At 66.8% G+C, this 114,472-nt stretch carries 97 protein-coding genes and 2 tRNA genes; 39 read left to right on the top strand and 60 right to left on the bottom strand.

Annotated features, from left to right (window positions below; genetic code table 11):
• Positions 1–32: 32 nt before the first annotated feature.
• The 3 genes from tig to CLD20_RS03115 form a co-directional block, all read right to left on the bottom strand.
• Positions 33–1,412 carry a trigger factor gene (gene tig / locus CLD20_RS03125; RefSeq protein ID WP_224405142.1) on the bottom strand — a complete coding sequence of 460 codons (1,380 nt, stop codon included), beginning with the start codon at positions 1,410–1,412 and terminating at the stop codon, positions 33–35.
• Between the two features lie 102 nt (positions 1,413–1,514).
• Positions 1,515–1,599 (bottom strand) — tRNA-Leu (locus tag CLD20_RS03120).
• Positions 1,600–1,868: 269 nt separating this feature from the next.
• Positions 1,869–3,371 carry an NAD(P)H-hydrate dehydratase gene (locus CLD20_RS03115; RefSeq protein WP_224405141.1) on the bottom strand — a complete coding sequence of 501 codons (1,503 nt, stop codon included), beginning with the start codon at positions 3,369–3,371 and terminating at the stop codon, positions 1,869–1,871.
• Positions 3,372–3,548: 177 nt separating this feature from the next.
• Here CLD20_RS03115 and CLD20_RS03110 point away from each other — a divergent pair, with 177 nt between their 5' ends.
• From CLD20_RS03110 to parE, 3 genes are all read left to right on the top strand, one after another.
• Positions 3,549–3,887: a P-II family nitrogen regulator gene (locus tag CLD20_RS03110; RefSeq protein WP_224405140.1), complete on the top strand. Its 339-nt coding sequence runs from the start codon at positions 3,549–3,551 to the stop codon at positions 3,885–3,887.
• A gap of 69 nt (positions 3,888–3,956) precedes the next feature.
• Positions 3,957–5,366 carry a type I glutamate--ammonia ligase gene (glnA, locus tag CLD20_RS03105; RefSeq protein WP_224405139.1) on the top strand — a complete coding sequence of 470 codons (1,410 nt, stop codon included), beginning with the start codon at positions 3,957–3,959 and terminating at the stop codon, positions 5,364–5,366.
• Between the two features lie 631 nt (positions 5,367–5,997).
• The gene (gene parE, locus CLD20_RS03100; protein WP_224405138.1) at positions 5,998–8,043 is read left to right on the top strand and encodes a DNA topoisomerase IV subunit B; all 2,046 of its coding nucleotides are present in this window, start codon (positions 5,998–6,000) and stop codon (positions 8,041–8,043) included.
• 124 nt (positions 8,044–8,167) lie between these two features.
• Here the strand turns inward: parE and CLD20_RS03095 are convergent, their stop codons facing one another.
• The 3 genes from CLD20_RS03095 to CLD20_RS03085 all read right to left on the bottom strand — a co-directional run bounded on the left by CLD20_RS03095 (position 8,168) and on the right by CLD20_RS03085 (position 10,947).
• A complete protein-coding gene (locus CLD20_RS03095; RefSeq protein WP_224405137.1) occupies positions 8,168–8,896 on the bottom strand; it encodes an outer membrane protein in 729 nt (242 codons plus the stop codon).
• A 290-nt stretch (positions 8,897–9,186) separates the two neighbouring features.
• A complete protein-coding gene (locus tag CLD20_RS03090) occupies positions 9,187–9,906 on the bottom strand; it encodes an outer membrane protein (protein ID WP_224405136.1) in 720 nt (239 codons plus the stop codon).
• Between the two features lie 303 nt (positions 9,907–10,209).
• Complete coding sequence (locus CLD20_RS03085) at positions 10,210–10,947, bottom strand: outer membrane protein (RefSeq protein WP_224405135.1); 738 nt, start codon at positions 10,945–10,947, stop codon at positions 10,210–10,212.
• Positions 10,948–11,371: 424 nt separating this feature from the next.
• Between CLD20_RS03085 and CLD20_RS03080 the strand changes: the two genes are divergently transcribed.
• Positions 11,372–12,925, top strand: coding sequence for a DEAD/DEAH box helicase (locus CLD20_RS03080; RefSeq protein WP_224405134.1), 1,554 nt, complete (start codon positions 11,372–11,374; stop codon positions 12,923–12,925).
• Between the two features lie 68 nt (positions 12,926–12,993).
• Here CLD20_RS03080 and sufA read toward each other — a convergent pair whose 3' ends face one another.
• The 7 genes from sufA to CLD20_RS03045 all read right to left on the bottom strand — a co-directional run bounded on the left by sufA (position 12,994) and on the right by CLD20_RS03045 (position 20,101).
• Positions 12,994–13,383: a Fe-S cluster assembly scaffold SufA gene (gene sufA / locus CLD20_RS03075; RefSeq protein WP_224405133.1), complete on the bottom strand. Its 390-nt coding sequence runs from the start codon at positions 13,381–13,383 to the stop codon at positions 12,994–12,996.
• Positions 13,384–13,472: 89 nt separating this feature from the next.
• A complete protein-coding gene (locus CLD20_RS03070; protein ID WP_224405132.1) occupies positions 13,473–13,922 on the bottom strand; it encodes an SUF system Fe-S cluster assembly protein in 450 nt (149 codons plus the stop codon).
• A 27-nt stretch (positions 13,923–13,949) separates the two neighbouring features.
• Positions 13,950–15,203 carry a cysteine desulfurase gene (locus CLD20_RS03065; RefSeq protein ID WP_224405131.1) on the bottom strand — a complete coding sequence of 418 codons (1,254 nt, stop codon included), beginning with the start codon at positions 15,201–15,203 and terminating at the stop codon, positions 13,950–13,952.
• Positions 15,204–15,238: 35 nt separating this feature from the next.
• Positions 15,239–16,567 carry a Fe-S cluster assembly protein SufD gene (gene sufD / locus CLD20_RS03060; protein WP_224405130.1) on the bottom strand — a complete coding sequence of 443 codons (1,329 nt, stop codon included), beginning with the start codon at positions 16,565–16,567 and terminating at the stop codon, positions 15,239–15,241.
• On the bottom strand, positions 16,567–17,319 hold the full coding sequence (gene sufC, locus CLD20_RS03055; RefSeq protein WP_224405129.1) for a Fe-S cluster assembly ATPase SufC: 753 nt from the start codon (positions 17,317–17,319) through the stop codon (positions 16,567–16,569). Before sufC ends, sufD begins: the two co-directional genes overlap by 1 nt.
• A gap of 86 nt (positions 17,320–17,405) precedes the next feature.
• Positions 17,406–18,944 (bottom strand): Fe-S cluster assembly protein SufB, encoded by a 1,539-nt coding sequence (gene sufB / locus CLD20_RS03050; RefSeq protein ID WP_224405128.1) that lies wholly within the window; start codon positions 18,942–18,944, stop codon positions 17,406–17,408.
• Positions 18,945–18,964: 20 nt separating this feature from the next.
• Entirely contained in the window at positions 18,965–20,101 is a 1,137-nt protein-coding gene (locus CLD20_RS03045; RefSeq protein ID WP_224405127.1) for a cysteine desulfurase family protein, read from the bottom strand.
• 173 nt (positions 20,102–20,274) lie between these two features.
• Between CLD20_RS03045 and CLD20_RS03040 the strand changes: the two genes are divergently transcribed.
• Positions 20,275–20,925 carry an alpha/beta hydrolase gene (locus CLD20_RS03040; protein ID WP_224405126.1) on the top strand — a complete coding sequence of 217 codons (651 nt, stop codon included), beginning with the start codon at positions 20,275–20,277 and terminating at the stop codon, positions 20,923–20,925.
• A 46-nt stretch (positions 20,926–20,971) separates the two neighbouring features.
• On the opposite strand, the gene CLD20_RS03035 is transcribed toward CLD20_RS03040, so the two are convergent.
• The gene (locus CLD20_RS03035; RefSeq protein ID WP_224405125.1) at positions 20,972–23,419 is read right to left on the bottom strand and encodes a bifunctional diguanylate cyclase/phosphodiesterase; all 2,448 of its coding nucleotides are present in this window, start codon (positions 23,417–23,419) and stop codon (positions 20,972–20,974) included.
• Between the two features lie 61 nt (positions 23,420–23,480).
• Complete coding sequence (locus CLD20_RS03030; RefSeq protein ID WP_370636786.1) at positions 23,481–24,599, bottom strand: anhydro-N-acetylmuramic acid kinase; 1,119 nt, start codon at positions 24,597–24,599, stop codon at positions 23,481–23,483.
• A 69-nt stretch (positions 24,600–24,668) separates the two neighbouring features.
• On the opposite strand from CLD20_RS03030, the gene tyrS reads away from it, so the two are divergent.
• Positions 24,669–25,922, top strand: a complete 1,254-nt coding sequence (gene tyrS, locus CLD20_RS03025; protein WP_224405124.1) for a tyrosine--tRNA ligase — start codon at positions 24,669–24,671, stop codon at positions 25,920–25,922.
• Between the two features lie 68 nt (positions 25,923–25,990).
• Here the strand turns inward: tyrS and CLD20_RS03020 are convergent, their stop codons facing one another.
• The gene (locus CLD20_RS03020; protein WP_224405123.1) at positions 25,991–29,323 is read right to left on the bottom strand and encodes an AsmA-like C-terminal domain-containing protein; all 3,333 of its coding nucleotides are present in this window, start codon (positions 29,321–29,323) and stop codon (positions 25,991–25,993) included.
• 76 nt (positions 29,324–29,399) lie between these two features.
• On the opposite strand from CLD20_RS03020, the gene CLD20_RS03015 reads away from it, so the two are divergent.
• Together CLD20_RS03015 and CLD20_RS20345 are read left to right on the top strand one after the other, a co-directional pair.
• Entirely contained in the window at positions 29,400–29,882 is a 483-nt protein-coding gene (locus CLD20_RS03015) for a peroxiredoxin (protein ID WP_224405122.1), read from the top strand.
• Between the two features lie 175 nt (positions 29,883–30,057).
• The gene (locus CLD20_RS20345; protein ID WP_224405121.1) at positions 30,058–31,353 is read left to right on the top strand and encodes a M23 family metallopeptidase; all 1,296 of its coding nucleotides are present in this window, start codon (positions 30,058–30,060) and stop codon (positions 31,351–31,353) included.
• 46 nt (positions 31,354–31,399) lie between these two features.
• Here CLD20_RS20345 and prfB read toward each other — a convergent pair.
• The 3 genes from prfB to CLD20_RS02995 all read right to left on the bottom strand — a co-directional run bounded on the left by prfB (position 31,400) and on the right by CLD20_RS02995 (position 36,419).
• A protein-coding gene (gene prfB, locus CLD20_RS03005) for a peptide chain release factor 2 (RefSeq protein WP_224405120.1) occupies positions 31,400–32,525 on the bottom strand; the annotation gives its coding sequence in 2 pieces (ribosomal slippage) (positions 31,400–32,455 and positions 32,457–32,525; 1,125 coding nt in all).
• A 95-nt stretch (positions 32,526–32,620) separates the two neighbouring features.
• Positions 32,621–35,047, bottom strand: a complete 2,427-nt coding sequence (locus tag CLD20_RS03000; RefSeq protein WP_224405119.1) for a penicillin-binding protein 1A — start codon at positions 35,045–35,047, stop codon at positions 32,621–32,623.
• Positions 35,048–35,204: 157 nt separating this feature from the next.
• Entirely contained in the window at positions 35,205–36,419 is a 1,215-nt protein-coding gene (locus tag CLD20_RS02995; protein ID WP_224405118.1) for an N-acetylmuramoyl-L-alanine amidase, read from the bottom strand.
• Positions 36,420–36,425: 6 nt separating this feature from the next.
• Here CLD20_RS02995 and CLD20_RS02990 point away from each other — a divergent pair, with 6 nt between their 5' ends.
• Both CLD20_RS02990 and CLD20_RS02985 read left to right on the top strand, forming a co-directional pair.
• On the top strand, positions 36,426–36,740 hold the full coding sequence (locus tag CLD20_RS02990) for a hypothetical protein (protein ID WP_224405117.1): 315 nt from the start codon (positions 36,426–36,428) through the stop codon (positions 36,738–36,740).
• Between the two features lie 153 nt (positions 36,741–36,893).
• Positions 36,894–39,500, top strand: coding sequence for a ribonuclease E/G (locus CLD20_RS02985; RefSeq protein ID WP_224405116.1), 2,607 nt, complete (start codon positions 36,894–36,896; stop codon positions 39,498–39,500).
• Between the two features lie 88 nt (positions 39,501–39,588).
• On the opposite strand, the gene argC is transcribed toward CLD20_RS02985, so the two are convergent.
• The 5 genes from argC to chlG are packed head-to-tail and all read right to left on the bottom strand — an operon-like array spanning position 39,589 to position 44,481.
• Positions 39,589–40,641, bottom strand: a complete 1,053-nt coding sequence (argC, locus tag CLD20_RS02980) for an N-acetyl-gamma-glutamyl-phosphate reductase (protein WP_224405115.1) — start codon at positions 40,639–40,641, stop codon at positions 39,589–39,591.
• Between the two features lie 60 nt (positions 40,642–40,701).
• Entirely contained in the window at positions 40,702–40,968 is a 267-nt protein-coding gene (locus CLD20_RS02975) for a hypothetical protein (protein ID WP_224405114.1), read from the bottom strand.
• A gap of 20 nt (positions 40,969–40,988) precedes the next feature.
• The gene (locus CLD20_RS02970) at positions 40,989–42,200 is read right to left on the bottom strand and encodes a geranylgeranyl diphosphate reductase (protein WP_224405113.1); all 1,212 of its coding nucleotides are present in this window, start codon (positions 42,198–42,200) and stop codon (positions 40,989–40,991) included.
• Positions 42,201–42,203: 3 nt separating this feature from the next.
• The gene (locus CLD20_RS02965; protein WP_224405112.1) at positions 42,204–43,571 is read right to left on the bottom strand and encodes a BCD family MFS transporter; all 1,368 of its coding nucleotides are present in this window, start codon (positions 43,569–43,571) and stop codon (positions 42,204–42,206) included.
• A gap of 1 nt (position 43,572) precedes the next feature.
• Positions 43,573–44,481: a chlorophyll synthase ChlG gene (chlG, locus tag CLD20_RS02960; RefSeq protein ID WP_224405525.1), complete on the bottom strand. Its 909-nt coding sequence runs from the start codon at positions 44,479–44,481 to the stop codon at positions 43,573–43,575.
• 177 nt (positions 44,482–44,658) lie between these two features.
• On the opposite strand from chlG, the gene CLD20_RS02955 reads away from it, so the two are divergent.
• Entirely contained in the window at positions 44,659–45,687 is a 1,029-nt protein-coding gene (locus tag CLD20_RS02955) for an alpha/beta fold hydrolase (protein ID WP_224405111.1), read from the top strand.
• Positions 45,688–45,693: 6 nt separating this feature from the next.
• Here CLD20_RS02955 and ppsR read toward each other — a convergent pair whose 3' ends face one another.
• Positions 45,694–47,070, bottom strand: coding sequence for a transcriptional regulator PpsR (gene ppsR / locus CLD20_RS02950; RefSeq protein ID WP_370636784.1), 1,377 nt, complete (start codon positions 47,068–47,070; stop codon positions 45,694–45,696).
• 106 nt (positions 47,071–47,176) lie between these two features.
• Positions 47,177–48,076 carry a B12-binding domain-containing protein gene (locus CLD20_RS02945; protein ID WP_224405109.1) on the bottom strand — a complete coding sequence of 300 codons (900 nt, stop codon included), beginning with the start codon at positions 48,074–48,076 and terminating at the stop codon, positions 47,177–47,179.
• 264 nt (positions 48,077–48,340) lie between these two features.
• On the opposite strand from CLD20_RS02945, the gene bchF reads away from it, so the two are divergent.
• Genes bchF through hemA form a run of 14 tightly spaced genes read left to right on the top strand, consistent with a single transcriptional unit; the run spans position 48,341 to position 63,935 of the window.
• A complete protein-coding gene (bchF, locus tag CLD20_RS02940) occupies positions 48,341–48,862 on the top strand; it encodes a 2-vinyl bacteriochlorophyllide hydratase (protein ID WP_370636783.1) in 522 nt (173 codons plus the stop codon).
• Entirely contained in the window at positions 48,859–50,145 is a 1,287-nt protein-coding gene (locus CLD20_RS02935) for a ferredoxin:protochlorophyllide reductase (ATP-dependent) subunit N (protein ID WP_370636782.1), read from the top strand. Before bchF ends, CLD20_RS02935 begins: the two co-directional genes overlap by 4 nt.
• Before the next feature lie 2 nt (positions 50,146–50,147).
• Positions 50,148–51,767, top strand: a complete 1,620-nt coding sequence (bchB, locus tag CLD20_RS02930) for a ferredoxin:protochlorophyllide reductase (ATP-dependent) subunit B (protein ID WP_224405106.1) — start codon at positions 50,148–50,150, stop codon at positions 51,765–51,767.
• On the top strand, positions 51,742–55,461 hold the full coding sequence (locus tag CLD20_RS02925; RefSeq protein ID WP_224405105.1) for a magnesium chelatase subunit H: 3,720 nt from the start codon (positions 51,742–51,744) through the stop codon (positions 55,459–55,461). The genes bchB and CLD20_RS02925 overlap by 26 nt, the downstream gene beginning before the upstream one ends.
• Complete coding sequence (bchL, locus tag CLD20_RS02920) at positions 55,458–56,360, top strand: ferredoxin:protochlorophyllide reductase (ATP-dependent) iron-sulfur ATP-binding protein (protein ID WP_224405104.1); 903 nt, start codon at positions 55,458–55,460, stop codon at positions 56,358–56,360. The genes CLD20_RS02925 and bchL overlap by 4 nt, the downstream gene beginning before the upstream one ends.
• Entirely contained in the window at positions 56,360–57,061 is a 702-nt protein-coding gene (bchM, locus tag CLD20_RS02915; RefSeq protein WP_224405103.1) for a magnesium protoporphyrin IX methyltransferase, read from the top strand. Before bchL ends, bchM begins: the two co-directional genes overlap by 1 nt.
• Positions 57,058–58,491 (top strand): BCD family MFS transporter, encoded by a 1,434-nt coding sequence (locus tag CLD20_RS02910; protein ID WP_224405102.1) that lies wholly within the window; start codon positions 57,058–57,060, stop codon positions 58,489–58,491. The genes bchM and CLD20_RS02910 overlap by 4 nt, the downstream gene beginning before the upstream one ends.
• Positions 58,492–58,513: 22 nt before the next feature.
• The gene (puhA, locus tag CLD20_RS02905; RefSeq protein WP_224405101.1) at positions 58,514–59,275 is read left to right on the top strand and encodes a photosynthetic reaction center subunit H; all 762 of its coding nucleotides are present in this window, start codon (positions 58,514–58,516) and stop codon (positions 59,273–59,275) included.
• Entirely contained in the window at positions 59,272–59,955 is a 684-nt protein-coding gene (puhB, locus tag CLD20_RS02900) for a photosynthetic complex putative assembly protein PuhB (protein ID WP_224405100.1), read from the top strand. Before puhA ends, puhB begins: the two co-directional genes overlap by 4 nt.
• 19 nt (positions 59,956–59,974) lie before the next feature.
• Complete coding sequence (puhC, locus tag CLD20_RS02895; protein ID WP_224405524.1) at positions 59,975–60,424, top strand: photosynthetic complex assembly protein PuhC; 450 nt, start codon at positions 59,975–59,977, stop codon at positions 60,422–60,424.
• Positions 60,421–60,723: a hypothetical protein gene (locus CLD20_RS02890; protein WP_224405099.1), complete on the top strand. Its 303-nt coding sequence runs from the start codon at positions 60,421–60,423 to the stop codon at positions 60,721–60,723. Before puhC ends, CLD20_RS02890 begins: the two co-directional genes overlap by 4 nt.
• A complete protein-coding gene (gene acsF, locus CLD20_RS02885) occupies positions 60,720–61,787 on the top strand; it encodes a magnesium-protoporphyrin IX monomethyl ester (oxidative) cyclase (RefSeq protein WP_224405098.1) in 1,068 nt (355 codons plus the stop codon). The genes CLD20_RS02890 and acsF overlap by 4 nt, the downstream gene beginning before the upstream one ends.
• A gap of 12 nt (positions 61,788–61,799) precedes the next feature.
• A complete protein-coding gene (puhE, locus tag CLD20_RS02880; protein WP_224405097.1) occupies positions 61,800–62,684 on the top strand; it encodes a putative photosynthetic complex assembly protein PuhE in 885 nt (294 codons plus the stop codon).
• A 39-nt stretch (positions 62,685–62,723) separates the two neighbouring features.
• Positions 62,724–63,935 carry a 5-aminolevulinate synthase gene (gene hemA, locus CLD20_RS02875; protein WP_224405096.1) on the top strand — a complete coding sequence of 404 codons (1,212 nt, stop codon included), beginning with the start codon at positions 62,724–62,726 and terminating at the stop codon, positions 63,933–63,935.
• Positions 63,936–64,685: 750 nt separating this feature from the next.
• Here the strand turns inward: hemA and pufC are convergent.
• From pufC to CLD20_RS02815, 12 genes are all read right to left on the bottom strand, one after another.
• Positions 64,686–65,885 carry a photosynthetic reaction center cytochrome PufC gene (pufC, locus tag CLD20_RS02870; protein ID WP_224405095.1) on the bottom strand — a complete coding sequence of 400 codons (1,200 nt, stop codon included), beginning with the start codon at positions 65,883–65,885 and terminating at the stop codon, positions 64,686–64,688.
• Positions 65,882–66,865 (bottom strand): photosynthetic reaction center subunit M, encoded by a 984-nt coding sequence (pufM, locus tag CLD20_RS02865; RefSeq protein ID WP_224405094.1) that lies wholly within the window; start codon positions 66,863–66,865, stop codon positions 65,882–65,884. The genes pufC and pufM overlap by 4 nt, the downstream gene beginning before the upstream one ends.
• 15 nt (positions 66,866–66,880) lie before the next feature.
• Positions 66,881–67,705, bottom strand: a complete 825-nt coding sequence (pufL, locus tag CLD20_RS02860; RefSeq protein ID WP_224405093.1) for a photosynthetic reaction center subunit L — start codon at positions 67,703–67,705, stop codon at positions 66,881–66,883.
• Positions 67,706–67,831: 126 nt separating this feature from the next.
• Positions 67,832–68,017, bottom strand: coding sequence for a light-harvesting antenna LH1, alpha subunit (gene pufA / locus CLD20_RS02855; RefSeq protein WP_224405092.1), 186 nt, complete (start codon positions 68,015–68,017; stop codon positions 67,832–67,834).
• Positions 68,018–68,028: 11 nt separating this feature from the next.
• Positions 68,029–68,253 carry a light-harvesting antenna LH1, beta subunit gene (gene pufB / locus CLD20_RS02850; RefSeq protein ID WP_224405091.1) on the bottom strand — a complete coding sequence of 75 codons (225 nt, stop codon included), beginning with the start codon at positions 68,251–68,253 and terminating at the stop codon, positions 68,029–68,031.
• A gap of 123 nt (positions 68,254–68,376) precedes the next feature.
• The gene (locus CLD20_RS02845) at positions 68,377–68,607 is read right to left on the bottom strand and encodes a hypothetical protein (RefSeq protein WP_224405090.1); all 231 of its coding nucleotides are present in this window, start codon (positions 68,605–68,607) and stop codon (positions 68,377–68,379) included.
• Positions 68,608–68,691: 84 nt separating this feature from the next.
• Positions 68,692–70,149: a chlorophyllide a reductase subunit Z gene (gene bchZ, locus CLD20_RS02840; protein ID WP_224405089.1), complete on the bottom strand. Its 1,458-nt coding sequence runs from the start codon at positions 70,147–70,149 to the stop codon at positions 68,692–68,694.
• Positions 70,149–71,801, bottom strand: coding sequence for a chlorophyllide a reductase subunit Y (gene bchY, locus CLD20_RS02835; RefSeq protein WP_224405088.1), 1,653 nt, complete (start codon positions 71,799–71,801; stop codon positions 70,149–70,151). Before bchY ends, bchZ begins: the two co-directional genes overlap by 1 nt.
• A gap of 24 nt (positions 71,802–71,825) precedes the next feature.
• On the bottom strand, positions 71,826–72,839 hold the full coding sequence (locus CLD20_RS02830; protein WP_224405087.1) for a chlorophyllide a reductase iron protein subunit X: 1,014 nt from the start codon (positions 72,837–72,839) through the stop codon (positions 71,826–71,828).
• Positions 72,836–73,774: a chlorophyll synthesis pathway protein BchC gene (gene bchC / locus CLD20_RS02825; RefSeq protein WP_224405086.1), complete on the bottom strand. Its 939-nt coding sequence runs from the start codon at positions 73,772–73,774 to the stop codon at positions 72,836–72,838. Before bchC ends, CLD20_RS02830 begins: the two co-directional genes overlap by 4 nt.
• Before the next feature lie 104 nt (positions 73,775–73,878).
• On the bottom strand, positions 73,879–75,024 hold the full coding sequence (locus CLD20_RS02820) for an acetylserotonin O-methyltransferase (protein WP_224405085.1): 1,146 nt from the start codon (positions 75,022–75,024) through the stop codon (positions 73,879–73,881).
• 43 nt (positions 75,025–75,067) lie between these two features.
• Entirely contained in the window at positions 75,068–75,940 is an 873-nt protein-coding gene (locus tag CLD20_RS02815) for a polyprenyl synthetase family protein (RefSeq protein ID WP_224405084.1), read from the bottom strand.
• A gap of 123 nt (positions 75,941–76,063) precedes the next feature.
• On the opposite strand from CLD20_RS02815, the gene crtD reads away from it, so the two are divergent.
• Positions 76,064–77,563 (top strand): 1-hydroxycarotenoid 3,4-desaturase CrtD, encoded by a 1,500-nt coding sequence (crtD, locus tag CLD20_RS02810; RefSeq protein WP_224405083.1) that lies wholly within the window; start codon positions 76,064–76,066, stop codon positions 77,561–77,563.
• 59 nt (positions 77,564–77,622) lie between these two features.
• A complete protein-coding gene (locus CLD20_RS02805) occupies positions 77,623–78,468 on the top strand; it encodes a carotenoid 1,2-hydratase (RefSeq protein WP_224405523.1) in 846 nt (281 codons plus the stop codon).
• 246 nt (positions 78,469–78,714) lie between these two features.
• Here CLD20_RS02805 and CLD20_RS02800 read toward each other — a convergent pair whose 3' ends face one another.
• The 6 genes from CLD20_RS02800 to bchI all read right to left on the bottom strand — a co-directional run bounded on the left by CLD20_RS02800 (position 78,715) and on the right by bchI (position 85,558).
• Positions 78,715–78,870, bottom strand: a complete 156-nt coding sequence (locus CLD20_RS02800; RefSeq protein WP_224405082.1) for a hypothetical protein — start codon at positions 78,868–78,870, stop codon at positions 78,715–78,717.
• 114 nt (positions 78,871–78,984) lie between these two features.
• Positions 78,985–80,046, bottom strand: coding sequence for a phytoene/squalene synthase family protein (locus tag CLD20_RS02795; RefSeq protein ID WP_224405081.1), 1,062 nt, complete (start codon positions 80,044–80,046; stop codon positions 78,985–78,987).
• Complete coding sequence (locus CLD20_RS02790) at positions 80,027–81,559, bottom strand: phytoene desaturase (protein ID WP_224405080.1); 1,533 nt, start codon at positions 81,557–81,559, stop codon at positions 80,027–80,029. The genes CLD20_RS02795 and CLD20_RS02790 overlap by 20 nt, the downstream gene beginning before the upstream one ends.
• 100 nt (positions 81,560–81,659) lie before the next feature.
• Entirely contained in the window at positions 81,660–82,559 is a 900-nt protein-coding gene (gene bchO / locus CLD20_RS02785) for an alpha/beta fold hydrolase BchO (protein ID WP_224405079.1), read from the bottom strand.
• A gap of 112 nt (positions 82,560–82,671) precedes the next feature.
• The gene (locus tag CLD20_RS02780) at positions 82,672–84,498 is read right to left on the bottom strand and encodes a magnesium chelatase subunit D (protein WP_224405522.1); all 1,827 of its coding nucleotides are present in this window, start codon (positions 84,496–84,498) and stop codon (positions 82,672–82,674) included.
• A 31-nt stretch (positions 84,499–84,529) separates the two neighbouring features.
• On the bottom strand, positions 84,530–85,558 hold the full coding sequence (gene bchI / locus CLD20_RS02775; protein WP_224405078.1) for a magnesium chelatase ATPase subunit I: 1,029 nt from the start codon (positions 85,556–85,558) through the stop codon (positions 84,530–84,532).
• A gap of 472 nt (positions 85,559–86,030) precedes the next feature.
• Between bchI and CLD20_RS02770 the strand changes: the two genes are divergently transcribed.
• Positions 86,031–88,322 (top strand): bifunctional diguanylate cyclase/phosphodiesterase, encoded by a 2,292-nt coding sequence (locus CLD20_RS02770; protein ID WP_224405077.1) that lies wholly within the window; start codon positions 86,031–86,033, stop codon positions 88,320–88,322.
• Between the two features lie 151 nt (positions 88,323–88,473).
• Positions 88,474–89,154, top strand: coding sequence for a DUF805 domain-containing protein (locus CLD20_RS02765; RefSeq protein WP_224405076.1), 681 nt, complete (start codon positions 88,474–88,476; stop codon positions 89,152–89,154).
• A gap of 6 nt (positions 89,155–89,160) precedes the next feature.
• On the opposite strand, the gene CLD20_RS02760 is transcribed toward CLD20_RS02765, so the two are convergent.
• The 5 genes from CLD20_RS02760 to CLD20_RS02740 form a co-directional block, all read right to left on the bottom strand.
• The gene (locus CLD20_RS02760) at positions 89,161–90,306 is read right to left on the bottom strand and encodes a CaiB/BaiF CoA-transferase family protein (protein ID WP_224405075.1); all 1,146 of its coding nucleotides are present in this window, start codon (positions 90,304–90,306) and stop codon (positions 89,161–89,163) included.
• A 267-nt stretch (positions 90,307–90,573) separates the two neighbouring features.
• On the bottom strand, positions 90,574–91,890 hold the full coding sequence (locus CLD20_RS02755; RefSeq protein WP_224405074.1) for a TRAP transporter large permease: 1,317 nt from the start codon (positions 91,888–91,890) through the stop codon (positions 90,574–90,576).
• Positions 91,883–92,368, bottom strand: coding sequence for a TRAP transporter small permease (locus tag CLD20_RS02750; RefSeq protein WP_224405073.1), 486 nt, complete (start codon positions 92,366–92,368; stop codon positions 91,883–91,885). Before CLD20_RS02750 ends, CLD20_RS02755 begins: the two co-directional genes overlap by 8 nt.
• Positions 92,369–92,440: 72 nt before the next feature.
• The gene (locus CLD20_RS02745) at positions 92,441–93,439 is read right to left on the bottom strand and encodes a DctP family TRAP transporter solute-binding subunit (protein ID WP_224405072.1); all 999 of its coding nucleotides are present in this window, start codon (positions 93,437–93,439) and stop codon (positions 92,441–92,443) included.
• 229 nt (positions 93,440–93,668) lie between these two features.
• A tRNA-Ile gene (locus tag CLD20_RS02740) sits at positions 93,669–93,745 on the bottom strand.
• Positions 93,746–94,114: 369 nt separating this feature from the next.
• Between CLD20_RS02740 and CLD20_RS02735 the strand changes: the two genes are divergently transcribed.
• Positions 94,115–94,846, top strand: coding sequence for an SIMPL domain-containing protein (locus CLD20_RS02735; RefSeq protein ID WP_224405071.1), 732 nt, complete (start codon positions 94,115–94,117; stop codon positions 94,844–94,846).
• Between the two features lie 78 nt (positions 94,847–94,924).
• On the opposite strand, the gene rpoD is transcribed toward CLD20_RS02735, so the two are convergent.
• From rpoD to CLD20_RS02720, 3 genes are all read right to left on the bottom strand, one after another.
• Entirely contained in the window at positions 94,925–96,928 is a 2,004-nt protein-coding gene (gene rpoD / locus CLD20_RS02730) for an RNA polymerase sigma factor RpoD (protein ID WP_224405070.1), read from the bottom strand.
• Positions 96,929–97,092: 164 nt separating this feature from the next.
• Complete coding sequence (dnaG, locus tag CLD20_RS02725; protein ID WP_224405069.1) at positions 97,093–99,051, bottom strand: DNA primase; 1,959 nt, start codon at positions 99,049–99,051, stop codon at positions 97,093–97,095.
• A gap of 118 nt (positions 99,052–99,169) precedes the next feature.
• Complete coding sequence (locus tag CLD20_RS02720) at positions 99,170–99,526, bottom strand: helix-turn-helix domain-containing protein (protein WP_224405068.1); 357 nt, start codon at positions 99,524–99,526, stop codon at positions 99,170–99,172.
• A 97-nt stretch (positions 99,527–99,623) separates the two neighbouring features.
• Between CLD20_RS02720 and CLD20_RS02715 the strand changes: the two genes are divergently transcribed.
• The 3 genes from CLD20_RS02715 (at position 99,624) to CLD20_RS02705 (ending at position 101,427) form a co-directional block, all read left to right on the top strand.
• Positions 99,624–99,950 (top strand): nuclear transport factor 2 family protein, encoded by a 327-nt coding sequence (locus CLD20_RS02715; RefSeq protein WP_224405067.1) that lies wholly within the window; start codon positions 99,624–99,626, stop codon positions 99,948–99,950.
• The gene (locus tag CLD20_RS02710; protein ID WP_224405066.1) at positions 99,947–100,729 is read left to right on the top strand and encodes an SDR family oxidoreductase; all 783 of its coding nucleotides are present in this window, start codon (positions 99,947–99,949) and stop codon (positions 100,727–100,729) included. Before CLD20_RS02715 ends, CLD20_RS02710 begins: the two co-directional genes overlap by 4 nt.
• A 113-nt stretch (positions 100,730–100,842) precedes the next feature.
• Positions 100,843–101,427 carry an NAD(P)H-dependent oxidoreductase gene (locus CLD20_RS02705; RefSeq protein ID WP_224405065.1) on the top strand — a complete coding sequence of 195 codons (585 nt, stop codon included), beginning with the start codon at positions 100,843–100,845 and terminating at the stop codon, positions 101,425–101,427.
• A gap of 10 nt (positions 101,428–101,437) precedes the next feature.
• Here the strand turns inward: CLD20_RS02705 and CLD20_RS02700 are convergent, their stop codons facing one another.
• Positions 101,438–102,172: a DUF4396 domain-containing protein gene (locus CLD20_RS02700; protein ID WP_224405064.1), complete on the bottom strand. Its 735-nt coding sequence runs from the start codon at positions 102,170–102,172 to the stop codon at positions 101,438–101,440.
• Positions 102,173–102,346: 174 nt separating this feature from the next.
• Entirely contained in the window at positions 102,347–102,811 is a 465-nt protein-coding gene (locus CLD20_RS02695) for a GatB/YqeY domain-containing protein (RefSeq protein WP_224405063.1), read from the bottom strand.
• Between the two features lie 242 nt (positions 102,812–103,053).
• Between CLD20_RS02695 and carA the strand changes: the two genes are divergently transcribed.
• A complete protein-coding gene (gene carA / locus CLD20_RS02690) occupies positions 103,054–104,289 on the top strand; it encodes a glutamine-hydrolyzing carbamoyl-phosphate synthase small subunit (RefSeq protein WP_224405062.1) in 1,236 nt (411 codons plus the stop codon).
• A 16-nt stretch (positions 104,290–104,305) separates the two neighbouring features.
• Here the strand turns inward: carA and CLD20_RS02685 are convergent, their stop codons facing one another.
• The 3 genes from CLD20_RS02685 to CLD20_RS20150 form a co-directional block, all read right to left on the bottom strand.
• Complete coding sequence (locus CLD20_RS02685) at positions 104,306–104,836, bottom strand: DUF2937 family protein (RefSeq protein WP_224405061.1); 531 nt, start codon at positions 104,834–104,836, stop codon at positions 104,306–104,308.
• 9 nt (positions 104,837–104,845) lie between these two features.
• Complete coding sequence (locus CLD20_RS02680) at positions 104,846–105,712, bottom strand: neutral zinc metallopeptidase (protein WP_224405060.1); 867 nt, start codon at positions 105,710–105,712, stop codon at positions 104,846–104,848.
• A gap of 191 nt (positions 105,713–105,903) precedes the next feature.
• Positions 105,904–106,029: a hypothetical protein gene (locus tag CLD20_RS20150; RefSeq protein ID WP_255599464.1), complete on the bottom strand. Its 126-nt coding sequence runs from the start codon at positions 106,027–106,029 to the stop codon at positions 105,904–105,906.
• A 213-nt stretch (positions 106,030–106,242) separates the two neighbouring features.
• On the opposite strand from CLD20_RS20150, the gene CLD20_RS02675 reads away from it, so the two are divergent.
• The 4 genes from CLD20_RS02675 to CLD20_RS02660 all read left to right on the top strand — a co-directional run bounded on the left by CLD20_RS02675 (position 106,243) and on the right by CLD20_RS02660 (position 111,249).
• Entirely contained in the window at positions 106,243–106,527 is a 285-nt protein-coding gene (locus tag CLD20_RS02675; protein ID WP_224405059.1) for a DNA-binding transcriptional regulator, read from the top strand.
• Between the two features lie 153 nt (positions 106,528–106,680).
• Positions 106,681–109,938, top strand: coding sequence for a carbamoyl-phosphate synthase large subunit (gene carB / locus CLD20_RS02670; RefSeq protein ID WP_224405058.1), 3,258 nt, complete (start codon positions 106,681–106,683; stop codon positions 109,936–109,938).
• Positions 109,939–110,052: 114 nt separating this feature from the next.
• A complete protein-coding gene (greA, locus tag CLD20_RS02665; RefSeq protein ID WP_224405521.1) occupies positions 110,053–110,526 on the top strand; it encodes a transcription elongation factor GreA in 474 nt (157 codons plus the stop codon).
• A 93-nt stretch (positions 110,527–110,619) separates the two neighbouring features.
• Complete coding sequence (locus CLD20_RS02660; protein WP_224405057.1) at positions 110,620–111,249, top strand: glutathione S-transferase family protein; 630 nt, start codon at positions 110,620–110,622, stop codon at positions 111,247–111,249.
• Positions 111,250–111,329: 80 nt separating this feature from the next.
• Here CLD20_RS02660 and CLD20_RS02655 read toward each other — a convergent pair whose 3' ends face one another.
• Complete coding sequence (locus tag CLD20_RS02655) at positions 111,330–111,878, bottom strand: hypothetical protein (protein WP_224405056.1); 549 nt, start codon at positions 111,876–111,878, stop codon at positions 111,330–111,332.
• Between the two features lie 93 nt (positions 111,879–111,971).
• Entirely contained in the window at positions 111,972–112,589 is a 618-nt protein-coding gene (locus CLD20_RS02650; protein ID WP_224405055.1) for a glutathione S-transferase family protein, read from the bottom strand.
• A 202-nt stretch (positions 112,590–112,791) separates the two neighbouring features.
• On the opposite strand from CLD20_RS02650, the gene CLD20_RS02645 reads away from it, so the two are divergent.
• The gene (locus CLD20_RS02645; RefSeq protein WP_224405054.1) at positions 112,792–113,994 is read left to right on the top strand and encodes a pyridoxal phosphate-dependent aminotransferase; all 1,203 of its coding nucleotides are present in this window, start codon (positions 112,792–112,794) and stop codon (positions 113,992–113,994) included.
• 117 nt (positions 113,995–114,111) lie between these two features.
• On the opposite strand, the gene CLD20_RS20305 is transcribed toward CLD20_RS02645, so the two are convergent.
• Positions 114,112–114,472 (bottom strand): cold-shock protein (locus CLD20_RS20305; RefSeq protein WP_304504344.1); only part of this gene is annotated, 361 nt, incomplete at its 5' end.

The raw sequence follows: 114,472 nt of genomic DNA, 5'->3' as shown, positions 1-114,472 counted from the left end.
CGGCAATCACATCGCCGAGAACGCCGAGACGATCAGTGATCGTGCTCGTGATGGTGATGATGGTCGTGATCGTCCTCTTCCTCGGCTGCCAGGAGCTCCTCGCGGCTCACCTTCTTGTCGGTGACCTCGGCGAGCTCCAGCAGATAGTCGACGACCTTCTCCTCGAAGATCGGCGCGCGCAGCGCCTGCACGGCGTCCGGGTTGTTGCGGTAGTGCTCCACGACGCGGTCTTCCTGACCGGGGTAGCGGCGAACCTGCTCGTAGAGCGCACGCTGCATCTCCTCCTCGGTCACCTGAACCTCGGCCTGCTCGCCGATGCGTGACAGGAGAAGGCCGAGGCGCACGCGCCGCTCGGCGATCTTCTGGTAGTCGGCCCGAGCGGCTTCCTCCGTCGTGCCTTCATCCTCGAAGGAACGGCCGTGATGCTCCACGTCGTGCAGGACCTGACGCCAGATGTTCTCGAACTCCTGCTCGACCAGCTTCTCCGGCAGCGGAAAGTCGTGCTTTTCATCCAGCGCGTCGAAGAGCTGGCGCTTGACGGACTGGCGCGTCACGGATCCGTGCTCGCTTTCCAGCTGCGACTTCACCGCTTCCTTGACCTTCTCGATGGATTCGACACCGAGACGCTGGGCGAATTCGTCGTCGAGCTTGATCTCCTGCGGCGCCGCCACCTCCTTCACGGAGACGTCGAAGACGGCTTCCTTGCCGGCGAGATGCGCGGCCGGATAGTTCTGCGGGAACGTCACCTCGATCGGCTTCTCGTCGCCGGCCTTGAGGCCCTTCAGCTTCTCTTCGAAGCCCGGGATGAACTGACCGGAACCGATGACGATCTGGGTGTTGTCGTCCGTGCCGCCCTCGAAGGCCTCGCCGTCGATCTTGCCGACATAGCCGATGGTGACGCGGTCGCCGTCCTTCGCCTTGCGCTTGACTTCCTCATAGGAACGGCCGCTCTCGCCGATCTGCTGCAAGCGCTCCTCGACCTCTTCGTCGGAGACATCGGCGATCGGGCGCTCGACCTTGACGCCCTTGATGTCAACGACCTCGAATTCGGGAAGGATCTCGTAATTGACGGTGAAGGTGAGGTCGGCTCTGGCGGCGAGAATCTCGTTCGCCTCGGCCTCGTCCTCGGTCATCTCCACCTGCGGCTGCATCGCAGCCTTCTCGCCACGCTCGGCGAGCGCGTTACGCGTCGTCTCGGCGACGATCTTCTCCACGATCTCTGCCATGGCCGCCTTGCCATAGAGGCGCTTCAGATGGTCCGGCGGCACCTTGCCCGGCCGGAAGCCCTTGAGCCGAACCTGTCCGCGAAGCTCTTCCAGCCGCGCCGCAAGCCGCTCGTCGAGCTCGCTCGCCGGCACAGTCACACGCAGTTCGCGCTTGAGGCCTTCGGAGAGGGTCTCGTTGATATCCATGTCCTTTTCCCGATCGTGGGGCGAAACTCTCGCCGCGTTTGTGGTCCCGAAGGGCCATCGTTTGAATTTGGAGACTGGTCGCGCCGCGGATGGTCGGGGGCGTGGTGCGGGCGGAGGGACTCGAACCCCCAAGCTGTTAGGCACTTGGACCTAAACCAAGCGTGTCTACCAGTTCCACCACGCCCGCTACTAACCGAAAGCCGGCGCGCCCTGCCAGGGCCGGGGCTCTATATCATGTCCACCTTGGCACACAAGGTGGCGGCGGAATGGGGAAAAGAAAAGCCCTCCGAAGAGGGCAGAGGTCACAATTTTAGGTGCAGCGAGTTGAAGCTACCGCCGGATGGATGGCCTCATGCGCATCCGACAGCTCCTGCGGCCTTTCATAGCGTAAACTGCCGCTTAACGACATCCCTGAGTCAGCCCGTGGTTAATTTGAGAGCAGAACCCCGACTCGCCTCAGGGTTGCAGACCGCCAAGAACCGGCGGCAGCAAATCCGCCAGATCCTCCGATATGAGGCCGGGTCCAAAACGGCGCGCGGCCTCTGCGTGCATCCAGACTGCGGCCGAGGCGGCCTCGAAGGCCGGCACGCGCTGGGCGGCGAGCCCGGTCACCATGCCGGCAAGAACATCGCCCGTGCCCGCCGTCGCGAGCCAGGGCGAGCCGTTCTCGTTGATCGAGGCCCACCCGTCTGGCGCGGCGATGACCGTATCGGCGCCCTTGAGCACCACAATGGCGCCTGCCCGCTCGGCGGCGGCGCGTGCCTTGGCCACCTTGTCGGCATCTGGCGAGAGATCCGGGAAAAGCCGGGAGAACTCTCCGGCATGCGGCGTCAGGAAGACCGGCGCCGAGCGCGCCCGCGCGGCGCCGAACAGCAATTCGGCCTTGCCGGCGAAACTGGAGATCGCGTCGGCGTCGAGGATGACGGCCGCCTTGCTCTCAAGGCAGGCCAGAACCTTCCGGCGCGTCTCCTCGCTGATGCCGGCGCCCGGGCCGATCAGCACGGCATTAAGGCGCGCGTCGGAGAGGAGGCTCGCGAGCTCGGCGGCATCGGCCGCTGGCTTGATCATGACGGCGGTGAGGTGTGCGGCAAGCTCCGGCATCGCCTCCGGCGTGGCGGCGACACTGACGAGACCGGCGCCGATCCGGAGTGCCGCGCGGGCTGCAAGCCTTGCCGCGCCCGTCTGGTGGGCGGGACCGGAGACGACGACGGCATGGCCCCGGGAATATTTATGGCCGGACGGTTCGGGCCAGCGCAGCGTCTCGCGCCAGAGCGGCGGCTCGTTGGCATGGAGGCGGATTTCGAGTGAGCCGAGGGCGTCGTCCGGAATTTCGATATCGGCCAGCGCAAGGCGCCCACAATGCTCGCGGCCCGGCAGAAGGAGATGGCCCGGCTTCCTGCGAAAAAAGGTGACGCTCGCGGCGGCGCGGATCGCGGCGCCTTTTGTCTCGCCCGTCCTGCCGTCGATGCCGCTCGGCAGATCGACGGCAAGCACCGGAACGCCGCAGGCGTTGACGGCCTCGACGAGGGCCGCGACATCGCCCTCAAGCGGCCGCGCGAGCCCCGCTCCGAACAGCGCATCGATGATGAGATCGGCCGAAAGGACGATGCCCGAATGAAGAGGCTCGACTTCCCCTTCCCAGCGCGAGGCAGCGATCGCGGCGTCGCCGGCAAGCCTCGCGCGCGATCCGAGGAGAGCGAGACGCACACGATATCCCCGCCTGGCGAGAAGGCGCGCGGCGACGAAGCCGTCGCCGCCATTGTTACCCGGCCCGGCCAGAACGATGACACGTCCGGCAAATGGACACAGCTCGCCCGCGCGGTCGGCCACGGCGAGGCCGGCATTCTCCATCAGTTCGATGCCCGCAATTCCGCCATCGATTGCCGCATGATCGGCCGCCCCCATTTCGTCCGGAGTCAAAAGGGTGAGGATAGCGGCACCATTGGGTTGTTCATTCATTGTGCAAATGCCCTATTGTTAGGCGCACTGCCGGCGCGGAATTGGACGCAGGCCGCGCCTCCGCCGCCCCAGACTTTCTCTCTCGGCCCCTCCATTCGTGCAGCGAGCTGGCATGCTTCCTGCTGAGGGGCGGTGGGAGCGAAGACGACGCTCACGGCCCTGGGAGTTTCCCGCGATATGAAGAAGATCGAAGCGATCATCAAACCGTTCAAACTCGACGAGGTGAAGGAGGCGCTGCAGGAAGTAGGATTACAGGGTATCACAGTGACAGAGGCCAAGGGGTTCGGCCGCCAGAAGGGCCATACGGAGCTCTATCGCGGCGCGGAATATGTCGTCGACTTCCTGCCCAAGGTGAAAGTGGAAGTGGTCCTGCCCGACGATCTCGTCGAGCGCGCGGTGGACGCGATCCGCAATGCTGCGCAGACCGGCCGCATCGGCGACGGGAAGATTTTCATCTCCAATGTCGAGGAAGCCATCCGCATTCGCACCGGTGAGACCGGCGCCGAAGCCATCTAGGATCAACGGCCGTTCCGGCCGGACCCACCTCCCTCTGATTTCTGCCCATTCGAATAGAAGGTGACACTCATGAGCAATGCTTCCGATGTCCTGAAGATGATCAAGGACAACGATGTGAAATATGTCGACCTGCGCTTTACCGATCCGCGCGGGAAGATGCAGCACGTGACGATGGATGTCTCGATCGTCGACGAGGACATGTTTGCCGAAGGCGTCATGTTCGACGGCTCCTCCATCGCCGGCTGGAAGGCCATCAACGAAAGCGACATGACGCTGATGCCGGACCCGGAGACGGCCGTCATCGACCCGTTCTTCGCGCAGCCGACCCTCGCCGTCTTCTGCGACATCCTCGAGCCGTCCACGGGCGAGCCCTACAACCGCGACCCGCGCACGACCGCCAAGAAGGCCCTCGCCTACCTGCAGTCGACCGGTGTGGGCGACACCGCCTTCTTCGGTCCCGAGGCCGAGTTCTTCATCTTCGACGACGTGCGCTTCTCGGCGACCCCCTACAACACCGGCTTCATGCTCGACTCCATCGAGCTGCCGACCAACCAGTGGACCGAGTACGAGGGTGGCAATATGGGCCACCGCGTGCGCACCAAGGGTGGCTACTTCCCGGTGCCGCCGATCGATTCGGCGCAGGACCTGCGCTCCGACATGCTGATGTACATGGCGGAGATGGGCGTCGACGTCGAAAAGCACCATCACGAGGTCGGCTCCGCCCAGCATGAGCTCGGCATGAAGTTCGACACGCTCGTGCGCGTCGCCGACAAGCTGCAGATCTACAAATACTGCATCCATCAGGCGGCCGCCGCCTACGGCAAGACGGCGACCTTCATGCCGAAGCCGGTCTTCGGCGACAACGGCACGGGCATGCATTGCCACCAGTCCATCTGGAAGGACGGCAACCCGGTTTTCGCCGGCAACCAGTACGCCGACCTGTCGGAGGAGTGCCTGTTCTACATCGGCGGCATCCTGAAGCACGCCAAGGCGCTCAACGCCTTCACCAACCCGACCACCAACTCCTACAAGCGTCTGGTCCCGGGCTACGAGGCTCCGGTGCTGCTCGCCTATTCGGCGCGCAATCGCTCCGCCTCCTGCCGTATCCCCTACACCAACTCGCCGAAGGCGAAGCGCATGGAGATCCGTTTCCCGGACCCGGCGGCGAACCCGTATCTCGCCTTCTCCGCCATGCTGATGGCCGGCCTCGACGGTATCAAGAACCGGATCCATCCGGGCGACCCGATGGACAAGGACCTCTACGATCTGCCGCCGGAGGAGCTGAAGGACATCCCGACCGTGTGCGGTTCGCTGCGTGAAGCAATCTCTTCGCTGGAAGCCGATCACGAGTTCCTGACGGCCGGTGGCGTCTTCGACGAAGATCAGATCGAGGCCTATCTCGACCTGCTGCGCGAGCAGAACATCCGCTACGAGCAGACCCCGCATCCGATCGAATTCGAGATGTACTACTCGGTGTAAGCGGCGCGGGCTCCGGCCCGCTCCCGACCGATCACTTCCGAGGGGAGGCCTGCGTGCCTCCCCTTTTCTTTTGCGGCGTGCCCTGCCCCATACCGACGAATGATGCGGGGAACGAGAGCCCCGGGCGAGCGCCGGTAAGCCCCATGGCATGCCGTCGAGGAGAATCGGCCGCACCCTGCCGCGCTGCTGGCGCAAGCCTGACACCAGCCACGCTGTGGACAGGCCGCGTTTTTCGGTCGCTGTGTCGGCATGCCCACAGCCTCGCGACAGCTCATGCAGTAGACTTCAGGCGTTGGGCGGTGGCCGACTAGGATCCATGCGCGCACCCGAAAAGGCCTTCATTGCCCTGTCGGCTACCCCCTATCGCCCTCCCGAATCAGGCGACCTTTTTTGCCGGTTTTGCCGGACTCGGGAGGCTCCGTTTCAATGCCGGCCAGTGCCAGCGGCCGGCATGTATGTCCCTGCCCCGCGCTTGATGGCGCGCTGCGCCTCCGGGAAAGGGAGGAGACGGCGAGTGGCGACGGGCCCTTGCCCGGCCGTCCCCAATCCTCCACCTCAAGGGCGATAAAGTCGCAGGAGAAGCGATAGCGTGGCAACATCGGGGCCTGATTCGAATCGAGGCGGAAGCGCAATGGAACGAGCCGACGACCTATTCTCGGGTCGGCCGCAAGGTGAGGTCCGCGAGGAGACCCCTCGGCCGGCCACGGCAAAGCGCAAGGCGGCAAAGCCCGCCGAGATCGCCGGGGGAAACTATTCGGCCGCCGAGATCGAGGTGCTGGAGGGCCTGGAGCCGGTACGCCGGCGGCCGGGCATGTATATCGGCGGCACCGACGAAAAGGCGATGCACCACCTCTTCGCCGAGGTGATCGACAATTCGATGGACGAGGCCGTCGCCGGCCATGCCAGCTTCATCGAGGTCTCGCTCGACGCCGAGGGCTATCTCACCGTCTCCGACAACGGCCGCGGCATCCCGGTCGACAAGCACCCGAAATTCCCGGACCGCTCCGCGCTCGAAGTCATCATGACGACGCTGCATGCGGGCGGAAAGTTCAACTCCAAGGTCTATGAGACCTCCGGTGGCCTGCATGGCGTCGGCGTTTCCGTCGTCAACGCGCTGGCCGAGCGCCTCGAAGTGGAGGTGGCGCGCAACAGGCGTCTCTACCGGCAGGAATTTGCCCGCGGCACGCCGCTCGGGCCTCTGCAGGAAGTCGGCGAGGCGCCGAACCGGCGCGGCACCCGCATCCGCTTTCGGCCCGATCCGGACATCTTCGGGGCCCGCGCCGTCTTCGAGCCCGATCGCATCCTGCGCATGGCACGCTCAAAGGCCTATCTCTTCGGCGGCGTGGAGATTCGCTGGTCCTGCGATCCGGCGATCATCGCACCCAAGAGCGAAGTGCCGGAAAAGGCCGTTTTTCGATTCCCCGGGGGCCTGCGCGATTATCTCGACACCCAGCTCGTCGGTGAGACCCGTATCGGCGAGATCTTCTCCGGCCGGACGGAGAATCACGGCGGCCACGGCGCCGTCGAATGGGCGATTTCCTGGTTCGCCGGCGACGGCTTCCTGCGCTCCTATTGCAATACCGTGCCGACACCGGAGGGCGGCACGCACGAGGCGGGCTTGCGAACCGCCCTCACCCGCTCCCTCAAGGCGCATGGCGAGCTCACCGGCAACAAGCGCGCCGCGGCGATCAATTCCGACGACGTGATGACCTCGCTCGGCGGCATGCTGTCGGTCTTCATCCGCGAGCCGGAATTCGTCGGCCAGACCAAGGACCGGCTGGCTTCGAACGAAGCCTCGCGCATCGTCGACAACGCCATTCGCGATGCGTTCGATCATTTTCTCGCCGCTTCGCCGAACCAGGCCGCCCAGCTTCTCGACTGGGTGGTCGACCGGGCCGAGGAGCGGCTGCGCCGCCGCCGCGAGAAGGAGATCTCGCGCAAGAGCGCCACCCGCAAGCTCCGCCTGCCCGGCAAGCTCGCCGACTGCACGGCCTCGGACCGGGAAGATACCGAGCTCTTCATCGTGGAGGGCGATTCGGCCGGCGGCTCGGCCAAGCAGGCGCGCAACCGGCGCACCCAGGCGATCCTGCCCCTCAGAGGCAAGATCCTCAACGTGGCGAGCGCCGGGCGCGAGAAGCTCTCGCAGAACCAGCAGCTCTCCGACCTCATCCAGGCGCTCGGCTGCGGCACGGGCGCCAAGTACCGCGACGAGGATCTTCGCTACGGCAAGATCATCATCATGACGGATGCCGATGTGGACGGCGCCCATATCGCCTCGCTGCTGATCACCTTCCTCTTCCGCGAAATGCCCGAGGCGATCCGGCGGGGCCATGTCTATCTCGCCGTGCCGCCCCTCTTCCGGCTCTCGCAGGGGGGCAAGGTGCTGTATGCGCGCGACGACCGGCACCGCGAGGAGCTGCTGCAGAGCGAGTTCTCCGTCCGCGGCAAGGTGGAGGTCAGCCGCTTCAAGGGCCTCGGCGAGATGATGCCGGCGCAGCTGAAAGAGACGACGATGGATCCCGCCCGGCGCACCCTCTTGAAGGTGGTCGTCCTGGAAGAGGACGCGGCGGCTGCCCGCGATGCCGTCGCCTCGCTGATGGGCAACAAGCCGGAAGCGCGCTTCGCCTTCATCCAGGACCGCGCCGCCTTCGCTTCCGACGAACTCATCGACGTCTGAAATCTGCCAGAATGGACGACAGGGCCGGCTGCCCTCACCTCCCGCCCCGGTCGTTCCGCGCACAAAAAAAGCCGGCGGCCGAAGCCGCCGGCTCTCCACCAACCCGAAGGCTGGCTTTATCTGACTAGTAGCCCATGACGCCGCCGGCGGGGCCGCCGAAGCGCCAGTTCACGCCCACCGTGAAGGTGTCCATGTCGCTGTCGAAGGTCGCCGTGGAGCCATCGCCGTAGGTGATGCGCTTGTCGTCCAGCCAATAGTGCCGGTACTCGCCGGAGATCGAGACATTGTCCGTCACGGCCACTTCCAGACCGCCGCCCAGCGTCCAACCGAAATCGCCATCGTCGTCCTTGGCCGCAAGGCCACCGGCCGGATAGCTGTTGGTGTTCTGGTAGTCGACATAGGCAACGCCGCCCAGGAGATAGGGCATGAAGCGGTCCATGCCGGCGCCGACGCGCGCGGTCATGGTCGCCATCCAGTCGGCCTCCTGGCCGTTGGTCACGACGCCGTTGCTGCCATTGCCGTCGACGTCAAGCCAGCTGACATCGCCATGGATGCCGACGACGGCCCAGTTCCACTGATAGTCGTAGCCGGCGCCCAGGCCGAGAATCCAGCCATCGGCGTCGAAGTCGAGACTGCCGGCGGCCGGGGTGGTGACATAGCTGTACGCGCTGTCGACGTTCGACCAGCCATAGCCGCCCTGCAGGCCGACATATCCGCCGGTCCAATTGTATCCGGGCGCGGAGACCGGAGCCGCCGGCGCCGCCGGTGCGGGCTCATAGCTGGGCAGGTCGGCGGCCATGGCCGTGCTGCCGAGAAGGGCGAGCGCGGCGGTCGAGATCAGGGTGCTACGCATGTACGTCTGCATTGAAAGCCTCTTTCTGGTTCTGAGACGGTGATCATCTAGCACGCCTGCAGGGGTGCGGCTGTGACCCGAAAAACACATCACATTTTAGGCTAATTTCCGCCCGTAATTCACTGTTTATTAAGAAGAATTAATGGGGCCAGTTATTCGCAGAACCATGCGGTGTCGCGCTATCCGCGCGCCCTCATCGACGCCATCCGGCGCCGGAAATGTGGACAAAAAAAGACCGGCGGCAGAGCCGCCGGTCGAGCAATTTCCGGGTTTGAAACCGGGATTTGCGGTCAGTAGTTGGACATCGCCGAGCCGCCGAAGCGCCAGTTCACACCGACCGTGAAGGCGTCCATGTCCGTGTCGAACTTGGCGGTCGAACCGTTGGCATAAGCGATGTTCTTGTCGTCGAACCAGTAGTGGCGGTACTCGCCGGTGACGGAGATGTTGTCCGTCACGGCCACTTCCAGGCCGGCGCCGAGCGTCCAGCCAAAGTCGCCATCGTCATCCGACGCCGTGAGCCCTGCCACGCCGTACGTGTTGTTGTGCTCGTAGTCGACATAGGCAACACCGCCGAGGAGGTAGGGATGGAAGCGGTCGATGCCTGCACCGACGCGCGCCGTCAGGCTGGCAAGCCAATTGGCTTCCATGCCGTTGACGACCGTCGTGCCGCCGGTGCCGTTGCCGTCGACGTCCAGCCAGTTGATGTCGCCCTGCAGGCCGAGGACGGCCCAGTTCCACTGATAGTCGTAGCCGGCGCGTGCGCCGAGCGTCCAGCCGTCCGAGTCGAAATCGAAGCTGCCGGCCGGACCGCCAACGGGTGCGAAGTTATAGTCGGTCTCGACGCTCGACCAGGCCCAGCCGGTCTGAAGGCCGACGTAGCCGCCGGTCCAGTTGTACATCGGGGCAGCGACGGCTGCGACCGGGGCCGGCTCGTAGGTCGGCAGATCGGCCGCGAAGGCCGCGCCGCCCGACAGAACCAGCGCCGAAGTCGCCAGAAGGATCTTTCTCATTTCAAACTCCATCGTGGGAAACTGAGAAGTACCTATCAGTCCCGCACGGCCGCGTCTGTCACAAGCATGCAACACAGCGGAAAAAGAGTACGGTAACGTTTTATTAATTAGCCGGCACCGCAATGCCGGCGGCCGGAGCGCGAACGCGCTCCAGCCACGGCACTCCTGGCAATCGGGGATCGGGGATCGGGGATCGGGGAGCGCAAGACAAGAGACGGGCCGCGCGAGAGCAAGTGGAATTCCGCGCACAAAAAAACCGGCGGCCAAGGCCGCCGGCTGCAAGTCGGACCGGTGTCAGAAAGTTCAGTAGTTGGCCATCACCGGGCCGGCCGGGCCGCCGAAGCGCCAGTTCACGCCGACCATGAAGGTGTCGAGATCCGGATCGACATTGATGCGCTGGTTGGCGATACCGCCCGTCGCCGGGAAGGTCAGGTTCTCGTCGTTGAACCAGTAGTGGCGATACTCGCCGGAGACCGAGATGTTGTCGGTCACCGCGATCTCGATGCCCGCGCCCAGGGTCCAGCCGAAGGCGTCGCCCCCCCGCTTCACGCTCGCACCCGCCGTGGCGAGCTTGTAGTCGTAGTCGTAGTAGGCGAAACCACCGAGAACATATGGGTGGAAGCGGTCCATGCCGGCACCCAGGCGAGCCGTGACCGACGCCAGCCAGTTGCCCTCGAAGCTGTCGGTGACGCCGCCGAAGCCACCGTCATTGCCGGTGATGTCGGCCCAGTTGATGTCGCCGCGGATACCGACGACGGCCCAGTTCCACTGATAATCGTAGCCGGCGAGGATGCCGAGGAGCCACCCATCGGCGCTGTAGTCCGGCTGCCCCGTGAAGGCACCGAAGGGGGCCGTATCGAAGGCGTTGCCGATATCGGACCAGCCGTAGCCACCCTGCGCGCCGACATAGCCGCCGGTCCAGTTATAGGTCGGCGCAGCAACAGGTGACATCGGGGCCGGCTCATAGGTCGGCAGGTCCGCGGCCATCGCGGCGGTGCCGAGCATCGCAAAAGCCGCCGTAGAAAGCAGAATCGTCCGCATCAATTCCTCCATCAGGCATACCGTCTAGGTTGAGAAATGGTTACCAGAGCCGTGGGTTTGTGTCTGTCTCCCGTCTGCAACACCGCGCGGGAACCGCATGTCAGACGCGGGAAAAAGATGCTTACCAAGTTGTTTACGTGGTTCTCTGCGGCATCGCCGACCCGCTTCCAGCGCCGGGAACGAGGGCTATACCCTGCGTTGAGCCAGCCAAATGCCCTACATCAACCTGAAATCGGCGGCGGAACCGATCCACCTTTCCCACCTCGGCCGATCAGAAAAGAGGAGTCACCCCCTCCGGAATGGCCGTTTTGCCATTTTCGGTGTGTGCTGAAGCCGTTGCTTGACACATGTCGCATGGAACCTATGTTGCCCGTGGCGTACAAAGCCCGGCGTCGATCCCTTTCCGGCGGGCGTGAAATTTTCCATGAGCTTCGATCAACTCGGTCTCAGTGATAAGGTCTTGCAGGCCGTCAATGCCGTTGGCTATGCGGATCCGACGCCTATTCAGGCGCAGGCCATCCCGCATGTGATGAACGGCCGCGACGTTCTCGGCCTTGCCCAAACGGGTACTGGAAAGACCGCATCCTTCGTTTTGCCGATGCTGACCCTTCTCGAGAGGGGCCGGGCACGGGCGCGCATGCCGCGCACACTTATTCTCGAACCGACTCGCGAGCTTGCCGCACAGGTGGAAGACAATTTCCGCCGCTATGGTGCGAATCACAAGCTCACGGTGGCTCTCCTCATCGGCGGCATCTCCTTCGACGAGCAGGACCGCAAGCTGACGCGGGGCGCGGATGTCCTCATCGCGACGCCGGGCCGCCTGCTTGACCATTTCGAGCGGGGACGACTGCTTCTCACCGGTGTCGAGATCCTCGTCATCGACGAGGCGGACCGTATGCTCGACATGGGCTTCATCCCCGATATCGAGCGAATCGTCGGCCTGATCACGGCGACCCGCAAGCCGCAGACGCTGCTCTTCTCCGCGACGATGCCTGGCGAGATCGCCCATCTTGCGAAGAAGTTCATGACGGACCCGGAGCGGGTCGAGGTCTCGCGGCCCTCCTCGACGGCAGAGAACGTCGCCCAGTTCAGGGTCGCCACCGGGCGCAAGCCGCACGAAAAGCGTGTCACCTTGCGCGCCCTCATCGACCGGGCAAAAGACCTCACCAACGCGATCATCTTCTGCAACCGCAAGCGGGACGTGGCGACGCTTTATCGCTCTCTCGCGCGCCACGGCTATTCGGCCGGTTCGCTGCACGGTGACATGGACCAGCACGCTCGTCTGGCAACGCTGGAATCCTTCCGCGACAACCGAATCAGCCTGCTCGTGGCTTCCGACGTCGCCGCGCGCGGCCTCGATATTCCTGCGGTCAGTCACATCTTCAATTTCGACGTGCCGACCCATGCGGAGGACTATGTCCACCGGATCGGGCGTACAGGCCGAGCCGGACGCAAAGGCGAGTCCTACACGCTCGTCACGCCGGAAGAGAAAAAGTACCTCTCCTCGATCGAGAAGCTGATCGAGCGCGAGATCGTGCCGCTGGAGGGCTTCGAGGCTCCCGTCGACGACGATCCGGTGGAAGAGGATCAGCGTCGCCGCCGCTCGCGCCGCTCCGGCAGGGACGGCGAACGTTCAGGCTCGCGGGGCCGCGGCAAGGACGCGGCGGGCGACGAGAAGCCGGCCCGCGGCGGCAGGGGCGAGCGGACAGAGAAGAAGCCGGAAGCCGAAAAGAGCGCCGAACCTGAAAAGACGGCGGCGGCTGAGGGCGAAAAGAGCGAGAAGCGCGCCCGGCCCGAGCGCGAGGACAAGCGCGAGCGCGGCGCCAAGCCCGACCAGGCCGGAAAGTCCGAGCAGAGCGGCAAGTCCGAGCGCGGAGGCCGTGGCAAGCCCAGCCGCCAGCGCGAGGAAGAGGCCGTCGGTTTCGGCGATCACGTGCCGGCTTTCCTGTTGCAGCCGGTCAGGATTGGCGGGCAGTAAGCCGCTACGAAAACGGGGCCCTCGGGCCCCGCACAAATCTTCACATCATCACATCGACGTCGGGCGCCTCAGGCGCCCGCCTGATGCTGGTAGGCGGAAAGATCTGCCGCCGACAGCTCGACCGACTCGCCGCAACCGCAGGCGGAGGTCTGGTTCGGATTGCGGAAGACGAAACCGGTCCTCAGTTTCGTCATCTCGAAATCCATCTCCGTGCCGAGCAGGAAAAGTGTCGCTGACGGGTCGATGAAGACCTTGGCGCCCTCGCCTGCCTCGACGACGTCATCGGCACCGTCGACCTCGTTCACGAGGTCAATCGTATATTCCATGCCGGCGCAGCCGCCCTTCTTGATGCCGACGCGAATGCCGGCCGCGCCGTCCTGCGCGTTTTCGACGATCGCGCGCACGCGCGCCGACGCTGCGTCCGTCAGGGTCAGAACCTGGAATCCGGTAAAAGCCATAGCGCTAATGTAAGCCTCTTGAAGTCAGATTTCTAGCGCGGGAGGCCCGATAGGGACCTGTCGCACAGGCTGTCGCCCTGCAAAGCGCCCTACCACCAGCCGATCGCGACCTTCGCCTCGTCCGACATACGCTCGGGTGTCCAGGGCGGGTCGAAGACCATGTGCGCGGTAGCGCCGGAGACACCCTCCACCGATGCGACCGCATTCTCGACCCATATCGGCATCTCGCCCGCGACCGGACAACCGGGCGCCGTCAGCGTCATGTCGATATTGACGTGCCGCCCGTCGTCGATATCGACTTTGTAGATGAGGCCGAGCTCGTAGATGTCGGCCGGAATCTCCGGGTCGAAGACGGTCTTCAACGCCGACACGATATCGCGGCTGAGGCGTTCCACCTCTTCCGGCGCAATCGCGGCCGCCTCGAACGCGGGCGAGTTGGGCCCCTCCTCGGCTTCGGGCGCAGCTGGTTCGGGGGCAGCGGCCTCGGGGGCCTGCGTGCCCGCACCCAACGTCTCGTCTTTGGCTGTGGCTTCGTCCATCGATCGTTTCCTTGAGCGCAAAGCGCCTTAGGCGAAGAAGGTCTGCGCCTTCATCAGCGCCTGTGCGAGTTTATCGACTTCTGCTGTCGTATTATAGAGGCCGAAAGACGCACGACAGGTGGCAGTGGTGCCGAATCGCGCAAGCAGAGGCTGTGCGCAGTGGGTTCCGGCGCGTACCGCGACACCCTCCCGGTCGATGATCATCGAGACGTCGTGCGGGTGCGTGCCCTCCAGGTTGAACGAGACAATCGCTCCCTTGCCTGGCGCGTTGCCGTAAATCCTGAGGGAATTGATCTCCGAAAGGCGCTCGTGGGCGTAGTCCTTCAGCTCCGCCTCGTGGGCGGAGATCGCGGCGCGGCCGAGGCTGTCCATGTAGCGCAGCCCGGCGGCAAGGCCGATCGCCTGGACGATCGGCGGCGTGCCGGCCTCGAACTTGTGCGGGGGATCTCCGTAGGTGACCCCGTCCTCGGTCACGTCCTTGATCATCTCGCCGCCGCCCAGGAAGGGTGGCATCTTCTCCAGCCATTCGCGCCTGGCCCAGAGGGCGCCGATGCCGGTCGGCCCATAGGTCTTGTGGCCGGTGAAAACGTAGAAATCGCAACCGAGATCCTGCACGTCGACGGGAAGGTGGACTGCGGCCTGGCTGCCGTCGACGAGCACCGGGATGCCCCGCTCATGGGCGATGCGGCATACCTCTTTCACGGGGACCACCGTGCCGGTCACGTTGGACAGGTGGGTCACCGCGACGATCCGGGTGCGCTCGGTCAAAAGCTGCTCGAAGGCTTCGAGATCGAAGCTGTCATCCTCGGCGAGCGGCACCCAGCGGATGACGGCGCCGGCGCGTTCGCGGTGGTAGTTCCACGGCACGATGTTGGAATGGTGCTCCATGATGGAGAGCACGATCTCGTCGCCCTCGCCGATCGCCATCCGGCCAAAGGACGCCGCGACGAGATTGATGGATTCAGTCGCGGAGCGCGTGAAGATGATCTCGTCCACGGAGGGAGCGTTGAGGAAGGCGCGCACGGCCTCGCGGGCATCCTCATAGGCTTCCGTCGCCGCGTTGGAGAGGAAGTGAAGGCCTCGATGGACGTTGGAATAGGTGTTCGTATAGGCGTTCGTCACCGCGTCGATGACGGCCTGTGGCTTCTGGGCCGAGGCGCCGTTGTCGAGATAGACGAGAGGCTTGCCGTAGACTTCCCGCGCCAGAGCGGGGAAATCCGCGCGCACCCTTTCCACGTCGTATCCGGCCGGCACGGCCAGAGCGGCTTCATTGGTCGGCATCGCTTCGCTCCCCATCCGCTTCAGGGCCGCGCCCCTCAGCGGACCTCGCTTGCGAGAGAGAGCCAGCGGCGCGTGCGCGCCTCCAGCGCCTCGATGACATCCTCGTCGGCGATCTCCTCGATGGCTTCCGCCAGGAAGGCGTGGACGAGAAGCCGCTCCGCCTCCTCCATGGGCACGCCGCGCGAGCGCATGAAGAAAAGCATCTCCTCGTCGATCTGGCCGCAGGTGGCGCCATGGCCGCAAACGACGTCGTCGGCGAAGATCTCCAGCTCCGGCTTGTTGTCGAATTCGGCGCTCTCAGAGAGGAGCAGCGCCTGGCTCATCATCTTGCCTTCGGTCTTCTGGGCGTCGCGCCAGACATTGATACGGCCCTGGAAGACACCCTTCGCCTCGTCGTCGATCGCCGCCTTGAAGAATTCCTGGCTGGTGCACTCCGGCACTGCGTGGTCGACGATCAGCGTCGTGTCGAGATGCTGGCGGCCGCGGGCGATGGTGGCGCCGCGAATGCCGGCGCTGGCCCCCTCCCCGTCGAAGATGAGGCGGATCTCGGCGCGCGCCACGGCGCTGCCCGCGGCAAACAGGAACGGGTCGAAGACGGCGTCCGCATCGACGCGCGGCAGGTCGAGGCCGAGATGGACGGCCTTGTTGCCCTCCTCCTGCGCCTTCACCCACTTCACCTTCGCGCCCTTGCCGATCCGCACATCGGTGACGGCGTTGGTGTGGTAGGCGACGTCGTCGGGGCCGACATAGGATTGCAGGATGACCGCCTCGGCGCCGTCGCCGACGCTCACCTGGTGGCGAAGCGTCTGCAGGCCCGGCTCGGCGCCGGCGTAGACGGTGACGATCTCCAGCGGCCGCGCGAGCTTCGCCCCCTCCCGAATGCGGAGGACGGCGCCGTCGGTGACGAATGCGCCGTTCAGCGCAAGGACCGGAGCCTCCGCTTCGTCTGCCTGATCCGTGGCAACCAACAGGGCGCCGCCGCCGGCCAGGAAGCGACCGAAGGAGGCGAATTCGACGTCCTCCTCCAGCCCCTTCAGATCCGAAAGAGCCGGCAGGAACTGGCCGTTGACGAAGACGATGCGGGCGCGATCGATGCCGGCGAAGACATCGGCGCGGGCGAGCGCCTCCTCAGCCGCCTGCGGAGAGGCGGGCGATGCCGGCGGCGGCGCGTCGCTCATCAGGGCGCGCAGATCGGTGTACTTCCAGTCCTCGACGCGGCGATGCGGCAGGCCCTTCTCCATGAAGGCGTCGAAAGCCTGCGAGCGCATCTCGTGGACGGCATCGTCGGAGGCGAGCGCGGCGAAGTTTCTCGCCAGCGCCTCCTCGGCGCGGGTGCGCGTGCGTGTGCGTTCGGCCCCGGCCATCATGCCGCCTCCACGTATTCGGCGTAGCCGTTCTCCTCCAGCTCCAGCGCCAGTTCGCGTCCGCCGGACTTCACGATGCGGCCGCGCGACATGACGTGCACATGGTCCGGGACGATGTATTCCAGCAGGCGCTGGTAGTGGGTGATGACGATGATGGAACGCTCCGGCGAGCGCATGCGGTTGACGCCGTCGGCGACGATCCTGAGCGCATCGATGTCGAGGCCGGAATCGGTCTCGTCCATGACGCAGAGCGAGGGCGCCAGGAGCGCCATCTGCAGGATCTCGTTGCGCTTCTTCTCGCCGCCGGAAAAGCCCACGTTCAAGGGACGCTTGAGCATGTCTGGCGTGATGTTGAGCGCACCGGCCAGCTCGCGGACCTGGCGCATGAAATCGGGCGTCGTCAGCTCCGGCTCGCCGCGCGCCCGGCGCTGGGCGTTCATGGCCGTCTTCAGGAAGGTCATTGTGCCGACGCCGGGGATCTCGATCGGGTACTGGAAGGCCAGGAACACGCCGGCCGCGGCGCGCTCGTCCGGCTCCATCTCCAGAAGGTCCTCGCCCTTGTAGGTGATCGAGCCGTCGGTGACGTCGTAATCCTCCTTGCCGGCGAGGATGTAGGAGAGGGTCGACTTGCCGGAGCCGTTCGGCCCCATGATGGCATGGACCTCGCCGGGGCCGACCTTGAGGGAGAGACCGCGCAGGATCTCGGTGTCGTCTTCCGCCACCTTGGCGTGCAAATTGTCGATCTCGAGCATCGTTTGACTCGTTCCCGTTCTGATTCCGTTGTCGGGCGCAGTGCCCGGAAATGCTTCAGTTTTTCGCCCTGACCGGGCGCGCCGGACTAGCCGACGCTGCCTTCCAGCGAGATGCCGATCAGGCGCTGCGTCTCGGCCATGAACTCCATCGGGAGCTTCTGGATGACCTCACGGGCAAAGCCGTTGACGATGAGCGCCACCGCCTCCTCCTCGCTCATGCCGCGCTGCAGGCAGTAGAACATCTGATCGTCGGAGATCTTCGAGGTCGTCGCCTCGTGCTCGAACACCGCCGAGGCGTTCTTCGATTCGATGTAGGGCACGGTGTGGGCGCCGCATTTGCCGCCGATGAGGAGCGAATCGCACTGGGTGAAGTTGCGCGCGCCCGACGCCTTGCGATGCGCCGAGACGAGGCCCCGATAGGTGTTGTTCGACAGGCCCGCGGAGATGCCCTTGGAGATGATCCGGCTCTTCGTGTTCTTGCCGAGATGGATCATCTTGGTGCCGGAATCGATCTGCTGGTGGCCGTTGGAGATGGCGATGGAATAGAACTCGCCCTCCGAATTGTCGCCGCGCAGGATGCAGGACGGGTACTTCCAGGTGATGGCGGAGCCCGTCTCCACCTGTGTCCAGGAGATCTTGGAGTTCTTTCCGCGGCAATCGCCGCGCTTCGTCACGAAGTTGTAGACGCCGCCCTTGCCCTCCTTGTCGCCCGGATACCAGTTCTGGACGGTGGAGTACTTGATCTCCGCATCGTCGAGCGCGATGAGCTCGACGACCGCGGCGTGGAGCTGGTTCTCGTCGCGCATCGGCGCCGTGCAGCCTTCCAGATAGGAGACGTAAGAGCCCTCGTCGGCGATGATGAGGGTGCGCTCGAACTGGCCGGTATTGCGCTCGTTGATGCGGAAATAGGTGGACAGCTCCATCGGGCAGCGCACGCCCTTCGGCACGTAGACGAAGGAACCGTCGGAAAAGACCGCCGAATTGAGCGTGGCGAAGAAATTGTCGGTGATCGGCACGACCGAGCCGAGATACTTCCTCACGAGGTCCGGATATTCGCGGATCGCCTCGGAGATCGGCATGAAGATGACGCCGGCCTTGGCGAGCTCCTTCTTGAAGGTCGTGGCGACGGAAACGGAATCGAAGACGGCGTCGACGGCAACCTGGCGGGTTCCCTCCGCGGCAGGCGCATCGGAATCATCGTCGGAATCGGCGTCGGAATCGGCGGCCTCCACGGCCGGACGAACGCCGGCGAGAATCTCCTGTTCCCGCAGGGGAATGCCGAGCTTTTCGTAGGTGCGCAGGATCTCCGGATCGACCTCGTCGAGCGAGTTCGGGCCGCTCATCGATTTGGGGGCCGAATAGTAATAGAGGTCCTGATAGTCGATCTTCGGGTACTTCACCCGCGCCCAGCTCGGCTCCTTCATGGTGAGCCAGCGCTCAAAGGCCTGAAGGCGCCATTCGGTCATCCACTCCGGCTCGCCCTTCTTGGCCGAGATGAAGCGGACGGTGCTCTCGTCGAGCCCCTTGGGAGCGCGGTCGGATTCGATGAACGTCTCGAAGCCGTACTTGTACTTGTCGACGTCAATTTCCTTGACCTGCTCGATGGTCTCCTGAACGGCTGGCATTCAGTTCTCCTTTGTTGTTCTCAAGCCGCCCGGCCCGGAACCATCCGATGATGGATCGCCCGCCAGACGTCAAGAAACCGGTCGATGTCCGCCTCGGCGACATCCCACGGCAAGCTGACCCTGATGCCCGCGCCGGCCGGGAAGCCCATGGCCGTCAGCACATGGCTTTCCGCCACTTTGCCTGACGAGCACGCCGAGCCGGAGGACACACTGACGCCCTCCAGATCGAAGGCAATCACGGCTGTCTCGCTCGCGACGCCGGGCACCGCAAAAAGAACGGTGTTGGGAAGCCTCTCAACGCCTTCACCGGCAAAGATCGTGCCAATTCCGGCGGAGCGCAGTCCCACCTCGAGACGGTCCCGAAGCATCGCGATCCGGTTCCTCTCCGCCAGATGGTGCATCGCCTCGCGCGCTGCAACACCAAATCCGACTATAGCGGGCAGGTTTTCGGTCCCGGCGCGGCGGCGCTTCTCCTGTCCGCCTCCCTTCATCAGGGGAACGGGGAAGAGATCCTCGCGGGCGGCGACAAGCGCCCCGGCGCCCTGCGGGCCGCCGATCTTGTGCGAGGAAAGAAGCAGGAGATCGGCCCCGAGAGAGGGAAGCGAAACCGGTATCCGGCCGCCGGCCTGCACCGCGTCGCAAACGATAAGGCCGCCAAATTCATGGACGATCGCGGCCGCTTCGGCGACCGGCTGAAGCACGCCGGTCTCGTTGTTGGCGAGCATCAGCGCAAGGCGCGGGAGCCCGCCCTCCTCCCGATCCGCAGCGAGCATCGACGAAAGCGCGGCAAGGTCGACGACGCCGCGCGGATCGACCGGGACCTGGCGGATTCTGTCGCGCGAAAAGCTCCCGCCGGCGATGACGCAGGGATGCTCGACCGCGCTCACATAAAGGCGCTCGTCGGGATCCCGGGGCGTCAGAGCCCAGTTCGCGGCCTCTGTCGCATTGCCGACAAAGGCGACATTGGCGGAAACGGCCCCGACAAGGGCGGCCACCTCCTCGCGCGCGCCGTCGATCAACGCCTTGGCGTGTCGCCCTTCTTCATGGACCGAGGAGGCGTTGCCCGGAAAGTCGAGGGCGGCGAGCATGGCAGCTCGCGCGTCGGGGCGCAGCGGCTCCGTCGCATTCGCGTCCAGATAGGTCCTGTCGCGCCTCATGCCTGCCCCTGACGGCACACCGCTTTGTCCTTGCACCGGCCCGAACACATAGTGTTTAGATACCGGCCCGCCACGGCGGTGGCCACACGTCACTCTTTTGAATAGTTCCAAACTAGTTTGTAGGGAGGGGCCGCGGCCGTGTCAAGAATCCTCCCGACGAGAGTCATATAACCATGCCAGAGGTCATTTTCCCCGGTCCTGACGGACGCCTTGAAGGGCGCTACCAGCCGGGCAAGTCCAAGACGGCGCCGATCGGAATCGTGCTGCATCCGCATCCGCGCTTCGGCGGCACGATGAACAACCAGATCGTCTACCGTCTCTTCTACATGTTCCAGGAGCGCGGCTTCACCGCCCTGCGCTTCAATTTCCGCGGGGTCGGAAGGAGCCAGGGCTATTTCGACCACGGGGTCGGCGAGCTCTCGGACGCCGCAGCGGCGCTCGACTGGGTCCAGACGATGCATCCGGATGCGCGCGGCGTGTGGATCGCCGGCTTTTCCTTCGGCGCCTGGATCGGGATGCAGCTCCTGATGCGCCGGCCGGAAGCGGAGGGCTTCATGTCGATCGCCCCGCAGCCGAACATCTACGATTTTTCCTTCCTCGCCCCCTGCCCTTCCTCGGGCCTGATCATCCACGGCGAGGCCGACCGGGTGGCACCGCCGGAGGCGGTCCAGACGCTGGTCGACAAGCTGAAGTCGCAGAAGGGCATCGTGATCGAGCAGGAAACCGTGAAGGGTGCCAACCACTTCTTCGAGGGCCAGGTGGACGACCTGATCGGCAGCTGCACGGGCTATCTGGAACGCCGGCTCGCCGAGGTGGAAGCCTAAAGCCTTTTGTCGAAGCGGGCGGCCCTGCCGCCCGCCTGCCGTATCCTCAGGCCGCGCGGGTCTGGCGCTGCGCCGCGCCATCCGCGGGCGCCTCGGCGGTGGGCGCCTTGGTGGCGGGCGCCTGGGCTTCGGCAGCCTTCGCCTTGGAGCGCTTCTGCGCCTCGCGCGTGCCGACGCGGATATCCTTGGCGATGATGGCCGGCACTTCCTCCTTGGGGACCGGCCATCCGAAGAGGAAGCCCTGGACGTGGGCGCAATCGTTGGTGAGCAGGAAATGGGCCTGCTCGGCGCTTTCCACGCCCTCGGCGATGACCTTCAGATTGAGCGACTTGCCGAGCATGACGATGGAGCGCAGGAGCCGCTCCACATGCCGGCCCGCGCCCACGCCGTGGACGAAGGAGCGATCGATCTTGATGCCGTCGAAGGCGAAGCGCCACAGATAGGACAGGCTGGAATAGCCCGTGCCGAAATCGTCCATCACCAGGCCGACGCCGAGCTTCTTGATCTCGCGCAGCTGCGACAGGACGCGGTTGGAGCTTTCCAGGAGCAGACCCTCGGTGATCTCCACCTCGAGACGCTCCGGCTTCATGCCGCTCGCCCGCAGCGTCGTCTTGATGAGGTTCGGCAGGTTGCCCTTCTTGAACTGCGCCGGCGACAGATTGACGGCGAGCGACAGGGTTTCCGGCCACAGGCTGGCGGTGCGGCAGGCCTCGCGCATGATCCATTCGCCGAGCGGCTCGATCAGTCCCGTCTCCTCCGCGACCGGAATGAACTCGGCCGGTGAGACGACGCCGCGCTCGGGATGCTTGAGGCGCAAAAGTGCCTCGAAGCCGGTCAGCCGGCGGGTGTTCAGATCGTATTGCGGCTGAAAGTAAAGGACGAACCATTTTTCGCGGAAGGCGCGGCGCAGGATCGCCTGCATCTCCAGACGGCCCTGCATCGAGGAGGTCAGCTCGGAGGTGAAGACGGCGACGTCGTTCCGGCCGCCAGCCTTGACCTTGTTGAGCGCGAGGTCGGCGTTCTTCAGAAGCTCGATGGCCGTGTCGCCATGCTCCGGAGAGACCGCGATGCCGATGGAAGCGCTGGCGACCACCTCCTCCTCCGCCTCGCCGAGGCGATAGAGGCCGTTCAGCACAGAACCGATCCGCCGCCCGTGGATCTCGGCGTATTTGACGCCGCCGGCCTGCGTCTGGATCACGGCGTATTCGTCGCCGCCGAGACGGGCGACATGCTCGGGCTTGTCGACAAGGTCGCGCAGCCGCTCGGCCACCTGCTTCAGGAACTCGTCGCCCGCCATATGGCCGTGCGTGTCATTGATCTCCTTGAAGCGGTCGATGTCGATATAGTGGAGCGCCAGGCGCTGGCCCTGCTCCGTATGGCGCCGTATCTCGCCTTCCAGCGTCTGCATGAACTGGTCGCGGTTCGACAGCGACGTCAGCGTATCGTGGTCGCTGACATAGGCGAGGCGCTCGGCCACGTCGCGCTTCTGCTTGGTGCGCAGGAGCAGGCTGACGGCGGGGATGGAAAAGCCCACCATCGCCATGGTGAGGATGATGCCGACAATGCCGGTCAGCCACTGCCAGAAGACATCGCGCTGCGCCGTCTGGTCGACGAAGAGCGCCAGGAAGCCGGAGGGCTCGCCGCCCGCGCCCGCGACCGGCAGCAGCGTCTCGCTATAGAAGGCCGGCAGGCGCGTGCCGTCGGTCGAGAAAGATCTCCAGAAGGGTTCGCCGGCATCGGCGCCCTCGACATAGGCCCTGGCGGCAGGATCCTCGAGCGGCTGCGGGTCGGCCATGTCTTCGTCCGCGCGCAGCACCCGAACAGTGTCGCCGCTCCGGTCGCGAAGCTCGACGCGGAAGACGTCTTCCATGGAAAGGACGCTTCTGAGCGCCGTTTCCTGGCTTTCGGGAAGCTCACCCCTGCCGATGGGCGTGCCGGACAGGCTGCCGGCCAGGAAGCGCGCACGTTCGACCGCCTGGCTGCGGGCGTTGGCCTCAAAGAGCCTTTCGGCCTGATAGTAGACCAGCGAGGCCGTGGCGATGGCGGTGCACAGGCCGACGACGAGGACGAGAACGGAGATGGCGCGATCGCCTTCCGTCGTGCGGCGCTTGCGCCGAAGCTTCGGGGCCTTCTTCTTGCCGCGCCGGGTCTCCTCTTCCGGCTCTTCCGGGAGGATCTCGTCGGGCAGCTCGGGATCGGCATCATGAATGTCGGCAAGCGCCGGCGGGTTCTCCGGCGCATCGATGCCCGGCTGATCCCAGACGTCATCGCCCGGAGTGGATGCCTCGGATTGGGCGGCGACGTCGGCATGACCGGCGGACTTGCCGGACGACTTGCCGGACGACTTGCCGGACGACTTGCCGGACGACTTGCCGGACGACTTGCCGGACACTGCGGCGAGGCGCGCCTGCGCCCTTTCCTCGGCGGTCCGTTCCTCTTCCGTCTTCTCAGGCGCCTTCGACTTCCCCGAAAACGGCAGCTTTATCATACGCATACGCAGCTGGCCCAAATTCACCTATGGGCATCAATCTTGCATGCAAAGGTTTTCGCCGAGGTTAACCGGCCATGGCGGGCCGGCTGACGCGGCCACCGGGGAGCGGCCGGCGCACGCCGGTGGTGCCGGGACAGGTAAGCGGCAGGCCGGCTTCGACGCGCGCGGCGAGGAAGGCGAAGGCCTGCGCCTCGATCGCATCGCCATCGAGGCCGAAATCCTCCGCCGGCGCGACCTCGGCCGGCGCCAGGGCCTCGGCGAGGAGGCGCATCAGCCCGCCATTGCGACGCCCGCCGCCGCAGACGACGAAGAGCGCCGGCATGACGGGAAATAGCTCCGCGCCCCTGGCGACGGCCGCGGCCGAGAAGGCGGCGAGCGTGGCGGCCGCATCCTCGGTCGAAAGCGCCTTGGCCGCGGAGAGATCGAAGCCGTCGCGGTCGAGCGATTTGGGCGCCGGACGGGCGAAATAGGCATGGCGCAGCCAGCCGTCGACGAGATCGCGGCGCGGCGCGCCCCTGGCGGTCAGGGCGCCGTCCTCGTCGTAGCCCTTGCCGAGGCGCTCGGAGAGGAGGTCGTCGATGGGCGCGTTGGCCGGGCCCGTATCGAAGGCGATGAGCGCGCCGTCCTCGCCGACGAAGGTGAGATTGCCGACGCCGCCGAGATTGAGGAAGGCGACCGGCAGGCTGCGGGAAAGGCGCGTGGCGAGGGCCTGGTGGTAGACGGGCACCAGCGGCGCGCCCTCGCCGCCCGCCGCGACATCGGCGCTGCGGAAATCCCAGGCGACGGGCCGGCCGAGGCGGCGGGCGAGCCCCTCGCCGTCGCCGAGCTGGAGGGTGACGCCGCGCTCGGGCGCGTGAAAGACGGTCTGGCCGTGAAAGCCGACGATGTCGAGCATCGCCAGCGGCATGCCGGCCTCCGACAGGTAGCGGCGGATCGCCGCCTCGTGGGCGCGGGTGACGGCTTCCTCGGCCTCGGCGATCGCCGGATCGGCGCGCGCGCCCCCGTCGCGCCGGGCGGCGGCCATGGCGCGCCTGAGGAGAGCCCGGTCCGCCTCGGCGAGCGGCAGGGTGGCGGCGGGGCCGATCTCCTCGATGGCGCGGCCGTCGGTCTTGACGAGCGCCACGTCGACGCCGTCCATGGAGGTGCCGCTGATGACGCCGAGGGCGGTCAGAATTTTCGCCACTGTCTTCGCTCTCCGGGCTCCTTGGTGCTAAGGGAGCCCCCGCATATCATCATCCGGCCCGCAGATCCCATGTCCAGCTTCAAATCCGACTTCCTCCACACGCTCCAGGAGCGGGGCTTCATCCACCAGATCTCCGACCCGGAGGGGCTCGACGCGCTCCTGTCGAAGGAGATGGTGAGCGCCTATATCGGCTTCGACTGCACGGCGCCGAGCCTGCATGCCGGCAGCCTGGTGCAGATCATGATGCTGCACTGGCTGCAGCAGACGGGGCACCGGCCGGTGGCGCTGATGGGCGGCGGCACGACCCGGATCGGCGATCCGTCGGGCAAGGACGAGAGCCGGCGCATCCTCTCGCCGGAAGAGATCGACACCAACAAGGCGGGCATCCGCAAGGCCTTTGCGGGGCTGCTGCGCTTCGGTGAGGAGGGCAACGACGCGCTGATGCCGGACAACGCCGAATGGCTGCTCACCCTCAACTGGATCGACGTGCTGCGCGAGGTGGGCCGGCACTTTTCCGTCAACCAGATGATCCAGCGCGATTCGGTGCGGCTGCGGCTGGAGCGGGAGCACCACCTCTCCTTCCTGGAATTCAACTACATGGTCCTGCAGGCCTATGACTTCGTGGAGCTCTACCGCCGCCACGGCGTGCGCCTGCAGATGGGCGGCTCCGACCAGTGGGGCAACATCGTCTCCGGCGTCGATCTCGGCCGGCGGCTGGAGCAGGTGGAGATGTTCGCGCTGACGACGCCGCTCCTGACGACGGCGACGGGCGCGAAGATGGGCAAAACGGCCGAGGGCGCCGTCTGGCTCAATCCGGAGATGCTTTCGGCCTACGAGTACTGGCAGTTCTGGCGCAACGCCGCCGACGCCGATGTCGGGCGCTTCCTGAAGCTCTTCACCATCCTGCCGATGGACGAGATCGCCCGGCTGGAGGCGCTCGGCGGCTCGGAGATCAACGAGGCGAAGAAGGTGCTGGCGACGGAGGCGACGGCCCTCCTGCACGGGCGCGAGGCGGCGCTGGCGGCCGGCGACACGGCGCGGCGCACCTTCGAGGCCGGCGAGAGCGGCGAGGCGCTGCCGACCGTCGAGGTGCCCCGGGCGGAGCTGGAAGCAGGGATCGGCGTGCTGGCCGCCTTCGTGAAAGCAGGGCTCGCAGGCTCCAACGGCGAAGTGCGGCGCCTCATCCGCGGCGGGGGCGTCAAGGTCAACGACGCGGCGGTCAGCGACGAGCGCGCCGTGCTCGGCCTTGCCGACCTCGGCGAAGACGGCGCGATCAAGCTCTCCAGCGGACGCAAGCGCCACGCCCTGCTGCGCGCCTCCTAGGAGGAGGAAGGCTACGAGCGCTAGCGAGGCGAAACGGCACGTCCTCAGACGGGCGCGCCGCCGCCTTCTCAGCGGTACTCGAAAATCCGCCTGAAAATGCCCGGCGCGATCGCCGACATCAGGTTCATCTCCGAGACCGGATTGTCGAGCGGGCCGTAGAGCTTGAAGGTCACCCCGACGAGGCCGCCATTGTGGCCGCCACCGAGGATCTGGCCGAAGATCGGGATCGAGCCGGCAAGGTTGTTGATGCCGAAGGCGGGAATGAAGGTGCCCGAGAGCGCGATCTTGCTGTCCGTCAGGTTGATCGTGCCGCTCGCCGTGGCGCCGAGAATAGGACCGCGCAGATAGGCTTCATCGATGGTGACGACCCCCTTCGACAAGGCGAAGGGAATGCGCAGCTTGGAAAAGCCGATGTCGTTGGTATCGATCTTGTCGAAGATCTCCTCGCGCGCCCTTGTATTGGAGCGGGTGACAGGGCGGACGGCCTCCGCCAGCGTCGTTTCCTCCACGATGCGGAAGTCGTGGACCACGACCTCGCCTCCCGCCTGCTCGCCACCCGGCGGACCCTTCATCGACAGAAGCAGGCGGCCGCCGCGCACACGCGAATAGAGGTCGGCGAACTGCAGCACGGCGCCGGCGTCGCCGGCATTGGCCACCTGCTCGCGCGCATTGGCGTCCTCGGAGATGATCCATTCGAGCGAGCCCGCCCCGACGATCGCATTCAGCCGCAGCGCGTGGAGCCGGCCGGCCCGCACGTCGGCGGAGCCTGCGACCCTGTGGGCGACGATGCCGTTCTCGCCCTTCACCTGTGCCACGTCGATCTTCAGCTTCATCGGCAGCATGTCGCCCTGCGAGCCGCTCTCATTTTCCTTGAGCGTGCGCACGAGACCGCGCGCGTCGAGCTGCTTGCCGGTGACGCTGACATCGAGCCCCCCGCCGCTGGACGAGGCCTTCACCGAAAAGTCGTCGCCCGGCCGCAGCGCCACATCGGTCAGCTCGAGATTGCCGAGGTTGCCCTTCTCGTCGATCGTCAAGGAGCCGGCAGCATGAAAGCCCTCGCCCATGACGGAGAGCTCGCGGATCTGTCGGCCCTTGTCCGTCTCCACCATGCGGAACTCCGCCCTCGCGCCAACGCCCGGGCCCTTCTCCCAGGAGAGCGAGGGAAAGCGCACGCGCGCCTGGGTGAGATCGAGGCTGATGAGGTCGGCGCCGTCTTCCGTGCGCGAGACCGAGGCCGTGACGGGCCCGGAGAGGTATTCGCCGGTATCGATGCCGAGCCGCTTGCGAGCCGCACCGTCGAGGACGAGGGCGACGTCGCTCGCCCCCTTGCCCGTTCCGGCGGTCATGTCGAGCGTCGCCTCGATACCGTCGAGGCGGGCCTTGCCCTGCACGCGGTAATCGTCCGGCGTGCCGCTGAGCGACAGGTTTCCGTCGGTGACGCTCCGCTCCTGGATCTTTCCGGAACTGGAAAAATCGGAGAGGGCGAGCTGGAACTGGGGCACGACGGAAAGGAGCGAGGCGTTCTTCGACAGTGGGATGGAGGCGATCAGCGAGAGCTCGGCCTTGCCGGACAGCTCGGAGGGAATGACGCCCTGCTGCTCGGCAACATCGAGCGGGCCTGCGTTGGAAAGCGCCGCAAGCCCATCGACCGGACCGACAAGACGCAAAGTCAGGTCGCCGACCGCGCCCTTGCCGCCCAGCTCCGGCACGACGAAGAGCGACCCGGCGCCGGAGAGCGAGGGATAGGAACCGGCCCCGATCTCGGCGGAAGCGATGGAGACGGTCGCCGTCGCATCGGCCAGCTGTATGGTGCCGCTGGCGCCCTTCACCTCCGGCAGTTCGGGCGTCGGCGTGAAGCGGGCGTCCTTGAAGGGTACCGTGCCCGACAGCGCATAGGGCGGCAGCACCTTGTCCTTGCCCCGGGGGCCGAGATGGTCCGGAGGCAGGGCGATCTGCAGGGTCGCCGGTCCGACCATGCCCTCCTTCACGTTGGCACGCAGCCACTCGATGGCGCCCGGTGCGATGAAGCTCGGCCAGAGCGCGCTCAGGAAGGCCGTCGACATCTCCGTCCCCGAGAGGGCGAGCGCGAGTCCGGGCGAATCGCCGCTACGCTTCCAGCCGCCGAGGATGCTGACGGCGCCTTCGGGCGATGACACCGTCGCCCGGTCGACCGAAAGGTTGCCGGCGGCGTCGAGTGCGAGGGCGAAGTCGCCGCGCAGCGGCTGGCGCGTGCCGTTCGGGCCGAACAGAATGCCTTCGGGCATGCGCGCCCTCAGCCGGACGGGTTCCTCCTCCGCCGGCAGATCGAGCACGCCGGCGATGCGAAAATTGCCGGCCGACGTCGCGGCGAAGGCGCGGTTGATCAGGATCCGGTCGCCGTGCGGCGGAAGGGCGAAATCGAGCTGGCCTCGCTGCAGGATGAAACGGCCGTCCTCGTCGATGACGACCAGGCCGGGGCTGAGGCCCACCTCGCCGACGGCCTGCACGGTCTTGCCCTCAAGGCGCAAGGCGGTGCGAAGCTGCAGGGTGCCGTCGTAGCTCTGCGGCGTCTGCGGGTTGGTCAGGGTCGGCGCCAGCGCCCCGAGCGGCAGGTCGGCGAGACTTACCTCGACGATGTCAGCCGCATCCTCGCGATTGCGTTCCACCGTCAGGGTCCAGAAGCCGCCCGCGGCACTTGCCTGCAGCCACAGCTTGCTGCGGTCCGCGCCGAAGGGCTGCCAGCTGAACTCGGTGATCTTGCCGCCGAAGGAGGAAAGAGCCGAGTTCGGCAGCCTGACCTCGATGTCCCTGACCTCGAAATTGCGGAAGCCGACCTCGCGCATCGCCGTGTCGGCCTCCACGAAGCCCTGTGCGAAGCCGCGCGCGAAGGAGCGCAGCCGCGCCGCACGCGAGGGGGAATCGGCAGCCTCGGGGGGGTCGATGGTGACCGCCACCTGGGAGACGCGCACCCGCTCCGGGCGAATCCAGTCGCGCCCGAAGCCGGGCAGCGGCGAGGTGATGGCGACCGATCGGGCGGTGACCTTCACCGCCGGACCGAAGCTGAAGGAGACATCGCTGCCCTCCAGCACGATGCCGCTGCCAGCTTCCCAATAGGCGCGCGCCTTGCCGATCTCCACCTCGGCGCCGTGCGGGAGGCGATGGCGCAGTTCGGCCTCGATCCGCCCGCCGAGCCAGCCGGAGCCGATCCCCTCCCCGCTCAAGCTCCAGAACAGCGCGCCTGTGCCCGCCGCCAGCACGAGGAAGACGACGGCCACGACGGTGAAGAGAGAGCGCAGGACAGGCCGACGCGAGCGCCCGGCAGGTCTATCGGCCTTACTCGCCGGGCTTTCGCCGGTTGACTTGGCCTTCTCGGACAGCTTCTCCTCCCGGCTCAGGACCCGCTCGGCCCGAAGCGGTGGCATATCGTAGGCGGATTGGCGGAGCGGCACATGGCCAATCCCTCTCCGTGCTCAGCAAAGAAGACGAAAGGATGACGCGATGAAGAATGCGCCCGATGTCGGCGACAAGGCCCCGGAATTCGTCCTGCCTACCGACGGAGGTGGAAGCTTCTCGCTAAGCTCGGAACTCGGTCACCCGGTCGTCGTCTATTTCTATCCCAAGGACGATACAAGCGGCTGCACCAAGGAGGCGATCTCTTTTTCCCAGCACAGCGAGGAGTTCAGCCGCACAGAGACGAAGATCGTCGGCATTTCTCCCGACAGCGCGGCGAGCCACGACAAGTTCAAGGCCAAGCACGACCTCGCCATCATCATCGGCTCGGACGAGGACAGGAAGGTGTGCGAGGCCTATGGCGTCTGGGTGGAGAAATCCATGTACGGCAAGAAGTACATGGGCGTGGAGCGCTCCACCTTCCTCATCGACCGCGAGGGCGTGATCGCGCGCGTCTGGCGCAAGGTCAAAGTGCCCGGGCATGTGGAGGACGTTCTGGAAGCGGCGCGGATGATGGCGAGTTCGGGCTGAGAATTCCGACTTTCGAGCCATCGCCGAAACCAGACGTTAACCACAATTTGCAAGGCTGCGAACCATCCACACAACAGGTTCGCAAGCCGCGACGATGCTCTCTTCCCAGCCCAAGCAGCCTTCCTTCGGACGCCGCCGGGAGCCCCCCCGGCTGATCATAGCCCGGAACGGAAAGGTGAAAGCCTATGCCTTCCGTCCCTGGCTCTTCGGCTCCCTCCTCGCCGTCTTCATCATGTTCGGCCTCGGCTATGTCGGGGCGACCGGATACCTCATCTACCGCGACGACCTGATGGACGCCGCGGTCTCCCGGCAGGTGGACATGCAATACGCCTACGAGGACCGGATCAGCCGGCTGCGCGCCGAAATCGACCGCGTCACCAGCAAGCATCTGGTCGAGGCCCAGTCCATCGAGGAGCAGGTCGCCAGCCTTTCCGACCGGCAGCAGGCGCTTCTGAGGCGCCAGGAGCTGCTCGATCAGGTGCTCGACCGTGCCCGCGAGGCCGGCCTGCCGCTCGTCTCCTCGACTATCGACATGCCCAAGCCGCGCCCCGACGGGCCCGCGGTGAGCGAGGATGCACCGGAGGCCGACGGACCGGCGAGCCACGCCCTCTCCTACGCGCCCGATGCGCCATCGCAGGCCGACATCATTACCGGCAGCATCATCGGTGGTCGCAACATCGGCGGTGGGGGCAGCGCCATGCCCGCTTCGGCCAAGCCCGCTTCCGCCGTCGGCAAGCACGAGCGCGTCAGCGCCCTCGGCGAGGCCAGGATGCGACCCGTGCTGAAGCAGATGGACGGCCACCTGAAAGGCACGCTGCAGGCGCAGTCGGAGGTGGCCGAGGCGCTCGTGGCGGCTTCGCTGCAGGAGACCGCCCGCCTCAGGAGCGCGCTCAACGATATCGGCTTTTCCTCGCTGGTTCCCGAATCGGCCCGCGCCGGAGAGGCGACCGGCGGCCCCTTCATTCCCGCCGAGCCCGACAACGCCCTGCAGGGTCTCGCCTTCGTGGAGACGATCGACGCGATCGACGCACAGCTCGAAGACCTGCGCACCATGCGCACGCGCCTTGCGAGCCTGCCGCTCGGACGGCCGATCGAGGCGCCGCGCTCTTCGGGCTTCGGCTACCGGACCGATCCCTTCCTCGGACGACCGGCGCTGCATTCAGGCGTCGACTTCCGCGCCCCGACCGGTTCGCCGGTGCGGGCGACGGCCGCCGGGCGCGTCGTGGAGGCGGGCTGGAACGGCGGCTACGGCCGCATGGTGGAGATCGAGCATGCGCACGGCATCTCGACGCGCTACGGGCACCTTTCGCGCATCGACGTGAAGGTCGGCGACACGATCGTGGCCGGCCAGGTCGTCGGCCGCGTCGGCTCGACCGGGCGCTCCACCGGGCCGCATCTGCATTACGAGACGCGGCGCGGCGACCGGGCGGTCAATCCCAATCCGTTCCTGCGGGCGAGCCGGGACATCTGACGGCCCGCATCTGACGCATCACATCCGGCGCGATAAAGAAGGCGGCCTATTCGGCCGCCTCTTCGTTGTCTTCGCCGCTGCCCAGCCTTTCGGCGAGCGCCGCTTCCATGAAGCGGTCGAGGTCGCCGTCGAGGACCTCTGAGGGCGTGGTGTGCTCGACGCCGGTCCGCATATCCTTCACCAGCTGATAGGGCTGCAGGACATAGGAACGGATCTGGTGGCCCCAGCCGATCTCCGACTTCGCCTCGTGCGATTCCTGGATCGCTTCCTCGCGCTTCTTCAGCTCCATCTCGTAGAGCCGCGACTTCAGCGCCTTCATGGCGTTGGCGCGGTTCTGGTGCTGCGACTTTTCCGAGGAGGTCACCACGATGCCGGTCGGCAAGTGGGTGATGCGCACCGCCGAATCGGTCGTGTTGACGTGCTGGCCGCCGGCACCCGAAGAGCGATAGGTGTCGATGCGGATATCCTTGTCCTGGATATCGATCTCGATGTTGTCGTCGACGACCGGATAGACCCAGACGGAGGAGAAGGAGGTGTGCCGCCGCGCCTGGCTGTCGAAGGGCGAGATGCGCACCAGCCGGTGCACGCCCGATTCGGTCTTCAGCCAGCCATAGGCGTTCTCGCCCTTGACGAGGAGCGTGGCCGACTTGATGCCCGCCTCTTCGCCGTCGGTATGGGAGATCAGCTCGGCGGAAAAGCCGGCACGCTCGGCCCAGCGCGTATACATGCGCTGGAGCATGGCGGCCCAATCCTGGCTCTCCGTGCCGCCGGCGCCCGCATGCACTTCCAGATAGGCGTCGGAATGATCGGCCTCGCCGGAAAGGAGCGCTTCCACCTGGCGCCGCTGGGCGTCGTGATGGAGCGCCCTCAGCGCCTTCTCGGCCTCCTGGAGGACGGTCTGGTCCTCCTCTTCCTCGGCAAGCTCGATGAGGTCGATGGTGTCTGTGAGGGAGCCCTCCAGATCACGCACCGCGCCGAGCGAGCCTTCCAGCCGCTGGCGCTCGCGCATGACCTTCTGGGCGGCCGGCGGATCGTCCCAAAGGGTCGGATCCTCGACCTTGGCGTTCAGCTCGCCGAGGCGCCTTTCTGCCGTATCCCAGTCAAAGATGCCTCCTTATCAGGGTCACGGCTTCCCTGATCTCGTCGACCATGGCTTCGAGTTCGGCGCGCATATTCTCCTCGCATGGAACGTGCGTGTGGCATGACCGGCGCGAGCGCCGGAGGAGCCTTCGGCCCGCCCCGGCCCGGCCGGTCGTTCGTCTGGGGGCTAGTAAAGCCCGCCCGTGCCCGTTGCAATGGCGCGGTCGGCCTCGGGCGTCACCGTCAGCGGCTGGCCCATGGAATCCTGGTAGCCGATGATGGAGTAGCTGGAGGGCGGAGCGGTGCCCGGCTTGAAGGCCTCCATGATGACCTTCTCGCCCTCGGCGCCGGAGGCCCTGAGGCCGGTGCGCGCATCGATCGGGATCAGTTGGATGCCGGGCGGCACCTGGAAGGGCTTGGCCGGCTCGTCGCGCAGCGCCACCTTCATGAAATCGGTGAAGATCGGCGCCGCCACATGGCCGCCCGTCATGCCGCGGCCCATGGGCTTGGGCTGGTCGTAGCCGACGAAGACGCCGACGACGAGATCGGGCGAGAAGCCCATGAACCAGGCGTCCTTCTCCTCGTTGGTGGTGCCGGTCTTGCCGGCGATCGGCTTGCCGACGGCCTGGACGCGGGTCGCGGTGCCGCGCTGGACGACGCCCTCCATCATGGAGGTGATCTGGTAGGCGGTCAGCGGATCGAGGATCTGCTCGCGCTGGTCGACGAGCTCGGGCTCGCCCTGGCCGTGCCAGTCATCGGCCTGGCAGCCGAGGCATTCGCGCTGGTCGTGCTTGTAGATGGTGTGGCCGTAGCGGTCCTGGATGCGGTCGATCAGCGTGGCGTTGATCTTGCGCCCGCCATTGGCGATCGTCGCATAGGCGGTGGCAAGGCGCAGCACCGTCGTCTCGCCGGCGCCCAGCGCCATCGGCAGATAGGGCTTCAGGTCATCGTAGATGCCGAAGCGCTCGGCATATTCGGCCACCAGCGGCATGCCCATATCCTGCGCCAGGCGCACGGTCATGACGTTGCGCGAATGCTCGATGCCGATGCGCAGCGTGGAGGGGCCGTAGTACTTGTTGGAATAGTTCTGCGGGCGCCAGATCTTGCCGTTGGCCTCGATCTCGATCGGCGCGTCCATGATGACGGAGGACGGCGTGTAGCCGTTGTCGAGGGCGGTGGCGTAGACGAAGGGCTTGAAGGAGGAGCCGGGCTGGCGATAGGCCTGCGTGGCGCGGTTGAACTTGGTCTCGTCGAAGGAAAAGCCGCCGACCATGGCGCGCACGCGGCCGGTATAGGGATCCATGGCGACGAGGGCGCCCTGGATCTTCGGCGCCTGGCGCAGACGGTAGACGCCGTCCTTGTCCTTGACCTTCTCCACGAAGACGACGTCGCCCGCATTGAGGACGTCGCCAACACGGCGCAGGCTGCTCTTGGCCCATTTCATCTCGGAGAGCGGGATGGTGCCGGTGGTGCGCTCGTCGGAGAGCTTGCCGGAGACGAGGCGCGAGGGCTCCAGGCCGATATCGGCCTCGCCGTCATCGACGGCCAGAACGACGGCGAGATGCCATTCCGGCACGTCGGACATGCCCGAGACCTTGCCGAGCTCGGCGCCCCAGTCGCCGGAAATGTCGATGCGATCGACCGGGCCGCGATAGCCGCGCTTCTCGTCGAAGGCGACGAGGCCGTTCTGCAGCGCGGCGCGGGCCAGCACCTGCAGCTGCGGGTCGAGCGTGGTGCGGACCGAAAGGCCGCCCTCATAGAGCTTGTCGGCGCCGTACATGTCGACGAGGCGGCGACGCACCTCCTCGGCGAAATACTCCGAGGCGGCGAGATAATTGCCGCGCGGGCGCGGATTGACGCCGAGCGGCTGGGCCTTGGCGGTCTCGGCGTCGGCGGCGCGGATGTAGCCGTTCTCCAGCATCTGGTCGATGACCCAGTTGCGGCGGTCGATGGCGCGGTCCGTGTCGCGGAAGGGATTGTAGTTCTCCGGCGCCTTCGGCAGGGCCGCCAGATAGGCCGCCTCGGCCAGCGTCAGCTCGTTGACGGATTTGTCGAAGTAGTTGAGCGCCGCGGCGGCGATGCCATAGGAGCCGAGGCCGAGATAGATCTCGTTGAGATAGAGCTCGAAGATGCGGTCCTTGGAATAGGCCTGCTCGATGCGCAGCGACAGCAGCGCTTCCTTGATCTTGCGCTCGTAGGTGCGCTCGTTCGACAGAAGGAAGTTCTTGGCGACCTGCTGGGTGATGGTGGAGGCGCCCTGCAGCTTGGCGCCGCCGCTCTTCAGATTGGCGAGGAGCGCCCGACCGATGCCTTCCACGTCGATGCCCGGATGGGAGTAGAAATTCTTGTCCTCGGCCGAGAGATAGGCGGCCTTGACGAGATCCGGCACGGCCTGGATGGGCAGATAAAGGCGCCGCTGACGCGCATATTCGGCCACGAGCTGGCCGTCGGAGGCGTGAATGCGGCTCATCACCGGCGGCTCGTATTTGGCCAGGACATCGTAGTCCGGCAGGTCCTGGCTGTAGCGATGCAGCAGGAAGCCGGCGACGGCCGCCACGCAGAGCGCCAGGAGCGCTCCGATACCGAAGATGTAACCGATCAAGCGCAGAAGCATGAAAGAAGCGCCCTATCTTCTTGCAGATTGCCGGAAAAGCGGAGTTTCCGCTTCTTCCAGTTTTGTGATGAAACTGAGGCGAGCGCACGCATCGCAGCCATTCGCCCTTCTTCTCGCTCGCCGCTGTCGCCGATGCGCCACGGGGCCGCTCGACCTATCAGCGCCGGGCAACGCCCGGCAAGGCGAGATATTCTTCCACCGATTGCGCGATGGCATGCGTCGCTCGGTCCTGCCATTCATCCGACTTCAGGAGCTTTTCATCAAGCTCGTTCGACAAATATCCGAGCTCGAGCAGCACGGACGGCACGTCCGGCGCCTTCAGAACGCGGAAGGCGGCACCGCGGCGCGGCTTCTTGTTCAGCGTCATCGCCGCCCCGAGGTCGGAGACGAGAGAGGAAGCGAACCGCATGGAAAGATTGCGGGTTTCGCGGCGGGCGAGGTCGAACAAAATGTTGGCGACCTCGTCCGGCTGATCCTCCAAAGCGAGCCCGGCCAGAATGTCGGCGCGGTTCTCGCGCGCCGCAAGACCGGCGGCCAGGATGTCGGAGGCCTCTTCGGAGAGCGTGTAGACGGTAGCACCGCGCACATAGTCCTGCGGGACGATGTCGGCGTGGATGGAAATGAACAGCGCCGCCCCCTGCTCGCGGGCCATCTCCACCCGCTCGCGCAGCGACAGGAAGACATCGCTGTCGCGCGTCAGCACCGGCTCCGTCTTGCCGTCCTCGGCCAGCGCATCCGCCAGCGCCCTGGCAAAGCGCAGCGTGATGTCCTTCTCCAGCACGCCGTCCTTGCTGCGCGCGCCCGAATCGATGCCGCCATGGCCGGCATCGACCACCACGACGGGCTTGCGACGTTCCGCGTCAGCGGGCTGGTCGAGCGAGGCGAGCGTGGCCGCTTCCGCGTCAGCGCCCTCTCCCTCCGTGCCGCGTGCCGCACGGATGGTCATGGAGGCGGCGTCCTGCAGGAAGGCGTCGCGCTCGGAGGGGACGAGATCGAGGACGAGCCTGCCCGGCTGATCGCCGACCGCCGGCAGGATGTAGGATTTTTCCACCTTCACCGGTCCGGTGAGGTCGAGGACGATGCGGCCCTTGCCGGGGGCGATCTGGCCGAATCGGTAATCGGCGATCAGGCCGGCGGCCGCTTCCTGGGCGGCGGCGGCCTCGAAATCCGTCTGCGGAAGGTCCACGACCAGCCTGTAGGGCGCGTCCAGCTTGAGAATGTGAAAGGTCGGCTCGCCCGAAAGATCGATCATGATGCGCGTGCGCGCACCGTCGCCGACGACGCGAATCTGCGAAACGGTCGTGGAGGCGGCCAGCGCCGGGGGGGCGAAAAGCCAGAAAAGCGCGGCGAGGAGCGCCAGGAAGCGAACCATCAATCCTTGTCTGCCATCATCGTGAAGCGCCGCTTCCTTGCCGAAGGATGTGGCGAGGCCAAGGCGGTCTCACCGGCTTTTGCTTCATTGAGCCGCAGTGTTCTCTTGAATCGGACCGAGCTCGTTTATAATAGGAGGATGACGGATTCTTCCCCATCTGTCATCGGTGTGGCGTTTCTTCCCAGTAACGGCCCTCTTGCCGAACCGATCGGGGGCGAAGACGGACCAGTCGGAAACCGGCTGGTCACAGGCGGCGAAAATCCGCCGGAACTTGCGAAAGGCAGGCCATGGGTGACCGCGCCCGCAACGCTGAGCAGTTGATCCCCCCGCTCGTGCACCGCACGAGCGGACTGCAGAAGCGACCGCGGCGAGCTTCCCTGGCGCCTCTCATTTCTTCTTTCTCATACGGTCCCGGCCGAACGCGACGAGCATTTTCGCCTTCCGCGTATCCGGCAAGGGGCGGAGTCACTCACCATGTCGAACAAGATGCTCATCGACGCGGCCCACCCGGAAGAGACCCGGGTCGTCGTGCTGCGCGGGGACAAAGTTGAAGAATTCGATTTCGAATCAGCGGAAAGACGGCAGCTCAGAGGCAATATCTACCTAGCCAAGGTGACGAGGGTCGAACCCTCGCTGCAGGCCGCTTTCGTCGATTACGGCGGCAACCGCCACGGTTTCCTCGCCTTTTCGGAAATCCACCCGGACTATTACCAGATCCCCTTCGCCGACCGGCAGGCCCTTCTGGCCGAAGAAGCCGACGACGACCATGGCGCCGACGAGGAAGCCGAAGCGCGTTCCCATGCGGCGGAAAAATCCGCGGCCGCCGAGGCCGAGGAGGATAGCGGCGACGGCGAGGAAGGCGAGAACGACAGCGTCGAGAGCGTCGGCGCCGAAGACGCGATGGAAGAGGTGCCCGAGCGGCGCCGCTCGCGCCCGCGCCAGTACAAGATCCAGGAAGTCATAAAGCGCCGGCAGGTGCTGCTGGTGCAGGTCGTCAAGGAGGAGCGCGGCAACAAGGGCGCGGCGCTCACCACCTATCTGTCGCTCGCCGGCCGCTACTCCGTTCTCATGCCCAATACCGGGCGCGGCGGCGGCATCTCGCGCAAGATCACCGACCCGTCCGACCGCAAGCGGCTGAAGGCCGTGGCGCAGGAGCTGGAGGTTCCCTCCTCCATGGGCGTCATCCTGCGCACCGCCGGCGCCTCGCGCACCAAGACCGAGATCAAGCGCGACTTCGAATATCTTCTGCGCCTGTGGGAGAATGTGCGCGAGCTGACGCTGCAATCGGCCGCGCCGACGCTGGTCTACGAGGAAGGCAGCCTCGTCAAACGCTCCATCCGGGACCTCTATTCGCGCGAGATCGACCAGGTCACGGTCGCCGGCGAGGAAGCCTACCGCGAGGCCAAGGACTTCATGCGCATGCTCATGCCGAGCCATGCCAAGAACGTCCAGCCGTACCGCGAGACGGCACCGCTCTTCTCACGCTACAGCGTGGAAAAGCAGCTCGAGGCGATGTTCGTGCCGCAGGTGACGCTGAAGTCCGGCGGCTACATCGTCATCAACCAGACCGAGGCGCTCGTCGCCATCGACGTCAATTCGGGACGCTCCACGCGCGAGCATTCGATCGAGGACACGGCGCTCCGCACCAACCTTGAAGCCTCCGAGGAGGTCGCCCGCCAGCTTCGCCTGCGCGATCTGGCCGGCCTCATCGTCATCGACTTCATCGATATGGAGGAGAAGCGCAACAACCGCGCCGTCGAACGCAAGCTGAAGGACTGCCTGCGCTTCGACCGGGCGCGCATCCAGCTGGGCCGAATCTCGCATTTCGGCCTGATGGAGATGTCGCGCCAGCGCCTGAGGACCGGCGTCGTGGAAAGCTCCACCTCGCTCTGCCATGTCTGCCACGGCACCGGCCAGGTCCGTTCGGTCGCCTCGCTCGCCCTGCAGATCCTGCGGATGGCCGAGGAGCACCTGTTGCAGGACAGGAGCCGCAACCTGGTCATCTCCACCCGGCCGGACGTGTCGCTCTATGTGCTCAACCAGAAGCGCATCCATCTCGCCGAGCTGGAACAGCGCTTCGGCGTCTTCATCACGGTGAACGGCGATGCGCCGGGCGCCACTTCCGGCTTCATCATCGAAAAGGCCGACAGCTCCGAGGCGCAGCCGCAGCAGCGCTCGGCCGCCGTGGCGATGCTCGACGTCTCCGATTTCGAGGAAGAGGAAGAGCGCGCCGCACCGCAGCGCGAGGAAGCCGACGAGGAGAGCGGCGAGAGCGGGGAAGGCTCGCGGCGCGGAAGACGCCGCCGCCGGCCGCGCCGCGGCGAGCGCGACCGGGAGCGCGTGGAGGCCGAGGCCGAAACCACGACCGACAGCGAGGATGAAGGCGCCGAGAGCAGCGAGAGCGGGGAAAACCGCGAAGCGCGCGGCGAGGACGACGACAGCGGCGAGGAAACCCCGCGCAAGAAGCGCCGGCGCGGCAGGCGCGGCGGAAGACGGCGGGGCCGCAACCGCGACAACGACAACGAGAGCCGCGCCAACGACGGCGAGGACGGCTCCGACGACAATGAGCGCGACAGCGACGGAGACGGGGACGACCGCGACGGGGACCGGGACGACCAGGATAACGATCGCGCAGAGCGCAACGGGCCCGACCGCGGCGAGACGCAGCCGGCCGTGACGGCCGAGGCGGTGGAAATCGCCGAGAACGTGCCCTCGCCTTCGCCGGAAGCCTCCGAAAAGCCGGCCGAAGCCGAGCCCGCCGAGGAAGAGAAGGCGGCAGAGGCGAGAGAAGAGCCCGTCGCAGAGGCCGAAACGGCCGAAGCCGAGACAGCCGAAGCGGAGAAGGCGCCCGCCGAGGAAGAAAGGCAGCCCGAGGCGGCCGCCGAAGCCAGCCAGGCGGAAGATGCAAAGCCCGCCGAAGCCGCCGAGGCGCGGGGCGAAAGCGGCAACGGCCAGGCAGAGCCGGAAGAGGCGGCCGCGAGCGAAGCCGAGGAGCCGGCGAAGGAGCCGGAGGCCGCCGAGGAGGAAGATCCGAACCGGCCGAAGCGCGTCGGCTGGTGGCAGCGGCGCTCGTTTCTCTAGGACGGAGCGGGCCTCCAGGACGGGGCAAGCGCCCGGCCAGAACGATATATCCAGAAACGGGCCCCGCGGGGCCCGTTTCGATTCCAGCCTAGGGGAAGAGCGGCAGCTGCAGGAGGCCTTCGCTCTCGGGAAGGCCGAAGGCCACGTTCATGTTCTGCAGCGCCTGGCCGGCCGAGCCCTTCACCAGGTTGTCGATGACGGCGACGACGATGGCGCGGCCGGAAATGCGATCGGGGAAGACACCGATCTGCACATAGTTGGAGCCGCGCACATTCTGCGTCTGCGGGACGACGCCCGCCGGCACCACCTTGACGAAATGCTCGGCGGCGTAATCCTCCACCAGCCGCTGGCGCAGGTCGTCGGCGCTCGCCCCTTCCGCAAGGCGCACATAGCAGGTGACCAGCTCGCCCCGGCTCATGGGGATGAGATGCGGGGTGAAGTTGACGGTGAGCCTGCCGCCCGCCGCGGCGCCGAGCTCCTGCTCGATCTCCGGCGCGTGGCGGTGCTTTCCGACGGAATAGGGCGAGAGCCCCTCCCCGGCCTCGGCAAAGAGCGTGTTCTGCTTGAGGCCGCGGCCGGCGCCCGTGACGCCCGACTTCGCGTCGATGACGAGATCGTTCGCATCCACCAGGCCCTCGCGCACCAGCGGCAGGAGCGCCATGAGCACCGCCGTCGGATAGCAGCCCGGACAGGCGATGAGCCGCGCATCGGCGATGAGCGCCCGGTAATGCTCGGTGAGGCCGTAGACCGCCTCCTCCTGCAGTTCCGGCGCCCGATGCTCGTGGCCGTACCATTCGGCATAGGTCGCCCCGTCGCGCAGGCGGAAATCGGCCGACATGTCGATGATGCGCGCGGCCGGATTGGCCTTCAGGACGGCCGCCGTGATCTCCTGCGTGGTGCCGTGCGGCAGACCGCAGAAGACGGCGTCGAGACCCGTCCAGTCGATATCTTCCCACTTCGTCAGCTTCGGCAGATCGAGGAGCGAAAGATGCGGAAACACCTCGCCCATTTCCTTGCCGGCATGGGTGTTGGCGGTGAGCGCCACGATCTCGACCCCGGCATGCCGGGCGGCGAGCCGGACGAGGTCGGCGCCGGTGTAGCCGGAGGCGCCGAGGACGCCGATTCTGATTTTGTCGGACAATGGAGGGACCTTTCTTTCGCTGCGCTTTAGCGGCGACGGGTCCCGCAAGTCAACGAAACGCTAAGTCTGCCAGCGCCGCATCATATCGGCGACATGGGCGAGACCGCCAAGGGCGAGAAAGAGCGCGACCGCCGGCCAGCCGGCCCCGGTGAGCGCGGCGCGCAGCGCCAGAAGCAGGAAGAGCCCGGCGGCGAGATTGGCGAGAAGATCGAGCGGGGCGATGCCCCGCCCCGTGCGCCGGCGCCACAGAAAGAGGGCGATGCCCTCCACGAGCATCAGCGCCGCGATCGCATCGACGACGAGGCCGGAGGAGAAGAAGGTTTCCATCGCGGCCCCGGCGCCCTTCCCTACGACCTTCCGACGTGGCCCGGCGAGACGAGGCCGAGGAGATGGGCCATGTCCTTCAGGAAGATGCGCAGATGCGCGCCGGGCCGGGCCTTGACGAGGCGCTTGTTCATATATGCCTCCCAGGTGATGCGCTGCACGTCGGGATCGGCGCACATGGAGACGAAGCGCTCGCGCCGCCTGTCGCTTGAATACCAGAAATGCTGCATGATCCCGAGCGCCCAGAACACCTTGCCGTGCTCCTTCATGAAGGCCTTTCGGGCGCCGGCGAGGGCGCGCGCATCGCCCGTGGCGAGGAAGGCCTCGACCGCCTCGCCGGCCATGCGCCCGCAGGTCATGGCATAGTAGATGCCCTCGCCCGAAGCCGGGGCGACGACGCCGGCGGCATCGCCGGCAAGCACGACGTCGCGGTCGTTGTCCCATTTGCGGCGGGGCTTCAGCGGGATCGGCGCGCCTTCCTTGCGGATCGTCTCGGTGCCATCGAGGCCGGAGATCTGGCGCAGCTCGCCGACGGCGTCCTTCAGCGAGAAGCCTTTGTGGGCCGAGCCGGTGCCGATCGAGGTCGTCTCGCCATGCGGGAAGATCCAGGAATAGAAATCGGGCGACATCCTGCCGTCGTAATAGACGTCGCAGCGCTTGGGATCGAAGCGGGCCGCGCCCTCCTGCGGCGAGCGGACGATCTCGTGATAGGCGAAGACGTAGGGCACCTTGCCGGCGCGCGGCACGGCCTCGCGGGCGACGGCTGAATTGGCCCCGTCGGCGCCGATTACGGCCCGGGCGCGGACCGTCTCCAGGGCCTCGCGGGCGCCGCCCTTCGGGCGATAATGGATGCGGGCGGTGCCGTCGGTATCGCGGTCGAAGCGCTCGAAGGTGCCGGCGCGGCGCTCGGCTCCGGCTTCGGCGGCGCGCTCGCGCAGCCATTCGTCGAAATGCTCGCGGTCGACCATGCCGACGAAGCCGTTCTCGATCGGCATGTCGACGCGCCGGTCGCTCGGCGAGACGATCTCGGCGGAGGTGACCTCGGCGACGAGCATGGAGCGGGGTATGTCGAAATCGCGCAACAGGCGCGGCGGGATGGCGCCGCCGCAGGGCTTGATGCGGCCCTGGCGGTCGAGGAGGAGGACCGAAAGGCCCTTGCGGGCAAGGTCCGTGGCGGCCGTCGCGCCGGCGGGCCCGCCACCGACGACGGCGACATCATAGGTTCGATTGGACATGGCTCATTGCCCCCCTAGTCCGACCAGCGATTCCTTGCCGACGGCGGTCAGATCGACGGGGGCGGAAGTCTCGCGCCCTCCCCGATCCACCCGGTACGCCAGCCAGGCGGATACCAGAAACACCAGCCCCTCGACGGCGAAGACCATCGTGTAGGCAGGGACCGGCGAGGAAAAGATCGTCCGCGTCAGGTCGATGGCGACCGTGCCGAGGAAGCCCCCGAGGCCGAAGGCGACGCCCTGGGCGGCTCCCCAGAGCCCCATGCGCACGCCCTCGCGCCGCGCCTTTCCGGCGCCGGCAAGGCCCATCATCGAGGCGATCGCGGCAACCGCAAAGGCGCCGTTGGCCGCACCCAGGGCAAAGACCGAGGCGCGGATCGGCCAGCCGGGGCCGACATAGCCGGCCAGGACGAGGCCGAAGAGCGCCAAAGCGGAGGCAAAGCAGCCGCCGATGGTCCAGGAGCGCATCGTGCCGATGCGGCGGAAGAGAAGATTGCTGCCGAGAAGCCCGACGGCGAGCATGCCGATGAGGACGCCGCTGTGCTGGACGGCGGCAAGGCTGGTCGATTCGCCCGGCGTCATGCCGAAGACGGTGCCCGCGAAGGGCTCCAGGACGAGATCCTGGGCGCTGTAGGCGAGCATGGAGACGAAGATGAAGATGGTGAAGCGGCGGGCCGTCGTCTCGCCCCAGACCTCCTTCAGCGCCTCGCGGAAGGTGGGCTTGGCCTCGCCGCCGTCGCGGCCGGCCGGGTGCGCATCGTCCGGCGAGGCGACGCGCCTTTCGATGCCGAAGATCGCCACGACGGTGACGAGGAAGGCGGCGACGGAAACGCCGCCGGCCACCTTGACGAGGCGCGCCGGCGAGAAGGGATCAAGGAAATGGCCGGCCGTGGCGGCGGTGATGACGAAGCCGACGATCATCATGCCCCAGACGAGCGTGGCGGCGGCGGCGCGTCTGCCGCCGTCGACCTTGGCGGCCAGAAGCGCCAGGAGCGAGGTGCCGGCCGCGCCGACGCCGACGCCGATGAGGAAGAAGGCGAGGATGGCGAGCGCAACGCCGGCCGTGACGTTGGTCGACATCAGCGCCGTCGCCATCGCCGCGAGCGTGCCGCCGAGGCACAGTACCGCCATGCCGCCGACGATCCAGGGCGTGCGGCGCGCCGTCATGTCGGAGCCGTAGCCCCAGCGCGGGCGCAGCATCTGCACGGCGTAGTGAATGCCGACCAGCGCGCCCGGCAGCATGGCGGGCATCGACAGCTCCACCACCATGACGCGATTGAGGGTCGAGGTGGTGAGGACGACGATGGCGCCGAGCGCGGCCTGGATCAGACCAAGGCGCGCAATGGAAATCCAGCCGAGCCCGGCGGCGGCCATCTCAGGTCCCCAGCGCGCGCAGCGCGAAGGCTGCGGCGAGCATGCCGAAGACGTAGAGCGTCGTGCCGGTGGCGTTGTACCAGGCGGCCCGCTCGCGCGGGGCCTTTAGGAGGCGCGCCATCAGGAAGAACTGGACGAGAAGCAGGACGGCGACAATGGCGGCGTGAATAGGCGTACCCCAGAGGAGCAGCAGCGCAACGACGACGATCTGCGGCACCGCCATCACCCAGCAGGCGAAGCGCGCGGCACGATCGACGCCGAGCTGCACCGGCAGGGAGCGAACGCCCATCTCAATGTCGCCCTCCACCGCCTTGAAATCGTTGAGCGTCATGATGCCGTGGGCGCCGGCCGAATAGAGAACCGCCAGAACCACGGTGCGCCAGTCCGGCAGGCCCCCCACCATGACGGCGGCGCCGGTGAACCAGGGCAGACCCTCATAGCAGGCGGCGACCGCCGTATTGCCCCACCAGCCGTTCTTCTTCAGCCGGAAGGGAGGCATGGAATAGGCCCAGGCGAGAACAAGACCGAGCAGGGCGGCACCGAAGACCCATGGGCCCAGGAGAGCGGCCAGAAGCAGCGACAGCCCGGTCCACAGAAGCGCGATATAAAGGCCCCAGCGGCCCGGCACGCGGCCCGACGGGATCGGCCGGTCGGGCTCGTTGATGGCGTCGACATGCCGGTCGTACCAGTCGTTGCAGGCCTGGCTGGTCGCGGTGATGAGCGGGCCGGCAAGGATGATGCCGCCGATCAGCGTCGGCCAGCGTTCCGACAGCGGCACGCCGGACGAGACAACCCCGCAGCCGAGCGCCCACATGGGCGCGAACCAGGTGATCGGCTTCAGCAATTCGAGGACGGCCGACGGCGCCGGCCGGCTGGCGGAGGTTTGCGCTATCGAGGCCGAGCGGGACATGGGCCGGACGATATGGATGTCCTCCCAGAGCGTCAACTCAACTTTACAGTCGCTACAGTCGCAGCCAGTGACTACCTGAAGCAGGCAAAACGTCGCGGAACCCCCGATGTTTGCAAGGCGTTTGGTGTGCGCAGTATGGCGCTGCACAACGGCGCCTATTTCAGGAGAGGTTATCCCATGAACGCCACAGCGAACGCGGCGACCGCGGCCGGCCAAAGGGCCGATGGCGCGACGCCGGCAGCGCCGTCCACGGCGGCAGTCACCGCCCCGCATGTCCGTCCGGGCAGAACCAGCGCCACGCTTCCCGATTCCCTGGCCGCGGAGCGCTTCGAAACGGAGGGGCGCGCGGGCCCCCTCTCCTTCTACGTGGCGGGCCAAGGCCGCCCCCTGCTTCTGATCCATTCGATCAACGCCGCGGGCTCGGCCTACGAAGTGCGGCCGATTTTCCAGAAGGAGCGCGAGAACTACCGCGTCTATGCGGTCGACCTTCCGGGCTTCGGCTTTTCCGACAGATCGGACCGCGACTACAATGTCCGCCTCTACGTCGATGCGATCCACGACATGCTCGACGTGATCGCAGCCGATACCGGCAGCGAGGAGCCGGTCGACGCGCTTGCCCTCTCGCTCAGCTCGGAATTTCTCGCCCGCGCGGCGAACGAGAGACCGCAGCGGTTCCGCAGCCTCGCCTTCGTGACGCCCACGGGCTTTGAAAGCGGCGCCAGCAAGCGGCACGGGCTGCCCGGATCGAGCCGCGAGGTGCCTTTCCTCTACAGCACCCTCACCTTCCCGCTGTGGAGCAAGAGCCTCTACAAGGGCCTGACGAGCCGCCCGTCGATCCGATTCTTCCTGAAGAAGACATTCGGGGACAAGGAGATCGACGAGAGCATGCTGGAATACGACTATCTGACCACGCATCAGCCCGGCGCCCGCCACGCCCCTTACGCCTTCGTTTCGGGAAAGCTCTTCAGCGGCGACATCCGGGCGGTCTATGAGAGGCTGGCGATGCCCGTCCTGCTCGCCCACGGCACGCGGGGCGACTTCTCCGATTTCACCGAGGCCGACTGGGCGCGGGCGCGCAAGAACTGGACGGTAAAGCCGTTCAAGACCGGTGCGCTGATCCCGTTCCAGGCGCCCGAGCCGTTTTTCGCGGCCTATGAGGCGTTCCTGGCAGAATCCCGGGACAAGGCCGAACCAAAGGCGGCCTGAAGCCGCTCACGGTTCGGAGGCATCTTCCTCAGGGGCGAAATCGATGATGCCGTAGCGGCGGAGCTTCGAATAGAGGCTCTGCCGCGACAGGCCCAGGATTTCGGCCGCCGAAGCGCGGTTGTCCCCGGTGAGTTCCAGCGCGGCCTCGATGCAGAGCCTTTCGATGACATCCGTCGTCTCGCGCACCAGATCGCGCAGCGGCACGCGGCCGACGAGCTCGGTGAGCTGATCGACCGAGCGCGGCATTTCGCGCGCCAGCGGCCGGGCCTTGGAAACGCGGGCGCCCACATCGCGGATGACGAAGCCGAAGCAGGGCTGGTCGCCCTCCAGAACGGAAACGGCAGCGACCTCCGATTCCACCACCGATCCGTATTCGCCCCGCAGGATCGTGCGGAAATGGCGGACCGAACCGTGCTCGCGCAGATTGGCGATGAGGACATCCAGCTCGATGCCGTGGCGGCCGAGCCAGCGCTCCAGACGCTCGCCGAGCACCTGCTCCTCGCTCGCCATCTGCGCGAGGTCGAGGAAGGCGAGATTGGCGGCGATGATGCGCCTGTCGGGGTCGGTGACCAGGAACGCGTCCGGCAGGTTCTCCACCACCTGGATGAGGGCCGTTTCGGCCGTCGGCCCGCTCTCAGGCACCAGTCCCGCCGAGACCGGCGAAAGGCGCACGAGGAAATGCGACGCATGATCCTGGCGGAACAGCGAGGCGGAGGCGACGAATTCCCGCTCGTCCTGCGGGATCTTCAGGCGCACATCCTTGGCATGGCCGGCGGCACGCACCATGGCGAGGAGCGAATTCAGCGCCCGCTCCGCCTCATCGGTGAAGATGCCGCGCAGGGTGCGCCCGACCAAACGTTCCGCCGACTGGCCGAGCAACTGGCTGGCGGCTGGGTTGGCCTCCACAACCTTCTGCGTCGTGGCATCGACGATGAGGACGGCTTCGGAGGCGATGTGGAAGAGCAGCCGGTAGCGCGTCTCCGACTGGCGCAGACGCGAATATTCCTTCTCCACCGCGATCTGCGCCTCGACGAGGCGCTGCTGCAGGTTGGAGACGGGGCGCATGTCGCGCCCGATGGCGACGAGCCTGCCCTGCTTGCCGAGCTTCAGGGTGGAATAGCGGACGGGCAGATCGAGGCCGCGGCTCGAGGGGTGATTGATCTGCCGCCAGCGGGGCTGGGTCTTGCCGCCCGCCTCCTGCAGCATCTCCTCCACCTTCGGCCGGCTTTCGACCGTGACGGTCTCCACCCAGGGGCGGCCGAGCCAGCTTCCGAGGCCTTCGAGCGAAAGATCCTGATCGGCGTAGGAGATGTCTTCGATGACGCCCTTGTCGTCGAGGACGAGGGCAATGTCGGCCGCCGTCGCGATCAGTCTGGCGGCCACCTCCGAATCAATGTCTCCGAGAGAGGTACCGGGAGACCGAAACTCGCTGGTAGGCGCACGGGATACCAAGCTCTCCATCACCGCTCCAAGCCCCCGAGGGGCTGCGTCAGCAGCGCATCGACACCGCGCCCAGCATCCGCTCCGCGTGCAGAACAGCCTGGCGCGCATCGGAGGCGGAGACATCCGCGCCCACGAGCGTGACGAGCTCGGGCTGATCCAGGAAGAGCTGACCGCCTACCATGATGCCGATCGACTGGTTTTTCGAATTCTGTCGCACAAGATCGATCGCCACGGCCAATTCGCTCAGGAAGCGTTCGCCCGAGAGAGAGAAGCCTACGATCGAGAACCACTCGGAACGGACGATCTCGCCGATCCGGCCCGGCGAGCAATCCATCTCCGACAGCACCTGCCAGCCCGACCGGCGGAAGAACTCCTCCGTCATGAACAGCCCGAAGGTGTGCTGTTCGCCCGGGGCGGGCGCCAAAAGAACGCGACGCCCGTCGCTGCAGTCGGCAAGGGCGCCCTGAAAGGCCGGCGCGAATTCGCGCAGAAGCTGCTGCAGGCGCGCCAGCCCAATCGTCACATCGGTGAAATCGCAATCGTCGGCCTTCCAAAGCTCCCCCAACAACCTCGCAGTCGGCGCCATCAGGTTCAGGAAGATGGTCTCTAGCCCGAGACCGCGTGCGCGCGCCATATCAACATACGCGCGCGCAAGCGAAAAATCGGGCCCGATGATGAGCCTGGCGAATTCGCGCACCTCTTCCTGATCGAGCCGCGCATTGTCGGAGCGGGCGGAAGGACGCTCGGCGGCCCCTGAGCCGTGGGCCAGCATCAGGCGGGGAATGATCTCCCCCTCGATGGTCGTGACGAGGTGGCCGACCCAGCCTTCGCCGCCCGTGGGAACATGGCGTATGCGGTGTTGTCCGGGTTCATTTGCCGTGCCGTCCCAGTACCGACCCTCGTCCGGCCGGCGCCGGCCATCGGAACCTTGCGTCAGGTCAACCATCGCGCACCCTCCCCCGTCTCTAGCTCCATCCTGCCGGGTGGAATGCGCCCCATTCATTTGGAGCAGCACCCAGTCCGATCACGACGTCGCCGCCGGATGAAGGAGAGCACTATAAGCGCTTTTCGATCGCCGACGATAGGGTGCCCCAGCTTAGGACCGCGCCCCGAGAAATGTAAAGTCGCATTTACGTCCAGTGTTGTTGACAGTGATGGAGCGCCGGTCCTAGAGTCCAGTTTGCGAGATGCCGCTTGGGAGGCGGGCGCGTTGCCAAGTCGCGATAATAAAACGATTTCTCTCTACACCGAGGAAGAGCGCAAGCGCCGCGATGAATCCCCCTGGACTCTGGTGCAGGGGGTGCTGGCACCGATCCAGTTCGTGGTGTTCGTGGTCTCCCTGGGCCTGGTGATCCGCTATCTGGCGAGCGGCGACGGCTATTTTGTCGCAACGGCGTCGATAGTCGTCAAAACGCTCGTTCTCTACACCATCATGATCACCGGCTCGATCTGGGAAAAGGTGGTCTTCGGTCGCTATCTCTTCGCCCACGCCTTCTTCTGGGAAGACGTGTTCTCGATGCTGGTCCTGGCCCTGCATACGGCCTATCTCGCCGCCCTCTTCACCCATGCGATCGGCCCGAACGGGCAGATGCTGATCGCGCTCGCCGCCTATCTCGCCTACCTCATCAACGCCACGCAGTTCGTCCTGAAGCTGCGCGCCGCCCGGCTGCAGGAAAAGGCCAACCGCGAGCGTGCACAGCACGCGGCCGGCCAAGTGGAGTTCGCCCAGTGAACGCGCTCGCCAGCGCCGCCCCGGCCCAGGGGCAAGGATGCGCGGAAGCCCCGGTGCTGCGCCAGCGCGGCCAGAGGGAAGTCTTCTGCGGCCTGACCGGAATCATCTGGCTGCACCGGAAGATCCAGGACGCCTTCTTCCTCATCGTCGGCTCGCGCACCTGCGCCCATCTGATGCAATCGGCCGCCGGCGTGATGATCTTCGCCGAGCCGCGATTCGCCACCGCCATCATCGAGGAGCGCGACCTCGCCGGCATGGCCGACGCCAACGAGGAGCTCGACCGGGTGGTCACGCAGCTCCTAGAGCGGCGGCCCGACATCCGCCTGCTCTTCCTCGTCGGCTCCTGCCCGTCGGAAGTGATCAAGCTCGATCTTTCGCGGGCGGCCGAGCGGCTCAACGAGAGCTTTTCGCCGCGCACACGGATCCTCAACTATTCCGGCTCCGGCATCGAGACGACCTTCACACAGGGCGAGGATGCGTGCCTCGCAGCGCTGGTGCCCGAGCTCGCCCCCGAGGCGGAAGATGCGGCGCCCTCGCTCCTCGTCATCGGCGCCCTCGCCGACGTGGTGGAGGACCAGTTCCGCCGCCTCTTCAACGATCTCGGCATTCCGGTCGCCTTTCTGCCGCCGCGCTCCTCGCAGGAGCTGCCGGCCGTCGGCAAGGCGACGCGCTACCTGATGGCGCAGCCCTTCCTCGGCGACACCTGCAAGGCGCTCGACAAGCGCGGGGCGGAACGGCTGATCGCCCCCTTCCCGCTCGGCGCGGAAGGCACGACGGAATGGCTGCGGGCGGCCGCGACCGCCTTCGGCGTCGACAAGGAACGCTTCGAGGCCGTCACCGTGATGGGCCGCGAGCGGGCGCGGCGCGCGCTCACCCACTATCAGGAGCGGCTTGCGGGCAAGTCGATCTTCTTCTTCCCCGATTCGCAGCTGGAGATCCCGCTGGCGCGCTTCCTTTCGCGCGAACTCTCCATGGAGCTCGCCGAGGTCGGCACGCCCTATCTGCACCGGCAGAACATGGCGGCCGAGCTCGCCCTCCTGCCGGCCGGCACCGCCCTTTCGGAAGGCCAGGACGTCGACAAGCAGCTCGACCGCGCCCGCGCCGCGAGGCCCGACCTCACGGTCTGCGGCCTCGGCCTCGCCAATCCGCTGGAGGCGGAGGGGCTGCGGACGAAATGGGCGATCGAGCTCGTCTTCACGCCGATCCAGGGCTACGAGCAGGCGGGCGACCTCGCCGAGCTCTTCGCACGTCCGCTGACGCGGGCGGAAAGGCTGGAGGTGTAGCCATGCAGCTCACCGTCTGGACCTATGAAGGCCCGCCGCATGTCGGCGCCATGCGCATCGCCACGGCGATGGAGGACGTGCACTACGTCCTGCACGCGCCGCAGGGCGACACCTATGCAGACCTGCTCTTCACCATGATCGAGCGGCGCGACAAGCGCCCGCCCGTCACCTACACGACCTTCGAGGCACGCGACCTCGGCGCCGATACGGCCGAGATCTTCAAGACCGCGGCGCGCGAGGCCTATGAGCGCTTCAAGCCGGCGGCGATGCTGGTCGGGGCCTCGTGCACGGCCGAGCTGATCCAGGACGATCCGGGCGGGCTCGCCAAGGCGCTCGGCCTGCCGCTGCCGGTGGTGCCGCTGGAGCTGCCCTCCTATCAGCGCAAGGAGAACTGGGGCGCCTCGGAGACCTTCTACCATCTGGTGCGCGCCCTTGCCTCACCGCACGCCCCGGCGCCCGGCTCGGAGCGGCCGGCGCGCGAGCCCGGGCGGCGGCCGCGCTGCAACCTCCTCGGCGCCACGGCGCTCGGCTTCCGCCACCGCGACGATGTCGACGAGATCACGCGCCTGCTCGACCGGCTCGGCGTCGATGTGGCCGTCACCGCGCCGCTCGGCGCGCATGCGGCCGATATCGCGCGTCTCGGCGAGGCCGATTTCAACGTCGTGCTCTATCCGGAAATCGCGGCGACGGCGGCCAAGTGGCTGGAGCGCACTTTTCGCCAGCCGATGACGAAGACGGTGCCGATCGGCGTCGGCGCCACCATCGATTTCGTCAAGGAAGTCGCCGAGCTGGCCGGCATCGACCCGCAGCCGGTGCTAGCCGGGGCAACCTCGCGCCTTCCCTGGTATTCGCGCTCGGTCGATTCCACCTACCTCACCGGCAAGCGCGTCTTCATCTTCGGCGACGCCACGCATGCGCTGGCCGCGGCGCGCATCGCCGACAAGGAGCTCGGCTACAAGGTCGTCGGGCTCGGCACCTACAGCCGCGAATTCGCCCGCGACATCCGCGCCGCCGCCGAGGCATACGGCGTCGAGCCGCTGATCACCGACGATTACCTGGAAGTGGAGGCGAAGGTCGCCGAGCTGCATCCGGAACTCGTGCTCGGCACGCAGATGGAGCGCCACATCGCCAAGCGGCTGAGGGTGCCGTGCGCGGTGATCTCGGCGCCTGTGCACGTGCAGGACTTTCCGGCGCGCTACTCCCCGCAGATGGGCTTTGAGGGCGCCAACGTCATCTTCGACGCCTTCGTGCATCCGCTGATGATGGGGCTCGAAGAGCATCTCCTCGGCATGTTCCGCGGCGATTTCGAGTTCCACGACGAGGCGCATCCCTCGCACCTAGGACATGGCGCCGCACCGCAGGAGGCCCCGACACAGATCAAGGAAGCGGGCACGCAAACGGCCGAACCTGCCGTCGTGACACCGGAGACGTCGGCGAGCGCCGGCGCCGCGGTGGCACCTGACATCGTCTGGGCGGCGGAAGCCGAACAGGAACTGAAGAAGATTCCGTTCTTCGTGCGGGGCAAGGCTCGCCGCAACACCGAGAGATTCGCGGAAGAGCGCGGCCTTGCAACGATCACGATCGAGACATTGTACGATGCCAAAGCCCATTTCGCCCGATAGCGCCACACCCATCCGCGTCGTCATCGTGACGCTCGACAGCCATCTTGCGAGCGCTGTGGAGCGGGCCGAGCCGGTGCTGAAGCGCGAATTGCCCGGCCTCGTCCTCAACCTGCACGCGGCCACCGAATGGGGCGACGACGCCACCGCGCTCGGACGCTGCCAGGCCGATATCGCCGAAGCCGACATCATCCTCGCGAACATGATGTTCATGGAGGATCACATCAAAGCCGTGATGCCCGCCCTGACGGCGCGGCGCGAGAGCTGCGACGCCCTCGTCGGCTTCATGTCGGCCGGCGAGGTGATCCGCCTGACACGGCTCGGCCGCTTCTCGATGGACGGGCCGCAGCGCGGCGTGATGGCGCTGCTGAAGCGGCTGCGCGGCGGCGAGAAGAAGACCGACAAGAAGTCGATGAGCTCCTCGGGCGCCAAGCAGATGGCCATGCTGCGGCGCCTGCCGCAGCTCTTGCGCTTCGTGCCCGGCACGGCGCAGGACCTGCGCGCCTATTTCCTGACCATGCAGTACTGGCTGGCGGGCTCGGAAGAGAACATCGTCAACATGGTCCGCCTGCTGGTGGAGCGCTACGCCAGCGGCCCGCGCAGCCATCTCCGCGCCCATCTGAAGGCGAAGGCGCCGATCAACTATCCCGATGTCGGCCTTTACCATCCGCGCCTGAAGGGCCGGGTGACGGAACGGCTGGAGGCCCTGCCCTCGCCCGTGAAGGAACGGCGCGGGCGCGTCGGCGTGCTGGTCATGCGCTCCTACGTGCTGGCCGGCAACACGGCGCATTACGACGCGGTGATCCACGCCCTGGAGGCGCGCGGCCTGCAGGTCGTGCCGGCCTTCTCCAGCGGCCTCGACAGCCGCCCGCCGGTGGAGCAGTTCTTCCTCGCCAACGGGCGCCCCGTGGTCGACGCCGTCGTTTCGCTCACCGGCTTCTCGCTGGTCGGCGGGCCGGCCTACAACGACGCGCATGCCGCCGAGGAAGTGCTCGCCCGCCTCAACGTGCCCTACATCGCCGCGCAGGCGGTCGAGTTCCAGACGATGGAGCAGTGGCAGGGATCGGAGCGCGGCCTGCTGCCGGTGGAAGCCACGATGATGGTGGCGATTCCCGAACTCGACGGCGCGACCGGTCCGATCCTCTTCGGCGGCCGCTCGGAGAAGGCCGAGCAGAGCCGCGACATGCAGGCCCATCCGGAGCGGGCGGAGATGCTGGCGGCCCGCGTCGACAAGCTCGTCGCTCTGCGTCAGGCCGAAAGGGCCGAGCGCAAGCTCGCCGTCGTCCTCTTCAACTTCCCGCCCAATTCCGGCGGCGTGGGCACCGCGGCCTACCTCTCCGTCTACCACTCCCTCTTCAACACGCTGACCAAGCTGAAGGAGGAAGGCTACACGGTGGAGGTGCCGGAGAGCGTCGACGCGCTGCGCCAGCAGATCCTCGGCGGCAATTCGCAGCGCTACGGCACCGACGCCAACGTCTTTCACCGCATTCCGGCCGACGAGCACGTCAAGCGCGAGACATGGCTGAAGGAAATCGAGGCGCAATGGGGGCCGGCGCCGGGCCGGCAGCAAAGCGACGGCGCCTCGATCTTCGTGCTCGGCGAGCGCTTCGGCAACGTCTTCGTCGGCATCCAGCCCGCCTTCGGCTACGAGGGCGACCCGATGCGTCTCCTCTTCGAGAAGAGCTTCGCGCCGACCCATGCCTTCACCGCCTTCTACCGCTATCTGAAGGAAGATTTCGGAGCGCATGCGGTGCTGCATTTCGGCATGCACGGCGCGCTGGAATTCATGCCGGGCAAGCAGACGGGTCTTTCGGATACCTGCTGGCCGGACCGGCTGATCGGCGACCTGCCGAACTTCTATCTCTACGCCGCCAACAACCCGTCGGAGGGCAGCCTCGCCAAGCGGCGCGCCGCGGCGACGCTGATCTCCTACCTGACGCCGCCCGTGGCGCGCGCCGGGCTCTATCGCGGCCTTCTCGACCTCAAGGCCTCGCTCGACCGCTGGCGGCAACTGCCTCCGGACGAGGCGAAGGAGCGGGAGCAGCTGGCGCCGCTGATCCAGGCGCAGGCCGCCGAACTCGATCTCGCCGCCGCCGAACCCGCCTGGGAGAACCCCGAGAAAGAGACCGCCAAGCTCGGCGAGGCGATCCTCGACCTTGAGTACACGCTCATCCCGCACGGACTGCACGTCGTCGGCGAGCCGGCCTCCGCGGAGGAGCGCATCGACCTTCTGCTCGCCGTCGCCGAAGCGCGCTACGGCCGCCAGCCGGAACGCGCCGGGATCGAGGCGCTGGTGGCGGGCGAGAGCCCGCGCCGGTCGCTCGTCAGGGCCGGGCTGCCCGAGGACGAGGACGGCATCTCGCTCTTCGAGGAGCTGGCGCAGACCAATCACCTTCTGAGCAAGGACTACGAGCTCGACGCCATCGTGCACGCGCTCGACGGCCATTTCGTGCGCCCCGCCCCCGGCGGAGACCTGTTGCGCACGCCGACGATCCTGCCGACGGGGCGTAACCTGCACGGCTTCGACCCGTTCCGCATGCCGAGCGCCTTTGCCGTCACCGACGGCGCCCGTCAGGCCGAGAGGCTGCTGCAGCGCTATCTCGACGACGGCCATCCGATCCCCGAATCGGTGGCGCTCGTCCTGTGGGGCACCGACAACCTGAAGAGCGAGGGCGGCCCGATCGCCCAGGCGCTGGCGCTTCTCGGCGCACGCCCGCGCTTCGACAGTTTCGGGCGCCTTTGCGGGGCCGCGCTGATCCCGCTCGCAGAACTCGGCCGGCCGCGCGTCGACGTCGTGATGACGCTGTCGGGCATCTTCCGCGATCTTCTGCCGCTGCAGACCCGGCTTCTCGCCGAGGCCGCCTTCCTCGCCGCCACGGCGGACGAGCCGGCGGAGGCGAACTACGTGCGCAAGCACGCCCTCGCCTATCAGGAAAAGCATGGCTGCGACCTGGAGACGGCGGCCCTGCGCGTCTTCTCCAACGCCGACGGCGCCTACGGATCCAACGTCAACATGCTGCTCGATTCCGGGCGCTGGGAAGACGAGGACGAGCTGGCCGACACCTATGCCAAGCGCAAGTGCTTCGCCTATGGCCGCCAGGGCGCGCCGGTGCAGCAGGCCGACCTTCTGCAATCGATGCTCGGCGACGTGGAGCTCGCCTACCAGAACCTGGAATCGGTGGAGCTCGGCGTCACCACGGTCGACCATTACTTCGACACGCTCGGCGGCATCTCGCGCTCGGTGCGCAAGGCCAAGGGCGGCGAGATTCCCGTCTATATCGGCGACCAGACACGCTCGGAGGGGCAGGTTCGCTCGCTCGCCGAGCAGGTCGCCCTGGAGACCCGCACCCGCATGCTCAATCCGAAATGGTACGAGAGCATGCTGAAGCACGGCTACGAGGGCGTGCGCCAGATCGAGGCGCAGGTGACCAACACGGTCGGCTGGTCCGCCACGACCGGCCAGGTCGCGCCCTGGGTCTACCAGCAGATCACCCAGACCTATGTGCTCGACCCCGAGATGCGTCGGCGCATGGCTGAGCTCAACCCGGTGGCCTCCGCGAAGGTCGCCCACCGGCTCCTGGAAGCGCATGAGCGCAAGTACTGGGAGCCCGACGAGGCCGTGGTCGAGGCCCTGCGCCAGGCAGGCGAGGAGCTGGAAGACCAGCTGGAAGGAATCCCCGTGGAGAGAGCAGCATGAACATTCCCCTGAGGCCGATGCCCCCCATCGGCAAGAACGAGGATGGCGAAGGCAGCGTCCAGGTCCGCATGGACCCCTCGATGAACATCGAGAACGCCAAGGTCTTCGCCGTCTACGGCAAGGGGGGTATCGGCAAGTCGACGACGTCGTCGAACCTCTCGGCGGCCTTTTCCAAGCTCGGCAAGCGCGTCCTGCAGATCGGCTGCGACCCGAAGCACGATTCCACCTTCACGCTGACCAAGCGGCTCGTGCCGACGGTCATCGACGTGCTGGAATCGGTGAACTTCCACTCCGAGGAACTCCGCGTCGAAGACTTCGTCTACGAGGGCTACAACGGCGTCATGTGCGTGGAGGCGGGCGGCCCGCCGGCCGGCACGGGCTGCGGCGGCTACGTCGTCGGCCAGACCGTGAAGCTCCTCAAGGAACACCATCTCCTGGAAGAGACCGACGTGGTCATCTTCGACGTGCTGGGCGACGTGGTCTGCGGCGGCTTCGCCTCCCCGCTCCAGCATGCCGAGCGGGCGGTGATCGTCACCGCCAACGATTTCGATTCCATCTTCGCCATGAACCGGATCGCCTCGGCGATCCTCGCCAAGGCGAAGAACTACGACGTGCGGATCGGCGGCGTGATCGCCAACCGCAGTGCCGACACCGACGAGATCGACCGCTTCAACGACCGGACGGGCCTGAAACGTCTCGCCCATTTCCCCGATCTCGACGTCATCCGCCGCTCGCGGCTGAAGAAGTCGACGCTCTTCGAGATGGAGACCTCGCCCGAGCTGGAAGCGGTGCAGAACGAATATCTGCGGCTCGCCGCCAAGCTGTGGGCGGGCGTGGAGCCCCTGCAGGCGACGCCGATGAAGGACCGCGACATCTTCGACTTTCTGGGATTCGATTGATGCAGACCGCCTCGTACCTGGAACGCCGGGAAGAGCTTGAGACCTACTTCGACCGCACCGCGGCCGAGGCCTGGTCCAGGCTGACTTCCGATGCGCCCGTGAGCCGCATCCGGGCGACCGTGCGTGCCGGGCGCGACGAGATGCGGGGCGTGCTGCTTTCCTATCTTCCGCAGGACCTGACCGGCCTTCGCCTGCTCGATGCGGGCTGCGGCACGGGGGCGCTCTCGCTGGAGGCGGCGCGCCGCGGCGCCGAGGTGGTGGCGACGGATCTCTCCTCCTCGCTGGTGGCGCTCGCCGAGGAGCGCGCGCGCCCGCACGAGGCGGCGCAGAACATCGATTTCCGGGTCGGCGACATGCTCGATCCGGCGCTCGGCACGTTCGACCATGTCGTGGCGATGGATTCGCTCATCCACTACAAGGCGGGCGACCTCGTCGACATGCTGACGAAACTCTCGCAGCGGAGCCGTTCGGGCGTGGTCTTCACCTTCGCCCCGCGCACCGCCCTCCTCTCGGCGATGCACTTTGCCGGCGGGTTCTTTCCCAGGAGCGACCGCGCGCCCGCGATCGAGCCGATCGGCGCGAAAAGGCTGCGCCAGCTGGTCGCTGCGACACCCTCGCTCGCCCAATGGCGGCCGGGCCGGACCCGGCGTATCGTAAGCGGCTTTTATACTTCTCAGGCAATGGAGCTCGTGCCGGCATGAGACGGCTCAACGAGACCATGACCAAGACCTGGCTCCTTCTGGGGCCACGATTCCTGCCGTTCGCGGACGCCGCAACGACAGAGCTTCCGCTCGGCCGGCTTCTGCGTCTTTCCCTGTTCCAGGTCTCGGTCGGCATGGCCGTGGCGCTGCTCAACGGCACGCTCAACCGGGTGATGATCGTGGAGCTCGGCGTGCATGCCTGGCTCGTCTCGCTGATGGTCTCCCTGCCGCTCGTCGTGGCGCCGTTCCGCGCCCTGATCGGCTTCCGCTCCGACACCCACCGCTCGCTGCTCGGCTGGAAGCGCGTTCCCTATATCTGGATGGGCACGCTGATCCAGTTCGGCGGCCTCGCCATCATGCCGTTCGCCCTTCTGGTGCTTTCGGAAGGCACCAACGCCCCGCCCTATGCCGGACAGGCCGGCGCGGCGCTCGCCTTCCTGCTCGTCGGCGCGGGTCTGCACACGACCCAGACGGCCGGCCTTGCGCTCGCCAACGATCTGGCGCCCGCCAAGGCGCGCCCGCGGGTCGTGGCGCTGCTCTACGTCATGCTGCTTCTCGGCATGCTGGCCTCGGCGCTGATCTTCGGCCTGCTGCTCGACAATTTCAGCCCGTTCCGGCTGATCCAGGTGATCCAGGGCGCGGCCTTCGTCACCTTCGTGCTCAACGTCTTCGCGCTGTGGAAGCAGGAGGCGCGCGACCCTTCGAAGACGGCGATGGATACGCCGCGGCCGCGCTTCCGCGAGGCCTGGGGCTCCTTCATCCAGGGCGGGCGGGCGAGCCGCCTTCTCGTCGCCGTCGGGCTCGGCACGGCCGGCTTTTCCATGCAGGACATCCTGCTGGAGCCTTATGGGGGCGAAGTGCTGCATCTGAGCGTCAGCTCGACCACGCAGCTGACCGCGCTTCTGGCCGGCGGCTCGCTCGTCGGCTTCGCGCTCGCCGCACGGATGCTCGGGCGCGGCGCCGACCCGCACCGGCTCGCCGCCTATGGCGGGCTTGCCGGCATCGCCGCCTTCGCGGCGGTGGTCTTCGCCGCGCCGCTCGATTCGGCGCTGCTCTTCCGAATCGGCACGACCGTGATCGGTTTCGGCAGCGGCCTTTTCTCCGTCGGGACACTCACCGCCGCGATGGAACTCGCCGAAGAAGGCCATGGAGGGCTTGCCCTCGGGGCCTGGGGCGCCGTTCAGGCGACTGCGGCGGGCTGCGCAATTGCGCTTGGCGGCGCAATCCGCGACGGTTTCTCCAATCTTGCGGCGCAAGGGCTTCTCGGCCCGGCTCTTACGGGGCCCGCCGCCGGATATAGTATCGTTTATCACATCGAGATCGCGCTGCTCGCAGCCACATTGGTGGCAGTCGGGCCGCTCGTCGGGTCGGGGGGGCGAACACGCTCCGATCCATCATCGTCCTTCGGTCTGGCCGAGTTTCCCGGCTAACCGTTGCTAATGGAGGTTATCAATGCCCGCCGGAGCACTTACGAGTCACATGGATGTCGCCCAGATGGTGCTTTACGCCTTCTGGATCTTTTTTGCCGGTCTGATCATCTACCTTCGCCGCGAAGACAAGCGCGAAGGCTATCCGCTGGTCGCCGAGCGCGCCGGCGGCGAGGCCGTCATCGGTTTCCCGGACGTTCCGGAGCCGAAGCTCTTCAGGCTGCATGACGGCAGCATCGCCAAATCCGGCCGCGTGGACGCCGCCGATCCCCGGGTGACCCCGGCCGGCGTGGCCCTCGGCTCGCCGTTCATGCCGGTCGGCAATCCGCTGGTCGACGGCATCGGCCCGGCTGCCTATTCGGAGCGGTCCAACGAGCCCGAGCTGACGCTGGAAGGCGAAGCGAAGATCGTGCCGCTCGCCAGTGTCGACGACCACTTCCTCGATCCGCGCGATCCCGATCCGCGTGGCATGCTCGTGGAAGCGGCCGACCGCGTCATCGTCGGTACCGTCGACGACGTGTGGGTCGACCGGTCGGATCCGATGATCCGCTACCTGCAGGTCGACCTCAACGAAGGCGGCACGGCGCTGGTGCCGTCCAACCTCGCCACCATCAGCGGTGCGCTGCGCCGCGTGAAGGTGAATGCCCTCGTGGCCAAGCAGTTCGCCGACGTTCCGGCGACGGCCAGCGCCACGCAGATCACCATGCGCGAGGAAGACCGCATCATGGGCTACTTCGGTGGCGGCCTGCTCTATGCGACGCCTGACCGCCAGGAGCCGCTGCTGTGAGTGAATTCGACTCCGAACCCATCCGGGGCGTGCCTGGCGCGCTGCCGAAAGGGGAACGGGTCCTCTGGCAAGGGGAGCCGCGCTGGGGCCTTCTGGCCCGGCGCGTCTTCCATCTGCCGACGCTCACGGTCTATTTCGCCGTCCTCCTCGCCGTGCGGATCACTTCGGTGGTCCTGTCCGGCGGGAGCGCGGCGGACGTGGCGCTGGCCGCCGGGTGGCTCTTCTGCGCCGCCGTGGTCGCCATGGCGATCTTCTACGCCTACGGCTATTTCATCGCCCGCACATCGGTCTACACCATCACCAACAAGCGCCTCGTCATCCGTACGGGCGTGGCGATGCCGATGAGCCTCAATATTCCCTTCTCCGCGGTCGAATCGGCCGGGCTGAAGGTGTATGACAAGACTGGCACCGGCGAGATCGTCCTGACGCTCCTGCCGGGCCGCCATGTCGCCTATTTCGCGCTGTGGCCGCATGCCCGCCCGTGGCGGATCAAGCGACCGGAGCCGCTCATGCGGGCGGTGCCGGATGCGGAGACGGTCGCCGCGCTCCTGTCCAAGGCCCTCGCCCAGACCGGGCCGGCGGAAGAGACGCGGCAGGGTGAGGCGCACAAGGGCGAGGCTTCGGCGGAAACGGGCGACGGATCCGCCAAGTGGCAGTCGCAGGCACCTGCGGCCGCATGAGGAGAACGACGTGAGCAGCATGACCCACCAGGCCCCGTTTCCCCGCGCTCCGCTGATCGCGGTGGGCGTGCTCCTGACCGCGGCCATCCTGCTCGCGGCCGGCGGCAGCCTGACGGGGCTCGGCAAGACGCGCATGCCGGAAGGCAGCGTGGTGGAAAGCCGCGAGCTCGTCTTCGTCGACCAGGCGGATGGCGGCGTCGGCGTCTATGACGGCGCCACCCGCGAGAAGATCACGGTGATGGCGCCCGGCACCAACGGCTTCCTGCGCGCCACGTTGCGCGGGCTTGCACGGGCCCGCCATCTCAGCGGCATCGGCAGCGATGCTCCCTTCCGTCTGATGACCTGGACGGACGGACATATTTTCCTGGAAGATCCCGCGACCGGACGCCTTGTGGCGCTGGACGCATTCGGCCCGACCAACGCGCATGTCTTCGCCGAGCTTCTCCACGAGGGGAGCCAGACGCGATGATCTTTGGTTCGGTCGGCCGAAAAACCATCACGGTGCCCTGCACCATCGAGGTAGAAAACACCTTCGACAGCCTGCATGCCCATGTCGAGCTTGAGGGAGACCTTGAGATCCGGCCCGGGGATGCGGTGCGCGTCGACGGCGAGCCGATCGTCGTGCCCTATGGTGAGAAGGCCTCCTTCCACCGCATGGCGACCGTGACACGGGCGAACGCCCTGGAACGGGCCTGGACACGCATGACCGGCGACCTGGAGTTCATGGAACTCCTGGAATTCAGTTTCTCCTCGGAAAGCAGGCTATGACGATCGAACATCTCTCTCTCGCCCCCAACGAGACGACCCGCCAGGCCCAGGAAAGCACGGTCCTCAGTCCGCGCTTCTACACCACCGACTTCGACGAGCTCGACGCGATCGACGTGGAGCCCGTGCGCAAGGAATGGGACGCGCTGATCGCCGAAATGAAGAGCGATCCGAACAAGGACCATTTCAAGCGCACCGAGGCCTGGGACGACGTCAAGCTGGAGGACCTGCCGGAGGGCCTGCGCAAGGAGTTCGTCGACTTCCTCGTCTCCTCGCTGACGGCGGAATTCTCCGGCTGCGTGCTCTATGCGGAGATGAAGAAGCGCGGCACGAACCCCGATATCTGCGAGCTCTTCCGCTATATGAGCCGCGACGAGGCGCGCCATGCCGGCTTCATCAACGACGCGCTCAAGGATTTCGACATCGGCGTCGATCTCGGCTTCCTGACGCGCACGAAGAAGTACACCTTCTTCCGGCCGAAATTCATCTTCTACGCCACCTATCTGTCGGAGAAGATCGGCTACGCCCGCTACATCACCATCTTCCGGCATCTGGAGCAGCACCCCGAGTTCCGCTTCCATCCGATCTTCAAATGGTTCGAGCAGTGGTGCAACGACGAGTTCCGCCACGGCGAGGCCTTCGCGCTTCTGATGCGGGCGAATCCGCATGTGACGCGCGGGCTCAACAAGTACTGGGTGCGCTTCTTCGTTCTGGCCGTCTTCGCGACCATGTATGTGCGCGACCATGTGCGGCCGGAATTCCACAAGGCGCTGCACATCGACCCGACCGAGTACGACTACAAGGTCTTCCGCATCACCAGCGAGATCTCCCGTCAGGTCTTCCCGCTGACGCTCGACATCGACAATCCGAAGTTCCATGCGGGGCTGGAGAGCCTGCGCCGGGCGAGCGACGCCATGTCCGCGGCCAAGCGGGCCGGCGGGATCGGCGGCGCCGTGCGGCAGCTCGGCTGGGGGGCGGTGGCGGGAATCACTCTGGCGCGCCTCTACCTGCTGCCGACAAAGGAAAACGCCGTGCCGGCCGAAAGCCGGCTCGTCCCCGCCTGGTAGGAGAAGCAGGAAGTGGCCATCTACGCCCTTCCCATCGTCTACACGCTCTTCGTCTGGTGGTTCTCCACCGGGGCGATCCTCTATCTGGACGGCCTGCCCCGCTCGACCTTCCGGTGGAGCATGCTCGGAGCGACGGTGATGCTCGTCGTCTCCCTCTGGGGGCTGTCGGTGAGCGCCGACGACGACACCGTCCACGGCGCCTTCCTCGCCTTCACCTGCGGCATCTTCGCCTGGGGCTGGCACGAGATCAGCTTCCTGATGGGCTACGTCACCGGGCCCCGCAAGACGACCTGCCCGCGCAAGACGCCCGTCGGAAGGCGCTTCTTTCTCGCCGTGCAGACGATCCTCTACCATGAGCTCGCCATCCTCGCCTCGGCGCTCGCCATCCTGGCGCTCACCTGGCGCGGCGACAATTTCGTCGGCCTCGGCACGTTCATGATCCTGTGGGGGATGCGCCTTTCGGCGAAGTTCAATCTCTTCCTCGGCGTGCGCAATCTCGGCGAGAAGCTCCTGCCGGACAGCCTGCTCTATCTGCGGAGCTTCATGCAGAAGCGGGCGATGAACCCGCTCTTCCCGCTCTCCGTGACGATCGCGACAGGCGCCGCGGTCCTCTTCGCCGCAGGCGCGGTCACCGCCGAGAACAGCTTTGAAGCCTCAGCCTTCACCTTCCTCGCCACGCTCATGGCCCTCGCCCTTCTGGAACACTGGTTCATGGTGCTGCCCCTGCCGGCGGACGCACTGTGGAAATGGGGGCTGAAGTCGCACGAGAAGAACCGGTCCCGCCGGGCCCGCGCGCGCTCCGCGGCCGCAAGCCGCATGAGCCCGGCGACCACGCACGGGCCCATGCCGGCGCGTCCCGCCTTCGGGACCGTTGGCGCGCCACCTTCTGGAGATTGACCGATGAACAGCGACAATCGCGATAGCGGGAGCCGATCCATGGATTACGAAGCGTTCTTTGAGAAGGAACTGGACGGGCTTCGCCGCGAGGGGCGCTACCGCGTCTTCGCCGATCTGGAGCGCCATGCGGGCGAGTTTCCGCGCGCCACGCACTACCGCGAGCGCGGCCGGGCCGAAGTGACCGTGTGGTGCTCGAACGACTATCTCGCCATGGGCCAGAACGCGCTCGTCATCGACGCCATGCACTTCGCCCTCGGCCGCTGCGGCGCCGGCGCCGGCGGAACGCGCAACATCTCCGGCACGAACCACTACCATGTGCTTCTGGAGAAGGAGCTCGCCGACCTGCACGGCAAGGAGAACGCCCTCGTCTTCACCTCCGGCTACGTCTCCAACTGGGCGACACTCGGGACACTCGCCTCCAAGATACCGGGATGCGTCGTGCTGTCGGATGCCAAGAACCACGCCTCGATGATCGAGGGCATCCGCCACAGCCGCGCCGAGCGCCTCATCTTCGCGCATAACGATCCGGAAGATCTCGACGCCAAGCTGTCCACGCTGCCGCCGGAGCAGCCCAAGCTCGTCGCCTTCGAGTCGGTCTATTCGATGGACGGCGACATCGCTCCGATCGCCGAGATCTGCGACGTCGCCGACAAGCACGGCGCCATGACCTATCTCGACGAGGTGCATGCGGTCGGCCTTTACGGCGAGCGCGGCGGCGGCATCTCCGAGCGCGACGACGTCGCCCATCGCCTGACGGTGATCGAGGGCACGCTCGCCAAGGCATTCGGCGTGATGGGCGGCTATATCGCCGCCTCCACGGCGCTCTGCGACTTCGTGCGCAGCTTCGCCTCGGGCTTCATCTTCACCACGGCGCTGCCGCCTTCGGTCGCCGCGGGCGCCCTCGCCTCCATCCGCCATCTCAAGACCAGCGATGCCGAGCGCCAGCGCCAGCGCGAGCGCGTCGCCACCGTGCGCCGCCGGCTCGACGAGATCGGCGTGCCGCACCTTGCCAATGAGAGCCACATCGTGCCGGTGATGGTGGGCGATCCGGTGCTGTGCAAGCAGATCAGCGACCGGCTGATGACCCAGTACGGGATCTATGTGCAGCCGATCAATTATCCGACCGTGGAGCGCGGCACCGAGCGCCTGCGGATCACGCCCTCGCCGCTGCATTCGGACTTCGACATCGACCATCTGATCGAGGCGCTCGGCGCCATCTGGTCGGAGATCGGCCTCGCCCGCGCCGCCTGAGGCGGCCGGGCCAGCCATCCGCCAGCCGTCAGAACGACAATGAGGGGCGCCGGCCACAAGCCGGCGTCCCTTTCTTTTGCACGGTCTCACAGATCGAACGGGAGCGCCGGGCCGCCCTGCCCCATTCGCGGCCCCATCCGCCTGCCGGGGCGGGCCGGCCGCCCGGCAGGAGCTCTCCGCATCCTGCGCCGTGGAAAAGGCGAGTCGGGCGAGTCGCTTGGCCCCGAAAGCTGCGAAAACGATTCAGCCCCGAAGCGCCCCTCCATGCCTTCGAGCGGTCCTTCCGCTCCACCGGCTCGGGCCCGCAACGCCGGATCCGCAGATTTGGCGCGCCAGCGAAACTGGCCCTGGCCGGACGGCGCCGTGCCATTGGCCGGAAAGCCGCGCGGCGTGGCCGGCAGGCGGCACCGCCGAATGCCATCCTGCAAGATCAGAGCCGCATACGTTTCCCGACGACACGTGAGGAGAAGGCCGGGCTGAGGCGCCTGGCGCGATCGTCGCGCGCGTGCGGCAGCCGAAGGCCCACTTGTTGGCCAGGCCTGATGCCCATGCGGAGAGTGAACCGCGCGCCCGTGGGGCGGCCGGCATCTCCTGCGCTCGCGCCACCCCCGGCGCCTTTCCCGGACCAGGCGGTTGCCGTGCCGGCGGTGAAAAGCGATCGCCGAGGCACAAAAAAATCCGGGAGGCGGAGCCTCCCGGATCAGTCGAGCGATGCGGTAGCGCCGCGAAGCGGCGCCACCTTTTCCGATCTTACTGCTGCTGCTGCTGCATCTGCTGCATCTGCTGCTGCATCTGCTGCATCTGCTGCTGCATCTGCTCCATCTGCTGGCGCATCTGCTCAGGCGTCATCTGGTTCGGCTGGGAAGCCGGAGCAGCTTCGGTCTGGGCAGGCGCGGCTTCAGGAGCCGCCGCCGGCGCCGCCTGGGCTGCAACCAGCTCAGGATAGTCCTGCACCATCGGAGCTCCGCCGAGAGGCTTCGGCTCACCCTGGTGGCAGGTGGCGCAGTTCGCCTTCGGAGCGTCGCCCGTCGGGCCGAGACGGACCGGCGGATAGACGTCCTGCAGCGGCGACAGGAAGTTCGCGTTGATATCACGCATCAGGTCGAGGCCGTGGAAGGCCGTGACGCGGACGGGATTGCTCTGATCCCAGGACATGAACGACCGGCTGTTGTGGCAGTAGGTGCAGTTCACGCCAAGGGCATCGGAGAGGTGGATCATCAGGGAGTAGGTGTCTTCCGCGTCCTTGATGCTCGCTCCCATGCCGTCACCCGTCGGCAGAGCCGTGGTCGGGATGATGCGCGGGTTGGACGGGCCTGCGATGTAGAGCTGCAGCGGGTCGGCCGCCATGGAGGTCAGCCCAGCAGTCTCGTTCGCATGGTTCTGCCCATTGGGGCTGTAACCGGCATACTTGGCCACGATCGGATTGTCGCTGTCGTACCAGATGTTGGTCGGCACCGGATTTCCGCGGTGGCAGGTGTAGCAGGTCACGCCCGTCTGAGCGACGTGGCTCGTCCAGTCAGCGTTGATGTGGCGCGTCATCTCAATCATGCGACGCGACACAATTTTCGTATAGGGCCGCTCTGCGGCGAGGTCGTTCTCGTCGTGGCAGTATGCGCATCCCTGTTCCGGCGCGACCCATTCCGTGATCACGGTCATGATGCGCAGGAACTGCTCCTCGCTGAGGTCGCCCAGAGCCGGAACGTTCTGGTAGACTTCCGAGGCGCGCGGGCCTTCCGCAGAGACCTGCGGGAAAGGCTCGGGGATTTCGGCAGCGGCCTTCTGCAGCTCATCGACCGGGGTGACCTGGTCAAGACCGGTTCCCCGGTAGCCCAGCTGCGTCGTTTCAACGAACGGCCAGATCTGGGTGATCGGCGGCCAGTTGAAGGTCGACAGCAGGCCAGCGAAAACGACGGCGCAGATCGCCAGGGTCATCTTCATTGCGAAGGTCATTGCCCCACTCCCGTCGTCAGAGCCGGATCAACCGGGACGCTGTTGAAGACGTCCGGATAGGCCGGCACGAGGCCGTGGTTGATGCCCCACAGGTACCAGTTGTCGACAACGGTGCCCGTGAGAAGCATGCCGATACCACCGGTGATCGGGCAAAGAACCGCAAACCACCAGGCCCAGCGATGGATGGATTCCATGGTGGCGTTGAAGCCCATGGTCCACCGCCAGAAGAGGGCGGCACGCTCGGCAGCCGTTCCGCGATCGACGACCTGTTCGGCTTCCCGATCGCCGCCGTAGCGGCTCACAGCCAGGATCGTGGCACCATGCATGGCGAACAGAAGCGTCGCGCCATACAGGAAGACGATCGAGAGCATGTGGAACGGGTTGTAGTACAGGTTGCCGTAGCGGATCGAGAAAGCCGCGGTCCAGTCGAGGTGCGGGAAGATGCCGAAGGGAACAGCCTCCGACCAGCTGCCGAGAAGCAGCGGACGGATGAAGCCGATCACCAGCATCAGCCAGATGGCAGCGGCGAAGGCCCAGGCCACATGCGTGCCCATGCCAAGTGCCGTTGCGCGCCGGTAGGTCCGCACCCACCATAGAAGAACCGAAGTCGTCATGAAGAAGCCGGCCATCTGCCACCAGCCGCCCTTATCGAGCGGGCAAAGCACGCAGAAACCCATCTCCTGAGGCGGCGGCTCAAGGCCGAGCCACGGAAGTTGGCGGACGAACTCCACCGGACTCCAGTTCACCGAAGCCATCATATTGAGGCCGACGATCTCAAAGGCCAGGAAGCCAAAGAAGATCGACGCAATTCCCGTCAGACCGAGATAGATCGGTCCAACCTGCGCATCGCCGATTTTGCCCAGCCAGTAGGACATCGTCGGCTGTCCTGCCCGACCGGTCGCCGAAGCGTCGGCCGGGACACCGGCGTAGACAGGTCCGCGGACCTGCACCCGGTTAAAGATGTTTTGGTATTCAGCCATGATAGTCCCCCTGCCCTAGCTCCAGATCGGGAGGTTGAGCCACCAGCCCCACCACTCGGGCCATCCGCGGGACCACAACGGGCCGCTGATGACGATGCAGACGGCACTCCAGAACGCCGCGGACAACGCCAGGAACAGTCCCAGACGATGGACGCCGAGCGAACCGATGGAGTAACCCACCACATCGCGGAAGAAGGTGTTCTCGTGCTCCGATCCCTTGACTGCCTCACCCGGTTGCGGGTTGACGGCCGACAGGATCACGCCTCCGTGCAGCGCCATCGCGAGCGTCGTCGCGAAGAAGAAGCTGACGGCAATCATATGCGCGGGATTGTAGTGGAAGTGCAGGAATTGATACCCGACGTTCGACACCCAATCGAGATGGCTCATGATGCCATACGGAAATCCGTGCCCCCATGCGCCCATCAGCACCGGCCGGATGACGACCAGGGTGAAGTAGGCAAAAACCGCAAAGCCGTAGGCAACGGGAATATGATAGCCCATGCCGAGCTTGCGGGAGATTTCGACTTGGCGCAGGGCCCACGATCCAAACGCGCCAAGCGCGCAGATCGTGATGAGCTGCCAGAGCCCGCCCTCGCGGAGCGGCGCCAGAGCCAAGCCATACGAAATATCCGGCGGAGCAATGCTGATCTGCCAGATATTCCAGGTCGGTCCCAGCGCCGCGCCCCAGAGAATAAGCCCGGTGCCCAACGCTGAGAAGAAGACCGTCGTTACGCCAAAAAAGCCGACGTAAAGCGGCCCCACCCAAAAATCGAAGAGATTCCCTCCGATTAGCGTACCGCCACGAACGCGATACCTCTTTTCAAAGCTGAGCATCGCCATTGCTCAATCCTCCGGTCAACGAGACGCGAAGCGAGGTCGCTTCGGCGTGAAGATGGCAGCGGGCTGGGAATCCCAGCGGACTGAGTGCCAGTCCGCTGCCATTCGCAAAAACTTCCGTCTCGTCGCTCAGGCAAGCGGCGTGATCAGCTCGACCTGGCTGGTCTGTGCCGGGGCCGACGGGGCACCCTGCATCCAGTTGAACCGGTCCGTGCTCAGCAGAATGAAGTGAATGAGCAGAGCCAGAACGAACAGGAAGGTGAACAGTGCGACCAGCGTACGACGCGGATCGAACAGGAGCCAAACTTTCCACATTTCTCTTCCCCCTATGCGAGCGTTGACAGGAAAGCCGCCGCGGTGGTCGGCAGGTCGTTGAGGAACGCATAGCCCTCAGGACCCGGGATCCACGGACGCCACATCCAAGCCAGGATATGGGCGACGATCGCCACGACGACGAAGACCATGAAGCTGGTCATGAACACGCCATGGAATTCGCGAGCCTCGCCTTCCGTCAGACCCGACAGCGAGACCGGCCTATCGATTTCAGCCATTGATCTACCCTCGTTAATGAGCCTTTCGGCCGTTACCGCGCACATCCCGCGCGGCTGGGAACGGTCACGACATAGTCGCGACGCGGTTCCGCCCGGCAAAGCCGGACGAATTCGACAATGCGCTCAGCGCATGAATGCGAAGGGGATGGTGGTATTGGCAGCCGCCCGAGCTTCGTCGATCACCGACCGGCGACCATTCGGTCCCGGAGGGAAAGGCCGCCACTGAGGCGGCAGAAGCCGAGCGAATACGCAGACGACCAGAAAGAACGAGAAGCTCACCCAATAGATGAGCCTGAAGTCTCTCTCTTCCTTGGACCGCAACAGCGCAACGTTCGATTTTTCGATCGCAGCCATATGCCCTCTCCATACTTACCCCGGTTGAAACGTTGCCTTGCGGCTTGGCCTCTGGCCGGGATTTCTTGCTACGGACGACCCCCGTCATGCGAGCACGTCCTCTTTTATACCCCCCGCGATCCGGCGCATACGCGCAACAGTGACGCGGTCTTCTCCCGCCTGCCGCGCGCTCGATTCCGCTTGATCTCTCAAGCGCTTAGCGGCGGAAATGCGGATCAGAACTGGCTGCTGCTCGACCATTTCGTCGAGCAGGCTCTTGGCCTCGTCGTCCCAGGGCAGCTCCTTGTGGAGCCGCGAGGGAGTCGCTTCGATCTCGTCGAGATTCGTGGCGAGCGGCAGGATGTGGAAAAGCGCATCGAAAAGCGCGTTGCACACTTCCTGGACGAGGTAGGTCGCCCCGGAATAGCCCATGAAGGGCGTGCCGGTGTGGCGACGGATGATGGCCCCCGGGAAGGAGGCGGGAATATACACGGCCCGCGCGCCGATCTCGGAGAGATACATGCGCTCGTTGTAGCTGCCGAAGAGAATCAGCGGCGTCTTGTCCCGAACCGATTCGCGCACCGCCTGATTGTCCGGCTTCACGCCGGCGCGGCGGGCGAAGGAGAAGGTGCAGGGCAGCCCCATCTCCCCTTCCAGGAAGTGGCGCAGGCCGCGCGCATATGTCTCGTTGGCGACCACGGCGAAGCTCGCCGTGCCGAAGAAGTCCTGGGTGACGGAGCGCCACAGGTCCCAGAGCGGCTTGATCGTCGTGTGCTTCTCGCGCTCGATGAACGGCTCCGGGTCGAGACCGAGGAGCTCGCCGAGGGCGCGCAGGAACTTCGTCGTGGAATGCAGTCCGATCGGCGCCTGCAGGAAGGGCTTTTCCAGCGCCTCGCAGAGCATGCGGCCGAATTCGCGGTACATGCAGATGTTGACGTCGCCATCCACCAGGCGCGGCACCTCGGAAAGGTGGCTGCCCAGCGGGAAGACCATGTTGACCTCCGCGCCGATGCCTTCGACGAGGCGGCGGATCTCGGCCAGGTCGGACGGCGAATTGAACATGCCGTAGGTCGGGCCGATGATGTTGACGCGCGGCCTGTCGCCTTCCTGGCGCGGGCGCGGACGCGGCATCTTGCCCTTTTTGGCGCCGTATTCGGTCCACAGCCAGTACATGGCGCGGTTGGCGCTCTGCCACTGATCCTCGTCGATGGTGCGCGGCAAAAAGCGCTGGATATTGGTGCCTTCGGGCGTGACGCCGCCGCCGATCATCTCGGCGATGGAACCCGTGACGACGACCGCCGGCAGGGCCGGGTCGAGCGCGCGATGGGCCCGGCGCATGGCGCCTTCGGTGCCGATCTGGTTGAGGTTTTCCTCCGACAGGCCCGTGACGACGATCGGCAGTTCGTGCGGCGGCAGGGCGTCGGTGTAGTGCAGGACCGAGGTGACCGGCAGGTTCTCGCAGCCCACCGGGCCGTCGATGACCACCTGCAGGCCCTTGATCGCCGTGAAGACGTAGACGGAGCCCCAGTAGCCGCCGGCGCGATCGTGATCGAGAACGAGCATCAGACCACCGATTCCGCGACCCTTTTCGGGTCAGCGGCCTTCCTGGCCTTTTCGGCCCTGGCAAGTTCGCGGCGGCGGAAGTCGGAGCGGTCGGCCGGCACGTCTTCCCAGACGCCGGCGGCATCGCCCGAGCCGACGCCGGAGAAGAATTCGCGCATCTCGGCAAAGCGCGCCTTGTTGGCGATCGCCGCGTTGACGACCTGCGCCAGCGAGCCGGCGCCGGCCACGCCCATCAGCGGACGGGCAGAAATCAGATTTGTGAAATAAAGGCCCGGAATCGCCAGTTCCTTGGCCTTCTGCACGACGGGCGTCGTGCCGATGGCAAGGTCCGGACGATGCTCCTGCATCGCGGCGACGTCGGCCTCCAGGGAGGCGCGGTAGCGGATCGTCACTCCCCTCGCCTCCAGCCATTCGCGGTCGGCGTCCGACCAGGGCGTCTTCGGGCAGGCGGTGCCGACATAGGGCACCTCGGCGCCGCTCTCGATGAGCAGGCGGGCCACCAGAAGCTCCGAACCCTCGTAGCCCGACAGCGTCACGCGGCCGCGGATCGGGGTGTTCTGGAGCGCGCCCCTGATCATCGGCAGGAAGCGGTTCTTGACCTCGTCGACGGTCTTCTTGGCGACGCCGCATGCCTCGCCAATCGCCGTCAGCCAGGCTTCCGTGCCGTCGTGTCCGACCGGCGCGGAGCCGACGATCGGCCGGCCGGCCGCCTCGAACTCGCGCACGGAGGCCTTGTAGAACGGATGGATGGCGGCCGCCGCGGCGCAGTCGAGCGCGGCATAAAGCTCGCGCCATTCGCGCGTCGGCACGACCGGCCCGGCGGCCAGGCCCATCGGCTCCAGCATCATGCCGATGCCGACCGGATCGGCCGGGAACATCTCGCCCAGAAGCGTGACGGTGGGCTTCTCGCTCGGACCGCCGCGCGGCGCCTGGACCGGACCCGCCTCAGCCTCGGTGCGGGCGTAATGCAGCATGGCGCCGGCGAGCACGTCCTTCGCCTCGGCATGCGTCGGCACACCGAAGCCCGGCACATCGATGCCGATGATTCTGACGCCGTTGATCTCCTTCGGCAGGAGACGCAGCGGCACGCCCGAGGCCGTCGGCACGCACAGATTGGTGACGACGATGGTGTCGTAATGCTCCGGGTCGGCGAGCTTGTAGACCGCCTCGCGGATGTCCTCGAAGAGCTTGCCGGTGACGAGCGTTTCGGAATCGAAAGGAACGTAGCCGACGGAGCGGCGCGCGCCATAGAAATGCGAGGTGAAGGTGAGGCCGTAGACGCAGCAGGCGGAACCCGACAGCACGGTCGCCGTGCGCCGCATCCTCAGCCCGACGCGCAGCGAGCCGAAGGCCGGGCACATCGATTGCGGCTGGTCGTGCGGGCCGACCGGATAGTCCTCGGCGTAGCGGTCCAGAATCTCGCTGTTGCCCGCCGCATCAGCGGCGCGGCGCATCTCGTCCTTGCCGGCATGGCAGCCGATGCCATCGCCCTGGGCAACGGTATTTTCGGTCACGGTTTCTGCGGAGGCGCTGTTCGCGGCAGTGGCGTTCACGCCCTCGTCCGCGGGGGCGTCCGCCACCGGCGCGTTCGCGGCGTCGTCGTACACGACTTCACCTGTCGGACGGGTCGCCTCTTTCTGCCGGTCGGTCATGTCTTTCGCCCTCTCCTTTCCACGTCAGACCGTGTCGTAGATGACTTCGAGGGAGGGCTTGTCGGCCGCTTCGACGCCGCACATATCGGCCATCGTGGCGGGCTCCAGGACCACGCCGCGCCCGACCTCGTCGCTCTTGAAGAGGCCGAGAAGCCCTTCCTGGGTGAGCGGATCGGGGCGCACCGGCGGGGCGATGGCGACGTTGGAAGCCAGCTCCTCGAAGAGCGGCGCCCACTGCGTGCCTGGCCTGCCGATGATCTGGTAGTTCGCGCTCTTGCGGCGGATGTCCTCGTCGGCGGGAATGGCGGCAAGCACCGGGATCCCGACCGAACTCGCGAAAGCCTGGGCCTCGCCCGTGCCGTCATCCTTGTTGATGACCATGCCGGCGACGCCGACATTGCCGCCGAGCTTGCGGAAATAATCGACCGCGCTGCAGACGTTGTTGGCGACGTAGAGCGACTGAAGGTCGTTGGAGCCGACGACGATGACCTTCTGGCACATGTCGCGGGCGATCGGCAGGCCGAAGCCGCCGCAGACCACGTCGCCCAGAAAATCGAGCAGAACGTAGTCGAAGCCCCAGTCGTGGAAGCCGAGCTTTTCCAGGAGCTCAAAGCCGTGAATGATGCCTCGGCCACCGCAGCCGCGCCCCACCTCCGGGCCGCCGAGCTCCATGGCGAAGACGCCGTCGCGCTTGAAGCAGACGTCGCCGATCTGCACCTCCTCGCCGGCCGCCTTCTTGGCCGCCGAGGTCTCGATGATGGTCGGGCAGGCGCGCCCGCCGAAGAGCAGCGAAGTGGTGTCGCTCTTCGGATCGCAGCCGATCAGCAGGATCTTCTTTCCCTGCTGGGCCATCATGTAGGAGAGGTTGGCGAGGGTGAAGCTCTTGCCGATGCCGCCCTTGCCGTAGATGGCGATGATCTGCGTTTCCTTGGTGACCTCGCCCGTCGCCGCCGGATCGGGCTCGATCGCAGCCTCGTCGCGCAGATAGTCGGTCATCGAGCGGCGGCCGAAGCCCTGCTGATCGCCGTCCAAGGTCATGAGGCTCTCCAATCGAGAATCATCTTCAGGCATGAAGCGTCGCCGAACGCGGTGCGATAGGCGTCATCCGCCTGCCTCGCCTCGCGCCGGTGTGTGATGAGGCCGTCCAGCGAAAGACGGCCCGTTTCGATGAGCTCCTTCACGGCCACGAGGTCCGGCTCGCGCCATTCGGCGGCGATGCGGATGCGGGCCTCGCGCATGAAGGCGGGCGGGAAGGAAAAGGAGAGCGGCGCGGAATAGAAGCCGGCCAGCACGACCTCGCCGGCGGGGGCGAGGCGCGCAATCAGCGTGTCGAGGAGCTGCGGGTCGCCGGAAACGTCGTAGACGGCATGGTAGTCGCGGCGCCCATCCTCGGACGGATCGAGGATTGTGTAGCCCTCCGCCCCATCGGCACGGTCCGGATTACGCTCCCAGACGACCGGGGCATCGCCGCCCATGGCGATGGCAAGGCGGGCCAGAAGGCGGCCCAGCACGCCGTGACCGACGATGAGATCCGGCCGCGCTTCGCCACCCGCCGCAATGGCGTGGTAGGCGGTCGCCGCAAGCGCCAGCAACGTGCCGCGCTCGGCCAGATCCTCGCGGATGGTGATGGCCCGCCCGGCCGGCACGACGAGACGCCGCGCGGCGCCGCCGAACAGGCTGCGCACATCGGAAAAGCACCTGGATCCCGGAACGAAAACCCGCTCACCCAAGCGTGAGCGGGCCGCTGCCCCCGTCTCGCTGACCCGGCCAACCGATTCGTATCCCGGCACGAGCGGATAGCCCATGCCCGGGAAATCCGGCATGCGGCCCGACCACAGAAGCCGTTCCGTACCGGTGGAAATACCGCTCCATTCGATGTCCACGACCACGTCGTCCTCGCCCGGGGCCGCAATCGCGACCTCCTTGAGCGCCAGGCGCTCAGGCTCTTCCAGGACAACTGCGAGGGTGTTCATCGGCGCGCCTCTATGGGCCTCTCGTGGAGCCTCGTTCGTGCTCTTCGGCGGCACTTTATCGGAGGTGTAAGTCTAGCTTTACCTCTTCATACGTCAAGCAAGATTTACACATTGGAATGATCCGGAACGGCGACCAAAACGCGCGCCAGCACCGGCGTAGGGCTCGGGACCACGCGGGTTCTGGCGAATCCGGCGCGTCTCAGCATGGTGCGAATCTCGGGCACGGAACGCGGCCGGCCGCGACCCATCGCCATCAGGTAAAAACCGAAATAGGCGTCCGTGGCCGGCTCGGAGGCCGGCGCGGCGGACATCGGCTCGGCGATCAGGAGCCGGCCATCGGGCGGCAGAGCCACCCGCGCGGCGCGGAAGAGCGTCATGACGGCATCGTCCGGATGATCGTGGACGATGCGCACCAGCGAAATGAGGTCGGCGCCCCGGGGCAACGGATCGCGCAGGAAGTCGCCGCCGATGGCCAGCGCCCGCTCGCCGAGCCCCTTGTCGGCGAATCGCTGCTGGGCGCGCGCGGCAACCGGCGGCAGGTCGAAGAGCGTCAGGCGCAGATGCGGCGCGCGCTCGGCCACCGCCGTCAGGAAGCTGCCGTCGCCGCCGCCCACATCGAGGATCTGGCGATGCCGGTCGAGCGGATAGGCGGCGAGAATCTCCTGCGAGATCATCGCCTGCGAGGTACCCATGAGCTGGGTGTAGGCGCCGACGCGCTCGGCCGGCAGGCTGGAGGGCGTTTCCGAGCGCGCATAGGACCAGTAGTTCTGAAGCTGGCGCTCGCCCGGCTCCTCGCGCAGCAGCGCCAGCGGCTCCTTGAGATCGGCGTAGAGGAGCGCGTGGTGTTCCACCATGGCGGCGATGCCGGGGTTGCCGATCATCGCCGCGCCGAGGGGACCCAGCCCCCAGCGGCCGCGGCTGCGGCGCGAGACGAGCTTCAGCGAGCCCGCCGCGCGCATCAGGCGCACCGTCGCCTCCTCCGAAAGGCCGAGGCGGCGGGCGAGATCGGGCACGGCCTGGGGGCCGGCGGCCAGGACATCGAAGAGCTGCAGACGCACGCAGGCGGCCAGGACCTGCGAATAGACGAAGCCGGCGGTGACATCGAAGAGGGAGCGGGCCTGGCGGCGGGCGATCGGCCGCGTCAGCGGATTGGACGCCGCCCAGGCACGAAAGCGGGGGCTGGCGACCAGACGGTCGCGCAGCGACAGAACCGGCTCCAGCCAGAACGTCGCGAGATCAGAGGCCTGCATATCGTTCTTTACCCGTGGGACGAGGCCCCGGCTCCCAGCCTTCTCAGGCGGCCGCCCTGTCGGCGAGCTTCTTCGGCACCAGCCGCTTGGCTTCCGACATGACGAGCGCCTTCAACTGATCGGAGCCCTGACAATCGGGGACGGCGGCGACAGCGCCCGCCACGAGGCCGGAGAGCCGCTCGACCGTGCCATGCACGCCGAGCTCGCGGACGGTGCTCGGGCGGCCGAGACGCGCATCGCAGCCGACCGGCTTGCCGAGTTCTTCCTCCGCCGCGACCGCGTCGCGCAGATCGTCAGCGACCTGATAGGCCTCGCCCAGACGCTCGCCGAGCGCCCGCCACGGACCCGGATCCGCCCCGGCCGCCACCGCGCCCGACACGGTCGCGGCCGTGAAGAGCGCGCCGGTCTTCGCACGATGGTAGTCGGAGACGGACACACGCGGCTCGCTCTCCCAGCCCTGGCCGGCAACGATGCCGGCGGGCATGCCGACGGCGCGTCCGAGGGTAAGGACGAGGGATGCGAGCCGGCTGGGGGCGCAGGCCCCTGCCCGCGCCAGCGTCTCGAAGGCCAGAACGATCAGCCCGTCGCCGGCCAGAACCGCCAGGGGTTCGCCGAAGGCGCGATGGACGGAAGGCCGCCCGCGCCTCGTCTCGGCATCGTCGAAACAGGGCAGATCGTCATGCACCAGCGAGGCGCAATGGATGAGCTCAAGGGAGGCCGCAGCGGCGGAGGAAAGATCCGGCTCGTCGTCGCCGCAGGCCGATGCGACGGCAAGACACAGCCGCGGCCGGATGCGGGCCCCTCCAGGAAAGACGGAATAGCGGATCGCTTCGGCCAGCTGCGGCGGCGCGCCGGCCGCTTCGGCATGGCTGACCGCCATGTCGAGAGCCTGTTCGATGCGGACCAAGGCTTCCATGACGCCCCCCTAAGCTCCCGTTTTGTCAGCCTTTGTTGTCACAAAGGAGTGTCAATCAGGATGGACAGATGCTACCCGTAAGTCAATGCTTTCATCGACCTTGCGGGGGGAGGAAATGTCGCGGTGCCTACCAGCCGTGTGATCGTCGTCGGAGCCGGGATCGGCGGGCTGGTGGCGGCGCTTACCCTCGCCTCGCGGGGCGCAGCGGTCACGCTCATCGAGAAGGAAAACGCGCCCGGCGGCAAGATGCGAGAAGTCGCAGCCGGCGGGGCGAAGATGGATGGCGGGCCGACCGTCTTCACCATGCGCCACCTCTTCGAGGAGATCTTCGAGGCGGCCGGCGCCTCGCTCTCGTCCGAGCTGAAACTCAAACCGGTGGAGACGCTGGCGCGCCATGCCTGGAACGGCGAGGAACGGCTCGACCTCTTCGCCGATATCGGCCGCAGCGCGGAGGCGATCGGCGATTTCGCGGGGCCCCGGGAGGCCAGCGGGTATCTGCGCTTCTGCGAGCGGGCGCGGCGCATCTTCCAGACGCTCGACCGTCCCTTCATCCGCGCCGAGCGGCCGAGCGTGCAGAGCCTGATGAAGGGCGTCGGCTTCTTCGGCATGCCGCGGCTGATGGAGATCAGCCCTTTCACCACGCTATGGAGCGCGCTCGGCGAGTTCTTCGCCGATCCGCGCCTGCGCCAGCTCTTCGGGCGCTATGCGACCTATTGCGGCTCCTCGCCCTACCTGTCGCCGGCGACGCTGATGCTGATCGCCCATGTCGAGCAGGAGGGGGTGTGGCTGGTGGAAGGGGGCATGCACCAGGTGGCGGTGACGCTCGCCCGGCTCGCCCGCGAAAGGGGGGCGAAGATTCGCACCGGCGAAAGGGTCGCCGAGGTGCTGGTCAGCCGCGGGCGGGCATCGGGTGTGCGGCTTGCCAGCGGCGAGGTTGTGGAGGCGGACGCCGTGATCCTCAACGCCGACGTGGCGGCGCTGGCGAACGGGCATTTCGGCGGGGCGGCCGCGCCGGCCGTCGCCCTTCCCGGCGGGGCGCAGCGCTCTCTCTCCGCCCTCACCTTCTCCGTTGTCGCCGAGACGGAAGGCTTCGACCTCATCCGCCACAACGTCTTCTTCTCAGACGATTACGCCGGCGAGTTCGAGCGGATCTTCCGCCAGGGCGAACTGCCGAACGTGCCGACCGTCTATGTCTGCGCCCAGGACCGCGGCGACCGGCCGGGTGGACCTTCGGGCGAAGAAAGGCTTTTCATTCTGGTCAACGCGCCGGCGCGCGGCGACGTGAAGCCGCTTGAGGCGGAGGAGATTGCCCGATGCGAGGAACGGACGTTCCGGCTGATGGAACGATGCGGCCTGAAGCTGAGGATCGCGGAAGGCGCCAAGACGATCACCGGGCCGAACGAATTCGAAAAGCTGTTCCCGGCGACGGGGGGAGCGCTCTACGGCCAGGCCTCGCACGGATGGAAGGCCTCGTTCGAGCGGCCGGGAGCGAGGACGCGCCTGCCGGGCCTCTACATGGCGGGGGGCAGCGTGCATCCGGGAGCGGGGGTGCCGATGGCGGCGCTGTCGGGCCGGATGGCGGCGGAGCGGCTCATAACCGACTTCGCTTCGACGCGCCGGTAGAGCCGGGCGGCTATCGCTGGTGGTATGTCGACGCGCTCAGCGACGACGGGCGCCACGGGCTGACCATCATCGCCTTCGTCGGCTCCGTCTTCTCGCCCTACTACGCCTGGGCGCGCCAGCGCGGGCGGGCGGCGCCGGAAAATCACTGCGGCATCAACGTCGCGCTCTACGGCAAGGCCGGCAAGCGCTGGTCGATGACGGAGCGCGGCAAGAAGGCCCTCCACCGCACGCCGCAGGCGCTCGTCGTCGGCCCGAGCGCGGTCTCCTTCGACGGCAGCGGCGTGACGATCCGCATCAACGAATGGACGGTGCCGATCCCCACGCGCCTCAAGGGCGTCGTGCGCATCAAGCCGGCGGCGATCACGCCCGGCCCCTATGCGCTCGACGAGGAGGGGCGGCATTGCTGGTGGCCGATCGCGCCAGCGGGGCGCGCCACGGTGCGGCTGGAACACCCGCATCTGGCCTGGCAGGGCGAGGCGTATATGGACTGCAACTGGGGGAGCGAGCCGCTCGAGGACGGCTTCGTTTCCTGGGACTGGTCGCGCGCGGCGCATCCGGACGGGGCCGCCGTCCTCTACGACATGCAGCGGCGCAAGGGCGGGCGGCGCACGCTCTCGCTGCTCTTCGACCGGCAGGGCGGCGCCCGCGCCTTCGCCCCTCCCCCGCCTGCGCCGCTGCCGACGACCCGGATATGGCGGATCGCCCGCGGCACGCATTGCGAGACGCAGAATGCGGCGAAGGTGGTGGAGACGCTGGAGGATACGCCCTTCTACGCCCGCTCGCTCGTCTCGACCCGGCTGGCGGGCGCGGAGGTGACGGCGGTGCACGAGAGCCTTTCGCTGGAGCGGTTCCGCAAGGGGTGGGTGCGGATGCTCCTGCCTTTCCGGATGCCGCGAGCGGGCTGAGCCCGCGGCGGAGGCCCTTGCCTCAGCGCTTCTTGCCGCTGCGCAGCTTGTAGACGACGAAGACAATCGCCAGGGCGATCAGGCCGCCGATCGTCATCAGTGTCAGCGAGGGAAGCAGTGCCATCTCACCCATTGTCCATCTCCCTTGATCCGATTCTTCGGGCGCGTGGACAGTAGGGAGGGCTGCCGCCGCTCACAAGCGGCGGAGCGACGCGCGACGCAAGGCGCGGGCGGCTTCCGTCATCCTCAGCGCTGGATCGCGCGGCGCTTCTTCTCTTCTTCCTCGCGCTCCATGCGCATCCGGTCGCGCCGCAACGAGACGAGCTGCCAGATGCAGAAGACGAGGCAGCCCCCGAAGATGAAGACCAGCTCGAAGATCACCATGGGACCGGGACTTGCCATCACTGCTCCCCCTTTCGCCGGCGTCTCTCCGAGGGCCGGCTCATGGTCCGAATGCGAGGCAGAGCATGACAGAAAGTGGGAAAGTCCAGAAGAGCGGCGCGAGGAAACCGGCAGCTAGGTGCGGAGGCGGGCCCCCGCCTCGCGCTGGGAGAGATCGGCAAAAAGGTCGATCACCCATTCGGTGTGCTCGCTGACGCCCCGGCGGCGGACCTGGCGGCGCAGATACGGCGATTCGGCCGCGGCGACGGCGGCATCGACCAGGAAGCGGGTCTCCGGCAGCGGCGCGAAGGTCAGCCCCTTGGAGCAGGAAAGCCGCGTCGCGGATGTGCGGGCGAGAAGCCATGCCTTGCGAGAGGCCGGCACGACGGCACGCTGGGAGACCGAATCGAGGCCCCGGCGCTCCAGCTCGCGGCCGATCTCGGCATAGAGGCGGCAGGCGGCGTGGATCGCCGGCCGGCAGTTCCAGGGAAGGCGCGCAATGCCGCTGGTGGCGCGGGCGTAAAGCTGGTCGGCCTCACCAAGAACGCGCCCGATAACACCGCCGAGCTCTTCGCTGAACTCCGGCCGGCGCAGCCATTCGTCGGGATCGATCCCCGCCTCGCGCATCCATTGCAGCGGCAGGTATATGCGCCCGTTGCGGGCATCCTCGCCGACATCGCGGCAGATATTGGTGAGCTGCATGGCAACGCCGAGGTCGCAGGCCCGGGCGATGACCGGATGGCCGCACTCGCCCATCAGCATCGCCATCATGGCGCCGACCGTGCCGGCGACGCGGGCGGCATAGGCATGCAGGTCGCTCAGCGTCTCGTAGCGGCGGCCCTCCACGTCCCAGGCGAAGCCCTCCAAAAGCGCATCGGGGATGCTGCGGGGAATGCCGTAGCGCAGCACGATCTCGGCGAAAGCGCGGTCGGCCGCAATCGGGGCCGGACGGCAGGCATAGGCGTCATCGAGGCGCTGGCGCAGGCGATGGAGCGCGCCGATATCGCCGCCGGAAAGGTCGACGGCGTCGTCGGAGAGACGGCAGAAGCCGTAGAGCGCGTAGGCCGGCTCCCTCACCTGCGGCGGCAGGAGCATGGAGGCGGCGAAGAAGGTGCGCGAGCCGGTGCGAATCAATTCGCGGCAGGCGGCATGGTCGGCCGGCGTCGCCAGCGGCGCATCAGGCAAGAGCGGCTGCATCCGGGACCACCATGTCGAGAACCTTTGCTGAGGAGAGGACGCCCGGCACCCCGGCGCCCGGATGGGTGCCCGCACCGACGAGATAGAGGCCTTCCACGTCCTCGCTCTTGTTGTGCGGACGGAACCAGGCGCTCTGGGTGAAGAGTGGCTCCAGCCCGAAGGCGGCGCCCTTGAAGGCCAGAAGACGCTCCCTGAAATCGACCGGCGTCGCCACGCGCGAGGAGACGACGTGCTCGCCGAGGCCGGGAAGCGTCGTCTCGGCGAGGAACGCCTCGATCTTCCTGCGGTACGGCTCGGCCTCCACCGCCCAGTCCGTCGCGGAATCGAGATGGGGCACGGGCGAGAGGACATAGAAGGCGTCGCAGCCCTCCGGTGCCAGCGAAGGATCGGTCGCCGTCGGCCGGTGCAGATAAAGGCTGAAATCCTCCGCCAGCTTCTTCTTCCTGAAGATGTCGTTGACCAGCGAACGGTAGCGCGGGCCGAAGAGGATGGTGTGGTGGGCCACATCCTCGTAGCGGCGATCGGTGCCGAAATACCAGACGAAGAGGCCCATGGAGTAGCGGGCCTTGTCGATCTTGCGGTCGGTCCAGCGCTTTCGCGCGGCCGCGGGGATGAGGTGGCGGTAGGTCCAGGCCGAATCGGCATTGGAGACGACGATATCGGAGCGGAGCGTCTCGCCGCCGGCGAGCCTGACGCCCTTTGCCCGGCCGTCCTCCACCAGGATCTCCTCGACGCAGGCATTGTAGCGGACATAGCCGCCCTGCCCTTCGACGAGGCCGACCATCGCCTCCGCCAGGCGCCCCGTACCGCCCATGACGAAGTGGACACCCCATTTGCGCTCCAGATGCGCGATCATGGCGTAGATGGAGGTGATGGCGAAGGGATTGCCGCCGATGAACAGCGGATGGAAGCTCAGCGCCGTGCGCAGGCGCTCGTCCTTCACGTAGCGCGCCACGCAGCCATAGACGGTGCGGAAGCTCTGCAGGCGCACGAAATCCGGCAGCACCCTGGCCATGTCCATGAGCGAGCCGAAGGGCACATGCGCCAGGTCCTCGAAGCCGACTTTGTAGATCTTCTCCGCCTCGGCCATGAAACGCTCGTAGCCGGCGACGTCGTCCGGCGAGAAGCGAGCCACCTCGCGGCGCATCGCTTCCGGATCGTCGGAGCATTCGAAGATCTCGCCCCGGTCGAAGCGCAGCCTGTAGAAGGGCCTCAGCGGCCTCAGCTCGATATCGTCGGAGAGGCTGCGCCCGCAAAGGGCCCAGAGCTCCTCCAGCAGGAAGGGCGCGGTGATGATGGTCGGCCCGGAATCGAAGGTGAAGCCATCCTGACGGAAGACGTAGGCACGCCCGCCCGGCTTATCGAGCTTTTCCAGGATGGTGACGCGGTAGCCGCGAGCGCCGAGCCTGATGGCGGCAGCGAGCCCGCCGAAGCCCGAGCCGATGACAATCGCATGCGGCTGGTGCTCCGCCTCGGCAGTGACAGGAACGTTCGACGAAGCACGTGTCAACATAGCCTGACACTAACCCGGTCACCGCCCCGCAGGCAACGCGAGAAGCGCGTCTGGATGCGGCCTGAGCGCGCAGATGCGCTAGATTCGCCTATGCCGGGGATCATCCGAGGATGGCGTGCGTGCGGGCAAGCCTCAGGAAGAGGTCGGCGATGACCTGCGGATCCTCCTCATGGGCGAGATGGCCGAGACCGGTCACGTACTCCACCTCGGCGGCGGGGATGATCTCCTTCACCCGGAAGGCGGTCTGCGGCGAGATGGAGCGATCCTCGCCGGCCGCGACGAGGACGAGCGGCGTCCTCAGCTTCGCCATGTCGCGCTCCAGAGGCCCGAGCTCCCAGTTCGCCATCATGTTGATCGCCGCCCAGACATGACCGGTGTTGCGGGCCAAGAGCTCGTACCATTCGATATCCCGGCGCGGCAGCTTCGAGCCGGTGCCGTCGATGAGGCGGGTGACGGAGCGCCGGTCGACCGACGCGCTCCAGGAGAAGAAATGCGCCGAGAGGGTGGAACGCGCCATCACCTTGGCGACGGGGGAAAAGAACTGCCCGGCCATGCCCGACAGCGGCAGGAGCGCACCGTTGAGGCTGACGAGGAGGCTCGGATGGGCAAGGCCGTCGAGGCACATGCGCATCAGGATGGCGGCGCCCGCCGAATGGCCGACGACCATCTCCGGCTCGATGTCGAGCACTGCGAGGAGCGCGGCCAGATCCTTTGCCATGCCCGGCATGGAAAGGCGCTCCGGCGCCGGCTTGTCGGTGAAGCCGTGGCCCGGCAGGTCCATCGCGACGACGCAGAAATGCCGGGCGAGGATCGGCATGATGGCGCCCCAGGAATGGGTCGTCGCGCCGGTGCCATGGACGAGCAGGAGGAGCGGCCGCCCCTCCTCCGCCTCGCCCATCTCCTGGACATGCCAGGTAAGGCCCGCCGCCTCGACGAAGCGGCTCGCATCGCGATTCGGCCAGGAACGGCCCTCGCGGTCCCAGTTCAACCTTTCAGGCATCGACGCTCGCCGCCCCGTCCGCTGACGTCCACTGCCCGGAAAATGCCAATCCGATGGGTGCCGGCCAAGCCTTTTCGTTCCACATGTCTCTTACGCCGCCACTCTCTTGCGCCTACGCCGCCACGGGCGAACCCCGGCCCGGCGCGACCGCCTGCACGGCGCGCGACATGGCGGCGGCGTCCGCATAGGGTAGCGGCAGGTAGGTCGCCCCCATCTCGGCGGCGATGCGCGCGCCCCTCTCCTGAGGCCGCGGCGAGGTATCGATCAGCACCGCCTTGAGCCCCATGACCCGGAACACTTTCGCGGCAGCGAAGGCGTCCTCCTCGGCTTTCGCGCGACCCGGCTCGCCATCGCGGGCGATGTTCGCCCGCCCGTCCGTCAGGAGCACGATGGAAGGCGTCTGGCCCTTGCGCCTGACGCTGTCGGCAAGACCCGCCGCCGCATCGAGCGCGGAAGCGAGCGGCGTTCCGCCCCCGCCCGGCATGCCGGCGAGCGAGCGCTTGGCGCGCGCCAGGGAGCGTGTCGGCGGCAGGACGATCTCCGCCTCGGCGCCGCGGAAGGCGATCAGGGCCACCTGGTCGCGGCGGACGTAGCAATCGGCCAGCACCATCTCCACGGCGCCCTTGGCCTCGGCAAGGCGGTGAAGCGCGGCCGAGCCGGACGCATCGACGACGAAGATCGTCACGGTCTCGGAACGCTCCTTGTAGCGGGCGATGCGGAAATCGTCGCGCCGCACCTCCACGCGCGGGCGCGCGGTCGCCTGCCCCTTGGCCTCCCCCCTTGCCTCGACCGAGCGGCGCAGCGGCTGCCAGGGCGCGGCGGCGCGCAGCGTCTCCACGACATTGAGGCGAACCCCATCCCTGAGGTCGCCGGCGCGCGAGCCGATCGGCCGGCCGCGAAGGCCCGACTGGCGCTCCGCCCCGGCCTTGCCGCCCTGCGGCCCGCCGGAGCTGCGCCGCTCCATGCCGGCCTGCAGCGCGGCCAGAAGCCCCTCCGGGATGGCGGCCTTCGCCGCATCGAGAACGACGTCCTCCAGCGGCCTGTCCCTGGCTTCTTCCTTGTCCTTTTCCTGGTCGGCGCCCTCTTCAGGCGGCTCGGGGGGCTGTTCGGGCGGGGTCTCCTCCTCGCCCTCCTCCTCCGTCATCGGCATCATGGTGGCGCGCGGCGCCAGAACGAGGCGCGCGGCGACCTCCAGATTCGTCTCGCCGACCTCGCTCTCGCCGCTGAGGGCGGCATGGGCACGGGCGACACGGCCGGCCAGCATCGGGGCGCGCAGGGAGCCGATGCCGAGCGCCATCGCCGTGCCGCAGAGCGCCTGCAGCGCCTTGTCGGAGAGTTCGATGGCGCCGTAGCGCGCGCGGGCATCGGCGACCTCCCCTTCCGTCACTTCGGGCGCATCGAGGCTTCTGAGGCTGACGGCGGAAAGATCGAGATGGAAGGCAAGCCGGTCGAGCAGCGCCGCGGGCGGGCTTTCTTCCTGCGAGACGCCCTCGTCGAGCGCGATGACGCCGAAGCGCGTCGGGGTGCGAAGGGCGAGCCCGTCGCGCTCCAGAACCACTTCGCCCGCATCCATGGCGGCGACGAGATGGGCCGCCTTGCCGGAGGCAAAGCGCTCGGCCATGGCGAGGACGACGAGACCGCCATCGGCGGCGGCCAGGATGCCGCGCTCGGCGACGGGCCGGCCGGCGCTCAGCGTGGCGGTGAGATCGAGGCCGCCGAGAAGCCGGCTGTCGGTGACGTGCAACGGGATGCGGCGCAGCGGCGCCGCCTCGGGCAGGAGCGGACGCAGGACGCCGAGCCAGGCCTCGCGCGCCGGGCCGGAAAGGCCGCGCAGGGCCGCCCCGCCGAGATCGGCGGGCGCGACGGAAAGAAGAGCGGCGGCGAGCGCGGCATCGGCCCAGGCCGCCTGGGCGAGAACATCGCCCGGCCGCTCGCCGATGGCGGGGCCTTTCAGGCCCTTATGCGCGCCCTCATTCTGCGCCAAAGATCTCCTCCAGCGCCCGGCCGACACGCACGCTCGAGCCGGAATCATCGAGAACGTTGCGGCGCAGACGGTGGCGCAAAGCCGGCGGCGCGATGCGGCGAAGATGGGCATCCGTCACCTCGCCGTCGCCGTCATAGGCGGCGAGCGCACGGGCGGCGCGCATCAGGGTGAGCTCGCCGCGCAGGCCGTCGGTGCCGAGCGCGATGCACAGCTCCGCCGCCCTCTCCAGCGCCTTGTCGGGCACCACGACATCCGCCAGCCGCTCCCGGGCGTGGGTGATCCGGCCGCGGAGCTGACCGTCCTTGCGCTTCCATTTGTCCACGAAGGCTTCCGGATCGCGCTCGTAAGTGTCGCGCCGGCGCACGACGTCGATGCGGGTCGGCAGGTCCTCGGGCGTCTTCACCTCGACGGAGAGACCGAAACGATCGAGAAGCTGCGGGCGCAGCTCGCCCTCCTCCGGATTGCCGCTGCCGACGAGGACGAAGCGGGCAGGATGGCGCACGCTCAGCCCCTCGCGCTCCACGACGTTCTCGCCGGAGGCGGCGACGTCGAGCAGGAGGTCGACCAGATGGTCCTCCAGGAGGTTGACCTCGTCGATGTAGAGGAAGCCGCGATGGGCGCGCGCGAGCAGGCCCGGCTCGAAGGCCTTCTCGCCGCGGGTCAGGGCGAGCTCGAGATCGAGCGCGCCGACGACGCGATCCTCCGTCGCGCCGAGCGGCAGGTCGATGACGGGAACGGGCACCACTCGGCTCTTCAGAGCGCCCTCGGCGGCCCGCTCGCGGCAGGAATCGCAGAGCTTGCCGGGCAGGTTCGGGTCGCAGCCATAGGGGCAGCCGATGACGACACGCATCTTCGGCAGGAGCGCGGCGAGCGCGCGCACGGCCGTCGACTTGCCGGTGCCGCGGTCACCGAAGACGAGGACGCCGCCGATGGACGGATCGATCGCCGCCAGGAGCAGCGCGGTCTTCATCTCGTCCTGACCGACGATCGCGGAAAAGGGGAAAGGCTGCGCCATCTTCAGACCTTACGGGCTTGTTCTCATTCAGGGACCGAGCCTGGCGCCTGCCAGGCGGGCCATCGCGGCCCGGCCGCGCCGGGGCGACCGGCGATGTACATCAACGACGTCGTCTTCGGAAGGAATGGTGTTCAGGTGAGTCCTCATCCTCACAGTGAAGAGCGGGACGGGCAACTTCTCGCGTGCCGCGACCGCGGCGCGGACCGGAAGGCGGGCCGCATCCGAAGTCGCGCGGGGAGAAGCCGCGCGAGGCGAACCTGAAGTGCACCCATTCTTCAACTGCGTCCAGAGTTTCGCCGCCAGTGTGCTGAAAGTTCGCAGGAACGGATTGCTTTTCCGGCGCAGCGCGAGGCGCCGGCGATACCGGCCCGCGGGGACAACAAAACGTGATCTTAACTGCCTCTTAGCGCCGTGAACCTTAGCTCTAGCATCTTCAGCCTTGCTTCCTGCGAAAGGCACACAGGACGAATCGATGGTTGCCGAGAAATCGAGCGTGCGCGGATACCCCGTGCGGGCCAACGAGCATGAGCGGCTTCAGGAGGTCCTGAAGTATCAATTCGCCGACGGCGGCGCCAATTCCGCGCTCAACCGCATCTGCCAGCTCGCCCAGCGTCTCTTCGGCGTTCCCATCACGCTCGTCACGCTGCTCAGCGAGGACGAGCAGACTTTCATCGCCAAATGCGGCATCGATCTCGATCGGACGGCGCGCGCGGACGCGATCTGCAACTGGACGATCGAGCGCGACGATGTCCTTGCCGTGCCGGATACGCGCGCCGACCCGCGCTTTGCGGACAATCCGTATGTCACCGGCGAGACCGGACTGCGCTTTTACGCCGGCGCGCCGCTCAGCCTCCGGCCCGGGCTGGCGCTCGGCTCGCTCTGCCTGCTCGACACCCAGCCGCGGGAGTTCTCGCCGGAAAACTGCCAGACGCTTGCCGCGCTCGCCGCGCTCGCGACGAACGAGCTTCAGCGGCTGCGCACGATCATCGACCTCAAATGGCAGACACGGATCCTGTCGCAGGCGACGCGGCTCAGCAAGGTCGGAAGCTGGGCCTTCGATCCGGCGACCAAGCGAATGACCTGGTCGGCGGAAATGTACCGCATCCACGAGCTCGACCCGGCCGTGACGCCAACCATCGCGCTGTCAGAGGCCTTCTGGGAGGAGGATGAACGCGAGCAGATCCGCACGGCGCTCGGGGATCTGATCCGGCAGGGAAAGCAATTCGACCGGGAGATCGCCATCACGACCGCCAGCGGAAGGAAGCGGTGGATCCGTTGTCTGGGAGAGGCCGAGCAGATCGACGGCACGATCGAGCGCATCCTCGGCTGCGTGCAGGACATCACCGAGGAGCACGACTATCAGGACAATCTGGAGCGGATCGCCTTCCGCGACCGGCTGACCGGCCTTTCCAACCGGTCGCATTTCCTGGAGCGGCTGGCCGGTGCGACGAGCCGCTGCGACACCGAGGATCGGCAGATGGGGATCGTCATCCTCAGTCTCGACGACTTCAAGAATTTCAACGAGACGCTGGGCCACGATGCCGGCGACCGGCTGCTGCAGGCGATGGGCGCGCGCCTCGCCGAGGCGGCGCGGCCGCAGGACCTGGTGGCACGCCTCGGCGACGATGAATTCGGCCTCATCCTGCCGGACATCGAAGGACCGGAAGAACTGCGGGCGATCGGCGCGGGGCTTCTGGAGCGCCTGCGTCCGGCCTTCGAGATCGACGCGCGATCCTTCAGCGTGACGGCGGGCGCGGGCGCGGCCGTCTATCCGGGCGACGAAAGGGATGCCGACGGGCTGATGCGCGCGGCCAGCCTCGCGCTGATGCGGGCCAAGCGCGCCGGGCGCAACCAGATGGCGATGTTCGAGCCGTCCATGAAGGTCGAGGTGGAGTCTCGCGCGCAGCTTCTGGAAGATGTGCGCGCCGGCATTTCTGCCGGCCAGTTCCACCTCTATTACCAGCCGATCGTCAGCCTCAACCAGCCGCACCGCGTTTCCAAGTTCGAGGCGCTGATACGCTGGGAGCATCCGACGCGCGGGACGCTGAGCCCGGCCGCCTTCGCCACGGCGCTGGACGATTCCACGACCTCGCTTCTCCTCGCCGACATCGTGCTCGACCAGGCGGTGAAGCAGGCCCGGCTCTGGCTCGATGCCGGGGTCGAGTTCGGCGCCATCGGGATCAACCTCGCCCCAGCCCAGTTCCGCGCGGTCAACCTGCCGGAGACGATTCTTTCCAGGCTGGCGGCAAGCGAGGTCGCGCCCCGGCACCTCGTCGCCGAGGTGACGGAGAACATCTATCTGGGGCCCGGGTCGGAGGATGTGGCGGACACGCTCAGGACACTCCACCAGGCCGGGATCCGCATCGCGCTCGACGATTTCGGCACCGGCTTCGCCTCGCTCTCGCATCTGAGGGACTTTCCGATCGACCGGCTGAAGATCGACAAGTCTTTCGTGCAGAATCCGGAAAACGACGCCATCGTCCGCGCCGTCGTCATGCTCGGCTCCGGCCTCGGGATGAAGGTGGTGGCGGAGGGCGTCGAAGACACCGACCAGATCGCGCGGCTCTGCGAGATGGGCTGCGACGAGGCGCAGGGCTACTATTTCTCCAGGCCGATGCCGGCACGCGAGGTTCCATCCTTCCTCGACGCCTTCAACGGGCGCGGCCTGGCCGGCGCGCAGGGCGCGCGAAATCTTGCCGGTTTCGGCCTCGCCGATCCCGACGACGCTCCCTCCATCCTGTCTGCCCAGGTGCGCTACCGGTAGTTCGCGGGGCCGCAGCCACGGGCGAAGAAGCGCCGGCGGGCCAGCCAGTGCGGTCCGCACCCATTCAGGTGCATTTCCAGAGCACGTGATTCACGGCTGGCGCCGGAGCACGGAATCATCGTGAACTCGGCAGGATCTGTCGGGGGCGAAGATGGCTGAAGAAGACTGGTATTACGCCGAGGGCGAAACGCCGCGCGGACCGTTCACGCGCGATGAATTCGCCTCGCTCGCCAAAGGCGGGAAGATCGTCAGCGCGACGCTCGTCTGGCGCACCGGCATGGACGACTGGCGCATCGCCGCGGAGGTGGTTCCGCATCTTCTCTCGGCACCGGCCGCTCCCCCAGAGCTGCGCCTTGCGAGCGGCGTGCCGCGCACCGGCCGGCCGCCTGCCGTGTCCGCGCAAGACGAGGCGGCCCTCCTGCAGACGGGCCGATACGCGCGGGGCGATTTCGAGGCGGATACGGCAGAGCGCGGCGTCGCCTCCTTCGGCGAAGCCGTCGCCACCTGCTTTCGCAAATATGTCACCTTTTCGGGGCGCGCCAACCGGCCGGAGCTCTGGTACTTCGTGCTCTTCAACCTGATCGTCTCGCTGGCGCTCGGGTTCGCGACCGGCTTCGACCAGGACCGGAGCGACGTCGCGAACGGCGTGTGGACCCTTCTCACCTTCCTGCCGTCGCTGGCGGTTTCGGTGCGGCGCCTGCACGATATCGGCCGGAGCGGATGGTGGTACCTGATCATCTTCGTGCCGCTGATCGGCGCGATCGTCCTCATCTTCTGGTTCGCGAAAAGAGGCGAGCAGGGGCCGAACCGCTTCGGCCCCGCCCAGATCTGAGGCGGCCTATTCGTCCAGTTCGCGCAGGATCTCCGCGGTGTGCTCGCCGAGCTTCGGCGAGCGCCGGCCGGAGGTGGCCGGCTCGCCATCGAACAGGATCGGCGTCCTCAGACCCGGGACGCCGCCCGCCATGGTGGCGATGCCGCGTGCGGCGACCTGCGGGTCCGCGAAGACCTCCGGCAGGGTGTTGATCGGACCGGCGGGGATGGCGTCGGCCTCCAGCCGCTTCAGGAGCGCGTTCTTTTCCCAGCCGGCGATTTCGCCCGCCACGAGCCCGACCAGCGCCTCGCGGCTAGCAACGCGCAGGGCATTGCCGGCAAAGCGCGGGTCGTCGGCCCATTCCTCATGGCCGAGAATGCGCGCGAGGGCGCGGAACTGGCGGTCATTGCCGACGGCGAGAATGAGATGGCCGTCCTTCGCGGCGAAGACCTGGTAGGGCACGATGTTGGGATGGGCATTGCCCCACCTTGCCGGCGCGGCGCCGGAAACGAGATAGTTCATCGCCTGGTTCGCCATGACGCCGACCATGGAATCAAGCAGCGCCATGTCGATATGGGCACCCTTGCCCGTGCGCGCCCGCTCGGCCAGAGCCGCCTGGATGGCGATGACGGCATAAAGGCCGGTAAAAATGTCGGCGAAGGCGACACCCATCTTCATCGGCTCGCCGGCCGCCTCGCCCGTCAGCGACATGATGCCGGACATGCCCTGGATCATGAGGTCGTAGCCGGCGCGCGCGGCATAAGGCCCCGTCTGGCCGAAGCCGGTGACGGAGCAGACGATGAGATGCGGGAAATCGCGGCGGAGCGTTTCCGCGTCGAGGCCGTATTTCTTCAGGCCGCCGAGCTTGAAGTTCTCGATGAGGACGTCCGACCTTGCGCACAGGCGGCGGACGATCCCCTGCCCTTCCTCGCTGGCGATATCGACGCCGATCGAGCGCTTGCCGCGGTTGCAGGCGTGGAAATAGGCCGCGCCCATCTCCTCGCCCTCCGGGCCCGTGACGAAGGGCGGGCCCCAGCTTCGCGTGTCGTCGCCCTTGGTGGGCTCCTCGACCTTGACGACGTCGGCGCCGAGATCGGCCATCACCTGACCGGCCCAGGGGCCGGCAAGAATACGCGCCAGCTCCACGACGCGAATGCCCTGAAGCGGCTGCATCCTCACCTCACCCGGCACGGCAGCGCGGCATGCCCGCGCGCGCTCGCCACGAAAGTGATTCGCTTGCGGGAATCGGCCCGCACATAGACGGGCTCGCCCGCGCCCGCCGCTCGTTGGTTCTGCACTGTCTTTTCCATTGGTTCGGCCGCGTCGGCGGCCGTTGAAAATGCAACGGGATGGCCATGCCATCCCGCGCGCCGCCCGAAGCGGTGGCCTCTCTTTCGTCCCGGAGGCGGCTCGCGTCAACTCGCCCGGCGCATGGCTGGCCTACTTCAGCGCATCGACCAGAAAGCGCGACATCTCGGGAAAGGCGGCGATGACGGCCAGGCCGACGAGGCTCGTCGCGAGGAAAGGCACGGCACCGCGCGCGATCTTTTCCAGCGGCATGCCGGTCATGTTGGCGGCGACGTAGAGGTTGATCCCGACCGGCGGCGTGAAGAGGCCGATGGCAAGGTTCACCATGACGAGGACGCCGAACCAGATCGGGTCCCAGCCGAGCTCGTGCATCACCGGCAGGAAGATCGGCAACGTGATGAACATGATGGTGATCGCGTCCATGAACATGCCGGCGATCAGCAGGATCAGCATGATGACGAGGAGGATCACCCATTCGTTGTCGCTCAGGCCGAGAAGGATGGAGGAGTATTTTCCGATGAGGTCGTCGACCGTCACCACCCAGCCGAAAAGGCTGGCATAGGCGACGACGAGCATGACGACGGCCGAGGAGGCGCTCGCCGCCGTCAGCGCGTCGTAGAGACCCTTGACGGTCAGCGTCCGGTAGATGAGGCCGCCGACGAGGATGGCGTAGACGGAGGCGACGATCGCCGCCTCGGTCGGCGTGAAGGCGCCGGAATAGATGCCGCCGAGGATGACGAGCGGCGTCATCAGCCCCCAGAAGGAATCGAGGAAGGCCGTCCAAAGGCGCCGGCCGTAGGGAAGATCGGCATAGGCTTCCGGCATCAGACCCTTGAGCGTCGGCGAGCCTTCCTCCACGGCGCCGGCAAAGGGCAGCGCCAGCAGCATCAGGACGCCCATGAAGAGGCCCGGGATGATCGCCGCGGTGAAGAGGTCGGCAATCGAGGTCTCGGCGATGACGCCGTAGATGACGAGACCGATGGAGGGCGGGATGACGATGGAGAGCCCCGCCCCGGCGCAGACGAGGCCGGCGGCGAAGGCGGGCGGATAGCCGTCGGCCGCCATGCCGCGCACGATGAGCGGCCCGATGGCGGCGACCGAAGCCGGGCCGGAGCCGGAGACGGCACCCCAGAAGAGGCAGACGACGGTGCCGACGAGGCCCATGCCGCCCGGCAGCCCGCCGACGAGGATGCGGAAGAACGCGATCATCCGGGCGGCGATGCCGAGCGAACCCATCAGCGTGCCGGCGAGGATGAAGAACGGGATCGCCAGCAGCGAGAACTTGGCGATGCCGGAGGCGATGAGGTCGCCGGCCATGTCGAGGCCGAAGCCGATCTGCCACATGGCGTAGACCGCCGAGAGGCCGAGCGCGAAAGCGACGGGCACGCGCAGGAAGAGAAGCAGGAAGAACAGCACGACCATCTGCGTGCCGGCATCGACCTCAAACATCGGCGACGACCTCGGTGGCCGGCCCGCGCCACATCTCCACGGCATGCTGGATGTAGCGGATCATGACGAGGGCGAAGCCGAAAGGCAGGAGCGCCGAATAGTACCAGGCCGGGATCTGCAGCGCGTAGGAAAGGACGCCGTTCTCAAGCTGGTTGGTGAGGAGCTGCCAGGTGAAGAAGGCCGACATCGCCAGAAGGGAGACGGAAAGCAGGCTCGAGACGATCAGGATCAGCCGGCGGAGCGGCCGCGGCACCCAGTCGTAGAGCAGCGTGACGGCCAGATGCTCGCCCCGCCTTGCGGCGATCGCCGCGCCGAAGACGGTGAGCACCAGAAAGCCGTTGGTGAGAAGCTCCTCGGTCGCCGCCAGCGAGTAGCTCGTCAGATAGCGCACGACGACATTGGCGAAGCCGAGCGCCGTCATCGCCAGAAGGAGGCCGGCGCAGACGATCTTTTCGGTATCGCGCAAGAGGAACGACATGGCGGCCTTTCGACCTTTTTCGGACGCGGACAGGCGGAGGACGCCTGTCCGCTTCTTTGCGGGAACTGCCGGTCAGTTCGCCTCGGCGATGGTGTCCTGGAAGCTCTTCACGAGATCGTCGCCGACCTTGGCGGCCCAGGTGTCGAAGGCGGGCTTGGTCGCCTTGCGGAAGGCGTCGATCTCCTCGGCGGAAGGCTCGTAGACCTCCATGCCCTGCTCACGCAGGAAGGCGACGCCGTCGGCCGTGCCGTCGCGGGAGATCTTCTTCTGATACTCCATCGCCTCCTCGGCGGCCTTCTTCACCTTCGCCCGCGTCTCCTCGTCGAAGCTCTCCCAGAGCTTCTTGCTGACGCCGAGGAAGAGCGGATCGTAGGAATAATGCCAGGTCGTCAGGTACTTCTGCACCTCGTAGACGCGCTGCGGGATGATGACGGCGCCGATCGGGTTCTCCTGGCCGTCGACGACGCCCTGCTGCAGCGCCGGGAAGGTCTCCGACCACTGCATCTGCTGCGGGTTGGCGCCGAGGGCGTTCATGACGTCGATGTACATCGGGCCGGCGACGCGCATCTTGAGGCCCTGCATGTCCTCCGGCGTCCTGATCGGACGGACGTTGTTGGTCACCTCGCGGAAGCCGTTCTCGCCCCAGGCAAGGGCGACGATGCCGTGCTCGGCGAGAATCTCGTCGATCTTCCTGCCCGGCGCGCCGGAGGTCGTGGCGTCGACATCGTCATAGTCGGAATAGAGGTAGGGCAGCGAGAAGACGGCGAGCTCCGGCACCAGCGGCGTGGCGTTGATCGCCGAGGTCAGCACGAAGTCGATGGAGCCGCGGCCGGTCATCTCGATCTGCTTCATCTGGTCGCCGCCGGCGAGCTGCGCGTTCGGGAAGATGCGCAGCTCCACCTTGCCACCGGTCGCCTCCGAGACGAGCTCGTTGAAGCGCTCGGCGCCCTTCTGCCAGGTCGTGGTGTTGGAGGTGTTCTGCGACAGGCGGTAGGTCTCGGCGGAGGCCGGTGTCGCGGCAAAAACGGCCGCGGCGGCCAGAGCGGCCCAGCCCAGTGCGGAGATTTTCATTCTTTTTCTCCCTTCGCCCACGCCCCGCGGGCGAAATCGTTTCGGTAGGATGGCTTGACGGGATCGATCGATGCCCGTGCGAAGCGCACAATACAAATGCACATGGCGCGCGCAATGGCACCGGGGCCGCACGAGGCGTGCCTCCGCCACACGCGGCAAGCGGTTGTTCCGCCGAACAAAACGGGAGGTTGTGCGAAAGCGCCCGCGCCGCGGGCGCGAGAGCGTTCTTTGGTGGGTCCGGCAGGACTCGAACCTGCAACCAAGCGGTTATGAGCCGCCGGCTCTAACCAATTGAGCTACGGACCCGTCACCGGCGAGTTACGCCATTGCCTTCTGGCGGGCAAGCGGGCGGAGGGGCAAGCGCGCGCCCTCTCGCCGATAAAGCGTCACACACGCGGCAGGAGCTGTCCGCACCGCCCTTGCGGGTGATAGCCCACCCTCACCCGGCATTCCCTTCGCTACGCTCAGGACTTGCGGGCCTCTCCCTTCAAGGGCGAGGATTCGCGCCGAGCCGTGGGTTTGCATTGAAGCCTATCACGGTCCCGCAGCGCCGAGGCGCTCAGGCCGCCCAAGGACGTTCAGGCAGGGTACAGCCTTCCCTCACTACCCCTCCCCCAAACGGCCGCATTCGGCCGCCATCGCTCCGGCAGCATCGAACACAGAAGAGGAACCGCCATGCCCAAGAGCCTCGCCTCCGCCCTCGCCGTCTCGCTCGCGCTCCTTGCCGCGCCCGCCTTCTCTCAGGGGGCTTTTGCCCAGCAGCCGGACGAGGCGCGCCACACGATCAGCGTCTCCGCCTCGGGGGAGGCTTCCGGCGCGCCGGACATGGCCATCGTCACGCTCGGCGTCGTGGAGGAAGCGGAGAGCGCCGAGGACGCGCTTTCGGCGAATTCGGCGGCGATGGGCAAAATCACCGAGGCGCTGAAGGGCGAAGGGATCGCGGCGCGCGACCTGCAGACCTCGGGCTTTTCCATCCAGCCGGTCTATGCCGGCGGCTACCCGCAGAACAGCGACGTGGAGAGAAAGATCACCGGCTACCGGGTGGAAAACATGCTGCGCGTGCGCATCCGCGATCTCGCCTCGGCCGGCGCCACGCTCGACAAGGTGGTGAAGCTCGGCTCCAACCGCATCGAGGGGCTCTCCTTCACGATGGAAGATTCGAGCCCCCTGGAGAGCGAGGCACGCAAGAGCGCGGTCGAGGACGCCGCCGCCCGCGCCAGGGAACTCGCCGAAGCGGCCGGCCTGACGCTCGGCCCGGTCGTTTCCATCACCGAGCAGAGCTATGGCGCGCCGCGCCCGCAGATGATGATGGCGCGCGCGGAATCTTCCGGCGGCGCCGTGCCGATGGAAGCGGGCGAAGTGACGGTGAGCGTGCAGGTGAACATGGTGTGGGAGATCAAGGAATAGCGGGGCGCGCTTTTCCCCCGTGCAACGAAAAAGCCCGGCACGATGGCCGGGCTTTTTTGTCTCGTCCGCGTGCGGGGCTCAGCTATCCAGGAAGCTCCTCAGCTTCCTGGACCTCGACGGATGCTTCAGCTTCCTCAGCGCCTTCGCCTCGATCTGGCGGATGCGCTCGCGGGTGACCGAGAATTGCTGGCCGACCTCTTCGAGCGTGTGGTCGGTGTTCATGCCGATGCCGAAGCGCATGCGGAGAACACGCTCCTCGCGGGCGGTCAGCGAGGCGAGGACGCGGGTCGTGGTCTCGCGCAGGTTCGACTGGATCGCCGCGTCGATCGGCAGGATGGCGTTCTTGTCCTCGATGAAGTCGCCGAGATGGCTGTCCTCCTCGTCGCCGATCGGCGTTTCGAGGCTGATCGGCTCCTTGGCGATCTTCAGGACCTTTCGGACCTTCTCCAGCGGCATCTGGAGCTTCTCGGCGAGCTCCTCCGGCGTCGGCTCGCGTCCGATCTCGTGCAGCATCTGGCGCGAGGTGCGGACGATCTTGTTGATCGTCTCGATCATGTGCACCGGGATGCGGATGGTGCGCGCCTGGTCGGCGATCGAGCGGGTGATCGCCTGGCGGATCCACCAGGTGGCGTAGGTGGAGAACTTGTAGCCGCGGCGGTACTCGAACTTGTCCACCGCCTTCATCAGGCCGATGTTGCCTTCCTGAATCAGATCAAGGAATTGCAGGCCGCGGTTCGTGTACTTCTTGGCGATGGAGATGACGAGGCGGAGGTTGGCTTCCACCATCTCCTTCTTCGCCTGGCGGGCCTCGCGCTCGCCCTTCTGCACCTTGTGGACGATGTTGCGGAACTCGCCGATCTCAAGGCCCGTGCCGGCGGCCAACTCCTGAATCTCGGTGCGGATCGGATGGATGTGGTCCTTGCCGTTGGCGACGAAATCGCGCCAGCCGGGCGAGGTCAGGCGCGCCACGCGCCGCACCCAATGCTGGTCGTGCTCGTAGCCGCGGTAGTGGGAGAGGAACTCCATGCGGTCGACGCCGTAGCCCTCGGCAAGGCGCATCAGCTTGGTGTCGAGCGCCACGAGACGCTTGTTGATGTCGTAGAGCTGCTCCACCAGAGCGTCGATGCGTCCCTGGTTGAGGGAGAGCGACTTCACCTCGGCGATGATCTCGTCGCGCAGCTTCTTGTAGCGGCGCTCCTGCGGCGGGGTAAGCGCACGGCTCTGCATGTCGTTCTCGACAAGCGTGTCGTGCAGCTTGCGGAGGCGCTTGTAGTTGTCGGCGATGGTGTCGAAGGTGGCGAGGACCTGCGGCTTGATCTCCGCTTCCATGGCGGCAAGCGAGAGATTGTTCTCGTAGTCGTCCTCGTCCTCGTCGCTGTCGTCGCTGCCCTCGGCATTCTCCTCGGGCGCCGCCTCTTCCTTTTCCTCGACCTCGCCCTCGCCCTGCTGGGCGGAAGCCTCCGGCGCCTTAGCGTCGGGGCCGGCATAGGTCGCCTCAAGGTCGACGATGTCGCGCAGCAGCGTATCGCCGTTGTTGATCTCGTCGCGCCAGATAATGATCGCCTGGAAGGTGAGCGGGCTCTCGCAGAGCCCGGCGATCATCGCCTCGCGGCCGGCCTCGATGCGCTTGGCGATGGCAATCTCGCCCTCGCGGGAGAGAAGCTCGACCGCGCCCATCTCGCGCAGATACATGCGCACGGGATCGTCGGTGCGATCGGAAGGCTCGCGCTTGGTCGTCTTCTTGACGAGCGCCGTGGAGCCGGCCTCGACGAGATCGCGGCCCTCGCTCTCCTCCTCGTCGTCGGTGTTCTGCTCGGCCTCTTCGGCCTCCTCCGCCTCCACCACGTTGATGCCCATATCGGAGAGCATCGACATCGTGTCTTCGATCTGCTCGGAGGTGACCTCCTCGGAGGGAAGCACGGAATTGAGCTGGTCGACCGTCACGTAGCCGCGCTTCTTGGCCTCCTTGATCATCCGCTTTACGGCGGCGTCGGAGAGGTCGAGAAGAGGCCCATCGCTATGCTGGCCCTCGCGCGTCTCGTCCTTCGTGTCGGTCGTCTGAGTCTGGTTCGCTGTCGTCATTGATCCGTCGTCTCGGCCGCGCGACGCCCGTTTGCCCATGTCATCCGTGTCGCGGTCGTGTTCCAAACTAAGCCTTCACCGTAAAGCGCCACTTAACCATAGGACGCACGAGCGGCAATTTTAATCTGCCCAGCATATCCGTGCCGAGGTTCTGCGCGGCTCCATTATCGAGCCTTGAAGGGATGGAGGAGCACCGCCTCAGTTCGTTCTTCATCAAAAGCCCGATGGCGAAGCCGCAGATCTTCCTCTTGAATATCCTTCAGTCGGGTGAGGCCGCCTTCGACCGCTTCTTCGGCTAGATCGCGTGCGGCTGCCCGGCGAGCGTTAGATAGAGTTGTGGTTCTAAGGCGCAAGAGGGCAGCGTCATCCCAGATCGCCGCAGCGCGAGACGCATCGCCCCCGACAAGGAGATCGGAAAGCCCCGCGGAGGCCAATTTGCCCGTGACGGCGGAGACCGGCAAGGCCGGAGTCCGGGCTTTCAGCCGGGCGGCGAGCTCTTCGGCGGAAAGGTCGGGCTCCTGCGACAATTCCATCGAAAGCGCAGCCGCAAGATCGGCGAGCGCCGCATCGGCAAAGGCCATGTCTCCAAGTTTTTCCAGGCGCTCGCCCGCCAGATCCGGATGGGCGAGGAGCGCGCCGACGAGGATCGCGTCGGAAAGAGAGATCGCCGCGCCGGCCCGGCCCGCGCCGCGCACCAGCGAGGTGGAAAGGAGGCTCGGCGAGGCCTCGCCCCAATCCGGCCGGCCGGCAAAGCCGCCGGGCTTTGCCCTGCCGCGACCGGCACCGCGCTGATTGCCCCCGGAGAAGGGAGCGCCCTGCCCCGCGCCCGGCCGGCTCTGCTGGCGACGGCGCTCGAACAGCCGGTCGCGATAAAGCTCGTCGTAATGGCGCCGCACATCCGCGTCGCCGATCTGCGCGACGGCGCTCTTCAGCGCCTTTTCCGCGCCGGCTAGTCTTTCCGGCGTATCGAGGGGGCCGCGTGTCATCTCGCGGCGCCAGAGCATCTCAGCGAGAGGGCTCGCGGCATCTAAGACGGCCGACAACGCCTCGCGGCCCGAGGCGCGGATGAGGTCGTCGGGATCCTGGCCCTCCGGCAGGAGGGCGAAAGCGAGGCTCCGGCCGGGCTTCAGATGCGGCAGCGCCAGGTCGATGGCGCGTTCGGCCGCCTTCACGCCGGCGTTGTCGCCGTCGAAGCAGAGGGTGGGCTCGTCGGCCATCTGCCACAGAAGCTGGAGCTGGTCCTCCGTCAGGGCGGTGCCGAGCGGAGCGACGGCCGCCTCAAACCCCGCGGCGACGCAGGCGATGACGTCCATATAGCCTTCCACCACGACGAGCCGCCCTCCCCGCGCGGAAGAAGCGCGGGCGGCCTGGCCGTTGAAGAGGACGCGGCTCTTGGAAAAGAGCGGCGTCTCGGGGGAGTTGAGGTATTTCGGCTGTGCGTCGGCGGAGAGCGCGCGACCGCCGAAGGCGATCACTTTGCCCCGAAAGTCGAGGATCGGAAAAATCAGCCGATCGCGGAAGCGATCGTAGCTGACGGGAATGTCGTCGCCGGCGATGACGAGGCCGGCCTCGGCCATCTCCTCCGGCTTCACGCCGGCCTCGGCCAGCCAGCCCTTGAGGGCGTTGCGCGAAGCGGGCGCGTAGCCAAGGCGGAAGCGCGCCACCGTCTCGGCGGCAAGGCCGCGCTCGCGCAGATAGGCGCGCGCACGCGCCCCGTCCGGGCCGGCGAGCTGCTTTTCGAAATACGCGGCGGCCTTTTCCATGACCTCGGCGAGGCCGGTGCGGCGCGCCTCGCGTGCCTCCTCACGCGGATCGGGGTCGGGCAGCTGCAGCCCCGCCTCGCGGGCCAGCTCCGTCACCGCCTCGGGGAAACTCATCCCGTCGAGCTCGACGAGGAAAGTGAAATGGTCGCCGGAGACGCCGCAGCCGAAGCAATGATAGTGGCCGCGCCGGTTATCGGCGTGGAAGGAAGGCGTCTTTTCGCCGTGGAACGGGCAGCAGGCCCAGTAGTCGCCGCGCGAGGGCTGGGACTTGCGCTTGTCCCAGGTGACGCGCCTTCCGACCACGTCGGCGATCGGAATGCGCGCTCTGATGGCGTCGAGGAAGGATGGCGGGAAGCGCATGGGCCCTGCTTAACATGGGCGGGACATACCCCGCATCGGAAAACCGCACAGGCAGCAGGATGCCCGGGAAGGCTGTGCAGAAAGCCCGCCGCATCGCGCGGACCGGGCGTGCAAATTTCTAGTCCGTGCCTTGCGGCTCTTCGTGCCGCGCACTCTCCCGCTGGGCCGCCCAGGTCAGCAGAGCGTCCAGAGCCGGGCATAGCGCCTGGCCCCAATCCGTCAGGCCATATTCGACCTTGGGCGGAACCTGATGGTGCACGATGCGGCGCACGATCCCATCCGCCTCCAGCTGCCGAAGCTGCTGGATCAGCATTTTCTGGGAGATGCCCGGGATGGCGCGCTCAAGCTCGGAAAAGCGCAGAACGTGCCCGCCGAAGAGGTGAAACAGGATCACCAGCTTCCAGCGGCCCTCCAGAACCTTGAGCGCGTTCTCGACGCCTTCGGCCGCCGTCTGCCGCGTGTAGGAATGGGACATACCTTTTGGTGGGTACCTTACTTTTTCGTCGGTTCTTGTGCTTTTGGCAGGCTAGGCCGACTTTCCGCGGCAGACAAGTTCAGCCCGGAGATCGACCATGCCCCTGCCCTTGCCCGACCCCATCGCCGCATATTTCGCAGCCGACGCGGCGGATGGGGCGACCGTCGCCCGCTGCTTCACCGCCGACGCCCTCGTCATCGACGAGAAACAGACACATCGCGGCCGCGACGCGATCGCCCGCTGGAAGAAGGAAGCCTCGGCGAAATACAGTTATGTCAGCGAACCCGTGGCCATCGAAGAGGACGGCGAGACGATCATCGTCACGGCGCGTCTGACGGGCAATTTTCCGGGAAGCCCGGTCGATCTTCGCTACGCTTTCACGCTCGCGGGAGATCGGATCGCCCGCCTGGAGATCGCCCCGTGAGCTTCGATCTCGATCTCGGCGGACAGCGCGCGCTCGTGACGGGCGGCACGAAGGGCGTGGGTGCGGCCGTGGTCCAGGCCCTGCTGGAGGCAGGTGCGCGCGTTGCGGCAACCGCCCGGACGAGCCCGGACAAGGCGCCCGAGCCGGTCCATTACATCGCCGCCGATCTCACGACCGCGGAGGGTTGCGCGCACGTCGCCGAGGCGGTCCTGTCGCGTTTCGGCGGCATCGACATCCTCGTGAACGTGCTCGGGGGATCGAGCGCGCCGGCGGGAGGGTTCGCCGCCCTGAGCGACGCGGAATGGCAGAAGGAGATCGACCATAATCTGATGCCTGCGGTTCGGCTCGACCGCGCGCTCCTGCCTGCCATGATCGCGCAAGGCTCCGGCGTCGTCATTCACGTCACCTCGATCCAGCACCAGTTGCCCCTGCCGGAATCGACGACGGCCTACGCGGCGGCGAAGGCGGCGCTGTCGACCTACAGCAAGAGCCTGTCCAAGGAAGTCACGCCAAAGGGGATCAGGGTCGTGCGCGTGTCGCCCGGCTGGATCGAGACCGAGGCGGCCGTATCGCTTGCCGAACGGCTCGCCGCGGAAGAGGGCACCGATTACGAAGGCGGCAAGAGGATCATCATGGATTCGCTGGGCGGGATTCCGCTCGGCCGACCGGCGAAACCGCGCGAAGTGGCCGATCTCATCGCCTTCCTGGCATCGCCGCGGGCGGGCGCCATCACCGGCACGGAATACGTGATCGACGGGGGCACCGTCCCGACCGCCTGAAAGGCCCGCTGCGACGCGCGCCACCGCGCACAATCTTTGCGAAGTTTGCGGCAAATCAAGACCCGCGCTGAAGGCAGCTGGCACGCTCCCCGGGTTCGATGGGGAGGAAAAAAGTGCCACGAACGATCGCCGTCATTCAGGGTCACCCCGACCCGTCGGGTGGGCACCTTTGCCATGCGCTTGCGGATGCCTATGCCGAAGGCGCTTCAGATGCGGGCCACCGCATCCTGCGGGTCGACGTCGCCGGGATCGACCTCGACATGCTGGAGCGCCGAGAGGACCATCCGGGCCACAAGCTTCCGAGCGAACTGCGCTCGGCGGAAGAAGCGTTCCTGGAGGCCGACCATATCGTCTTCGTCTTTCCGCTCTGGCTCGGCCTGCCGCCGGCGCGCCTCAAGGCCTTCTTCGAGCAGCTGCTGCGGCCGGGCCTTTTCTACATCCACCGCAAGCGCGGCTTTCCCAAGCCCCTGCTGACGGGACGCTCGGCAAGGCTCGTCGTCACCATGCGCACGCCGATCCCGGCCTACCGCCTCTATTACCGCTCGCACGGGCTGAAGGCGGTGAAGCGGCATATCCTCGACCTCGTCGGCATCCGCCCCGTGCGCGAGAGCCTGTTCGGCGACGTGGAGAAGGCGAGCGCGGCGAAGGTGGAGATCTGGCTTGCCAAGCTGCGCCAGCTCGGCGTGGAGGGGAAATAGGCCCCCTCCCTCACATCTTCTCCTTGATGCCGGCGCGGATCAGCCACCAGTTCACCGGATATGCGGTGGCAAAGCCGCAGAGCATGGCGACCTGCATCATGAACCAGAACTCCACGCTCGCGACCTGGAGCTCGGCGCCGAGGAGGTGCTTGAAGATCCAGAAATGGGCGAGCGCCATGAAGCCGTACATGCCCACCTGCCAGGCCGTCAGCGAGAGGGTATCGGCCTTCAACGCCTGAACGAGGCCCTCAAGCGGCGAAAGCCCGCGCATCGGCTTGATGGTGAAATACTGGAAGGCGATGCCGAAGGCGAAAGCGAGGACGAAGTCGAGGATCCACACGGCAAACATCTTTTCGGCAAAGATCGTCTGCCAGCCGAACCAGATCGCGACCGCCGGAACGAAGAAGGCGAGCCATTCGGCGACGATGTCGCCCAGCGTGCAGCCGGAGCCGCAATGGGCGGCGCCCTTGGCGACCATCATCGGAAACGGCGTTTCGCGCCGGGAGGGCGGCTCCTCATTCCTCTCCATCGCCACATGCATCTTTTCGTGCGTGGCGAGCCTTCCGTAGGCGAAATAGGCCCATAGCGCGATCACCGAGGCGAACAGCGCCACCGCCGGCCAGACGACGTTCATGATCCACATATGCTGCGGATTCAGGAACTCATCGCCCGCGATGATCAGGGCGGAGAGGAAACCGAGGACGAGGAAGAATATCGAGAGATAATGCAGCCAGTGCGGTATCACGGATTTCCTGTCGGTTCGGGGTTTTCCTGTCCCTAACCAACAGGTCGTGGCGGAGCGAGTTCCACCGCCAACCGGAGCTCGCCGGCACGAAAAAGGCGGGCGCCGCGGCGCCCGCCCGAAACCAAATTTCGCACTTGTACGAGGCCGTGCGCGCGGCACGGTCAGCAGCCCCGGTCAGGAGTTGAGGATGCCCTTCACCAGCGAGCTGGCGCGGCCGAAATCCATCTGGCCGGCATAGCGCTCCTTGAGCGTGCCCATGCACTTGCCCATGTCGCGCAATCCCTGCGCGCCGACATCGTCGACGACCTTGCGGCAGGCGACCTTCATCTCGTCCTCGCCCATCTGGCGGGGCATGAAGCCACGGATGATCTCGATCTCGCGACGCTCCTGCTCGGCCATCTCCAGCCGGCCGTTCTCCTCGTAGATCTGCGAGGATTCCTCGCGCTGGCGGATCATCTTGGCGAGAATGCCCATGATCTCCTCGTCGGAGACGCCGTCCTTGCCCTTGGTGCGGGCTTCGATGTCGCGGTCCTTCACGGCCGCGTTGATGAGGCGCAGCGTCGCCATGCGGACGCGGTCGCGCTCCTTGGTGGCCTCCCGGAGGCCTTCATTGACTTCATCACGAATTCGATCGCTCATGGATCACCCTTCGGTGCGTTCGCGAACGCCGTTTGTGCTGGATGGCAAAAAAAGGGAGCCGGCCGCGTGTCCGGCCGTCGGCTTCGACCATTCCTCGCGTTGACGCGACATGATCCGCCCACTACCTAACGCGCGCTTCCCCATGCGCGCCTCAGTCGCGTCGATATAGGCAATCGCGCGGGGGACGCAAGAGAGCCGGCATCGCCGGACCGACATGCAGCCCAAGCGCCGGGACTTTCCTCATGGCCGACATCTCGCAGAAGAACCCCTCTGGCTGGACGGCTTCCGCCGGCTGGGAAGCCGAAAGGCCAAGCGCCTGCCTCGTGCTCGCCGACGGAACGGTGATCACCGGCGAGGGGCTCGGCGCCATCGGCAAATCGGGCGGCGAGGTCTGCTTCAACACCGCCATGACCGGCTATCAGGAAATCCTGACGGACCCATCCTATTCCGGCCAGATCATCACCTTCACCTTCCCACATATCGGCAATGTCGGCGCCAATGACGAGGACATCGAGACGGTGAACATGGCGCAGAATTCCGGCGTCGCCGGCTGCGTGCTGAAGGCTTCCGTCACCGGCGCCTCCAACTGGCGCGCCGCCGCGCGGCTGGACGAGTGGCTGAAGAAGCGCGGCATCGCCGGCATCGCCGGCGTCGACACGCGCGCGCTCACGAACCGCATCCGCGAGAATGGCATGGCGAACGCCGTCATCGTCCACGATCCGAAGGGCGATTTCGATTTCGAGGCGCTGAAGGCGGAGGCCGCTTCCCTTCCCTCCATGGACGGGCTCGACCTCGTGCCGGGCGTCACGGCGGCGCAGCGCTACGACTGGTCGCAGACCACCTGGCAGCGCGAGGGCGGCTATGGAGAGCAGGAAGGCGGCGACTGCCACATCGTCGTCATCGACTACGGCATCAAGCGCAACATCCTGAGGCTCTTCGCCGATGCGGGCTGCCGCGTCACGGTGCTGCCGGCGACGGCGACGGCCGAAGACGTCGCGGCGCTTGAACCCGACGGCGTCTTCCTCTCCAACGGCCCGGGCGATCCGGCGGCGACCGGCGAATATGCCGTGCCCACCATCCGCAAGCTGATCGACACCGGCACCCCGACCTTCGGCATCTGCCTCGGCCACCAGATGCTCGGCCTCGCTCTCGGCGGCAAGACGGCGAAGATGCACCAGGGCCATCATGGCGCGAACCACCCGGTGAAGGACCACACGACCGGCAAGGTGGAGATCGTCTCCATGAACCACGGCTTTGCGGTCGACCGGGACAGCCTGCCGGCGGAGGTCGAGGAGACGCATGTCTCGCTGTTCGACGGCTCCAATGCCGGCATCCGCGTCAAGGACCGGCCGATCTTCTCCGTGCAGTACCACCCGGAGGCCTCGCCCGGCCCGCAGGACAGCCACTACCTGTTCCAGCGCTTCGTGGAGAGCGTGCGCGCGGCCAAGAAGGCGCGGGAAGAAAAGGCTTCAGCCTGAGCCAAGCACGATCAGACTAGGCGCGCCGCGAGCCCGGCGCGCCCTTCGGCACGCGCCGGATGAAGAGAAGGCGCAACACCCGCGCCACGATCCAGGTCAGAAAACCCAGCACCAGCACGCCGATGCCCGTCCAGATGGCGCCGACGGTCGTCACCGGCACGCCAAGCTCGAACTGCCGCCACGCGCCTTCGACGATGCGCGGATCGGGGCGGCGCAGCACCACGACCGGGCGCAGGGCCGGGTCCGCCGTCTCCAGTTCCTCCCTCTGGCGAACCAGGGCGCTGAAGCGCGCCAGAAGCGCGCTCATGGAGCTGCCGCGATCGTGCAGAAAAGTGTCGGGCGAGCGCGCATACATGTCGAGCGCCTCCTCGCGATCGAGGCCGGAGCGGCGCGCATCCTGGTCGAAATCGGCGACCACCGCCTGCATTTCCTCCACGGCACCGCCGAGACGCTGGCGATATTGCTGGGCGAATTCCGGCGCCTGCGAGCCCGCAAGACCGCCGACGATCGCCATGACAACAACGCTGGTGCGCCGGATCACTGCCATGGCGCGTTCTCAGATCGAGCCGCTGAAGGTATCGCAGGCATCGAGCTTTCCCTTGTCGTAGCCGCGCCGGAACCAGGTGGCCCTGTCCTCGGCGCTGCCGTGGTTGAAGGCCTCGGGCACGACATAACCCTGGGTACGCTTTTGTATCATATCGTCGCCGAGCTGTGAGGCGGCGTTGAGCGCCTCGTCGATATCGCCCTCCTCCAGAAGACCCTTCTGCGCCGTGCGGCTCGCCCAGATGCCGGCATAGCAATCGGCCTGCAGCTCGACCCGCACGGACAGGGCGTTGGCGCGGCGCTCATCGAGGCGCTGGCGCATCTCGTTGACCTTGGGAAGCGTGCCGACGACGTTCTGGACGTGATGGCCGACCTCGTGGGCGATCACATAGGCCTGGGCGAAATCCCCCGGCGCGTCGAAACGGCGGCGGAGCTCCTGGAAAAACGAAAGATCGATGTAAACGCGCTGGTCGCCCGGGCAGTAGAACGGCCCGGAGGCGGCGCTGGCAAAGCCGCAGGCCGAGCGCACCTGGCCATCGAAGAGGACGAGCTTGGGCTCGGGATAATCGGCGCCGGCCTCGCTGAAGACCGTTCCCCAGACATCCTCGGTATCGGCCAGAACGGTGGCGACGAAATCGTCCGTCTCGCTCGTCGTGCTCTGAACCCCGCCGCCGGACGGCGCGCCCTGCTGGCTCGGGCTCGTCATCTGGCCCTCACCGAGGAGCGCCATCGGGTTGATGCCGAAGACGAGCCAAAGGACCAGGCCGATGATGATGACGCCGATGCCGCCGCCACCGGCGCGGCCGATCATGACGGAGCCGCCGCCTCCCCCGCGCCGATCCTCGATGTTGCTCGACTGACGCCTGCCCTTCCAACGCATTCCATGTCCTCCCCTGGCCCGGAACTGAAGCGGGCCGGCGGGAGGGAAATCGCGCGCCCCTTCGCGGGTTCCCGTGCCGGCAAAACAAAGGAGGAGACGGCGGGCCAGCCGCATAAAAGAAAAGCGCGACCCGAGGGCCGCGCTTTATCTTTTTGCGCCGACCTTGCGGTCAGCGCGATCCCGACGTCGCCTCAGCCGAACCAGCGGCCCATGCGACGGAAAAACCGGCTCACACCGCAGCTGAACGTCGCGTAGCGATGCACATCGACACGATCGTATCCCAGCCGGGCTCGTGTGAGCATGATGTCACTCAGCATATGGAGCCCTCCTTGGCTTGCGTTGCAGTCTGATTGGCCTTGCTTCCGAATCAGGGAGGCACTATTTGCGCCTTCCAGATCAATATGCGCACTGGGTGCACTCTTTGTCAAGGCAACATATGCACAATGTGCGCCTTCACGAATTCGATATAGGCCATGGCCTAGAATGACATTACTCTCAACGGAAAAGGGACAGGCGTGGGCGCGCAAACCATGACCCCTGAACAGTTCAAAGCGTGGCGCAAGCAGCTCGGCATGAAGCAGAAAGAAGCTGCGGACCGCCTCGGGTTGAAGAAGCGCATGATCCAGTATTACGAGACCGGAGAGCGCGACGGAAAGAAGGTGAAAATCCCGAAATCCGTGCGTCTCGCCTGCTACGCGCTGGCCATGGGCGTCGCCGATTACGACGGCGAAAGCACCATCTTCGAGGACGGAGAGGCCCGCGGCGAGGAAGAGAGCGGCGGCGAGACCAGGCCCGTCCTCGTCGAGGCGAGCTGAAGCCGGGACCCGGCCGGCAGATATCGGTGAAAGCCGGCCCGCGCATACGCGCAGCGGCTTTGCCTCGGCGCGTAATTCCTCTATAAGCGCGGCCACTTTCCAGCCACCCCGGAAACGGCCGGGCCTCGCGGCCCGCCCCGCAAGCACGCCCCCATGCCGAAAAGAACAGACATCTCATCCATCCTGGTGATCGGCGCCGGGCCGATCATCATCGGCCAGGCCTGCGAGTTCGACTATTCAGGAACGCAGGCCGTGAAGGCCCTCAAGGCCGACGGCTTCCGCGTCATCCTCGTCAACTCCAATCCAGCGACGATCATGACCGATCCGGAGCTGGCCGACGCCACCTATATCGAGCCGATCACGCCAGAGGTCGTCGCCAAGATCATCGAGAAGGAGCGCCCCGACGCGCTGCTGCCGACGATGGGCGGACAGACGGCGCTCAACTGCGCCCTGGCGCTGGACAAGGCCGGCGTCCTCGACAAGTACGGCGTCACCATGATCGGCGCGCGCGCCGAGGCGATCGACAAGGCGGAGGACCGCGAGCTCTTCCGTCAGGCGATGGCCAAGATCGGCCTGGAGACGCCGAGTTCGCGGATGGCGCACTCGCTTGCCGAGGCCTTCGCCGCACTCGAGCAGGTCGGCCTTCCGGCGATCATCCGCCCCTCCTTCACGCTCGGCGGCACGGGTGGCGGCATCGCCTACAACCGGGAGGAATTCCTGGAGATCGTCGAGCGCGGCCTCGACGCCTCGCCGACCAACGAAGTGCTGATCGAGGAATCCGTCCTCGGCTGGAAGGAGTACGAGATGGAGGTCGTCCGCGACAGGGCGGACAACTGCATCATCATCTGCTCCATCGAGAATATCGACCCGATGGGCGTGCATACCGGCGATTCCATCACCGTCGCCCCGGCCCTGACGCTCACCGACAAGGAATACCAGGTGATGCGCAACGCCTCGATCGCGGTGCTGCGCGAGATCGGCGTGGAGACCGGCGGCTCGAACGTGCAGTTCGCCATCAACCCGGAAGACGGGCGCATGGTGGTGATCGAGATGAATCCGCGCGTGTCGCGCTCCTCCGCCCTCGCCTCCAAGGCGACGGGCTTTCCGATCGCCAAGGTCGCGGCAAGGCTCGCCGTCGGCTACACGCTGGACGAGCTCGACAACGAGATCACCGGCGGCGCCATGCCCGCCTCCTTCGAGCCGACGATCGACTATGTCGTCACCAAGATTCCCCGCTTCGCCTTCGAGAAGTTTCCGGGATCGGAGCCCCTTCTCACCACGTCGATGAAATCGGTCGGCGAGGTGATGGCCATCGGACGCAGCTTCGCAGAATCGCTGCAGAAGGCGCTGCGCGGCCTGGAGACGGGTCTTTCCGGCCTCGACGAGGTGGTCATTGCCGGCCTCGGCGAAGGCGACGACAAGAACGCGATCCGCGCCGCCCTCGCCCGCCCGACACCCGACCGGCTGCTCAAGGCCGCCCAGGCGATGCGCCACGGCGCGAGTTGCGAGGAGGTCCACCAGGCCTGCCGCATCGATCCGTGGTTCCTGCGCGAGATCGAGGCGCTGATCGGCTGGGAGGAAAGGGTCCGCGCCCACGGCCTGCCGCAGGATGCGGAGAACCTCTTCCGGCTGAAGAGCCTCGGCTTTGCCGATGCGCGTCTCGCCAGCCTTGCGGGCGTGGAAGAGGACGAGGTGCGGGCGCTGCGCGAGCGGCTCGGCGTGCATCCCGTCTTCAAGCGCATCGACACCTGCGCGGCCGAGTTCGCCGCCTCCACGGCCTATATGTACTCCACCTACGAGCGCGGCTTTGCCGCCGGCACCGCGGCGGAGAGCGAGGCACGGCCATCGGACCGCACCAAGGTGGTGATCCTCGGCGGCGGGCCGAACCGGATCGGCCAGGGCATCGAGTTCGATTATTGCTGCTGCCATGCGGCCTTCGCGCTCGGCGACGCCGGCTACGAATCGATCATGGTCAACTGCAATCCGGAGACGGTCTCCACCGACTACGACACCTCCGACCGGCTCTATTTCGAGCCGCTCACCGTCGAGGACACGCTGGAGATCCTGAGGGTCGAGCAGCAGGCGGGGACGCTGAAGGGCGTCATCGTCCAGTTCGGCGGCCAGACGCCCCTGAAGCTCGCACAGCCGCTCGAGGCGGCCGGCATTCCGATCCTAGGCACCTCGCCCGATGCGATCGACCTTGCGGAGGACCGCGACCGCTTCCAGAAGCTCCTCGCCAAGCTCGGCCTCATGCAGCCGAACAACGGCATCGCCCGCTCCGCCGAGGAAGCGCGCAAGATCGCCACCGAGATCGGCTTTCCGGCGGTGATCCGGCCTTCCTACGTGCTCGGCGGGCGCGCCATGGAGATCGTCCGGGACATGGGCCAGCTGGAGCGCTACATCGCCGAGGCGGTGGTCGTGTCCGGCAAGTCGCCGGTGCTCATCGATTCCTATCTCGCCGACGCGATCGAGGTCGATGTCGACGCGCTCTCGGACGGCGAGGACGTGGTCGTGGCGGGCATCATGGAGCATATCGAGGAAGCCGGCATCCATTCCGGCGATTCGGCCTGCTCGCTGCCGCCCTACACGCTTTCGGCCGATGTGATCGAGGAGCTGAAGCGGCAGACGGCGGCGCTCGCCCGCGGCCTTTCGGTCGTCGGCCTGATGAACGTGCAATACGCCGTCAAGGACAACGACATCTACGTGCTGGAGGTCAATCCGCGCGCCTCGCGCACCGTGCCCTTCGTCGCCAAGGCGGTCGGCCGGCCGATCGCCAAGCTGGCGGCCCGGGTGATGGCCGGCGAGAAGCTGGCCGAGCTCGAGGCGGAGCCGCTGATTCGCGAACATATCGCGGTCAAGGAAGCCGTCTTCCCCTTCGCCCGCTTTCCCGGCGTCGACACGATCCTCGGCCCGGAGATGCGCTCCACCGGCGAGGTGATGGGTCTCGACTACGATTTCGCCGTCGCCTTCGCCAAGAGCCAGATCGGCGCCGGGGTCGGCCTGCCGACGGCCGGAACGGTGTTCGTTTCGGTGCGCGACGGCGACAAGGCGCGCGTCGTCGCCTCGGTGAAGAAGCTCGTCGAGATGGGCTTCACCATCATCGCGACGAGCGGAACGCAGAAGTATCTGCAGGAGCACGGCATCGCCTGCGCGCCGATCAACAAGGTACTTGAAGGCCAGCCGCATATCGTTGATGCTATCAAGAATGGTGAGGTCCAACTCGTCTTCAACACGACCGAAGGCGCCCAGGCCCTCGCCGACAGCCGGTCGCTGAGACGGGCTGCGCTCCTGCACAAGGTGCCGTATTTCACCACCCTCGCAGGCGCTCATGCCGCCACCAGGGGGATCGAAGCTCTTCTTGGTGGACAGCTTGAAGTCAGACCGCTGCAGTCCTACTTCGACGCGGCCTGAACAAGTCACGGTGTTGAGGGTGTTCCCCCTTCCCGGGTGGAGCGCCCGATTTTTTGTTGCGCCCCCAGCCCCTCAAACAGGCGAGAAGGCATGGCGGGCGACGTGGAGGAGATGATGGAAAAGATTCCGATGACCGCAGCAGGTCATGCGCACCTGGAATCGGAGCTGAAACGACTCACCTCCGAGGAAAGGCCGCGGATCATCCAGGCGATCGCGGAGGCGCGTGCCCACGGCGACCTCTCCGAGAACGCCGAGTACCACGCCGCCAAGGAGCAACAGAGCCTCAACGAGGGCCGCATCGCGGAACTGGAGGACAAGCTCTCGCGCGCCGACGTCATCGACGTGTCCAAGCTGACCGGCTCGACCGTGAAGTTCGGCGCCAAGGTGAAGCTCGTCGACGAGGATACCGAGGAAGAGAAGAGCTGGCAGATCGTCGGCGACATGGAAGCCGATGTGCGCGAAGGGCGCATTTCGATCTCCTCGCCGATCGCGCGCGCGCTCATCGGCAAGAGCGTCGGGGATTCGGTCGAAGTGGCGGCGCCCGGCGGCGCCCACAGCTATGAGATTCTCGACATCGCCTACGGCTGAGCCATGCGTACGGGGCGCGCCTTGCGCCCCGTCACCTTGCACGGCACGCATCCATCCTGCTAACTGGCCCGCCTATCTGAGGCGGGCTTTTCAATGATCGATCTCTACACCTGGACGACGCCCAACGGGCGTAAGGTTTCCATTGCGCTCGAAGAGATGGGGCTTTCCTACGAGGTCCATCCGATCGACATCATGGCGGACGAGCAGTTCCGGCCGCAGTTCCTGAAAATCAGCCCGAACAACAAGATTCCGGCGATCGTCGACCACGAGGGCGGCCAGGCGCTGATGGAATCGGGCGCAATCCTCCTCTACCTCGCCGAGAAGACCGGCAAGTTCCTGCCGAAGGACGGCGCCGGACGCTGGCGCGCCATGGAATGGCTGATGTGGCAGATGGGCGGCTTCGGACCGATGCTGGGCCAGGCCCACCATTTCCTGAAGTTCAATCCCGGCAAGGCGGCCTATGCGGAGGAGCGCTACGCCAAGGAGGCGGCCCGCCTCTACAAGGTGCTCGACACCCAGCTTTCCGAGCACGACTACCTCGCCGGCGAGTACTCGATCGCCGACATGGCGACCTGGCCCTGGGCCTCGCGCTTCGAATGGCAGGGAATCGAGCTCTCCGACTTCCCGCATGTGCACGACTGGTATCTGAGGATCGCGGAGCGGCCGGCCGTGCAGAAGGGCTATCACGTGCCGAAGGATGTCGGCGAGATCCCCCTGCCCTGAGGCTTTGCGGCCGAAACGAAATCGGCCCCGCGCCGAAGCGCGAGGCCGTTGGTCAGGGGGTCTGTCTGGCTGAATAAACTCTAGTTGCCGGGCGCCGGGGGAGCGGCGTCGCGCGTCGCCTCGATCAGCCGGATCGCGGCATCGACGCAGGCCTCGGCCGTCTCGCGCGGCGAGCAGTCGACGCGAATCATGGCGTCCTTCTTGCGCATGACGAAGCTGGTGCCCATGCCGTGCCGACCCTTGTGGTGCCAGCCCGGACCGCCGCGCGGGCCCATCATCGCCCGGCCGGGGCCCATGCCCTGTCCGCGCATTCCGGGACCCATGCCCTGGCCACGCATACCGGGACCACAGGGACCGCGCATCGCGCCGGGCTGCCAGTTGTTCCGGCCTGCCGGACCCTGTCCCCAGGCGGGACAGCTGCCAGGACCCCAGCCCTGTCCGGGGCCGGCCTGCTGCATCGGCATGGTGTCATCGTCGGTGTCGGTGTCCGGGCTCGCCACGTCGTCGCCGCCATCGCTGGACGGGCCCATCTCGGCGTTCTCGTCCTGCGGGGTGGTATCGGTCTGGGCGAAGGCTGCCGGGGCAAGGCAGATCGCCAGAGCCGTTCCCGCGGCCAATAGAGTGCGCATCTTGAACTCCTAAGGATCGATACAGCCCCACTCGCCGGGGACTATACGCCCGGGTGGCGCTTCGTGGCGTGAAATCTCCGTAAGGTTCTCAGCTCACCGCGGCCGCCAGTCGACCGGCACATGGCCCGGCTCGGCGGCCACGCGCTCCAGCCAGGCCGCGACGCCCGGAAAGAGGCTCATATCGTAGCCGCCGTTCTCCTCGGCATCGTGCGTGTAGGCGTAGAGCGAGATATCGGCGACGGAGAACGCCTCGCCGGCGAGCCAGTCATGCCCCGACAGGCGGCCTTCCATGACGGCCAGCGCCTCGTTGCCGCCTTTCAGCAGCTCTTCCATGCGCTCCGGCGTCGCCAGGTGCCGGCGCTGCGGATAAAGGCGCAGCGACCGGCGCACCGCCAGCGACGGCTCATGGCAGTACTGCTCGAAGAAGAGCCATTCATAGCACTTGGCGCGATCGAACGGATCGCCGGGCAGGAAGCGCGAACCCTCGGCGAAGTGCAGGAGGATGGCGTTGGATTCGGCCAGCCGGCGCCCGTCCTCGAACAGCACCATCGGCGCCTTGCCGATCGGGTTGAGGGCAAGATACTCGCCGGTGCGCGTCTCGCCGTTCATCGTGTCGACGTCGACGATGCGGAAGGGCAGGCGAAGATGGGCGAAAAGCAGGCGCGGCTTGTAGGAATTGCCGGAGGTCTGCATCGAATAAAGGGTGAGCATGGCGGTCGTCTCCGAGGTGGGGCGCGAGCTTCGCCGAAGCCCGTTCCGACACGAAGCGAATTTGGCTGAAGCCTTGCTTCAGGGAGCCTGATGGACGCTGCAAATTGCAGGCGCCGACGGCGCGCATCCGCCTTGCGCCGGGCAAGGCTTCGGCCTAGTTTCCGCGCCCGTCGCCAACCGTACAACAGTCGGATTCCCCGCCATGGCTTTCCTTGCCGATTCCCTTTCCCGCGTGCAGCCTTCCCAGACCATCGCCGTCGCCGAAAAGGCGCGCGAGCTGAAGGCGGCCGGCCGTGACGTGATCGGGCTCGGCGCCGGCGAGCCGGACCTCGACACGCCGGACAACATCAAGGAAGCGGCGATCGACGCGATCCGGCGCGGCGAGACGAAATATCCGCCCGTGCCGGGCATCCCGCAGCTTCGCGCGGCGATCGCGGACAAGTTCAAGCGCGAGAACGGCCTCACCTACACGCCTGCGCAGACGATCGTCGGCACGGGCGCAAAGCAGATTCTTTACAACGCGCTGGCCGCGACCCTTAACCCGGGAGACGAGGTCCTCATCCCGGCGCCCTACTGGGTCAGCTATCCGGACATGGTGCTTCTGAACGGGGGCGAGCCGCGTTTCGTCGAGGCGAGCCTTGCCGACAAGTTCAAGCTCCGGCCGGAGGCGCTGGACGCGGCGATCACGCCGAAGACCAAGTGGCTGATCTTCAACTCGCCGTCGAACCCGTCCGGCGCGGCCTATACGGAAGCGGAACTGAAGGGCCTTGCCGAGGTGCTGCTGAAGCATCCGCAGGTCTGGATTCTCGCCGACGACATGTACGAGCACCTGCTCTACACCGACGAGCCCTTCGCCACTCTTGCCCAGGTCGAGCCCGCGCTGTGGGCCCGCACGGTGACGCTCAACGGCGTTTCCAAGGCCTATGCGATGACCGGCTGGCGCATCGGCTATGCCGGCGGGCCGGACGAGATCATCAAGGCGATGACGAAGATCCAGAGCCAGCAGACCTCGGGCGCGTGCACGATCGCCCAGTGGGCGGCCGTGGAAGCGCTGAACGGTCCGCAGGACTTCGTGGAGAGCTCGCGGCAGATCTTCCAGAAGCGGCGCGATCTCGTCGTCTCGATGCTCAACCAGAGCTCGATGCTGACATGCCCGGAGCCGGAAGGCGCCTTCTACGTCTATCCGTCCTGCGCCAAGGCCATCGGCCGCCAGGCTCCCTCAGGCAAGACGATCGAGACGGACCAGGATTTCGTCACCGAGCTCCTGGACGCGGAGGGCGTCGCGGTGGTGCACGGTTCGGCCTTCGGGCTCGGGCCGAACTTCCGCATCTCCTACGCCACCTCCACGGAGGCGCTGGAGGAGGCCTGCAGCCGTATCCAGAGGTTCTGCAACAACCTCGGCTGACCGCCGCAAGGCGCCAGCCGGCAAGGCCGGCGCCGGCGGATCTCTCCGAGCCAAAAAAGAAACGGCCCGCTCAAGGCGGGCCGTTTCCGTTTCAAACCACTTCTTGCAGAGGCGTGCTCAGCCCTCTTCTTCGAGAAGCTGCAGGTTGACCGCCTGGGGGCCGCGCCCACGCCGGTCCTGCTGCGTCTCGAAGGAGATGCGCGTGCCTTCGGCAAGCTGCGGCAGGCCGGAGCGTTCGATCGCCGAGATGTGCACGAACACGTCCTTGCTGCCATCCTCCGGCGAGATGAAGCCGAAGCCCCGATCCGCGTTGAAGAACTTCAGGGTGCCGTTCTGGCGCGGGCCGACCTCGGCCGGAGCCCGGTCCTGGAAGGAAGGCCGTCCGCCAGCGCCGCCGCCGGCACCGCCGAAGCGCCCGCCGGCACCGCCGCCGCCACGATAACCGCCGCCGCCGGCGCCACCGCCGTAGCCGCCACCA

This window comes from Afifella sp. IM 167 (assembly GCF_020144925.1).
Lineage (GTDB): Bacteria > Pseudomonadota > Alphaproteobacteria > Rhizobiales > Afifellaceae > Afifella.
Note: the sequence above shows the minus strand (reverse complement) of the source record. Positions and strands in the feature narration are given on the sequence as shown.

What these genes read in the sequence shown, in the direction of transcription:
- CLD20_RS02955 (WP_224405111.1), top strand. Translation starts at nt 44,659, where the DNA reads ATGAACGCCACAGCGAACGCGGCGACCGCGGCCGGCCAAAGGGCCGAT.
- chlG (WP_224405525.1), bottom strand. Translation starts at nt 44,481, where the DNA reads ATGTCCCGCTCGGCCTCGATAGCGCAAACCTCCGCCAGCCGGCCGGCG.
- bchM (WP_224405103.1), top strand. Translation starts at nt 56,360, where the DNA reads ATGCAGACCGCCTCGTACCTGGAACGCCGGGAAGAGCTTGAGACCTAC.
- CLD20_RS03045 (WP_224405127.1), bottom strand. Translation starts at nt 20,101, where the DNA reads ATGAGGCGCGACAGGACCTATCTGGACGCGAATGCGACGGAGCCGCTG.
- CLD20_RS02770 (WP_224405077.1), top strand. Translation starts at nt 86,031, where the DNA reads ATGGTTGCCGAGAAATCGAGCGTGCGCGGATACCCCGTGCGGGCCAAC.
- CLD20_RS02985 (WP_224405116.1), top strand. Translation starts at nt 36,894, where the DNA reads ATGTCGAACAAGATGCTCATCGACGCGGCCCACCCGGAAGAGACCCGG.
- CLD20_RS02965 (WP_224405112.1), bottom strand. Translation starts at nt 43,571, where the DNA reads ATGGCCGCCGCCGGGCTCGGCTGGATTTCCATTGCGCGCCTTGGTCTG.
- CLD20_RS02845 (WP_224405090.1), bottom strand. Translation starts at nt 68,607, where the DNA reads ATGGCTGCGATCGAAAAATCGAACGTTGCGCTGTTGCGGTCCAAGGAA.
- CLD20_RS02790 (WP_224405080.1), bottom strand. Translation starts at nt 81,559, where the DNA reads ATGTTGACACGTGCTTCGTCGAACGTTCCTGTCACTGCCGAGGCGGAG.
- sufA (WP_224405133.1), bottom strand. Translation starts at nt 13,383, where the DNA reads ATGGCTTTTACCGGATTCCAGGTTCTGACCCTGACGGACGCAGCGTCG.
- CLD20_RS02675 (WP_224405059.1), top strand. Translation starts at nt 106,243, where the DNA reads ATGACCCCTGAACAGTTCAAAGCGTGGCGCAAGCAGCTCGGCATGAAG.
- glnA (WP_224405139.1), top strand. Translation starts at nt 3,957, where the DNA reads ATGAGCAATGCTTCCGATGTCCTGAAGATGATCAAGGACAACGATGTG.
- bchB (WP_224405106.1), top strand. Translation starts at nt 50,148, where the DNA reads ATGCAGCTCACCGTCTGGACCTATGAAGGCCCGCCGCATGTCGGCGCC.
- CLD20_RS02970 (WP_224405113.1), bottom strand. Translation starts at nt 42,200, where the DNA reads ATGTCCAATCGAACCTATGATGTCGCCGTCGTCGGTGGCGGGCCCGCC.
- CLD20_RS02650 (WP_224405055.1), bottom strand. Translation starts at nt 112,589, where the DNA reads ATGCTCACCCTTTATTCGATGCAGACCTCCGGCAATTCCTACAAGCCG.
- CLD20_RS02795 (WP_224405081.1), bottom strand. Translation starts at nt 80,046, where the DNA reads ATGCAGCCGCTCTTGCCTGATGCGCCGCTGGCGACGCCGGCCGACCAT.
- CLD20_RS02800 (WP_224405082.1), bottom strand. Translation starts at nt 78,870, where the DNA reads ATGGCAAGTCCCGGTCCCATGGTGATCTTCGAGCTGGTCTTCATCTTC.
- acsF (WP_224405098.1), top strand. Translation starts at nt 60,720, where the DNA reads ATGACGATCGAACATCTCTCTCTCGCCCCCAACGAGACGACCCGCCAG.
- CLD20_RS03070 (WP_224405132.1), bottom strand. Translation starts at nt 13,922, where the DNA reads ATGGACGAAGCCACAGCCAAAGACGAGACGTTGGGTGCGGGCACGCAG.
- CLD20_RS02745 (WP_224405072.1), bottom strand. Translation starts at nt 93,439, where the DNA reads ATGAAAATCTCCGCACTGGGCTGGGCCGCTCTGGCCGCCGCGGCCGTT.
- CLD20_RS03065 (WP_224405131.1), bottom strand. Translation starts at nt 15,203, where the DNA reads ATGCCGACCAATGAAGCCGCTCTGGCCGTGCCGGCCGGATACGACGTG.
- pufM (WP_224405094.1), bottom strand. Translation starts at nt 66,865, where the DNA reads ATGGCTGAATACCAAAACATCTTTAACCGGGTGCAGGTCCGCGGACCT.
- CLD20_RS02645 (WP_224405054.1), top strand. Translation starts at nt 112,792, where the DNA reads ATGGCTTTCCTTGCCGATTCCCTTTCCCGCGTGCAGCCTTCCCAGACC.
- CLD20_RS02830 (WP_224405087.1), bottom strand. Translation starts at nt 72,839, where the DNA reads ATGACCTTGGACGGCGATCAGCAGGGCTTCGGCCGCCGCTCGATGACC.
- CLD20_RS03000 (WP_224405119.1), bottom strand. Translation starts at nt 35,047, where the DNA reads ATGCTTCTGCGCTTGATCGGTTACATCTTCGGTATCGGAGCGCTCCTG.
- CLD20_RS03095 (WP_224405137.1), bottom strand. Translation starts at nt 8,896, where the DNA reads ATGCGTAGCACCCTGATCTCGACCGCCGCGCTCGCCCTTCTCGGCAGC.
- CLD20_RS03115 (WP_224405141.1), bottom strand. Translation starts at nt 3,371, where the DNA reads ATGAATGAACAACCCAATGGTGCCGCTATCCTCACCCTTTTGACTCCG.
- pufL (WP_224405093.1), bottom strand. Translation starts at nt 67,705, where the DNA reads ATGGCGATGCTCAGCTTTGAAAAGAGGTATCGCGTTCGTGGCGGTACG.
- pufC (WP_224405095.1), bottom strand. Translation starts at nt 65,885, where the DNA reads ATGACCTTCGCAATGAAGATGACCCTGGCGATCTGCGCCGTCGTTTTC.
- bchO (WP_224405079.1), bottom strand. Translation starts at nt 82,559, where the DNA reads ATGCCTGAAAGGTTGAACTGGGACCGCGAGGGCCGTTCCTGGCCGAAT.
- CLD20_RS02910 (WP_224405102.1), top strand. Translation starts at nt 57,058, where the DNA reads ATGAGACGGCTCAACGAGACCATGACCAAGACCTGGCTCCTTCTGGGG.
- CLD20_RS02715 (WP_224405067.1), top strand. Translation starts at nt 99,624, where the DNA reads ATGCCCCTGCCCTTGCCCGACCCCATCGCCGCATATTTCGCAGCCGAC.
- sufD (WP_224405130.1), bottom strand. Translation starts at nt 16,567, where the DNA reads ATGGCCGGGGCCGAACGCACACGCACGCGCACCCGCGCCGAGGAGGCG.
- CLD20_RS02735 (WP_224405071.1), top strand. Translation starts at nt 94,115, where the DNA reads ATGCCCAAGAGCCTCGCCTCCGCCCTCGCCGTCTCGCTCGCGCTCCTT.
- CLD20_RS02660 (WP_224405057.1), top strand. Translation starts at nt 110,620, where the DNA reads ATGATCGATCTCTACACCTGGACGACGCCCAACGGGCGTAAGGTTTCC.
- CLD20_RS02760 (WP_224405075.1), bottom strand. Translation starts at nt 90,306, where the DNA reads ATGCAGCCGCTTCAGGGCATTCGCGTCGTGGAGCTGGCGCGTATTCTT.
- CLD20_RS03090 (WP_224405136.1), bottom strand. Translation starts at nt 9,906, where the DNA reads ATGAGAAAGATCCTTCTGGCGACTTCGGCGCTGGTTCTGTCGGGCGGC.
- CLD20_RS03020 (WP_224405123.1), bottom strand. Translation starts at nt 29,323, where the DNA reads ATGCCACCGCTTCGGGCCGAGCGGGTCCTGAGCCGGGAGGAGAAGCTG.
- tyrS (WP_224405124.1), top strand. Translation starts at nt 24,669, where the DNA reads ATGTCCAGCTTCAAATCCGACTTCCTCCACACGCTCCAGGAGCGGGGC.
- CLD20_RS02975 (WP_224405114.1), bottom strand. Translation starts at nt 40,968, where the DNA reads ATGGAAACCTTCTTCTCCTCCGGCCTCGTCGTCGATGCGATCGCGGCG.
- CLD20_RS02925 (WP_224405105.1), top strand. Translation starts at nt 51,742, where the DNA reads ATGCCAAAGCCCATTTCGCCCGATAGCGCCACACCCATCCGCGTCGTC.
- CLD20_RS02655 (WP_224405056.1), bottom strand. Translation starts at nt 111,878, where the DNA reads ATGCGCACTCTATTGGCCGCGGGAACGGCTCTGGCGATCTGCCTTGCC.
- hemA (WP_224405096.1), top strand. Translation starts at nt 62,724, where the DNA reads ATGGATTACGAAGCGTTCTTTGAGAAGGAACTGGACGGGCTTCGCCGC.
- CLD20_RS02815 (WP_224405084.1), bottom strand. Translation starts at nt 75,940, where the DNA reads ATGGAAGCCTTGGTCCGCATCGAACAGGCTCTCGACATGGCGGTCAGC.
- CLD20_RS03015 (WP_224405122.1), top strand. Translation starts at nt 29,400, where the DNA reads ATGAAGAATGCGCCCGATGTCGGCGACAAGGCCCCGGAATTCGTCCTG.
- CLD20_RS02680 (WP_224405060.1), bottom strand. Translation starts at nt 105,712, where the DNA reads ATGCGTTGGAAGGGCAGGCGTCAGTCGAGCAACATCGAGGATCGGCGC.
- CLD20_RS03080 (WP_224405134.1), top strand. Translation starts at nt 11,372, where the DNA reads ATGAGCTTCGATCAACTCGGTCTCAGTGATAAGGTCTTGCAGGCCGTC.
- puhC (WP_224405524.1), top strand. Translation starts at nt 59,975, where the DNA reads ATGACCCACCAGGCCCCGTTTCCCCGCGCTCCGCTGATCGCGGTGGGC.
- CLD20_RS02995 (WP_224405118.1), bottom strand. Translation starts at nt 36,419, where the DNA reads ATGGTTCGCTTCCTGGCGCTCCTCGCCGCGCTTTTCTGGCTTTTCGCC.
- CLD20_RS02685 (WP_224405061.1), bottom strand. Translation starts at nt 104,836, where the DNA reads ATGGCAGTGATCCGGCGCACCAGCGTTGTTGTCATGGCGATCGTCGGC.
- tig (WP_224405142.1), bottom strand. Translation starts at nt 1,412, where the DNA reads ATGGATATCAACGAGACCCTCTCCGAAGGCCTCAAGCGCGAACTGCGT.
- CLD20_RS02720 (WP_224405068.1), bottom strand. Translation starts at nt 99,526, where the DNA reads ATGTCCCATTCCTACACGCGGCAGACGGCGGCCGAAGGCGTCGAGAAC.
- bchC (WP_224405086.1), bottom strand. Translation starts at nt 73,774, where the DNA reads ATGAACACCCTCGCAGTTGTCCTGGAAGAGCCTGAGCGCCTGGCGCTC.
- bchY (WP_224405088.1), bottom strand. Translation starts at nt 71,801, where the DNA reads ATGACCGACCGGCAGAAAGAGGCGACCCGTCCGACAGGTGAAGTCGTG.
- CLD20_RS02890 (WP_224405099.1), top strand. Translation starts at nt 60,421, where the DNA reads ATGATCTTTGGTTCGGTCGGCCGAAAAACCATCACGGTGCCCTGCACC.
- CLD20_RS03040 (WP_224405126.1), top strand. Translation starts at nt 20,275, where the DNA reads ATGCCAGAGGTCATTTTCCCCGGTCCTGACGGACGCCTTGAAGGGCGC.
- CLD20_RS02820 (WP_224405085.1), bottom strand. Translation starts at nt 75,024, where the DNA reads ATGCAGGCCTCTGATCTCGCGACGTTCTGGCTGGAGCCGGTTCTGTCG.
- bchZ (WP_224405089.1), bottom strand. Translation starts at nt 70,149, where the DNA reads ATGCTCGTTCTCGATCACGATCGCGCCGGCGGCTACTGGGGCTCCGTC.
- bchI (WP_224405078.1), bottom strand. Translation starts at nt 85,558, where the DNA reads ATGGCGCAGCCTTTCCCCTTTTCCGCGATCGTCGGTCAGGACGAGATG.
- pufB (WP_224405091.1), bottom strand. Translation starts at nt 68,253, where the DNA reads ATGGCTGAAATCGATAGGCCGGTCTCGCTGTCGGGTCTGACGGAAGGC.
- pufA (WP_224405092.1), bottom strand. Translation starts at nt 68,017, where the DNA reads ATGTGGAAAGTTTGGCTCCTGTTCGATCCGCGTCGTACGCTGGTCGCA.
- carB (WP_224405058.1), top strand. Translation starts at nt 106,681, where the DNA reads ATGCCGAAAAGAACAGACATCTCATCCATCCTGGTGATCGGCGCCGGG.
- greA (WP_224405521.1), top strand. Translation starts at nt 110,053, where the DNA reads ATGGAAAAGATTCCGATGACCGCAGCAGGTCATGCGCACCTGGAATCG.
- carA (WP_224405062.1), top strand. Translation starts at nt 103,054, where the DNA reads ATGGCCGACATCTCGCAGAAGAACCCCTCTGGCTGGACGGCTTCCGCC.
- CLD20_RS03035 (WP_224405125.1), bottom strand. Translation starts at nt 23,419, where the DNA reads ATGCGTATGATAAAGCTGCCGTTTTCGGGGAAGTCGAAGGCGCCTGAG.
- CLD20_RS03085 (WP_224405135.1), bottom strand. Translation starts at nt 10,947, where the DNA reads ATGCGGACGATTCTGCTTTCTACGGCGGCTTTTGCGATGCTCGGCACC.
- parE (WP_224405138.1), top strand. Translation starts at nt 5,998, where the DNA reads ATGGAACGAGCCGACGACCTATTCTCGGGTCGGCCGCAAGGTGAGGTC.
- dnaG (WP_224405069.1), bottom strand. Translation starts at nt 99,051, where the DNA reads ATGCGCTTCCCGCCATCCTTCCTCGACGCCATCAGAGCGCGCATTCCG.
- CLD20_RS03110 (WP_224405140.1), top strand. Translation starts at nt 3,549, where the DNA reads ATGAAGAAGATCGAAGCGATCATCAAACCGTTCAAACTCGACGAGGTG.
- puhA (WP_224405101.1), top strand. Translation starts at nt 58,514, where the DNA reads ATGCCCGCCGGAGCACTTACGAGTCACATGGATGTCGCCCAGATGGTG.
- sufB (WP_224405128.1), bottom strand. Translation starts at nt 18,944, where the DNA reads ATGCCAGCCGTTCAGGAGACCATCGAGCAGGTCAAGGAAATTGACGTC.
- bchL (WP_224405104.1), top strand. Translation starts at nt 55,458, where the DNA reads ATGAACATTCCCCTGAGGCCGATGCCCCCCATCGGCAAGAACGAGGAT.
- rpoD (WP_224405070.1), bottom strand. Translation starts at nt 96,928, where the DNA reads ATGACGACAGCGAACCAGACTCAGACGACCGACACGAAGGACGAGACG.
- CLD20_RS02755 (WP_224405074.1), bottom strand. Translation starts at nt 91,890, where the DNA reads ATGTTTGAGGTCGATGCCGGCACGCAGATGGTCGTGCTGTTCTTCCTG.
- CLD20_RS02695 (WP_224405063.1), bottom strand. Translation starts at nt 102,811, where the DNA reads ATGAGCGATCGAATTCGTGATGAAGTCAATGAAGGCCTCCGGGAGGCC.
- CLD20_RS20150 (WP_255599464.1), bottom strand. Translation starts at nt 106,029, where the DNA reads ATGCTGAGTGACATCATGCTCACACGAGCCCGGCTGGGATACGATCGT.
- sufC (WP_224405129.1), bottom strand. Translation starts at nt 17,319, where the DNA reads ATGCTCGAGATCGACAATTTGCACGCCAAGGTGGCGGAAGACGACACC.
- CLD20_RS02945 (WP_224405109.1), bottom strand. Translation starts at nt 48,076, where the DNA reads ATGGTTGACCTGACGCAAGGTTCCGATGGCCGGCGCCGGCCGGACGAG.
- CLD20_RS02750 (WP_224405073.1), bottom strand. Translation starts at nt 92,368, where the DNA reads ATGTCGTTCCTCTTGCGCGATACCGAAAAGATCGTCTGCGCCGGCCTC.
- CLD20_RS02765 (WP_224405076.1), top strand. Translation starts at nt 88,474, where the DNA reads ATGGCTGAAGAAGACTGGTATTACGCCGAGGGCGAAACGCCGCGCGGA.